Source organism: Methanobacteriaceae archaeon (assembly GCA_013403005.1).
Taxonomy (GTDB): domain Archaea; phylum Methanobacteriota; class Methanobacteria; order Methanobacteriales; family Methanobacteriaceae; genus Methanobacterium.
Genome location: JACBOA010000004.1, coordinates 85172 through 181391, shown reverse-complemented (window position 1 = coordinate 181391; position 96220 = coordinate 85172). Strand labels below are relative to the sequence as shown.

General features: G+C 38.6%; 100 protein-coding genes, 5 tRNA genes and 3 pseudogenes (1 of these 108 only partly in view). 48 read left to right on the top strand and 60 right to left on the bottom strand.

Annotation, left to right across the window (positions count from 1 at the left end):
* Positions 1-362: 362 nt before the first annotated feature.
* Positions 363-1055, bottom strand: a complete 693-nt coding sequence (locus tag HVN35_05020) for a hypothetical protein (GenBank protein NYB51899.1) — start codon at positions 1053-1055, stop codon at positions 363-365.
* A gap of 442 nt (positions 1056-1497) precedes the next feature.
* On the opposite strand from HVN35_05020, the gene HVN35_05015 reads away from it, so the two are divergent.
* From HVN35_05015 to HVN35_05005, 3 genes are all read left to right on the top strand, one after another.
* Entirely contained in the window at positions 1498-2196 is a 699-nt protein-coding gene (locus HVN35_05015; GenBank protein NYB51898.1) for a DUF4013 domain-containing protein, read from the top strand.
* Positions 2197-2322: 126 nt separating this feature from the next.
* On the top strand, positions 2323-3006 hold the full coding sequence (locus tag HVN35_05010; GenBank protein ID NYB51897.1) for a DUF4013 domain-containing protein: 684 nt from the start codon (positions 2323-2325) through the stop codon (positions 3004-3006).
* Positions 3007-3185: 179 nt separating this feature from the next.
* On the top strand, positions 3186-3881 hold the full coding sequence (locus HVN35_05005) for a DUF4013 domain-containing protein (GenBank protein ID NYB51896.1): 696 nt from the start codon (positions 3186-3188) through the stop codon (positions 3879-3881).
* Between the two features lie 169 nt (positions 3882-4050).
* On the opposite strand, the gene HVN35_05000 is transcribed toward HVN35_05005, so the two are convergent.
* Entirely contained in the window at positions 4051-5913 is a 1863-nt protein-coding gene (locus HVN35_05000; protein ID NYB51895.1) for a 4Fe-4S binding protein, read from the bottom strand.
* A complete protein-coding gene (locus HVN35_04995) occupies positions 5910-6578 on the bottom strand; it encodes a tributyrin esterase (GenBank protein NYB51894.1) in 669 nt (222 codons plus the stop codon). Before HVN35_04995 ends, HVN35_05000 begins: the two co-directional genes overlap by 4 nt.
* 150 nt (positions 6579-6728) lie before the next feature.
* Between HVN35_04995 and HVN35_04990 the strand changes: the two genes are divergently transcribed.
* Entirely contained in the window at positions 6729-7277 is a 549-nt protein-coding gene (locus tag HVN35_04990; GenBank protein ID NYB51893.1) for a winged helix-turn-helix transcriptional regulator, read from the top strand.
* A gap of 327 nt (positions 7278-7604) precedes the next feature.
* Here HVN35_04990 and HVN35_04985 read toward each other — a convergent pair whose 3' ends face one another.
* Positions 7605-7826 carry a hypothetical protein gene (locus tag HVN35_04985; protein ID NYB51892.1) on the bottom strand — a complete coding sequence of 74 codons (222 nt, stop codon included), beginning with the start codon at positions 7824-7826 and terminating at the stop codon, positions 7605-7607.
* 128 nt (positions 7827-7954) lie between these two features.
* On the opposite strand from HVN35_04985, the gene HVN35_04980 reads away from it, so the two are divergent.
* The 6 genes from HVN35_04980 to cofG all read left to right on the top strand — a co-directional run bounded on the left by HVN35_04980 (position 7955) and on the right by cofG (position 13374).
* Positions 7955-8437 carry an Lrp/AsnC family transcriptional regulator gene (locus tag HVN35_04980; GenBank protein NYB51891.1) on the top strand — a complete coding sequence of 161 codons (483 nt, stop codon included), beginning with the start codon at positions 7955-7957 and terminating at the stop codon, positions 8435-8437.
* A 144-nt stretch (positions 8438-8581) separates the two neighbouring features.
* The gene (locus HVN35_04975) at positions 8582-9613 is read left to right on the top strand and encodes a histone deacetylase (GenBank protein ID NYB51890.1); all 1032 of its coding nucleotides are present in this window, start codon (positions 8582-8584) and stop codon (positions 9611-9613) included.
* Positions 9614-9858: 245 nt separating this feature from the next.
* The gene (locus HVN35_04970; GenBank protein NYB51889.1) at positions 9859-10548 is read left to right on the top strand and encodes a DUF2100 domain-containing protein; all 690 of its coding nucleotides are present in this window, start codon (positions 9859-9861) and stop codon (positions 10546-10548) included.
* 196 nt (positions 10549-10744) lie between these two features.
* Positions 10745-11701 (top strand): GTP cyclohydrolase I FolE2, encoded by a 957-nt coding sequence (locus tag HVN35_04965; protein NYB51888.1) that lies wholly within the window; start codon positions 10745-10747, stop codon positions 11699-11701.
* Positions 11698-12135: a DUF2120 domain-containing protein gene (locus tag HVN35_04960; GenBank protein NYB51887.1), complete on the top strand. Its 438-nt coding sequence runs from the start codon at positions 11698-11700 to the stop codon at positions 12133-12135. Before HVN35_04965 ends, HVN35_04960 begins: the two co-directional genes overlap by 4 nt.
* Before the next feature lie 171 nt (positions 12136-12306).
* Positions 12307-13374, top strand: a complete 1068-nt coding sequence (cofG, locus tag HVN35_04955; GenBank protein ID NYB51886.1) for a 7,8-didemethyl-8-hydroxy-5-deazariboflavin synthase CofG — start codon at positions 12307-12309, stop codon at positions 13372-13374.
* Between the two features lie 237 nt (positions 13375-13611).
* Here the strand turns inward: cofG and HVN35_04950 are convergent, their stop codons facing one another.
* The 4 genes from HVN35_04950 to HVN35_04935 all read right to left on the bottom strand — a co-directional run bounded on the left by HVN35_04950 (position 13612) and on the right by HVN35_04935 (position 19321).
* The gene (locus HVN35_04950; GenBank protein ID NYB51885.1) at positions 13612-15420 is read right to left on the bottom strand and encodes a PAS domain S-box protein; all 1809 of its coding nucleotides are present in this window, start codon (positions 15418-15420) and stop codon (positions 13612-13614) included.
* Between the two features lie 99 nt (positions 15421-15519).
* Positions 15520-15957 carry a response regulator gene (locus tag HVN35_04945; protein NYB51884.1) on the bottom strand — a complete coding sequence of 146 codons (438 nt, stop codon included), beginning with the start codon at positions 15955-15957 and terminating at the stop codon, positions 15520-15522.
* Positions 15958-16056: 99 nt separating this feature from the next.
* A complete protein-coding gene (locus HVN35_04940) occupies positions 16057-17826 on the bottom strand; it encodes a PAS domain-containing protein (GenBank protein ID NYB51883.1) in 1770 nt (589 codons plus the stop codon).
* A 748-nt stretch (positions 17827-18574) separates the two neighbouring features.
* Complete coding sequence (locus HVN35_04935; GenBank protein ID NYB51882.1) at positions 18575-19321, bottom strand: class I SAM-dependent methyltransferase family protein; 747 nt, start codon at positions 19319-19321, stop codon at positions 18575-18577.
* Positions 19322-19687: 366 nt separating this feature from the next.
* Between HVN35_04935 and nuoE the strand changes: the two genes are divergently transcribed.
* The 8 genes from nuoE (at position 19688) to comE (ending at position 28404) form a co-directional block, all read left to right on the top strand.
* Positions 19688-20155: an NADH-quinone oxidoreductase subunit NuoE gene (nuoE, locus tag HVN35_04930; protein ID NYB51881.1), complete on the top strand. Its 468-nt coding sequence runs from the start codon at positions 19688-19690 to the stop codon at positions 20153-20155.
* A gap of 266 nt (positions 20156-20421) precedes the next feature.
* Positions 20422-21513 carry a formate--phosphoribosylaminoimidazolecarboxamide ligase gene (locus tag HVN35_04925; GenBank protein NYB51880.1) on the top strand — a complete coding sequence of 364 codons (1092 nt, stop codon included), beginning with the start codon at positions 20422-20424 and terminating at the stop codon, positions 21511-21513.
* A gap of 307 nt (positions 21514-21820) precedes the next feature.
* Positions 21821-22453 (top strand): archaeal proteasome endopeptidase complex subunit beta, encoded by a 633-nt coding sequence (psmB, locus tag HVN35_04920; protein ID NYB51879.1) that lies wholly within the window; start codon positions 21821-21823, stop codon positions 22451-22453.
* Between the two features lie 74 nt (positions 22454-22527).
* Positions 22528-24432, top strand: coding sequence for a beta-CASP ribonuclease aCPSF1 (locus HVN35_04915; protein NYB51878.1), 1905 nt, complete (start codon positions 22528-22530; stop codon positions 24430-24432).
* A 561-nt stretch (positions 24433-24993) separates the two neighbouring features.
* Positions 24994-26019, top strand: coding sequence for a phosphoribosylformylglycinamidine cyclo-ligase (locus tag HVN35_04910; GenBank protein NYB51877.1), 1026 nt, complete (start codon positions 24994-24996; stop codon positions 26017-26019).
* 115 nt (positions 26020-26134) lie between these two features.
* Positions 26135-27163: an Ldh family oxidoreductase gene (locus tag HVN35_04905; protein ID NYB51876.1), complete on the top strand. Its 1029-nt coding sequence runs from the start codon at positions 26135-26137 to the stop codon at positions 27161-27163.
* A gap of 93 nt (positions 27164-27256) precedes the next feature.
* Positions 27257-27748, top strand: coding sequence for a sulfopyruvate decarboxylase subunit alpha (comD, locus tag HVN35_04900; GenBank protein ID NYB51875.1), 492 nt, complete (start codon positions 27257-27259; stop codon positions 27746-27748).
* A gap of 101 nt (positions 27749-27849) precedes the next feature.
* Positions 27850-28404, top strand: a complete 555-nt coding sequence (comE, locus tag HVN35_04895) for a sulfopyruvate decarboxylase subunit beta (GenBank protein ID NYB51874.1) — start codon at positions 27850-27852, stop codon at positions 28402-28404.
* A 205-nt stretch (positions 28405-28609) separates the two neighbouring features.
* On the opposite strand, the gene HVN35_04890 is transcribed toward comE, so the two are convergent.
* The 7 genes from HVN35_04890 to HVN35_04860 all read right to left on the bottom strand — a co-directional run bounded on the left by HVN35_04890 (position 28610) and on the right by HVN35_04860 (position 34300).
* Entirely contained in the window at positions 28610-29128 is a 519-nt protein-coding gene (locus tag HVN35_04890) for a nitroreductase family protein (GenBank protein NYB51873.1), read from the bottom strand.
* A gap of 87 nt (positions 29129-29215) precedes the next feature.
* Positions 29216-30370 (bottom strand): aldo/keto reductase, encoded by a 1155-nt coding sequence (locus tag HVN35_04885; GenBank protein NYB51872.1) that lies wholly within the window; start codon positions 30368-30370, stop codon positions 29216-29218.
* Positions 30371-30432: 62 nt separating this feature from the next.
* The gene (locus HVN35_04880; protein NYB51871.1) at positions 30433-30720 is read right to left on the bottom strand and encodes a phosphoribosyl-ATP diphosphatase; all 288 of its coding nucleotides are present in this window, start codon (positions 30718-30720) and stop codon (positions 30433-30435) included.
* On the bottom strand, positions 30717-31523 hold the full coding sequence (locus HVN35_04875) for a CBS domain-containing protein (protein NYB51870.1): 807 nt from the start codon (positions 31521-31523) through the stop codon (positions 30717-30719). The genes HVN35_04880 and HVN35_04875 overlap by 4 nt, the downstream gene beginning before the upstream one ends.
* Positions 31516-31770, bottom strand: coding sequence for a DUF504 domain-containing protein (locus HVN35_04870; GenBank protein ID NYB51869.1), 255 nt, complete (start codon positions 31768-31770; stop codon positions 31516-31518). Before HVN35_04870 ends, HVN35_04875 begins: the two co-directional genes overlap by 8 nt.
* A gap of 110 nt (positions 31771-31880) precedes the next feature.
* Positions 31881-33254 (bottom strand): Asp-tRNA(Asn)/Glu-tRNA(Gln) amidotransferase subunit GatB, encoded by a 1374-nt coding sequence (gatB, locus tag HVN35_04865; protein ID NYB51868.1) that lies wholly within the window; start codon positions 33252-33254, stop codon positions 31881-31883.
* Between the two features lie 38 nt (positions 33255-33292).
* Positions 33293-34300 (bottom strand): radical SAM protein, encoded by a 1008-nt coding sequence (locus tag HVN35_04860; protein NYB51867.1) that lies wholly within the window; start codon positions 34298-34300, stop codon positions 33293-33295.
* Positions 34301-34577: 277 nt separating this feature from the next.
* On the opposite strand from HVN35_04860, the gene HVN35_04855 reads away from it, so the two are divergent.
* The 7 genes from HVN35_04855 (at position 34578) to HVN35_04825 (ending at position 36111) form a co-directional block, all read left to right on the top strand.
* Positions 34578-34650, top strand: a tRNA-Asn gene (locus tag HVN35_04855).
* A 5-nt stretch (positions 34651-34655) separates the two neighbouring features.
* Positions 34656-34729: transfer RNA gene (locus HVN35_04850), tRNA-Ile, on the top strand.
* An 89-nt stretch (positions 34730-34818) separates the two neighbouring features.
* Positions 34819-34893 (top strand) — tRNA-Glu (locus HVN35_04845).
* Between the two features lie 81 nt (positions 34894-34974).
* Positions 34975-35057: transfer RNA gene (locus HVN35_04840), tRNA-Leu, on the top strand.
* A gap of 24 nt (positions 35058-35081) precedes the next feature.
* Positions 35082-35157: transfer RNA gene (locus HVN35_04835), tRNA-His, on the top strand.
* 162 nt (positions 35158-35319) lie between these two features.
* Complete coding sequence (locus tag HVN35_04830; protein ID NYB51866.1) at positions 35320-35631, top strand: hypothetical protein; 312 nt, start codon at positions 35320-35322, stop codon at positions 35629-35631.
* Positions 35632-35703: 72 nt separating this feature from the next.
* Complete coding sequence (locus HVN35_04825) at positions 35704-36111, top strand: Holliday junction resolvase (protein NYB51865.1); 408 nt, start codon at positions 35704-35706, stop codon at positions 36109-36111.
* 129 nt (positions 36112-36240) lie between these two features.
* On the opposite strand, the gene HVN35_04820 is transcribed toward HVN35_04825, so the two are convergent.
* The 3 genes from HVN35_04820 to HVN35_04810 form a co-directional block, all read right to left on the bottom strand.
* The gene (locus HVN35_04820; GenBank protein NYB51864.1) at positions 36241-37326 is read right to left on the bottom strand and encodes an AI-2E family transporter; all 1086 of its coding nucleotides are present in this window, start codon (positions 37324-37326) and stop codon (positions 36241-36243) included.
* A gap of 221 nt (positions 37327-37547) precedes the next feature.
* Positions 37548-38342, bottom strand: coding sequence for a dihydroorotate dehydrogenase electron transfer subunit (locus HVN35_04815; GenBank protein NYB51863.1), 795 nt, complete (start codon positions 38340-38342; stop codon positions 37548-37550).
* 50 nt (positions 38343-38392) lie between these two features.
* On the bottom strand, positions 38393-39295 hold the full coding sequence (locus HVN35_04810; GenBank protein NYB51862.1) for a dihydroorotate dehydrogenase: 903 nt from the start codon (positions 39293-39295) through the stop codon (positions 38393-38395).
* A gap of 167 nt (positions 39296-39462) precedes the next feature.
* Here HVN35_04810 and HVN35_04805 point away from each other — a divergent pair, with 167 nt between their 5' ends.
* Positions 39463-40668: an ATP-binding protein gene (locus tag HVN35_04805; protein NYB51861.1), complete on the top strand. Its 1206-nt coding sequence runs from the start codon at positions 39463-39465 to the stop codon at positions 40666-40668.
* A gap of 181 nt (positions 40669-40849) precedes the next feature.
* Positions 40850-41527, top strand: coding sequence for a fibrillarin-like rRNA/tRNA 2'-O-methyltransferase (locus HVN35_04800; protein ID NYB51860.1), 678 nt, complete (start codon positions 40850-40852; stop codon positions 41525-41527).
* Between the two features lie 141 nt (positions 41528-41668).
* Here the strand turns inward: HVN35_04800 and coaBC are convergent, their stop codons facing one another.
* The 15 genes from coaBC to HVN35_04725 all read right to left on the bottom strand — a co-directional run bounded on the left by coaBC (position 41669) and on the right by HVN35_04725 (position 54640).
* A complete protein-coding gene (gene coaBC / locus HVN35_04795; protein ID NYB51859.1) occupies positions 41669-42814 on the bottom strand; it encodes a bifunctional phosphopantothenoylcysteine decarboxylase/phosphopantothenate--cysteine ligase CoaBC in 1146 nt (381 codons plus the stop codon).
* Between the two features lie 160 nt (positions 42815-42974).
* Complete coding sequence (locus HVN35_04790) at positions 42975-43475, bottom strand: transcription elongation factor NusA (GenBank protein ID NYB51858.1); 501 nt, start codon at positions 43473-43475, stop codon at positions 42975-42977.
* A gap of 596 nt (positions 43476-44071) precedes the next feature.
* Entirely contained in the window at positions 44072-44599 is a 528-nt protein-coding gene (locus HVN35_04785; GenBank protein ID NYB51857.1) for a hypothetical protein, read from the bottom strand.
* 210 nt (positions 44600-44809) lie between these two features.
* Positions 44810-45463 (bottom strand): hypothetical protein, encoded by a 654-nt coding sequence (locus tag HVN35_04780; protein NYB51856.1) that lies wholly within the window; start codon positions 45461-45463, stop codon positions 44810-44812.
* Positions 45456-46265, bottom strand: a complete 810-nt coding sequence (gene pheA / locus HVN35_04775; protein NYB51855.1) for a prephenate dehydratase — start codon at positions 46263-46265, stop codon at positions 45456-45458. Before pheA ends, HVN35_04780 begins: the two co-directional genes overlap by 8 nt.
* 155 nt (positions 46266-46420) lie before the next feature.
* Entirely contained in the window at positions 46421-47569 is a 1149-nt protein-coding gene (locus tag HVN35_04770; GenBank protein ID NYB51854.1) for an RNA ligase, read from the bottom strand.
* Positions 47570-47934: 365 nt separating this feature from the next.
* The gene (locus HVN35_04765) at positions 47935-48753 is read right to left on the bottom strand and encodes a CBS domain-containing protein (protein ID NYB51853.1); all 819 of its coding nucleotides are present in this window, start codon (positions 48751-48753) and stop codon (positions 47935-47937) included.
* A 17-nt stretch (positions 48754-48770) separates the two neighbouring features.
* Positions 48771-49610: a CBS domain-containing protein gene (locus HVN35_04760; protein ID NYB51852.1), complete on the bottom strand. Its 840-nt coding sequence runs from the start codon at positions 49608-49610 to the stop codon at positions 48771-48773.
* 38 nt (positions 49611-49648) lie between these two features.
* A complete protein-coding gene (locus tag HVN35_04755) occupies positions 49649-50590 on the bottom strand; it encodes a CBS domain-containing protein (protein ID NYB51851.1) in 942 nt (313 codons plus the stop codon).
* 179 nt (positions 50591-50769) lie between these two features.
* The gene (locus tag HVN35_04750) at positions 50770-51591 is read right to left on the bottom strand and encodes a CBS domain-containing protein (GenBank protein ID NYB51850.1); all 822 of its coding nucleotides are present in this window, start codon (positions 51589-51591) and stop codon (positions 50770-50772) included.
* A gap of 2 nt (positions 51592-51593) precedes the next feature.
* The gene (locus tag HVN35_04745) at positions 51594-52154 is read right to left on the bottom strand and encodes a CBS domain-containing protein (protein NYB51849.1); all 561 of its coding nucleotides are present in this window, start codon (positions 52152-52154) and stop codon (positions 51594-51596) included.
* An 11-nt stretch (positions 52155-52165) separates the two neighbouring features.
* Positions 52166-52867 carry a 7-carboxy-7-deazaguanine synthase QueE gene (locus HVN35_04740; protein ID NYB51848.1) on the bottom strand — a complete coding sequence of 234 codons (702 nt, stop codon included), beginning with the start codon at positions 52865-52867 and terminating at the stop codon, positions 52166-52168.
* A 12-nt stretch (positions 52868-52879) separates the two neighbouring features.
* Positions 52880-53362: a 6-carboxytetrahydropterin synthase gene (locus HVN35_04735; GenBank protein NYB51847.1), complete on the bottom strand. Its 483-nt coding sequence runs from the start codon at positions 53360-53362 to the stop codon at positions 52880-52882.
* A 182-nt stretch (positions 53363-53544) separates the two neighbouring features.
* Positions 53545-54117: a DUF366 family protein gene (locus HVN35_04730; GenBank protein ID NYB51846.1), complete on the bottom strand. Its 573-nt coding sequence runs from the start codon at positions 54115-54117 to the stop codon at positions 53545-53547.
* A gap of 139 nt (positions 54118-54256) precedes the next feature.
* Complete coding sequence (locus HVN35_04725; GenBank protein ID NYB51845.1) at positions 54257-54640, bottom strand: DUF296 domain-containing protein; 384 nt, start codon at positions 54638-54640, stop codon at positions 54257-54259.
* Positions 54641-54683: 43 nt separating this feature from the next.
* Here HVN35_04725 and HVN35_04720 point away from each other — a divergent pair, with 43 nt between their 5' ends.
* The gene (locus HVN35_04720; GenBank protein NYB51844.1) at positions 54684-55709 is read left to right on the top strand and encodes a DNA polymerase subunit beta; all 1026 of its coding nucleotides are present in this window, start codon (positions 54684-54686) and stop codon (positions 55707-55709) included.
* 164 nt (positions 55710-55873) lie between these two features.
* Positions 55874-57157 carry a homoserine dehydrogenase gene (locus HVN35_04715; GenBank protein ID NYB51843.1) on the top strand — a complete coding sequence of 428 codons (1284 nt, stop codon included), beginning with the start codon at positions 55874-55876 and terminating at the stop codon, positions 57155-57157.
* A 258-nt stretch (positions 57158-57415) separates the two neighbouring features.
* On the opposite strand, the gene HVN35_04710 is transcribed toward HVN35_04715, so the two are convergent.
* Positions 57416-57739 (bottom strand): cupin domain-containing protein, encoded by a 324-nt coding sequence (locus HVN35_04710; GenBank protein NYB51842.1) that lies wholly within the window; start codon positions 57737-57739, stop codon positions 57416-57418.
* 31 nt (positions 57740-57770) lie between these two features.
* Positions 57771-58274 carry a hypothetical protein gene (locus HVN35_04705; GenBank protein ID NYB51841.1) on the bottom strand — a complete coding sequence of 168 codons (504 nt, stop codon included), beginning with the start codon at positions 58272-58274 and terminating at the stop codon, positions 57771-57773.
* A 273-nt stretch (positions 58275-58547) separates the two neighbouring features.
* Here HVN35_04705 and HVN35_04700 point away from each other — a divergent pair, with 273 nt between their 5' ends.
* On the top strand, positions 58548-58829 hold the full coding sequence (locus tag HVN35_04700) for a hypothetical protein (protein NYB51840.1): 282 nt from the start codon (positions 58548-58550) through the stop codon (positions 58827-58829).
* Between the two features lie 204 nt (positions 58830-59033).
* Here HVN35_04700 and HVN35_04695 read toward each other — a convergent pair whose 3' ends face one another.
* Entirely contained in the window at positions 59034-59690 is a 657-nt protein-coding gene (locus HVN35_04695; GenBank protein NYB51839.1) for a DUF5612 domain-containing protein, read from the bottom strand.
* A 146-nt stretch (positions 59691-59836) separates the two neighbouring features.
* Positions 59837-62605 carry a PAS domain S-box protein gene (locus tag HVN35_04690; GenBank protein NYB51838.1) on the bottom strand — a complete coding sequence of 923 codons (2769 nt, stop codon included), beginning with the start codon at positions 62603-62605 and terminating at the stop codon, positions 59837-59839.
* A 270-nt stretch (positions 62606-62875) separates the two neighbouring features.
* Here HVN35_04690 and HVN35_04685 point away from each other — a divergent pair, with 270 nt between their 5' ends.
* The 3 genes from HVN35_04685 (at position 62876) to HVN35_04675 (ending at position 63953) form a co-directional block, all read left to right on the top strand.
* A complete protein-coding gene (locus tag HVN35_04685; protein ID NYB51837.1) occupies positions 62876-63160 on the top strand; it encodes a winged helix-turn-helix transcriptional regulator in 285 nt (94 codons plus the stop codon).
* Positions 63161-63240: 80 nt separating this feature from the next.
* Positions 63241-63549, top strand: a complete 309-nt coding sequence (locus tag HVN35_04680) for a hypothetical protein (GenBank protein NYB51836.1) — start codon at positions 63241-63243, stop codon at positions 63547-63549.
* Between the two features lie 89 nt (positions 63550-63638).
* Positions 63639-63953: a hypothetical protein gene (locus HVN35_04675; GenBank protein NYB51835.1), complete on the top strand. Its 315-nt coding sequence runs from the start codon at positions 63639-63641 to the stop codon at positions 63951-63953.
* A 114-nt stretch (positions 63954-64067) separates the two neighbouring features.
* Here the strand turns inward: HVN35_04675 and HVN35_04670 are convergent, their stop codons facing one another.
* Complete coding sequence (locus HVN35_04670) at positions 64068-64451, bottom strand: hypothetical protein (protein NYB51834.1); 384 nt, start codon at positions 64449-64451, stop codon at positions 64068-64070.
* A 122-nt stretch (positions 64452-64573) separates the two neighbouring features.
* Here HVN35_04670 and HVN35_04665 point away from each other — a divergent pair.
* The 5 genes and pseudogenes from HVN35_04665 (at position 64574) to HVN35_04645 (ending at position 68906) form a co-directional block, all read left to right on the top strand.
* Positions 64574-65217: pseudogene (locus tag HVN35_04665) on the top strand (TetR/AcrR family transcriptional regulator).
* Between the two features lie 83 nt (positions 65218-65300).
* Positions 65301-66098: an NAD(P)H-dependent oxidoreductase gene (locus tag HVN35_04660; GenBank protein NYB51833.1), complete on the top strand. Its 798-nt coding sequence runs from the start codon at positions 65301-65303 to the stop codon at positions 66096-66098.
* Positions 66099-66247: 149 nt separating this feature from the next.
* A pseudogene (locus HVN35_04655) lies at positions 66248-67512 on the top strand (polysaccharide pyruvyl transferase family protein).
* A gap of 126 nt (positions 67513-67638) precedes the next feature.
* Positions 67639-67851, top strand: a complete 213-nt coding sequence (locus HVN35_04650) for an SDR family oxidoreductase (protein ID NYB51832.1) — start codon at positions 67639-67641, stop codon at positions 67849-67851.
* Positions 67821-68906, top strand: a pseudogene (locus HVN35_04645) (GMC family oxidoreductase N-terminal domain-containing protein). Before HVN35_04650 ends, HVN35_04645 begins: the two are co-directional and overlap by 31 nt.
* Before the next feature lie 134 nt (positions 68907-69040).
* Here the strand turns inward: HVN35_04645 and HVN35_04640 are convergent.
* The 21 genes from HVN35_04640 to HVN35_04540 form a co-directional block, all read right to left on the bottom strand.
* Positions 69041-69265, bottom strand: coding sequence for a PepSY domain-containing protein (locus tag HVN35_04640; GenBank protein NYB51831.1), 225 nt, complete (start codon positions 69263-69265; stop codon positions 69041-69043).
* A gap of 199 nt (positions 69266-69464) precedes the next feature.
* Complete coding sequence (locus tag HVN35_04635; GenBank protein ID NYB51830.1) at positions 69465-70736, bottom strand: hypothetical protein; 1272 nt, start codon at positions 70734-70736, stop codon at positions 69465-69467.
* A gap of 1163 nt (positions 70737-71899) precedes the next feature.
* A complete protein-coding gene (ehbP, locus tag HVN35_04630; protein ID NYB51829.1) occupies positions 71900-72172 on the bottom strand; it encodes an energy-converting hydrogenase B subunit EhbP in 273 nt (90 codons plus the stop codon).
* 89 nt (positions 72173-72261) lie between these two features.
* Entirely contained in the window at positions 72262-73251 is a 990-nt protein-coding gene (locus HVN35_04625) for an NADH-quinone oxidoreductase subunit H (protein ID NYB51828.1), read from the bottom strand.
* A 13-nt stretch (positions 73252-73264) separates the two neighbouring features.
* Positions 73265-74392 carry a nickel-dependent hydrogenase large subunit gene (locus HVN35_04620; protein NYB51827.1) on the bottom strand — a complete coding sequence of 376 codons (1128 nt, stop codon included), beginning with the start codon at positions 74390-74392 and terminating at the stop codon, positions 73265-73267.
* 123 nt (positions 74393-74515) lie between these two features.
* On the bottom strand, positions 74516-74962 hold the full coding sequence (locus HVN35_04615; protein ID NYB51826.1) for an NADH-quinone oxidoreductase subunit B family protein: 447 nt from the start codon (positions 74960-74962) through the stop codon (positions 74516-74518).
* A 102-nt stretch (positions 74963-75064) separates the two neighbouring features.
* Positions 75065-75550 (bottom strand): 4Fe-4S binding protein, encoded by a 486-nt coding sequence (locus HVN35_04610; protein ID NYB51825.1) that lies wholly within the window; start codon positions 75548-75550, stop codon positions 75065-75067.
* Positions 75547-76908, bottom strand: a complete 1362-nt coding sequence (locus HVN35_04605; protein NYB51824.1) for a 4Fe-4S binding protein — start codon at positions 76906-76908, stop codon at positions 75547-75549. Before HVN35_04605 ends, HVN35_04610 begins: the two co-directional genes overlap by 4 nt.
* A 118-nt stretch (positions 76909-77026) precedes the next feature.
* On the bottom strand, positions 77027-77302 hold the full coding sequence (locus HVN35_04600; GenBank protein NYB51823.1) for an energy-converting hydrogenase B subunit J: 276 nt from the start codon (positions 77300-77302) through the stop codon (positions 77027-77029).
* A gap of 2 nt (positions 77303-77304) precedes the next feature.
* Positions 77305-77799, bottom strand: a complete 495-nt coding sequence (locus tag HVN35_04595) for a cation:proton antiporter (GenBank protein NYB51822.1) — start codon at positions 77797-77799, stop codon at positions 77305-77307.
* A gap of 1 nt (position 77800) precedes the next feature.
* Entirely contained in the window at positions 77801-78079 is a 279-nt protein-coding gene (locus tag HVN35_04590) for an EhbH (protein ID NYB51821.1), read from the bottom strand.
* Complete coding sequence (locus HVN35_04585) at positions 78072-78407, bottom strand: energy-converting hydrogenase B subunit G, EhbG (GenBank protein ID NYB51820.1); 336 nt, start codon at positions 78405-78407, stop codon at positions 78072-78074. The genes HVN35_04590 and HVN35_04585 overlap by 8 nt, the downstream gene beginning before the upstream one ends.
* Positions 78404-79909, bottom strand: a complete 1506-nt coding sequence (gene ehbF, locus HVN35_04580; GenBank protein NYB51819.1) for an energy conserving hydrogenase EhbF — start codon at positions 79907-79909, stop codon at positions 78404-78406. Before ehbF ends, HVN35_04585 begins: the two co-directional genes overlap by 4 nt.
* A 66-nt stretch (positions 79910-79975) precedes the next feature.
* Positions 79976-80338, bottom strand: a complete 363-nt coding sequence (locus HVN35_04575; GenBank protein ID NYB51818.1) for a cation:proton antiporter subunit C — start codon at positions 80336-80338, stop codon at positions 79976-79978.
* A gap of 1 nt (position 80339) precedes the next feature.
* Positions 80340-80573: a DUF4040 domain-containing protein gene (locus HVN35_04570; GenBank protein NYB51817.1), complete on the bottom strand. Its 234-nt coding sequence runs from the start codon at positions 80571-80573 to the stop codon at positions 80340-80342.
* Positions 80566-80841, bottom strand: coding sequence for a cation:proton antiporter (locus tag HVN35_04565; GenBank protein ID NYB51816.1), 276 nt, complete (start codon positions 80839-80841; stop codon positions 80566-80568). Before HVN35_04565 ends, HVN35_04570 begins: the two co-directional genes overlap by 8 nt.
* Positions 80834-81103, bottom strand: a complete 270-nt coding sequence (locus HVN35_04560) for a hypothetical protein (GenBank protein ID NYB51815.1) — start codon at positions 81101-81103, stop codon at positions 80834-80836. Before HVN35_04560 ends, HVN35_04565 begins: the two co-directional genes overlap by 8 nt.
* Positions 81100-81411 carry a monovalent cation/H+ antiporter subunit E gene (locus HVN35_04555; GenBank protein ID NYB51814.1) on the bottom strand — a complete coding sequence of 104 codons (312 nt, stop codon included), beginning with the start codon at positions 81409-81411 and terminating at the stop codon, positions 81100-81102. The genes HVN35_04560 and HVN35_04555 overlap by 4 nt, the downstream gene beginning before the upstream one ends.
* Positions 81412-81712: 301 nt before the next feature.
* Positions 81713-82438, bottom strand: coding sequence for a metal-dependent hydrolase (locus tag HVN35_04550; protein NYB51813.1), 726 nt, complete (start codon positions 82436-82438; stop codon positions 81713-81715).
* Between the two features lie 249 nt (positions 82439-82687).
* Positions 82688-83404, bottom strand: a complete 717-nt coding sequence (locus tag HVN35_04545; protein ID NYB51812.1) for a succinylglutamate desuccinylase/aspartoacylase family protein — start codon at positions 83402-83404, stop codon at positions 82688-82690.
* A gap of 149 nt (positions 83405-83553) precedes the next feature.
* Positions 83554-84294, bottom strand: coding sequence for a SagB/ThcOx family dehydrogenase (locus tag HVN35_04540; GenBank protein NYB51811.1), 741 nt, complete (start codon positions 84292-84294; stop codon positions 83554-83556).
* A gap of 235 nt (positions 84295-84529) precedes the next feature.
* Here HVN35_04540 and HVN35_04535 point away from each other — a divergent pair, with 235 nt between their 5' ends.
* The 9 genes from HVN35_04535 (at position 84530) to mcrA (ending at position 93022) form a co-directional block, all read left to right on the top strand.
* Positions 84530-84865, top strand: coding sequence for a hypothetical protein (locus tag HVN35_04535; GenBank protein NYB51810.1), 336 nt, complete (start codon positions 84530-84532; stop codon positions 84863-84865).
* Positions 84862-85440, top strand: coding sequence for a DUF4405 domain-containing protein (locus HVN35_04530; GenBank protein ID NYB51809.1), 579 nt, complete (start codon positions 84862-84864; stop codon positions 85438-85440). Before HVN35_04535 ends, HVN35_04530 begins: the two co-directional genes overlap by 4 nt.
* A gap of 214 nt (positions 85441-85654) precedes the next feature.
* Complete coding sequence (locus HVN35_04525) at positions 85655-86833, top strand: argininosuccinate synthase (protein ID NYB51808.1); 1179 nt, start codon at positions 85655-85657, stop codon at positions 86831-86833.
* Between the two features lie 78 nt (positions 86834-86911).
* On the top strand, positions 86912-87172 hold the full coding sequence (locus tag HVN35_04520; GenBank protein ID NYB51807.1) for a pro-sigmaK processing inhibitor BofA family protein: 261 nt from the start codon (positions 86912-86914) through the stop codon (positions 87170-87172).
* 237 nt (positions 87173-87409) lie between these two features.
* Positions 87410-88144 carry a TetR/AcrR family transcriptional regulator gene (locus tag HVN35_04515; protein ID NYB51806.1) on the top strand — a complete coding sequence of 245 codons (735 nt, stop codon included), beginning with the start codon at positions 87410-87412 and terminating at the stop codon, positions 88142-88144.
* 587 nt (positions 88145-88731) lie between these two features.
* Entirely contained in the window at positions 88732-90063 is a 1332-nt protein-coding gene (gene mcrB / locus HVN35_04510; GenBank protein ID NYB51805.1) for a coenzyme-B sulfoethylthiotransferase subunit beta, read from the top strand.
* An 18-nt stretch (positions 90064-90081) separates the two neighbouring features.
* Positions 90082-90570 (top strand): methyl-coenzyme M reductase operon protein D, encoded by a 489-nt coding sequence (mcrD, locus tag HVN35_04505; GenBank protein NYB51804.1) that lies wholly within the window; start codon positions 90082-90084, stop codon positions 90568-90570.
* A gap of 2 nt (positions 90571-90572) precedes the next feature.
* Entirely contained in the window at positions 90573-91373 is an 801-nt protein-coding gene (gene mcrG / locus HVN35_04500; protein ID NYB51803.1) for a coenzyme-B sulfoethylthiotransferase subunit gamma, read from the top strand.
* Entirely contained in the window at positions 91370-93022 is a 1653-nt protein-coding gene (mcrA, locus tag HVN35_04495) for a coenzyme-B sulfoethylthiotransferase subunit alpha (GenBank protein ID NYB51802.1), read from the top strand. Before mcrG ends, mcrA begins: the two co-directional genes overlap by 4 nt.
* A gap of 298 nt (positions 93023-93320) precedes the next feature.
* Here the strand turns inward: mcrA and HVN35_04490 are convergent, their stop codons facing one another.
* Positions 93321-94790, bottom strand: a complete 1470-nt coding sequence (locus HVN35_04490; protein ID NYB51801.1) for an NAD(P)H-hydrate dehydratase — start codon at positions 94788-94790, stop codon at positions 93321-93323.
* Positions 94791-94925: 135 nt separating this feature from the next.
* On the opposite strand from HVN35_04490, the gene HVN35_04485 reads away from it, so the two are divergent.
* Positions 94926-96220, top strand: the 5' portion of a protein-coding gene (locus tag HVN35_04485; protein ID NYB51800.1) for an NAD-binding protein. It continues 634 nt past the right edge of the window; the window shows 1295 of its 1929 coding nt (coding positions 1-1295); its start codon is at positions 94926-94928; the stop codon falls past the right edge of the window.

Below are 96220 nucleotides of genomic sequence, written 5' to 3'. Positions count from 1 at the left end.
TTTCTGCATGACCATTTTCAAAAAAATAGCTCGCTGATACACCTTAACATCAACTCTAAGCTCAGAAATAATCTCATCTAACTCTTGAATAGTTAAATGATTCTCTATTTTAATTTTGCTTTTCCCCACCATAAAAAAATATCTGTAACTAATCAGTTAAATAAGTTTCGTAATTAACTATATATAATAGGTTTAGAGAATAATAGAATAATATAATCTTTATAAAATGATAAACATTCTATAAGAAGCTTTTAAAAGTTTAATCCTAATTACATTAAAACACATGAAAACATCAAAATACTGATTAATCCCCATAAAATTTCTATATGATTAAATATCCATTGTTAAATATTCTATTCTGCCTATCTGTAGTCTAGCATTCCATGAGTGTAATAGTACTGTAATTCAGAAGCATGTTGAAGTTCAAAGTTGCGATAGGGTAAACTTATGTAAGGAGTTAACATTCCAGTTATGACATAGTAATATGCTGCGAACCTACCGTATTCTTTCCAAGTTATGTAAAAGTAAAGTGGTAATCCGCACCCTTGAGAAAATATAGGGTTTCCTGCCCGGGAAGTTCCATGCCATACCATGGGTATTGATCCTTCCTGCCCATTTTGGCGGGCTAATTTTAAAATATATCTACGAGCCTCATTCCAATTATTAAATTCCATTCCATCTGCCTTAAATTTATACCTGCCATCAGGAGGCCCATACAAAGCCAAATTAATCGAATCCGTATAGTTTTTTGGCCCTTCAGCACCAGTGCCCCTAGTGTCAATAAAGGCCATTTCTATTATCAACACATCCCCCTCCATATAGTGACGATAATTGGAATCTCCAGCAAAATGCACCACCAGAGCACATTTAGAATTCCTTTGCTTCGCATACTCTGCTAAAAGCTTAGAATGAGGGTTACCAGGGTACATATCCGGATTAGACAGTTTAACAAAACCCAATCTTCCAACTGGTTCAAAAGGACCCATATAAGCCGAAACAGCAAAGTACCCCCCCAATATTACCAAGACCACTAGGAGTACAACTTGCCATTTCATTTCTTCACCGGAATTTTTAATATAATTTGATTCTTTATTTTATTCTTTTCAGTTTAAGGTTCAGTTTAAGGCAAGACTTCCTTAAAGTTGAATTAAAGGATAGTCACAATATTTTCTAATCCTTATATATCATTATTACTTTTAAAGATTTTGTTTTCTCCACATATGGGGGAATGGTGGAATAAAGGCTACTAATAATAATCCAAAAGATATTTACAAAGAGATTTTATCAAGAAAGACTTCTCTTGAGTAGTATTCCAATTGTATTGCCAAATTAAGTACTGTTAAATTATTTGGTTCACATAGTACAATTAGTAATTGAATACTATGTGCTGATATTAATAATCCCCATTTATTGGGAACTAATAAACTTTCAACCTAGATTCTTATCTTATATATTGTATGAAACATAATTCCTTAAATTGAGTGAGGAGTGGTTCGTGTGGATATAGGATACTTAACATCCGATGCAATGAAATATCCTTTAACTGACTGGAAGAAAGTGATTATTCTGGGTATACTATTTTTTGCCAGTTTTTTAATTGTTCCTGCCTTTTTAGCTATGGGCTATGCTTTCAGATCATTGAAATGGTCCATAGCAGATGTTCATGAACTTCCTGATTTTGATGAATGGAGTGAAATGTTTTTCGATGGTTTGAGAGTTTTCCTGGTGCAACTGGCTTACTTCCTAGTTCCATTTATAATAATATTTGCTGGATTATGGGCTTCCATTAATTCAATTTTAACCCTTCAGAGTTCTGGGAGTGTTTTGGACCCTGGTGCAGCATTAAGTTTGATGGGAGGACTATTTATTCTGGGATCTATATTTGCAGTTGTTTCTGGTGTATTTTTCACTATTGCACTGGCGAATATGGCTTATTATGATGGAGAGATATCTGCTGCCTTTCGCTTCAAGGAACTGCTGAATATGATCACGTCAATTGGCTGGGTGGATTACATCATATGGTACGTAATGATGATCCTCATTGGATTGGGGGTGGGTTTTTTGGCAACCATACTTGTATTTATACCAATTCTGGGCTGGGCTTTGATTATACTGGTAATTTATCCCTACTTGTACCTATTATACGCACGAGCTTTAGGACTTTTATTTATTTCGGGATTGCAGGAACTGGGATGAATAATTTTTTTTAAAAAATTCTTTTCACAATATATGTTATTTATTACATATAAAGTGAAAGAAAGACGGTATCTTTTTATAATAAAAAAATCAAAGAACACAAACACCCTAAAAGGAGGTAATAAAATGGAAATTGGAGAAATTATATCGAATTCCCTGAGTTATCCATCAGAGGATTGGAAGAAAGTACTTATTTTTGGAGTTTTATTCCTGATAAGCATTTTAATTATTCCTGCATTTCTGGTAATGGGCTACTTTTTCCGAATTTTAAAAGGTTCCATTGCTGGTTTCGATGAACTCCCTGACTTCGATGAATGGGGAGAAATGTTCATTGACGGCTTGAAGTTATTTGTTGTACAGTTTGTATATTTCTTGATACCATTCCTAGTAATCGTGATCGGAATATGGGCTTCAATAGCTTCCATATCCACAGGAACAATTACTAACCCCAGTGCAGCTTTTGGACTGATTGGTGGAACCACTATCATCGGAATGATTTTAGCCATCATATTCGGACTCATAGCAACTATTGCCATTGCAAACATGGCCCTGAACAACGGTGAACTCGGAGCAGCCTTCAGATTCAGCGAGATCATGGAACAAATTGCCATGATCGGATGGGGAAAATACATAGTATGGTATATAGTAATGATTGTCATTGGATTTATTGGAGGCATAATTGCCAGTGTACTTAACATAATCCCTATTATTGGAACAATCATTGCACTTTTAGTGGTTTACCCCTACCTGTACATGTTCTCCGCCAGATCTCTTGCCCTGCTATTTGCATCAAGCGTTGAAGTTCAGTGAAAATTTGGAGAATGAAAAACTTTATTATTTTTTTATTTTTTTGGATTTTAAGATATTATATGAATTTTTAACCCAAAAGATGAATTTATTAATTTTAGTAATAGCTGTTAAATTGGAACTTTTTATATAAAATAAACTTCATATATAAATACACATTAATCAACCAAGGAGGTTAAACCATGGAAATTGGAGAAATAGTATCTGACTCTATTAAGTACCCGTCATCTGACTGGACAAAAATAATCATTTTTGCAGTAATTCTTCTGATACCGATCGTGAACTTCATTGGACTGGGTTATGTTCTCCGAATCATTAAAGCAACCGTGGCCGGGATAGATGACCTGCCTGACTTTGATGAAGTGGGAGATATGTTCATTGATGGTTTAAAAGTATTCGTGGTTGGAATTGTATATGCCATACCCATATGGATAATTGCAACCATAATAGGATTAATTCTAGGTGCAATATTCCCTGCAACAACAACTTATTACACCGGGACAGATGCTACCGCCCTAATCGGTGGGATGATAGCTTCTTATGCAGTAGTATTCATTGTAGCGCTCATTATAGGCTTAATAGAAATTATGGCCATAGTCAACATGGCATATTATGATAGTGAACTGGGAGCTGCATTCCGTTTCAGTGACATCTTAAATTATATATCCACAATTGGCTGGGGAAAATACATCATTGTCTATATAATCATTGCATTAATCGGTGCAGTCATAGGCATTGTAGCAATGTTCGTAGGGCTTTTACTACTATTCGTTGGTGTGTTCATTACCATGCCACTGGCAATGTCCTATCTGTACATGTTTGGAACTCGTGCCATAGCATTGTTATTCACCGATGCACTAACCGAAGCCCCTGCATAAAAAAATCCTTATTTTATTTTTTTTTATTTATTTTCTTAAAAATTGATTAATCCACTATAAAACAAATCAGAACAATATTTCTATCTAAATACTACCAAAATCCATTTATTTATCTTAATTTTAAAAAAAAAATAATGGTAGGGTTAAAAATAAACCACTCATTTTAGCTCTAAAGTCCTGTTAGTCTTAACCCGGTTATCTCTGCAGTATCACTGTTTAAGGCTCTTAAGTCGTCTGGAGTGAACTTTCGTATATCATCGTGCCCTGCCAGTTGCGCCAGCATCTTAGTCTCCTCAGTCATGGACTTTATATAATTGGCCACTCGCATGGCAGCCAGATCTACATCCAATCGTTCGCAAAGTAAAGGATCCTGGGTGGCTACCCCTACAGGACACTTTCCAGTGTAACACATACGACAGGCACGGCATCCCATGGCGATCATGGCCCCTGTTCCAATGTAAACTGCATCAGCACCCAGGGCCATGGATTTAGCCACATCTGCTCCGCTTCTTATCCCCCCGGTGATGATTAGATCCACGGTGTCTTTCATTCCAATTTCTTCCAGTCCGTGCACTGCTTCCATCAGTGCTGCCAGGGTGGGTATTCCTGTATGTTCAATTACCACTTCTGGTGCGGCTCCTGTACCTCCTTCCATACCATCAACTGAGATTACATCAGCACCGGCTTCTGCCACCAGTTGCACATCATCTTTAACCCTTCCCGGCCCTAATTTTACCACAATGGGCACCTGCCAGTCGGTTACTTCACGGAGGAGTTCAATGTGTTTTTCCAGATCTCCTGGTCTGGTGGCATCTAAGAAACGTGCAGGACTGAGTGCATCAGTTCCCAAGGGTATTCCCCTGATTTCTGCTACTTTAGGACTGACTTTCTCTGCCAGGAGGTGTCCTCCCATACCTGGTTTGGCTCCCTGACCTATTTTAACCTCAATAGCATCAGCCACGTTAAGATAGTCTGCTGAAACCCCGAATCGGCCTGATGAGTACTGTACCATTAGTTTGTCTGCATATTCTCGTTCTTTGGGAAGCATTCCCCCTTCACCAGTGTTGGCACATGAACCAACCAGAGCTGTTCCTTTGGCCATGGCCAGCTTACATTCTTCTGATAATGCTCCAAAGGACATTCCTGCTATTAAAACTGGTGTTTCCAGTTCCAATGGATTTTCAGCGTACCGGGTTCCCAGAACCACTTTGGTGTTGCAGGCTTCCCTGTATTTGTCCACCGGAGATACTGATGCCTGCCCTGGCAATATTATAATATCATCCAGATTAGGGAGTCTTCTTTCGGTCCCGAATCCCCTTAAAACATATTTACCTGCCTTGGAAGTATAGCGAATATCAGCAATGGTTCTGGGATCCCATATACTCCCGGCCCCTGTTGGTATCAGGACGGGGCAGGCTGCAGTACATGAACCACACATTATACACTTACTTTTATCAATTTCGGCATGATTATCCACTATTTCAATGGCATCGGTGGGACACACAATTTCACATGTTCCACAGAAGACACATAGTCCTTCAGTTGATACTGCCAGTTGCCCTGAGGGAGATAGAGGTCTGGGAGAACTAGATCCTAAGGAGTTATCCATTTCAAAGTTTTGCTGCAATCCAGTGGCGAATTCTTTAACATCCACCACACTCAAACATCCTTCCTTACAGGCCTTTACACAGGCGGGCTCTTCTTCACCATTCTCCATACACTGCTGTTCACACTTAAGCATTTCATCTTCAGTGTGGGTGATGCTACCTATAGGGCACATTAACATGCACAGGCGACAGCCCACACACAGTTCCTGGTTGATTTTAACCACATCACCTTCACGATAAATTGCATCTCTAAAACAGCCTCTGAGGCATGAAGGATTTATACACTGCTGGCAAACTATGGTTTGATAACCTTCAGTCATCTTATGCAGGAATATTCCACTATCACCATTTACTGATACGCAGGCTTCAATACAGTCATTGCATCCATCACATTTTTCAGGGTCGGTTAAAAGTATCTGTTTCATTTGGATGCCTCCTCATCACCATAGAATGGTCTTAACTCCTGTGGCCCGATTTTAATAAAATCTTCTGCATTAGCATCGATGTTGTATTTCTGGAAGATTGAGGATAGTTTTTCCTTATCCTGAGAATCCAGTTCACTTACAGTAGCATTTGTTCCGGTCTGGTAATCTCCAGCTATGTAAATGTTTCCACCAATCATCCAGTCCCCGGTGTCTTCTCCAGCATCTCCAGTAACGATTATATCTCCACTTAACATGTACAGTCCAGCGAGATTTCCCATGTTTCCATCTATTACCAGGGTACCTCCTTTATTTAGCTGACCTACTGCATCTCCAGCATCTCCATAGACAACAATGGTGCCATTATAGGTTCCGAATCCCACTCCTTCCTCTGCTGATCCTCTTACAATGATCTCGCCAGAGGTCATGTTATCACCCACGTAACGACCTGCGTTTCCATCAATTTCTATGGATGCGCCGTTATTCAGGGCAGCAACAAAATCCCCTACATCACCTTTTAAGGTAATTTCTGTTCCAGGACCTAAACCTACTGCTATGGAATCTAGTTTTCCAGGATTTTCCAGAACAATATTCTTCTTATCTTCAGATAGAGCTTTTTTTATTTCCACGTTCGTTTGTCGGGTTGTAAAGTCTTTTGCTTTTATCAGGGCTTCTTTTGTACTCGTTCAGATTCCCCCTTATTATTTTAACTTGAGGATAATGCATCACCGTGACGTATATACTTTACTTTTCATTTAACTTTTGGAGTATACAATTATATAGTAAAATGAGACAATAGTTATGTGGAAGGTAATTTCATGAAAACATTAATCACTAATCTAAGGGGACAGTGCCTATTCAATGTCTCTATGAAAACACAACCAGAAGGATTAATCAGCTTGCATTATGGTAAGCACCGTAAAACAGAATTGGATTCTTTTTTAAAGGGTGGTGAAATTAGGATAGATACAGAAGATCCCCATGATGCATTGAATAGAATTTTAGAGATTATTAGAGGAGCTAAGATCCATGGTGATGTTTATGTTGCTTATGGTTCCGGAGATATTGGCCCTCTTTTAAATTTTGCAGCCAATAAAGAAGGAGTAAAGGGTATTCTCACTTGTTTTGGTGAGAAAGTAGTTCAATTACCCCCTTTACAGTTAAAAATTTCCGAAACACGTCTTAAAATAATGAAAATATTAAATAATAAAGACTTAACTGCTGTTGAGATTGGAAAAAAAGTTGAAATATCCAGAGCTATGGTTTACAAACATCTGAACGGCCTTATAGAGATGGGACTGGTTAAAAGGTCCACTTCAATGGAAAAATACAGCATCACCAGTGCAGGGAAACTAGCACTGTATTAAAATCATTTTATTTATTTAATCGACTTATAACTAAGTATTTAACACCAATTAAGGGCATAACAATTAAGGGCATCGTATTGACTTGGTTTTCTAAGAGTTTAAGATATAAATCTACTGATAAGCCGTTTTTGATTTCACTTTTTATTGAACAATGATTTGAACAACGATGGAAAGAATAATTTAATACATTATAAAAATAATAAAATAATGAAATAAATATAAAATAAGAAAATAATATTATATTTTTAATCTGTTAGAAACGAATTTTGAATTTTCATGTACAACTTTACTGGATTCAGGATCTTATGAACAAACACAAAGCAACATTTATTCCATGGGATATTCTATGCGTAGTTTGTAACTGGCTTTATCGCTTAATAGCACAGTTCCCGGGACGAAGTAGTCCTCAAATTTCTGGACCTTCTTCACCATGCACGGTTCAATATCAATCTTCTTGGTGTAGGATCGACATTCATCATCATCAATCATACCCTTCTTTACCAACTCAATATACCTCATTTTTATTGTTTCCTCGCTTAACAAACCCATTTGATCACCTAATAGTACCTTGTACAAACTTATATTTAAATTATTTGCAACCATAACTGAAAAATGTATATTTATTACCAGTATAATCTTAAAAATTGTAAACAATGTTTATATATATGGTGATTGGGATGAAAGAAGATGAAAAAATGAATGAAATTGTGGAAATTGATGATACAGACCGTAAAATCATTAATTTATTCAATGAAGATGGAAGAATGTCTTATAGGAAAATAGCCAAGCGTTTGAATGTTTCCATTGGTACTATTCACAATCGTATGGAAAAACTCACTCAAAAAGGTGTCATAAAGAAATTTGCCCCAGTTATAGATCACAGTAAACTTGGCTACAACCTCACCACCATCATTGGAGTAAGAGTGAAGGGAGGAGTGCTTGAAAACTGGGAGGACCGAACTGCTTATCATAAAAACGTCCTCTGTATGTATGATGTTACAGGAGAATTTGATGCAATACTTGTTGCCAGATTTAAAGATACCAGCGAACTGGACCAGTTCATTAAAGGCTTACTAAAAGAACCTGACGTTCAAAGAACCTACACTCAAACCGTGCTAAACATTGTGAAAGAAGATTTAAGTTCCAGTAAAATGTTATAAAAAGATTACTTGATAAATATTTTTATAAAAAAACATTATCTAATTAAAATTTGGAATAAATAAATTAGAATAGAAGGTATAAAAAAAGATAATTAATATTTCTATGGTAATATTTCTATTTACAAAAAAATGGAGGGGTTTGGTGTGATTTCATTAGTCTATTCCCCTGAATACGCAAAACACCATACTGGAACCCATCCCGAAAATCAGAGACGCCTGGAATCAATAATGAACTACCTTCAAGAGGAAGGTGAACTGGAAAAACTGGATATCCAAGAGCCGGTTCCTGCAAGTAGTGAAGATATCCTGCGCGTGCACACCCCCCACCATTTAAATTACTTAAAATCATTCAGTGAAAAAGGTGGAGGTTACCTGGACTTTGATACATTTGCCTCGCCTCAAAGTTATGAAATTGCAAGATTAGCAGCAGGTGGAGCGATTAAAGCTTCAGAACTTGTTTTAAACCAAGATTATGATTTTGCTTATTCACTGGCACGACCACCTGGACATCATGCCACTGGTAACAGAGCTATGGGCTTCTGCTTAATCAACAACCTGGCAGTGGCCCTAGAATATGTTAGAAAAAGATATGGGCTTAAAAAATTTATCATATTCGATTTTGATGCCCATTACGGGAATGGTACTGCAGAAATATTCTATCATGACCCTCAAATCCTCTACATCTCTATACATCAAGACCCGCACACTATTTTCCCAGGGGAAGGATTCATAGAAGAAATGGGCTCTGGAGAAGGGAAAGGTTTTAATCTAAACATACCAATGCCCCCTGGCTCAAAAACCAGCGATTACATTTACATACTTGAAAAAATTCTAGAAACCGCTTACACTGAATTTAAGGCAGATTTCTCATTTTTAGATGTTGGTTTCGACGGACACATGGAAGATCCCCTATCCAGCCTACATTTGGATGATAATTTTTATCCCTGGATAGGCTGTCATCTTCAGAAACTAACCCCTAAAATGGTGCTGGTCCTGGAAGGTGGTTACTGTTATGATGCCATGGCCAGGTCTAACCTGAAAATGATAAAAGTATTAAGGGATAAAATTACCAATGAAGATAGGTGGCAAGCTCAAGGGGAACTTAAAGTGAAAGATGAGATTAAAAGGATATTTAAAAAAATTCAGGACACATTTTCACCATATTTCACATTTTAGCCAAATAAAAGGAAAATTGGTTCAATCTACCTATAATCTCACTCAAAAATAAAATATGGGAAGATTGAGCTTTAAATCAATAAATTAGAAAGAATTAAATTAATTTAAGTTATCAATAAAAAAAAGTGATGGAAAATTATTATTGGAAGCATCATAATGATTCAAAATTTACAAATACATCAATATATCCATTTCAGAGATTATAAGATTTTTATGAGTATTTTAATGGCACTTGAGGAGATTTTATGAATAAAATCAGGTTCAAACAGGCTCAATCGCTCCTAAGAGAAGCAGGTAAATCACAGAAAACTTCAACGGAAAAACTAAAACCCCCACAGGAAGGTGCCATTAACTCTGCTGCCTATGCAGAGATAATACATAAGATTATTGAAGCTGAAGAATTCATTTACTCCAGCAGACCTCAGCATAAACTTCTCCAGGAAGATGCGGAAGAATTCTGCAATCACTTGATTGACATTAGAAATAAAATTGACCAAATTCTCGCGGACTTTAAAGTTCTGGAGAAAGAAAATGTGGAAGAGGAGGTTAAAAAACTTTCATCACAATTTATAGTGCTCACCAGCAAGGGAAACTTTAAAAAAATACTAACACGATGGGGTGTAGATCCCCAGAGAATAGTGGTGGCAGGAGTACCTTTAAAAGCAGAGGATATGCAACTTCTCAACCCCAACCTTCCTGAAACCGCACTTGAACCCATTAAAACAAAAATAAAGCATGTTAAAAATGATATAAATCGTAAAATGATTGATTTTGATGCTAAATGTCTTTTAGTAGTGGTTGAAAATGATAAATCGGGAGAAATTCTGGCTAAACGAGCTGAAGACTTATATAATGCCCAAGTAATAAAGAAACCTAATTTGAAAGACGTTGATGTTATAGAATTCACAAAATCCCTGAAAAAGTTGTTCAAGTAACCTATAATCACCAATAGCATCTATTTTTTGATAAATTTAACAAATAAATTCTTTAGATAAAAATGTAAAAAATACGAGAATTATAGAAGAATTATACAACTCTTTTTATATTCCCTAATGTATATGACAAATAGAATTAAGTAAAAAAAAAATTTTACATATTAGATTTACATGTTAGAACTCAGGGGTGAAAAAGTTGGAGCCACCGTGTTTACCCGATACTCAGGAAAATCTGCCTACCATCCCCGTGCACCTCACCAGAGTAGGGGTCAAAGGGGTTAAAAAACTCTTAAAAATTGAAAGGGACAAAAAAAGGCCTATTGTTCTCATACCCACCTTCGATGCCTATGTGGATCTGCCCAGTACTCAGAGGGGAATTCACATGTCCCGCAATCCCGAAGCCATAAGTGATGTCTTAGAAGAAGCTGTTGAAGGTACAGCAGTTGAAATTGAGTCTTTATGTGCCGAAATCGTCAGCATACTCCTTGAAAAACATAAATATGCCAAAAGAGCTGAGGTAAGTATGAAGAGTGACTTCATGATCATGAAGAATTCACCAGTTACCAAGCACAAAACCCAGGAAATGGTCAATATCATGGCTGATGCCATTGGCTACCGAAATGATGACGAAATAGTCATCCGGAAAATGATCGGAGCAGAAGTGGTAGGGATGACTGTATGCCCCTGTGCACAGGAAACTGTTAAAGAAGGCTCTAAACAGAAACTCCTGGAATTTTTAGACGAAGAAACCACCGAAAAAGTCTTGGAAACTGTTACATTCGCATCTCACAACCAGAGGGGTCGGGGAAGTATTATGATTGAAGTGCCTTCCCAGCAGATTATCCGGGGGGAAGACATTATTCGCATAATTGAAGATTCAATGAGCTCCTATGTCTGTGAACTTTTGAAAAGACCCGATGAGCATGCTGTGGTGGTTAATGCACATGAACATCCCATGTTCGTTGAAGATTGTGTGCGGAATATGATTAAAAGGATTGTGCAGGAGTTCTCCCATCTGCCTGATGATACCCTCATCACAGTTCAACAGGTGAATGAAGAGAGCATACACCGACACAATGCCTTTGCTGAAAAAGTGGCCACCATGGGTGAACTGAAAGCAGAAATTATTAACGGAATGGAGGATGTTAATTGAAGACCCGTAAGATTGCTGGAGAAATTATGGGAAAATTAGAGGCGTTTGAAGGCTCTAAAGCTGCCATGGACACCACACAACTTCTGATTGTTAGGGGCAGATCACGTAAAAGGATCCAACCGGAAGAATTAGGAAAAACCATATCTGAAATATTTAAAGATTTAGGTGCCAGGGAACTGGATATGTACTCTGATGAAACTGCAGACATCATTACCATCATGGATGAGCAGATTCGTTCCCAAGTAGCTATACAGGGCGAAACCGATATATACGGAATATACCGGCTTAAAGAATCTTTCCAAAGCATGAACTGCCATGCAGATTATGGTATGGGTCTGACAGATGATATTGCTATTTTTTTAGTTCTGTGGAAAGACAAGAGTGGCATTGGCCCGTTGTTTGTAGAATTAGTTGTTTCCGCCCTGGAAGGATAGAACATCAGAAGAAAAAATGCAGATTTTTAAAGAAAAAAAATTAAGGAAAAAAAACTTTCAGATAAACTTTTAAAATATATTTAATTTTTGAAAATCTGTGAAGTATTTGAAAATAAATTAATAATAGCTAATAATTATACTAATATTCATTTTATTAATTTTATGGATAACATGTTATCAAGAGATGAAATAATATCCCTGTTAAGAGCGCAGGGAAATGATGTTCTGGAAATGATGAAAAGGGCCAATTTACTCCGGGAAACCAATGAAATAACCTATTCTAAAAATGTTTTTTTGCCCTTAACCAATATTTGTAGGAATGAATGTGGCTACTGCACCTTTCGCCAGGACCCCAAAGATTATGATGCTAATATTCTTTTAAAACCCCATATAGTGATGGACACCATCCACCAGGCAGATTCTTACCATTGCAAGGAAGCCCTATTCACCTTTGGAGAACATGCCGATGAAACTTCTGAAGTTAAAGAAGCACTTGATGATCTGGGATTTGAAGGAATGCTGGAATATCTTTACTATCTCTGTGAAAGGACGCTGAATGAGACTGGTTTGCTTCCGCACAGTAACCCTGGTATACTGCAAAAATATGAGCTTAAAATGTTGCGTGAAGTGAACGCTTCCCTGGGTTTGATGCTGGAAAACTCCAGCAATCGAATGATGGAAAGCATAGCTCATAAAAAAAGTCCAGGTAAGGATCCTCAATTAAGGATTAAAACCATTAAAAACGCCGGAAAGCTTAAAATACCCTTTACAACTGGACTTTTAATTGGTATTGGGGAAACTCTGGAGGAAAGAGCTGATTCACTCCTGGAAATCCGGAGAATTCAGGATAAATATGGTCATATCCAAGAGATTATCATCCAGAACTTCAAACCCAAACCAGGTATTGAAATGGAAAATCACCCCGAACCTCCTCTTATAGATATGATTAGAACTGTAGCTGTTACTAAAATTCTTTTTCCAGAGTGTGGTGTTCAGGTTCCACCAAATCTTAACCATGACACGGCTCAAATGTTTTTACTGGCAGGAGCAGATGATTGGGGTGGTGTATCTCCCCTTACTAAGGATTATGTAAATCCTGAAGCACCCTGGCCAGAGTTAAACAAACTTAAAAGTCTTACAGAAGAACTAGGATTCCAATTAAGAGAAAGACTTCCAGTTTATCCGAAATATCTGAAAGAAGAATTTTTAAGCGATTTAATACTGGATAAAATATCTTAAATACCTTGGTTAATCTTTTTCTTGTAGAATTTTTCCAATAATTGATATTCTAATAATAATCAATAATAAATTAATAAATGCGAAATAATTAAGCAAAAAAATCATGAAATATTAATTGGTAATGAATTAAATCGGCGTAAATCCTGTAAAAATTTATAAAGCCCATTGAAATCCATCATGATCCTTAAAAAAAATCACTCCACCCTTTAAGACCCTTTAGTAAACCATTGAGAGTTTCTATGATCCAAGTGGAAAAGAAATTGTGAATTCTGTTCCACCTTTGTTTTTGTGTTCCAATGTGCCGCTGAGTTGCAGGGTTAATGTTTGCACAATTTGAAGTCCCAGTGATTCTGTGTTTTTAATATCAACACTTTCTGGTATTCCCACACCATTATCAGCAACAGTTAGTAAACAGTTCCCATTGTCTTTAGAAAGACTAATTATTACTTCTCCTTCTCTAGCGCCCGGGAAGGCATGTTTTAAACAATTTGAGAGTAATTCATTAACAATAAGTCCCAGTGAGATGGCAATGTCAATTTCTAGATTAACATCTGCACAGTTTAAACTGACCTTTACATCACTGCTCTTTTCACTGTAAAATTTTAAAAACATCTCCACCAGACTTTTTAGGTATTCCCCGAAGTGAATATAAGCCAGGTCCTTCGACTGGTATAGTTTCTCATGTATAAGGGCCATGGACCTGATTCTATGCTTGCTTTCCTGGAACATTCTTATTGTTTCTTGTTCCTTGATATATCCTGCCTGTAGACTGATAAGACTGGAGATGATCTGCAGATTATTTTTCACTCTATGGTGGATTTCTCTTAAAAGAACCTCTTTTTCTTCTAGAGATGCTCTGATTTGGTTTTCAGCAGCAACCATATCACTAATATCTGCAAAAGTAGCCATTATTCCCTGTATATTCCCATTAAGATCAGGGAGTGGTGCTGTTGCCATCATGGTATAAATTGGTTTGTCATCTTTCCGAGCGCATTCCAGCTCAATGTCAGATTTTGATTCCCCTGAAAGTACTCTTTCCATGATTTGATGGTATTTTTCCGTATTTTTTTCATTTATGAATGGTGGTTGTTTTCCCAATATTTCATCCTTGCTCCATCCAAAAATATTTTCTGCAGCAGGATTCCAGAGAGATTTCACGCGCCCATCAGGGTATAAATCCACAATTGCAAATGGTGATGCATTTATAATTGTCTCTAAATAAATATTAGCATTATACAATCGCTCTTTTCCTTCTATCAATGCTTTTTCTGCATTTTTACGTTGGGTGATATCTCTTGCTATTACCTGAATGGCAAATACTTCCCCATCCATAAAGATTGGCGCATGATGAACCTCCATAAAGTAAATCTTACCTTCACGCTCGATTTCTATTTCTATGGGCTCAAATTCATCACCATCTAAAAATCTGTTGATTAAATCTTCATTTACTGTGGAATTATTTATAAAATCCTTGATGATTAATTTAATATCCTTTCCAATAAATTCATCCCGGGATAATCCACTATCTTCCTCCAGATGCTTGTTAATATCCAGGATAATACCATTTGGATCTAAAACCAGAACATAATAGGGTGAAAGATCAAAAAGAGCTTTGTATTTTTTCTCACTTTGGGCCAATCTTTCCTGGGCCGTTTTCTTTCCAATGTATTCATCTGCTTCCTTAATAGCCCTTTTAACCGCGTGCCCTAACTTAGAAAGGTTATGTTTGAGAACGTAATCAGTTGCTCCTTTTTTAAGCATCTCAACTGCAAATTCTTCTCCCATCTGTCCACTGACAAATATAAATGGAGTGTCAGGTGCCATGCTTTGTGCTATATTCATTGCTGATATGCCATCAAAGTAAGGTAGGGAATGGTCAGCTAAAATAACATCTGGTTGGAACTCTTTTAATTTATTAATGTATTCTTCTTCGGTTTCCACGCGACGGGAAATAAAACTTATATTTTCCCTTTTAAGCTCTCTTTCCATTAATTCTACATCTAATGGAACATCCTCCAGGATCAGAATTTTAATGGTTTTTGACATGTTTCTACCATATAACCGATTAATGCACCGAATATAGTTATCAGAGATCTCTCGCAGATTTAATACTAAAATACCAATTTTATCTTGTCAGTATAAAGATTATGGTGGCTTGTTTATGAGCATCCAGTATAATCCTAAAGTTGAAACTGCTTCTATGAAATCATCAAATTCAACTGGTTTGCTCACATAACTGTTAACACCCAACTTGTAACTTTCCACAATATCCCGGTCTTCCTGGGAAGATGTGAGGACCACCACAGGTATTTTACTGGTTCGTTCATCCGCCTTTATAGTCTTTAAAACTTCCAGACCATCTACCTTAGGCATGCGCAGATCAAGCAAGATAAGTTTAGGCAGATCTTGTGGATCTCTATCAGCATACTGGCCCTGGGCATAAATAAAATTAAGAGCTTGTTCACCGTCTTTAACCCAGACCAGTTTATTAGCCAAATTTTTTCTCTTTAAAGCCCTCATTGTTAATTCGGCATCAGTAGGGTTGTCTTCCACCAGAAGAATTTCTAAATCCTCTAAATCCATAAAAAACCTCCCAATCCTGAGTATTATCTTAAATTAATCAGTTGATGAGTTTTAGAATCTGAAAACAACGTATACTAAAATATTATTTTTTTAATTCATTCAATTATCAATAATCTTTGGAATCCTGATTATGAACTGAACACCATTTTCATTTTTAAAATCTAATTCACCATTTACCTCATCAAGTATAATTTTTACTATTTTAAAACCCAAATTTTCTGATTTCAAAAAATTGAAGTTATCCGGTAAACCAACACCATTATCTTTTACACCCATAATCCAATATGAACTGTCTTTTTCTAGAGTAACAATTAGCTCACCCTTCTTATCCTGGTTAAATGCATGTTTTAGACTATTAGAAACCAGTTCATGGGCAATAAACGCTAGTGGTATGGCACAATCCATACTCATATTTATTTTCTCTGCATTCACCTGATGATCTATATAGTATCCTTTAGGCTTATAAAAATTTATAAACAGACTTACCAAGCTTTTTAAATAATTACCAAATTCTATATGTGTCGGATCATCATAAAAGGAAAGTTTTTCATACATTAAAGCCATAACCTGCACTCTTTTCTGGTTTTCCCTAAACATCATAGAAATATTATTGTCATTTATCGAATCAGCCTGAAGACCCATTAAATTCGAAACTAGTTTCAAGTTTTTTTGAATACAAGTATGCATCTCCCTAATTACTGCATCCTGTTGGTTTTTTGATTTCTGTAATCCATTAGGAATTCTTTTTTGAGAAGTGATATCTACCATTAATCCTAAAATTCCTTTTAAATTCCCTTCTGAATCATTTAAAGTGATTTTATTAAAAATAATGTCCCTAACACTGCCATCAACATGTTGAACCTCTGACTCATAATACTGGGCTCCAGGGGTTTCAAATAGTTTCTGATCCATTTCCAGATATTTATCAGCCATCCTTCGAGGGGCAATATCATAAACTGTTTTACCAATAATATCTTCTTTAGATAAGCCCAATAACTCCTCAAAAGCACGATTACAAGCCCTGTATAAACCTAATTTATCTTTATAAAATACAGGTTGGCTGATACTTTCAATAATATCAAAATTAAAGTCATCCTTACCCTGGAGCTCTTCCTGTATTTTTTTAAACTTAGAAACATTTCTGGAGATTCCCATTATGGCATAAACTGAACCATTATCATCTTTTAATGGTTTAAAGCAGGTGTTAAGCCATAATTCATCGTCTGGAAATATTATTAAATCTTCTGAACAGAGGGACTTACCATTGCGGAATATATCATTTAGGGTCTTTTTTTGAGATTTAAATACACTTGCTGGGAAAATTTCTTTAAGAGACCTGCCAATTATCTCATCTTTGGGTTTTTTAAGATATTTTAAAGAGGATTCATTAACATAATTCACGGATAAATCAGGGTTAATGATGAAAATCATGTCCGGAGTACTTTCTGCAAGAAATCTGTAATGCGATTCACTTTTTTTTAGTTCTAGCTGCCTCTCATGGCCGTAAAAAGCCATTTCAATGGCAAATCTAAGTTCATTATCCTGAAATGGTTTTATTAAATAAGCATATGGCTGGGTGATTTTAGCACCTTCAAATGTTTCATCATCGCTGTATGCAGTAAGATAAATAATTGGAATTTCCATCTTGCTTTTGATTTCTCTAGCAGCATCTATTCCAGTCATGTCTCCTTTAAGTAAAATATCCATTAAAACAAGATCTGGCTGTAATTCCAATGATTTTTCTATTGCTTTTTCCCCAGAGGAAACAACATCTATAACCTCATAACCCCATGAAACCAGTTTCTTCTGGAGCTCCAGTGCTGTTAGAGCTTCATCCTCCACCACCAAGATCTTCAAATTCTTTGACATAACCCACCCAATAATCTAGTTAACAGCCTATATCAATTATTAATTTTTAACCAAATTTATCGTTACTAGAATATCATTAATCCAATTTTAATCATTAAATCCTAACTATCACCAATTTAAACCATTTATTGGCATCATAAAATCTTTTAACCTGTGCAGAAACTGTCAACGTAAAATGAATGCCATCTGCCCCTGTTTTATGATAGATCCCCTTTATAATTTCAGACGTTGAAACTGGAACTTAATTACTTATCCTTCAATCATACCCTTCAATAAATCCCCATATAACCCTGATGTAACTGTTTAAAAATTAAATGAGAGTTTTAATCATTTAACTCGTTAAAATATATGATTTTAAGTTCCAAACAGGAAAGATCTAATCCCATACGAGTTACCACCACCCCTTCATCAATCATTATAGCAATATTGTTAGTGTTTATAAAAATTGATGCGATAAACTTATTTTTACTTTATCATATTTAATTCTTACATTTTTTAATCACTCTGTGAACTCCCCTCTGTGAACTCTATTTATATACTGGTTTGACTTTCCATATATAAATTAAAATAAAATAATGAATTGAATATTCGCTGAAAATGCTGTTACTTCTGACGTAAATGAAATAATTAGACAATTAGATAATTACTAATCATAATTATTTATTACATTAGTTATTACACAGAATAGGAGGAGTCTGGAAAAAACATGAATAATTGAATTTGATAGAATTTGGAAGAATGGTTTGAATTAACTTTTACGCACCTTGGCATCCACCACCACATGATAAACCCCCGGAGAATATTTTTTTATAACCCTCTGGTTTAAAATATCCACTTCATACCCCTTGGCTGCATTTTTAACCCTGGAAGCTGGTCTTTTAAATTTCAGTTTATCTGGTACAGATTCATGATAATGGATGATGCCCTCATCCTTAAGCACTTCCATAGCCACATCTAGATATTCGTCTGTGTTTCCAATATATCCCATTAAAACTCTATCTGCAACATTTCGAGGTGCTGAATCCCGGCAATTTCCAAGGATGGGTACCACCACATCAGAGACCTTGTTAAGTTGTATGTTTTCTGAAAGGTATGCGTGTGCCACTGGATTTATTTCCACTGCATAAATTTTTCGAGGTTTGGCATGCACTGCCATAGGTATGGTGAAGTATCCTATCCCTGCAAAAAGATCCACCACTGTCTCTTCGTCTTCAACCAACTGGGCCATTCTCTTTCTTTCCGTGGTGTTTCCCTTGGACCACATTATCCGGGAAACATCCAGTTTAAACAGGCAGTGGTTTTCCCGATGTATAGTTTCTGTTCCCTCACCTACCAGAACTTCCACATCAGGTTCCCTTTGCAACCCCCTAATTCTACCTAAACGCACCACACGATTGACTCCAGGGATTTTCAGAAGTTCCTGAGGGTCACCCTCATAAGGTTTTTCCACATTTTTTTTCAAAACCAGAATGTCACCTATTACCTTACCTTTCATAGTTTCTATTAGAGCTATTCAAGAGTATATTAATATAGGAGATAATATATGGGATAAGAAATATTCAATGATAGCATATTCATGGACGAATTTAGGCTGTTCATTATTGAAAATAGACTGAAGTAAAAAAAATAAATGATTATTAGGGTAAATGAGGCTTTAAATCATGAAATACAAAAAATTTGAGTTATAATAATTAATTATTGGAATCATGGGATCAAATAGGAATGTATAAATATGCTTGCGAAAATGGACCTACCATGATTCACCCCCCTACTGGTCTTCAAAAACTTTGTATGGAGATATCTATAAAAAGATGAAACATCAATTACAATCAAATATATAGAGTAAATAAGGAGAATTATAATGGAAACTAGTCTTCAGGAAATATTAAATTCATATCAGGGCGTTAGATCAGATTTAATTCCCATACTTCAGGATATTCAATCATACTTTGGTTATCTCCCTGAAGAATCAATGAAAGAAGTCTCTCAGTTTACTAAAGTTCCTGAAAGTGAAATATATGGTGTGGCCTCTTTCTATTCCCAGTTCAGATTCACTCCCCGTGGCAAAAAACATATTATGGTATGTACTGGGACTGCATGCCACGTGCAGGGAGCTGATAAGATTTTAGAAGGTATAGAAAGACATTTGGAAGTAGAAGAAGGTGGTGTTACCTTAGATCTTGAATACTCCCTCGAATCAGTTGGTTGTCTTGGTTGCTGTGCCCTGGCACCTTGTGCCACCGTAAATCAAGAAATAAAATCAAATATATCTTTAAAGGATATAAAAAGAATTTTTCGCAAAAAAAGGAACAAAAAAAAATCTTCCTGAACTGGAATTACACCTTCATATTGTTTTTTAATTGATTCATTGCTTTCAATTCATTAATATCAAGCATATATCACCTAGTTTTTAAACGTTTTAGAATATTATATCTGTTAAAATCAGCATGCAAATTATCCGATTTTAATGAAATTAGCATTTATTTCAACTTTACATTGTAAAAAAAAGATCATGTTATCAAAAATTCAAGACACAAAACATAACTATCACCAAGTCTTAAATGAATTTAAACAGTTTTACTGGAGGGATGAATTTTGGGTAAAGTAAATAGAGACGAGATTTTAAGCATCCTCGATGAATATAATAAGGATGAAATTACTATAGCCACCCTGGGAAGTCACACCTCCCTACATATGTTGAAAGGAGCCAAAGATGAGGGTTTTCGTACAGCAGTGGTGTGTGAAAAAGGTAGAGAAGTTCCCTATCAGCGCTTTAGAGTGGCTGACGAATTCATTATGGTTGATCATTTTAAGGACATTGTTAACCAAGAAGTTCAAGAAGAGCTAAGGGATATGAATAGTATCATAATCCCTCATGGATCTTTTGTTGCTTATGCTGGTTTAGATCGTGTTGAAAATGATTTTGTGGTCCCCATGTTCGGAAACCGGGACATATTACGCTGGGAATCTGAAAGAGATTTGGAAAGGAAATTGATGGTTGAATCAGGTATCCGAATCCCCCAAAAATATCACGACCCTGCTGATATTGACCGCACAGTAATGGTGAAATTTCCTGGAGCAAGGGGAGGTCGAGGTTACTTTGTGGCATCATCAACTGAGGAATATCATGAAAAAATTGATACCATGCTCCAAAGAAACTGGATAGGAGAAGAAGATGTTGCTAAAGCCCACATTGAAGAATATGTTTCCGGATGCAATTATTGCATACATTTCTTCTATTCTGCTCTAAATGATGAAGTTGAAGTTTTAGGAATGGACAGCCGTTATGAATCCAATATTGACGGTTTATGCAGGATCCCTGCCAAAGATCAGCTGGATATTGGATTGGATCCCTCTTACGTTATTACAGGGAACCATCCCGTGGTTATGAGAGAATCCCTGCTGCCTCAAGTTTTTGATATTGGAGACAAATTGGTGGAAGGAGCTAAAAAGCTTGTTCCACCAGGAATGAACGGACCATTCTGCCTGCAGAGTCTGTGCAATGATGATTTAGAGATTATTGTCTTTGAAATGAGTGCACGTACTGATGGCGGATCCAACACCTTCATGCACACCTCATCCTACAGTTACCTCCTTTTCGGAGAATTGATGAGTGTTGGCCGAAGAATATCCCGTGAAATTAAAAACGGAATATCTGAAGACAACTTAGATGTTTTAGTAACCTAGAGATTTGCTCTTTGGTTGCCCCATTTTTTTATCTTTCTTTTTCTTTTTATTTGACACGTTTTTTACCTCTTAAAATGTTCCAATCTGCATATCCAGACAACAGGATGATGGGAACATTAATAAATAAAAAAAGGATCAGAAACATGAAAAGATAACCAAAGGCTTATATAAGCCTGTATTAAAAAGAAGGACACATAAAGCTGGTAATTTAAAGAAATATAACCAGCAATATTTATATACCATGAATTTTAAAGTAGCACATAGAAAGTTTAGCTATTTTTTATTTATGTTTTTTTGAGGTGTATCTATGAATGATGAAAATCGACTTAAAGGCACTACAACTGTTGGTTTAACCTGTAAGGACGGAGTTGTTTTTGCTACCGAAACCAGAGCCACCATGGGGAATCTCATAGCCCACAAAGTGGCTGACAAGATCTTCAAAATAGATGATCACATTGGAGCCACCATTGCTGGTGCTGTTTCAGATGCTCAAAGCCTGATGAAATACATCAGCGCTGAAGTTGCACTTTTCAGACTCCGAAACGGTAAAAGAATCAACGTAGAAGCCGCAGCAACCCTCACCTCCAATATATTACACTCATCCAGATTTTACCCATTCTATGTTCAAACACTTCTAGGAGGGGTGGATGATAAAGGTCCTGCTCTTTTCTCCCTGGATCCAACTGGAGGAGTTATCCGGGATCCAATGATTGCCACTGGCTCAGGATCACCGGTAGCCTATGGTGTACTGGAAGACCGCTACAGTGCAGATCTTTATGTTGAAGAAGGAGTAGATGTGGCTATTCGCGCCATAAAATCTGCCATGGAGAGGGATGCCTTTTCAGGCAATGGAATACTGGTGGCTACCATCACCGAGGAAGAGGGGTTCAAAAAATTTTCTGATGAAGAAGTAAACAAAAAAATAAAAGAAATAAACTAGTTTTAATTATTTAAATATTCTAAGAGTCCTTCATAAGGACTCAAACTATTTTCTATTTTTCTAGACGTGATGTTATGGGTTCAGAGATTCAAGAAATCAAAAACACAATCATACAAAGATTACCCAGCCGAGTTCAAGTAGCAAAAGTTGAATTTGAAGGTCCTGAAGTGGTGATTTACACCAAAAACCCTGAAATTATCACCGAGAACGGTGACCTCATCCGGGATCTGGCCAAGGACATTAGGAAAAGGATTATAATCCGTTCTCATAAAACAGTGCTCACTGAGCCAGAGGAGTCCATTAACCGTATCCACAGCATAGTTCCCGACGAAGCCAAAATCACTAACATATCCTTTGATGATGTGACTTGCGAGGTTATTATTGAAGCCAGGAAACCGGGACTGGTTATAGGCAAATACGGAGCCACCTCCCGAGAGATCGTGAAACAGATTGGTTGGGCTCCTAAAATCTTACGTACACCACCTATTTCTTCTGAAATAATTCAAAGGATCAGAAGGACGCTCCGTAAAAACAGCAAAGAACGTAAAAAGATCCTGCAGCAGTTAGGAAGCCGCATACACCGGCCAGTCCCCATGGAGAATGAATGGGTTCGGCTAACTGCATTGGGAGGTTTCCGTGAAGTGGGAAGGTCCTCTCTATTTATCCAAACCTCAAACAGCAAAATATTACTGGACTGTGGAGTAAATGTGGCAGGTGCTGATGATAAAAGTTCATACCCTTATCTAAATGTTCCTGAATTTGTCCTGGATGATCTCGACGCAGTCATAATCTCACATGCCCACCTTGATCACTCTGGATTCCTGCCCTATCTCTACCATTATGGATATGAAGGCCCAGTGTACTGTACCACCCCCACAAGAGACCTTATGACCCTACTCCAGCTGGATCACATTGACATAGCACACAGAGAAGACAACCCACTCCCTTTTAATGTTAAACATGTTAAAAAGAGCATTAAACATACCATAACCCTTGACTATGGAGAGGTTACTGATATAGCTCCAGATATTCGTCTCACCTTACATAATGCCGGGCATATCCTTGGTTCTGCAATTACTCATATGCACATCGGTGATGGTCAGCACAACTTCGTTTACACAGGAGACTTCAAATACGAAAGAAGCAGACTCCTTGAACCCGCAGTATCCAAGTTTCCACGTATAGAATCCCTGGTTATGGAAAGTACCTATGGTGGACATGAGGATGTGCAGCCCACCCGAAATGATGCGGAAAAAGAACTTATAAAAACCATATACCAAACTCTTCAACAAAAAGGGAAGATTTTAATACCTGTTTTCGCAGTGGGAAGGGCTCAAGAGTTAATGATAGTTCTTGATGAATACATACGTCACGGAATCATCGAAGAAGTCCCCATCTACATTGATGGCATGATCTGGGAAGCCACTGCCATCCACACCGCCCGACCAGAATACCTCAGTAAAGACCTTCGGGATCAGATATTCCATATGGGACGCAACCCCTTCATTTCCGAAGTCTTCCATAAAGTTAATGGAATCGAAGAACGCAAAGACATTGTAGAAGGCGAACCATCAATTATACTCTCCACATCAGGAATGTTGACCGGTGGAAACTCCCTGGAATACTTCAAATGGTTATGTGAAGATGAAAAAAGTTCACTGGTCTTCGTAGGATACCAGGCAGAAGGTTCACTGGGACGCAGACTACAAAAGGGTTGGAAAGAGATTCCCCTTAAAGAAGAAGGAAAAACCAATGTTTACAATGTGAAAATGAATATTAAAACCATTGAAGGATTCAGTGGACATTCTGATCGCCGGCAACTTATGGATTACGTGCGGCGCATTAGTCCCAAACCCGAGAAAATACTGATTTGTCATGGAGATAACTACAAAACCCTGGACCTGGCCAGTAGTATCTACAGAAGCTATAAAATCGAGACAAAAACTCCAATGAACTTGGAAACTGTGAGGATTCAATAATCGTCCTCACTTAACCTTCTATTTTGTATTTATTTGATTTTTCATTATTATTTTTTTAAAGAAAAAATTTTCTATAAACAAGACTAATAAAACAGTTCTTGCACTTCTTTTTCATTTATACATAAAAATCGAAGCCCCCGCGAAGAGAACCTCAGATTAATTAAAAAAAGTTGCAAACATCTAGCACATGCATACCTGGAAGAAGGACATCTAAACCACTGAAAACATATCTTGACCATGATGATTATCGAGTCCTCAGTTAGGGACAAATGCTATTAACTGTGGCAGAATTCCTTTTGAACCGTTCCCATGAACAATCAACAATGAAATATGCAGCATCTAAATAAGCTAAATTTGAAAACAATCCCATCAACTGATTAAATTTATAAAAAAAATTGAATTTATAAAAAAACCTTTTTTTGGTAGTGGTGATAATTAAGAATCCTCATAAATGTCCAAATTTGTTTTTTTATAGTTTCGGTAGAATCTAAAAAGTTTATTAACGTTTAATCAAATAACACTATACACTATACTATTCATTTTATTCATTTGGTGATCTAATTGGTAACTTATTCAGAATCCGGAGTAGATATCGACTTGGAAGAAGTCACAGTAACTGCGCTAACTAATAAACTTAAAGAAACCCTCCAGTTTCAGGATTTGATTACAGAAAGCGGCCACTTCGCAGCACTGGTACGCCTGGGAAATCAGGGATTGGCAATGAGCACTGATGGGGTGGGGAGTAAAATCCTGGTAGCGGAGATGATGGGAAAGTATGATACCGTGGGCATTGACTGTGTGGCAATGGTGGTTAACGACCTTATCTGTGTAGGAGCACGCCCCCTGGCCATGGTGGACTACCTGGCCGTTGAAAAGCCAGATCCAGAAGCTGCAAGCCAAATAGCAGAAGGATTAACAGAAGGATGCCGTCAGGCTAACGTAGCCATGATCGGAGGGGAAACAGCATCACTACCAGAGATTGTACGAAACTTTGACCTAGCAGCCACAGGTATTGGTATTGTGGACTTGGATAAAACTGTTTCTGGTGAAGAAATCCAAAATGGTGATGTTATAATCGGTATTAGAAGCAGCGGTATTCACAGTAACGGTTTAAGTCTAGCCCGTAGGGTTTTCTTCGAAGAAACCGGGCTTACAGTTGATGACCCCTTACCCACTGATGCAAATGTTACGGTGGGGGAGGCACTGCTTGAACCCACCTGCATCTATGTTAAGGCCATTATGGAATTATTAGATGAAGTGAATGTTCATGGCCTGGCACATATAACCGGAGGAGGATTCACCAACCTTAAAAGACTGAAAAAAGGAACCAGTTACCGTATTGACAACTTACCAGAACCACACCCATTATTTATGTTTATTTCAAGAGAGAACGTGAAGATTGAAGAAATGTACCGTGTTTTCAATATGGGTGTGGGATTTACAGTTATTCTACCCGAGGATAAAGCAACTGATGCACTTAATATATTAGAAAAATATCACCCTGCCCAGGTAATTGGTAGGGTTGTGGATGACTCCCAGAGTAAAGTTGAAGTTAAAACATTCTCTGGAGAATGGATTCAACTATAGGATTTGATTTGAACTTCAAAGCAAGAATTAAACACTGATAATATAAAAAAAGGTTTCAAATCATTTTAGGAATATCAATTATAGATTTGAATTGACTTGTAGGAAGGTGAAAATTGTGAAAATTACTCCAGAACAGGAATTATCTCTGATCATTGAAATGCTAACCCAGCTAGATGTGCCTAATGAAGAAGCATCCATAGTGGCTGAAGTCACATTAGATGCAGATTTGAAGGGTTTTTCATCACATGGCCTTGGAAGATTCCCCCAGTATGTCAAAGGACTTGAAGTAGGCACCATTAAACCTAAAAGTGAGATTACTGTGGAAAAAGAGAGTCTGGCCACAGCCCTCATAAATGGTAACCATGGTTTTGGGCATGTGGTAACCTATCGTGCCATGGAAATGGCCATTTCAAAAGCAAGAGAAGCAGGTGTTGGAATTATAGGTATTCATAACTCCAATCATTTTGGAGTGGCTGGTTACTATTCAGACATGGCTATAATGGAGGATATGATAGGCATAGTCATCGCCAACACTGAACCTGCAGTGGCCCCCATAGGTGGGAAAGAACCCATCCTGGGAACCAACCCACTGGCTATAGGAATACCTTCAGGCAGTCACTATGTTTCCGTGGATATGGCCACATCAGCATCAGCCCGAGGGAAACTCATAGAAGCTAAAAGAAGAGGTGAAATGATACCTGAAAATGTGGCCCTGGACGCAGATGGGAGGCCAACCATTGACCCATGTGAAGCACTTAAAGGTTCAATCTTACCATTTGGAGCGCATAAAGGATATGCACTGGCATTTATGATTGAGATAATGGCCGGACCCCTGGTAAACGCATCTTACGGTAAAGCTGTTGCTGGAACCGCGAACTCTGAGGTTGAATGCACCAAAGGAGATCTGGTCATGGCTTTAGACCCCTCTAAATTTGTGGATTTGGAAGAATTTAAAAAAGATGTGGATGATTTCATTGCAGAGGTTAAATCCACTCCTAACGTGTTCATTCCTGGAGATATGGAAGTTAGAAATGTTAAACGTCACCAGGAAAAAGGTATGCCTCTGGATGATAATCTGGTGAAACAACTGCGGGAAATCACCAGAGAATTGGGAGTAGATGCCCGTGACATACTCGGTGAATAGTTTCTAAATTCACATGAAAAATTTTTCTTCCTTAAAAAATTGAAAAATTGAAATTATAATCAACTAATAAAAAAATTGATGGAGCACATTTTAATGGACAGCAGTCAGGCCATTTTTGAAGGGCTTAAAAAGGCGGGAATAGATTTTGTGGTTAGTGTTCCCTGTGTGAACCTGGGAAAGGTCATGGATATGGTTGACTGTGACCCGGACATCATCCATGTGCCAGTGACCAGGGAGGAAGAGGGTTTTGGCATTGCAGCTGGCGCATTTATGGGAGGTAAAAGACCAGCCATTTTAATGCAAAACTCCGGACTGGGAAACTCTATAAACGTCTTGGCATCCCTTTTTAAACTTTACCATTTCCCCATACTCATGATCATCAGCCACAGAGGTACTGAAGGTGAATTCATGAGTGCTCAGATTCCCATGGGAGAAGCAACTCCTGGACTGCTGGACACCCTGGAGATTGCCTATATAATTCCTGAAACACCGAAGGAAGCCCTTAAACTCTTACCCGAAGCATGGACCCTGGCAGAATTGGCTGGATCTCCACTGGGAATACTTTTGGATATTAATTTCTGGTGAATTAAATCCAGATTAACTTAAAACTTAATTAAGGCTTTAAAACAAAAATAAATTAAAATATGGAATTAAATTTAATATGAGAACATTCAAGGAGACTGCAAATGGAAAGAATCGAAGCCTTAAAACAGATTACAAGTCAACTGGATGATGAACTGGTAATCTGTAATATTGGATTCCCTTCCCGGGAGCTTTATCATGTTAAAGATTCTCCGAAACATTTTTACATGTTAGGATCAATGGGTATGGCATCATCCATTGGGTTGGGGCTGGCCATGGCCCAGAAAAGAAAAGTTGTGGTCTTTGATGGTGATGGCTCGGTTCTGATGAACCTGGGTAGCTTGGTGACCATCTACAATCAAAATCCCCAGAATCTGATCTTGGTGGTTTTGGACAATGAATGCTATGGCAGTACTGGAAACCAGTGCACCTACGCCGCTACCACCGACCTTAAAAAAATTGCAGAGGGTGTGGGATTTGAGAACACCTTCCTAATCAAAGAATCAAAAGAGAAAATTGATTTTTCACCATTTCTAAAATCTGAAGGGCCTGTTTTTGTCCATTTAAAGGTTAAAGCAGGTAATGCTGATGTTCCAGTGATTCCTATGGAACCTGAGGAGATTAAAGAACGTTTCATGAAGGAAATAATAGAAGAATAAAAAAAGGATTTTTCTAAAAGATCATCAGATTTTTAATACTCCCCCATTTTCATCATAATTATTCATTCCTTCCACTTATTCTTCCATTTATTTATTTTATCCTCCAAATCAAGATTAATCTTATTATAATCACATCTTCCGAGAATCCTCAGGACTAATCCTCAGGACTAACAGATTACGGTCTGTACTTTTTATTTTCGAATCCTCATTTTGAATCCCATTTATGATAAATAACCAGTTCATCAAGTTCTTTTCTACCCATCCCCCGTGGTTCCGCATCAGGATAACCCAGGGGAGTGAATAGAAGTGGTTCCATGTTATCGGGTACTTTAAGAACTTTTCTGGCTGCTTCAGCATCGAAGGCTGCTATCCAGCAGGTTCCAAGGCCCAGTTCAGTGGCGGCCAGTATTAGGTGGTCCATGGCAATGGTTGTATCTACATCTACATAGTTACGGCCGTCCCGACGAGTCCATGACTCTGATTTAACTGCACATGCACAGATAACCACAGGTGCCTGTGCAAACCATTCTGCAGGGTAAATCTTTTTTAATTCATCCTCTTTGCCTTTGGTTTTTACCACTATCAAACGGAAAGGTTGTTTATTCACTGCGGTGGGAGCTAGGCGAGCTGCATTTAACACTTTTTCCAGTTTTTCTTTTTCCACTTCTTTCGACTGGTAGCCACGTACACTGTATCTTTTTTTAATTAAATCCTGAAATTCCATGGGTTCAAACCCCCAATTTATCTGCATATTAATTTAATTCACATAATTACTCTTTTATCTGAGAGTTGTTAATAAATGCATCCTGAATCAGCTTCCCAATACTCTTTTAACTTCTTTTAAAAGTTCCGTGACTGGAAGTTTCTGTGAGCATAACTCCTCACACAACCCACACTCCACACAGTTGCCTGCCCTTTCTGTGTCTTTTAGCATGAAATAGTACTGTCCTTTAACTTCTGAATCATCTTCCAGCATGGCTGCCTGGTTCAGATAACTTAAACACTGGGGGATGTTAATCCCACTGGGGCAGGGCATACAGTAACCACACTTACTACAGTCCACCACTATCTTGGCCTGGTAAACTTCCTTCACCTCTTCCATTAATTCCCTTTCTTCAGTAGTTAGAGAGTGGGGCAATCCCTCTTCCGCATATAATAAATTTTCATTAAGCTGTTCTATGGTGGTCATTCCACTTAACACCGTGCTGATCTCAGGGATATCCCAGAGATATCTTAAAGCCCATTCAGCTGGTTTTCTCAAAACTGGAGAACTGTCCCATATATCTCGCACTTCTGGGGGGATGTGTTCTGCCAGAACACCTCCTTTAAGAGGTTCCATTACCGCCACTCCTAAGTTCTTTTCAGCAGCGTAGTTCAGACCTTCCTTACCAGCTTGGATGTTCTCATCCAGATAGTTGTATTGAATCAGGCACATGTCCCAGGAGTAGGAATCAACCACTTCCTTGAAAAAATCTGTTTCATCATGTGATGAAAATCCCACATATTTAATCCTACCATCTGAACGGGCAGAATCCAGAAATTCAAAGATTCCCAGAATTTCCAGATGAAACCAGCTCTTTTCCTTCAAAGAGTGCAAAAGGTAAAAATCAATCTGATCCGTCCTCAGGCGCTTTAATTGCTCATCCAAGTACATATCCATGTCTTCTTCATCTTTCAGTAGCCAGGTGGGTAATTTAGTGGATATGTGGATTTCATCCCGCCTATCATTTTCTGTGAAATATTCTCCTAAGAACACTTCACTGGCCCCTCCTTCAGAGTTGCTGAGGCCATGGTAAGGGTATGCTGTGTCCAAATAATTTATTCCATGTTCCAGAGCATGATCAAGTAAATTTGATGCCTTCTGGGCATCAATTTGGTCATATCTGCCCCGGGTTGGTAGCCTCATACATCCCATACCCAGTATGGATACTTTCTCACCAGTTTTACCCATATTACGGTAAAGCATTTAATAAAACCCCATAAACCTGGCAATAGGAAAAATAAAAGAAAATGTTAAAATTTGACAGGTTAACGTCTTCTCATTTCTAATTCATGATATAATTCATCTAAATCCACTCCTTTATAAACCAGGAGCAGTAAAGTGTGGAATATAAGATCTGCAGCTTCGGGTACCAGTTGTTGATTATTTTTGGATGCTATGATAACCTCCGCAGCCTCTTCCCCAATTTTTTCAAGAATCTTATCCTCAGCCAGTTTTTCATCGTCCTGCATTAGTTTTGAAGTGTATGAATCAATAGGAGAATCCCTTCTCTCCTCTAAAACATTATAAACTTCCCTGATAATTCTATCATTCATTTTTTAGCCCCTTTATCGATTTCCTTACGCAGGGGACCAGTTATGGCTATTAAAGGGTGCTGAGCATCATCAATGATCTCTATATCTTCCAATGTGAAAATACCTTCTTTATCAGCAGTTTTCTCCATTCCCAGCTTGATATCCTGATCCAGTGTTATTACATAGGAATCTATTTCTTCATATCCCAATTTAAGAGCAGCTACAGTTCGGTGATGCCCATCAACTAGTATATAACGATTTCCAGTCTTTACCACGATAGTTGGTTCGGCTAGTCCCCTTTTAAGTTCGTAGGTGCGGCCCTGAAGTTCATCAGCATAGACCCGGTTTTGGGTGGGTCTGAGCTTATCAATGGGTACTTTCTTATGAACCAGCCTGGTTTTTATATCATAGAGTTGTTCTAATGTTTTCTTGAAGTAACGAACTTTCATAGGAGTGGAACGTTCTATGTGGGAGCGTACGATGTCTGTGTTGGTGATTATACCCACCAAGTGACCTTCTTCATTTATAACTGGTAATCTTGAGATTCCCATACGAAACATCACCCTAGCAGCGTCATTTAAAGACATGGATTGGTCTGCTACCACGATATCTGTGGACATAATATCTTTAACCTCGTGTACCCATGGTTTGAGTAATAGATCAAAGGCAGTTACCATGCCAATGACTTCTCCATTGGTTTTAACCGGGAAACCATCGTGACCAGTCTGCTTCATGAGCTGGATCACTTCAGCATTAGGCGTGTCAGGGTTGACAGTTATAACATTCCGGGTCATGTAATCTTTAACCAGAGTGGAACTAGTCATTATAATCTCCTTTTTTTAGACTTTTTTTCCATATTATCTTATTATCACATTCTATTTTCACTATGCGGTGGTAAGGAACCATAGCTCCGTCAGCCATAATCATGAATCCTCCTTTTTGACCTTGAATATCAGTGAGGGGGATGGTTTTAAGGTTACCCTTAAGTCCTCTATGGGAATAAGTAATCCTGCACTTTTCTGAATCTTTTTCAGGATGCCATTTTAACATGTCCAGGATTCTTTTGGCCATAGGGATCAAACCTCCCCCTTAAAGCCGTATCTTGTTAATAATCATTATGGATCGAATTATAATCCCTTGTAAGTTATTTTTTCCTATTTTTTAAAACCTATTTTTTAAAATCAGTTATTTGCTTGGTCTTGGTGCCTGAGTTCTTCCTGCACTATCTGGTTGGTTTTTCCCGGGTCTGCCTTTCCCCGAGTTATACGCATAACCTGTCCCACCAGAAAGTTTAAAGCCTTGGATTTTCCTTCAAAATAATCGAAAACTGCTTCCGGGTTCTCTTGGATGGCTTGTTTCACTGCCTCCAGTACGATGTCATCTTCAACTACACCCACCAGTCCCATCTCTTCAGCAATTTGGCTTGGCATTTGGGGGTTTTTAGGGAGTTTTTCAATGATCCTCTGCCCGGCCTTGGTGGTTATTTTTTTATCCTGCAACATAGAGAGCAATTCCACTAGTTGTGCAGTTTTTATTTCACTTTCTTTGTAGGTGAGTTTGTTATAGGAAAGAACTCTTTTGAGTTCATCCCTCATCCACAATGCTGCAAATGAAGGGTCCACTTTTTTGGCCACTTCTTCAAAGGCATCAGCCAATTCCAACTCGGAGGTTATAACCTGAGCATGATCTTTTTTAATCCCATATTCCTCCACAAAACGTTCTGTCTTTATGTGGGCTGGTTCCGGCATTTTTTCCCTGATGGCTTCCACCCTTTCTTCTTCAGCCATCATTGGTGGAAGATCCGGATCTGGTATGTAACGGTAATCCTCTGCTTCCTCTTTAAGTCGCATGGGTACAGTTATCATCTGGGATTCCAGAAATGCACGTGTTTCCTGTTTTATTTCAATACCCCTTTTTAGGAGGTTCTTCTGACGGACCATTTCAAACTGCAAGGCTTTGTATGCTCCTTTTATAGAGTTGATATTTTTGATCTCAGCCCTTTTACCCCCTTCTAGGGAGATGTTTACATCAGCTCTCATGGTACCCTCTCCACGAGCACTTCCACTGTATTCAAGGACTCGGATGAGTTCTCTTAAAAATTTACGTGCTTCTTCAGGAGATTTCATGTCGGGTTCAGTTACGATCTCAATTAAAGGTATTCCTGATCGGTTGAAGTCAACTATGCCCATATCTGGTTTGTATTGACCTGGGTCCTCTTCCAGGTGCACCTCTCTGATGCGAACACCATTTAAATCTCCCTCGAATCCTATGGGAATAGAAGTTCTCTGGTATCCTGAGGGGAGATCAGGGTAGTCGTAGTGTTTCCTCAAGAAGTAGGTAACTTCAGGACTTATTTTACAGCCTAACATGAGGGCGATCATTACTGCCCCATCAAGGGCTGACTGGTTGGGAGGGTATGGTTTGGCTCCGGGCTGGTTTAAACACACGTAGCATATGTTGGTGTTGGGAGCTGCCTCCTGGTAGTTAGTGTGACATGTGCAGAACAGTTTTGATTCTGTTTCGAGTTGAACGTGGATTTCTAATCCGCATTTCATCTTAATAGCTATTCCTCCTATAAAATAACGAGTAAAATTTAAACCTTATACTTTGTTTTATTATTAAGACAACTAGTGATATATCTTTTTAGGAAGGGTTCCAGACCACTTCTGGGACTTTCACCCTCCAAACAATCAAGATCTGTGAAAGTTCCCACCAGTTCCCTGCCAGCCCAGCGAACCTCTTCCTCTACTCGCAGTCCATGCCGAGTCCCGAACATTTTGAATAAGGGAAATTTAGTGAGTCCATTAGCACCAGCCAGTATAAGTGGTCCTATATTGGCCAGATTATCCACCCAGGTTCCAGTGATGATCTCTAATTCAGGGAACTGTATTCGAGTGGCAGCCACTGTCCCGGCATAGTAGAGGGATGCAGGTTGAGGAGTATCAGCATAGGGTGTGTCTGGATGGGGGTTTAATGAGTAAAAAATGATACGATCAATTCCCAGTTCTTCAATCAGGTGAAATAAATAGCGAAGATCTTCAGGTGTTTCCCCCAACCCCAATATAATGGTTATGGCTTTTTTAAACCCTAAATCACCTGCATCTTGAAGCATGCTAGTTATCTCCTCCAGAGGTTTGCTGGGACATATTTTCCGATGGAGTTCCGGATTAGCCACTTCCACTGCACCAGTTACCCCAGTTACTTCTTCACCATAGGCATCAAGTTCGCTGGTTATGCCCACATTGAGCCATACCGGGTCTAGGGTTATCTGGTTGATTTCCTGGGCAATTTTCTTTATCTCAGTGGTGGTGAAAGCCCCATATCCTCCAGATAGGAATTCTATATTCCATCCCATACGGCGGACCATTTCTGCCTCGGCAAGTATAGCCTCCACTCGCCTCCGGGCCTTTTGAGGATCCCTTATAAGGGGTTTCTGGGAGGACATGTAACAGAAACTGCAGTCCCCCTTATCACACCACCATGAAAGGAATATGGCTCTTTCCAGAGTTATGTGATTTCCGTGTTTTTTGAGAGTGATCTTATTGGCTTCCTGGATTAGATCCAGAATTTCTTTGTTGTTTATTCTTTGGGTGAGATTCATTTTCCAACCATGAAATATTCAATTTCAATTAATTTTCAGTATTGATCTGATTTGCGGGTTATTTTTAGGCATTAAATTTTTATGGAATTTAAATAAGTTTAAATAAGTTAAAAACCCCAAAATCTTTATATTTATTCCTATGAATAATATTTTGGGATTAGATAGGACAACCTTTATATATGATTAACGTAAATGTTAAACTACGCTTAGTATGCTATATTCTATTAACTTGCCAACCCTGATAGGGTTTTGAAGGTTTAGTTAGCTTACATATATAGCCGCCGTAGCTCAGTAGGTAGAGCGTTCGGCTGTTAACCGATTGGTCACAGGTTCGAGCCCTGTCGGCGGCGCTCAAGGGCCCATAGCTTAGCCAGGTAGAGCGCCCGGCTCATAACCGGGCGGCCATGGGTTCGAACCCCATTGGGCCCATTTACCTGAATTCAGATAATTTACCTACAATATATTAATGATCTATTAATTTAGATATATTAATAGAATTAAAATTCATATAAAAACTAGCTCCGGTAGTGTAGTCCGGCCAATCATTTCGGCCTTTCGAGCCGAAGACTCGGGTTCGAATCCCGGCCGGAGCATTTTTCAATTTTATCATATTCAACTGCCCTTAGACTAATTTAGGTCTTGGATGACTGATTCAAGCCGAAATTAACCTAATTGCAGGGGTGCCCGAGCGGCCAAAGGGGACAGGCTTAGGACCTGTTGGCGTAGGCCTTCGAGGGTTCGAATCCCTTCCCCTGCACTCAAGTACACCCAAATTCATAAGGCCGGGGTGGGGTAGGTGGTTATCCTACGGGACTGTGGATCCCGCGACTCGGGTTCGAATCTCGGCCCCGGCCCCATACTTATCTGAATAATATGATTATTTTTACTAAATCTGGTACATTAATACAAAAACATACCCCAAGGACATATTCCACACTAAAAACACTATTTTTAATAGAAAAGTACTTATCCATCCTTAAGTATAAAATTTAACTAGTATAACCTATGGGGGGAGCCCTATGATCAAGATGGAAAGAACCTGCAGTTCCCTTAAGTGCGATGTGCTACATAAAGGAGAGTTAATTGGGAAAATGGAAGGAGTGAGTGTGACTCAGTGGTTTTTAAAAAATCATTACAATTACACTGGTGCTTTCTCCAGATTCATAACCGACAGACCAGAACTAAGCCGTTCAGGGATAAAAGTAGACATAATATTCAAAGACAGGAAAATCATAGCTAAAGATGCCTGTATAGGGTGGATACGAGGGCCAACTAAGAATGGAACCTTTTCTGCTAAAAGTATTGAATATGCAGATATTGACACCCATTAATTTCAGTAATACTCCATGATGCGGATATCCATTTTGAGTTGTGGTTGTGAATTACTGGGAGTTTAGAGTTTAATGAGCAAAACAGGATCCCGTGAAGAACGAGAACTGGTTAAAATGCTATGGGATGCTGATTGTGCAGCAATGCGCGCCCCAGCATCTGGCGGAGCAACAAAAAAACCACTCCCTGACATCATAGCAGGTAATGGTAAAATATACTTGGCTATAGAGGTTAAATCCTCTTCAAAGGATCGTATTTATATTAATTCTGATAAGATAGATGCATTAGTTGAATTTGCAGAGATTTTCGGAGCCCAACCATATATTGGAGCCAAATTCTCCCGCAAAAAATGGCGTTTTTTAACTCCTGACCTACTTCACCAAACCCGACAGAACAACTACCGGGTGGATGTAGATCTGGCTTTCCATAAAGGATTGGAATTTGATGAAATTTTAGGAAAAGATAAACAAGTGAAATTTTGAAATATTCCAATTGAACCTCATAAAACCCTTTAGTTTTTTAAAAAATACTATTTTTTAATTATATCACAAATTCAATTATAAAATAAATGGAATGAATATGAAATGTAATCCTTTTTTGAAATTAAAATGTTAAGATTTGTTATTACCGTCTTTATCCAGATCTGCATTTTCCATTTCTGTTTCCTTGGATTCTTTATAAGCTAAAACTGCTGCATAAGCCACGCCAAGAACTAATGGTCCAATTATGAATCCTACAAGTCCCATGAGAAGTGGTCCGCATATGAATCCTAACAGGAATATCATGGGATGTACATCTGCGTATCTACCTGAGATCTGGGGTCGCATGTACATGTCCAGCACGCTCAGAAAGATGCTTAAAAAAACCACCAGTATCATGCGTATGTAATTTCCGTTGAAAAGGTCATAGAGGGCTAAAACAGTATAGGTGGGCCAATGTCCAATGAATGGAATCACCTGGAAGAATCCAGTTATAATTCCCAAGAATAAGGAGTAAGGATAACCTAAAAGGTAGAAACCTATTCCAGAAATAACACCCACTATCATGGCAGTTAGGAAGTGTCCTAAGAAAATACTCTTTAAAACATTGTCTGTTTCCCGGAAGAGGTTGTCAAAAAATCCTTTTCTATCATGAGGTATCACAAAATCAACATATTTCCACAATAGGTGGCCATCTCGAGCTAAGTAGAATGTTGCTGCAAAGAACACGAATAGCTCCAATGCCAGATTAGGGATGGATTGAACCAGACTAACCAGATATGATACTACTCCTTTGAGGATGTCCGACAAGGCAGCCTCCAGAATTCCGGAAGCAGAACCCAAATAGGGGTAAACACTGGATGGTACGTACTGCTGGAACTGGGGGGAGTTCTGTATAGATGCGGTGGTTATATTACCCAGATTCATGGCTTTTGCAGCATCTAAAATTGATGGGGCAGACTGTATCAGTGCATTAATGCAGTAGATGACAATGATAACTAAAGGGAGAATCACTATCACCATGGTCACAGCTATTGCCAGTGACTGGAATTTAAGATATGGTTGAATCTTCTTAGAAATAGGGCGCACTGCATAGGCAAAAACAGCTGCTAGAACAATCATGCTCAGCATAGGAGTAAGAACAACTAAGGATAACAATATAAGAACTGCCATTACAAATAAAGCTGATGTCAGAGTTCCTTTAAGTTTGTAAATCATATCAGTTATCCTTCCATCTATTCATATTATTGCCTAACATTATTGCATAAGCTATTTAATTATGCACACGTTTTATCCTAGGGTAAGCATTATTTTTAAAGATCCTTGAATAATGATGAAATATACAATGAAGTACTGCATTAAAACTTCAACTTGAAGTAGCTTGAAATAAACTGTCACCTTCACCTTTTTAATGAAGAATATGAAATTCCATCACTCAATTAAAATGTTTTTTTAATTCCTGAAGAATCTCTCCGGTAGTTTCCAAACTCAGTTACCATTTTTAGCTGGTCAGTCCATAACACCGGACCCTCAACACATATTCTCCAGCCCACATCATCCACACAGCACTGCCCACAGATTCCCAGAGCACATTTCATATATCGTTCCAGGGAAAACTGGCCAGGTAACTGGTAACGGTTGGATATAGCAAAGAGCTTCTTCATCATTATCTCCGGCCCACAAACCACCATCATATCATAATCTTCATTTTTTATTAGTTTCTCTGCCAGTTCCGTGGCAAAACCACAGAACCCGTGACTACCATCATCAGTTGTGGGAAGCACATTAGCCCCTGTGATTTCCAGACGTTCCTGGAAGAGTATTTCTCCCTTGGTGGTGGCTGCAGTTACAACATCCACCTCTACACCCCTTCGTGAGGCTTCCTCGGTGAAGGCAGAAATGGGTGCCATTCCAATTCCACCACCAACTGCCAGAACCCGTGAACCTGCTATTTCGAATCCATTTCCATAGGGACCTCTTAAACCTAATTTATCATTTTCCTGAAGTTTATGCAGTGATTTGGTAAATGTACCTACCATTTTAACTGAAACACCTATCTCATCATTAACTGGATCGATAATGGAGATTGACATGGGTTTTTCATCTGCGAAATTCCATAACATTAAAAACTGGCCCGGAGTCTCATCAGTAACTTCCCATGGGAAAATAAAAGTTTTCACCGTGGGTGTTTCTTCAATTATCCTATTAATTTTTATTACCTGTGGAAAATTCATGATGCTATCTCCTTAAAAGTAATCCTATCTAGATTAAAGTGGTTGTTTTCCTATTCATGGGCCAAACCCACCATTTCCTCCACAGTCTGGTAACCTTTATCAGTCATGAACTTCTGAAGGCTGCTGTTTATGCGGCTGAAAACTTCCATTCCCCTGTACATTACTGCTGTTCCAATCTGAACGCAGCTGGCTCCGGCGTATAAAAATTCCACCACGTCATTACCATTCATGATACCACCCACCCCCATTATGGGTAGATTAACTCTTTGGTGAACCTGATACACACAGTGAAGAGCAACTGGTTTAATGGCAGGTCCGGACATTCCTCCGAAACGGTTGGAGAGTACTGGTCTTGCTGTTTCCAGGTCGATCCTCATGCCCGGACCCAGGGAGTTGATGAGGGTCAGTGCATCCGCCCCTCCATCTTCTGCTGCTTGGGCAATTTCCACAATATCTGTGACATTAGGAGTTAATTTGACTATAACCGGTGATTTAACTGATTTTTTAACTGCTTTTACAACTTGAGTGGTTAGATCTGGATTCTGACCTATGGATGCTCCGCAACCCTCCATGGCATGGGGGCAGGATATGTTCAGTTCCAAGGCATCCACCATGTTTTCCACCCTACTTGCAATGTGGGCAAATTCTTCTGGTGTTGAACCATATATTGAGGCTATTTGGGGGACTTTCCCCTCCAGTTTTTCGAGTTCCTTTCTGAAGTTTTCCACTCCCGGGTTGGATAATCCTATGGCATTGATTATACCTCCCTCCACCTCTACAGTGGTGGGATTGGGGTAGCCCTTGTTGGGTTCCATTCCAAAAGATTTGGTTACCACCGCCCCAGCTCCGCTTCTAGCAGCCCAGTTAAGGGATGCGGCTGTGCTTCCCAGCACCCCCGCAGCTAAAACTGTGGGATTTTTCATTTTAATATCACATATTTCCACTTCCAGCATGATCACACCTTTGTATGGAAGTTATTAATCTTCATAATTCATTTCCAGTAGCTCAAAGCTTTATAATTATATTACAATTCTAAATGTGTAATGATTACTCCCAAATGAAATTATGAATAAATTCATTTTTTGGAAGGTTTAAATCCTCTTAGGTACACATTAAATCTATGAAGTGTTATGTAGTTAGTTGTTTCGCTGGCTTCTTGGCCTTAGATGATGATTTTAACCTACTGGATTATGAACTTTTCCCACATGCAGAACTCCTGGAACAATGGAGAAAAATAGAGAATGTTGATAAGAACCCCTATGAGACCACTTTTCTGGATAGAATTGGTAAAATATGTGATGAGATCATAATTGAAACCAATAAAAGCAGCTATCACTACCAAAACCTTAAATATCATCATAAATTCACATTGCAAATCCCCAGTAAAGGTGGAGATTACCTGCGCTCCAACTTGAGGGAGCTTCTCATTGAAGCTGGTTTTATTAACTCCCCCAGTGAGTTCAATGATATTATTCGTAAGTTATCTATAGATTTAACCGAACTAAAGCTTAAGGAGTCTTCAGAATCAGATGATCTATTACTCATCCAGGGTATCCAGGCCATTGAGGAATTGGAGGAGTCTGAAGTTAAACTGGTTGAGAGGATTAGGGAATGGTATCCCATTCACTTCCCGGAAATGGATGAAATAAGGGATCATTCCCGATACGTGGAGCTGGTGGCTGAATACGGAAATCGTGAATCAATTCTAAATGCAGGTTTATTTGGTTTGAATATTGTTGATTCAGATAAAAGTTTGGGTGCAGAGTTATCTGAAGCGGATCTGGAGGTGATTCAAGGATTTGCCAGGACTATCAAATCCATCCAGGACTCGAAAAAGTCAACCACCGAATATGTTGATGTGAAAATGAAGGAAATTGCACCTAATCTAAGGGATCTTCTGGGAGCATCATTGGGCGCAAAGTTAATTGCCCATACTGGAGGTATTAAAAGATTAGCCCTACTGCCTTCCAGTGCAGTGCAGATTTTAGGGGCAGAAAAAGCCCTTTTCCGTCATCTTAAAACTGGTGAAAAACCACCTAAACACGGTTTGATATACCAGCACCCGGATGTGCGTGGCTCCAGATGGTGGGTTAGGGGGAAAATTGCCAGGTTGCTAGCAGGCAGGATCAGTTTGGCTGTGCGGAAGGACTATTTTTCAGGTGAATTGGATCCTTCCATTAAAGAAGGGTTTGAAGAGAAATTGGAAAAGATAAAAAAGGACCACCCCTTCCCTAAAAGGACTGAAAAGTCTAAAAAGAAGAGAATTAAAAAGAGAAAGAAAAAAAAGGACAAATTTCGTTACCGGAAAGATGATTATTCTTATTGAATTTCTTATAAAATGATATCTGAAGGATGTTTATAAAAATGATTCAATTAGAATATATTGGAACCATTATTGAATTAGAACCATTATAAAAACACCAGATTACGTAAAATTTTCGAGTTGACCCATTTCGGTAAGATTTCAATTACTATAAAAATAATCGATTGTATGAGGAAAGCAAAAAATGGATTATAATCTAAAAATCAGGGATAAATTAAGGGGAATATATGAAATAGACGGTCATCTGGCCACTCGAAACTTTACACCCGGATTGAGGGTTTACGGGGAGAAACTGATAGAATATGAGGATGTGGAGTATAGGCTGTGGGATCCTCGACGTTCAAAACTTGCAGCAGCCCTACTGAACGGTTTGGAAAACCTCAAAATACAGATGGATTCAAAAATTCTTTACTTAGGGGCTTCGGCAGGTACCACACCATCCCATATCTCGGATATCGTAACTGAAGGTTTGATTTACTGTGTGGAGTTCTCACCACGCATGATGAGGGAGTTTTTAACCGTTTGCAGGGAAAGAGAAAACATGATACCTTTACTGGAAGACGCCAGCAAACCCCAGAACTACCTACCATTAATGGAAAAGGTGGATTTAATCTATTCTGATGTAGCCCAACCCAATCAAACTGAGATATTCATGGATAATATGCGTATGTTTCTTTCTAACGATGGACAGGGTGTTTTCATGGTTAAGGCCCGTAGTATTGATGTAACCCGCAAACCAAGACAAATATTCCGTGAAGAGGCCTCCAAATTAAAAGAGCATGGATTCAGAGTGGTGGAGAAGGTTGATCTGAACCCTTTTGAGAAGGACCACCGGTGTCTGGTTTGCGAGTTTGCTTTTTAGTTTAAAATTTAGTTTCTTAAATGTTTTCAAGAAGAATATAAATTTTAAAGATACAGATAAAGAATATAGATCATAATTTATCTGGAAAGAACAACTAATAAAGATTTAGTCTGAATGAATAGTCTAGAATGAATCATAATGCTAAATAATCCTTTCTATGATTCTACCAACAACCAGGCGTGCTATTTCTTCTTTGGTGCTTAAGGGTACATCCCAAACCTCATCATCAATCAGAACCACTTTATTCTGGTCTGAGCCGAATCCTGCTCCCTCTTCAGCCACATCGTTGGCCACCATCAGGTCCGCACCAGACTCTATCATCCTTTTCCTTGCAGATTCCACTAGTTCATCTCTAGAGACATCGTACTCCGCTTTGAACCCAACCAAGTACAGGGCAGGGTTTTGTTCTTTGGCCTGATTAATTATTTTAGGGGTAGGCTGTAGTTTAAGGGTGAGATGGTCAGTGGATGATATTTTGGAGTCATTGGTTTCCACTGTAAAATCAGATACTGCAGCTGCAGATATGAACACATCATGATCTATTAGTATTTTTTCGAGTTCTTCCTGCATCTGGTAGGTGGATTCTATTTTGATTTGATTAAATATACTGGGAACAGCCACTTCCATCCTCCCGGTAATCATGGTAACTTCAGCACCACGACGGAAGGCTTCTTTTGCCAGTTCAAGGCCCATCTTACCGGAGCTGCGATTAGTTATACCTCGGATGGGATCAATTTCCTCATAAGTACCTCCGGCACTCACCAGAACTTTACGTCCCTCCAGACCACCTGCAGATGTTGATTTTTCAACTTGAAGCACTATATCGTCTATTGGAGGGAACTTAGCTTTGTTTTCTTCTTTTTTAGGTTCTATGAAGATTGTGCCCTGATTTTTAAGTTTCTGGATGTTCTCATCCACTGCTAAGTACATGGACTGGTGCATGGATGGTACAAAAATAATGGGAGTATCGTAACCACTGGCAGTTAAAAGTAAAGTGCTGATGGGGTTATCTGCAATTTTATATGCGAATTTGCTGATTATATTAGCTGTGGCTGGTGCTACCAGAATAAGATCATCAGCAGCGTATTTAACATGCTCTATTTTTCCTGTAAGGTGGGTAATCACCTTCTCTCCGGTGGCGAATTCCAGAGCATAGGGATTGATAATATCACAGGCACCGTCACTCATGAAGCATTTGACTTGGAATCCTTTCCTTTTTAATTCTCTGGCCAGTTTTACTGTTTCAACCGCAGCAACACTACCCGTGACACAGAGTATAATTCTCATATAATCCAAACCCGCATTGAACTCCTAAATATCCCCGATTCTTATAACTTCTAAGTCATGGTTAATACAAAGGTTAATAACAAATATTAGTATTTCCTCATTTTTTAACCACTTAGATCATGATAAATTTAGTTTAAATTTAGTCAGGATTCATAGTAAATCAGTTATTACGGTCAATAACCACCAGTGTTTTCTCTCCAGTTAACTCCTGAATAATACTATTTAAAATATCCAGTTTAGCAGGTAATCGTCGGGAATCCTCTCTTCTGACGCGTATTTTGAATTTTTCTTCCCCATCTTTCCCATATACAATGTTAATCCCTGAAATACGGGCGGGTGCTATTATATCAGTGGCTACAGCTTTAAGATCGGAGTTTTCTCCAACCACCCTCACTTTCCTGCCCACGGTTTTGGATATTTCCCTTACAATTTTACCTCCCTTACCTATGAGTTTACCCACTTGGTCTTTTTCAGTGATGATGATAAGCACATCTCCTATCTCAATGGTTTTTTTAAAACCAATTTTACCATCACCCACTCGGTAGAGGATTTTTGCAATGTCCAAGTCAAGCTGACTGATTTCTCCGTTTTTCAGCTTATTCTCACAACCCTGACATAACATTCCGCTCTTCAAACAGACATCGCATACTGGCAATACCATTTTCCATTCCTCCTTAATTTATTAGTGGATAATCCTAAAGGTCTCTTAATGAAACCAAGAATTATTATATTAAAACCTTCACAACCTTCACAATCCCCATGTGTTTTTTATAGTGTGTCCACCTAATTGTAAGGTTTAAAGACTTTTTTAATTCCTAGATTAGCTTAAATGATAGAATCAAGCCTAAAATTTCAAAATTACCATGATTAGGATGATCACAGGATTGTATAAAATAAAAGCAGATTTATTGACCAACTGTCCACACTCTGCCCTGTGAAGATAGTATTATAACAGATCATATTCTATCAGGTTTAGCATATAAAATTTTTGTATGCAACACCCCCTGTGTTTTTTACTGTAAGTATCCAATTCAAGTGAATAACTAAAACTCAACTGGATGTGAGTAAAACTCTAATAACAATAAAATACTCAATTGATACACCCGAGAAGGATGAGTTGATTAGGTGATTCTAGACTAAATAAAGTTTGTTTAAATGATTATGAGAAAATATGATTATAATAAAATGATTTAAATCAATAAATGTTGAAAATATTTGCAGTATCAGCGAAAAACTGAATAAAAAAATTATTAGCTTTTATGCTTGGAATGAATTAATTACCATATCAAAATTGGGTTGCTGGGCATCGTAGTCCTCAACCTTGGCACTGGCCAATATTACATAAATAGTGTTACCCTTCTGTAACCATACTGCCCGATACTTTTTTAAAACCCCTGATTCTGAAGAGGTGTATACTGTTTCAAAAACCTGAACACCATTTAGAATGAAATTCCCATCAGATACCTTGGTTTTACCCGTGTTGTTGAAGAATTTCGCGTAGTTTTGCTCGTAGGCAGTTTGAAGATTGTAGTAATTGGGATTATCGTATCTCTGTATTACCACTGAAGTGGTGGGGTTTCCATTGATTACAGTGAGGGGATCTCCCACTGCTGCCACACCATTGGGTGAAGTAACTGTTGCCACACCCCATGAACTGGGATATTGGAAAAAAACACCGTTTTGGGTGAAATTATTGGAAACGTTGTTTTTTGCCTCGTTGGTGACACATCCAGATACCAGGACCACCAAGACGAGGGTTACCATTAGGGGGAGAATTTTATTCATAAAAAAACACCTATTTAAAATAAATTCTATTTTCATTACATATAAAAATATATTATTCCCATATTAAGTAGTTCCCATTGAGAATAGTTCATTTGTTGTCTTATTCCATTTTTTTAATCATCATATTCGCTCGGAATGAATTTTCAAATAATATCATTATAAGCATGATAAAAAAAAAGGGATAATTCACCATATGATGGTATCCCTTATTTAGCCACTTCCAGAGTTACTTTGAGTTGTACTGGAGGTTGTACTCTGAGTATTAGTTGGATTTTGAGTGACCTCCGGAGTGCTTTCCGTGGTCTCAACAGGTGCTTCCGTGGTTTCAGTAACAGTCTGGGTTTTTTGAGTGGTTTTAGTGGTGCTTACATTGGTGGTAGAGGTAGTGTTGTTGGCTGGGGGAAAAGCACTTGAATTTACCACCATGGAAACTTGAGGTGCTTCTGATGGCTGGGGGAAAAACAAAGACCCCATAGAAGTTCCCACAATGAATGCTAAAATAATAAAAGCAACCAATCCTATTTTTGCCCTCTTACCAAACCATTCACGGCTTGGTATGTCTTTATCCTTTATAGAATCTGGATTGGTGATGTATTTCCTGAACATTTCCTCTTTTTCAGCCTCATCAGCAAGTTTTTTCTCCTCTTCTTGTTGATCAGACCAGTAGTCCAGGGATTTTTCCGATCCCATTCTACCCTGCATTCTGCGCACATGTTCTGCTGCTTGCAGGGTTTCCATTTTCTGCCCTAAATCTCTTTTACGGGCAAAATATTCTTTTTTGGATATGTTTCCTTTGCTGTATTCACGTTCAAGCTCTTCAAATTCTTTTTTGAGCTTTCTCTTATCTAAAACTATTTTAATCATCTCCTTCTTGAGGATATGATCCTAGAATTTTTATGTATCCTACCTTTGATTTTATATTATTTATAACATTCATAATTTTTAAATCCTTACGGTGACCCTCTAAATCCACAAAGAAGATATAGCTTCCCAGTTTTTCCTTGGATGGTCTGGACTCTATTTTGGTTAAATTTATATTTTCTCTGGCAAATTCACCCAGTATCTCGTACAGTCCTCCGGGACGATCCTTAGAAAGGCACAAAACCAGTGAGGTTTTATCTTTACCTGTAGGAGTATGATCATGCCTGTCAATAACTACAAAACGGGTCATGTTGTTGGCATGGTCCTGAATATCTCGAGCCGCAATTTTCAGACCGTATATCTCTGCAGCCCGACTGGTGCCAATGGCTGCCAGGTTTTTATGGCCGATTATCATCTCAGCAGCAGCTGCAGTGCTGCTCACAGCCTGGGTCTTAACTCCCATTTTTTCTAAAAACAATCGACATTGAGATAATGGTTGGTGATGGGAATAAACCAATTCAACATCCTTCAAATCCGTACCAGGATTTATGAGTAGGTTATGGCTTATGGGGATTACTATTTCACCAGTTATTTTCAAAAGGTACTGATGGGTTAACAGATCCAGGGTTACACCTACTGATCCTTCGATGGAGTTCTCAATGGGAACCACTCCCAAGTCCACTTCTCCAACATGGACTGCTTCAAAGACTTCAGGTATAGTTTCATAGGGCACTAATTCCCCATTTAGGGTGGATGCTGCTTCTTCAGTGAAGGTCCCTGCCGGTCCGAAAAATCCTATTTTCATAAATAAACCTTTTTAAAATCCAGCTATTAATATATATTCAATGTTATGTGTGATCTGAATTTGATTCTAATTAAATTTTGATATATAAACTAGTTTTAAATTAGAAGAGGTTAAAAACTTGTTAGTAGAATTCTCCTTTTAAGATTAGTATTCCATTAATATAATCCGCCTTTAAGATAATTATTCATCTTATCTGTAGTGGACTGATGTATTCTTCTTATAACTGCTTTACCATCTTTTACCTCAGCCAGTGTGGCCATTACCTTCAAATCCCTCAAATGGCGGATGAATTCCTCTGCTTCTTCTTCACTATCCACCTCAATTACCAGATCCTCGGCTGCCACTTCACCACTTTTAACATGTTCTATGGTTTCAAGCATGGGGTACAATATGGACTCTCCCAGCCGCATAGCCCTATCCCTGAGCTGTTGGGAGGATTCTTCCATTTCATAGGCTTGGAATCCTTCTCTTATTATCCTGCTGAACAAAAATGCCTGAGCTAGGTCGAAGGGGAAACTCAGAGCATATTCCAGTTCTGATGCTTGGGCTTGGGATGAGGTGTACTTTAAAGGTTCCAGTTGCATCTGGGGGTCTTTTATCACCACTCCCTCCCGGTTGTTCTCACCTAACTCCCTTACCAGGGTCATTATCTCCCCTGCTGCCTCTTCAACTGGAAAAACACCCAGTAGATTCACGGGTTGTAGATCATAATCTTTTAGTAACTCCCGTTTAACCATTACTGGTAAGGGATGGTTGGTGAGTTTCTCTCTCACATCAAATATGCGGAATCCCAGTTTTCCTATTTCTGGATAGTAATGTGATACATATGGGTTTAAGGTTCCCACCATTTCACCACATATAACCTTTTCCGGGTGCTCCTGGAAGAAGTGGCTTAAATCTAGTATTTCATTGGCTTTTTTAGTAGTGTAAGGACAGATATAACCTCCTCTGGTGAAGGCAATGATTTGATGGTTCACCAAAGCTATGCGAACGTTATAACCATTCATCTTCTCTTCTACTGCTACCTGATCTGGGAAATGTTTTTCCAGTGCCGGGTGCAACAGTAGAGTTCTTCTTATCTTGGGAAATCCTCTTATAACTTCTATTTCGTCCCCATCGATGACCATAGTGCCAGGTTCTATTGATCCTAATCCTTTCCGGAATTGAACAGCTTCTAAACCATGACTCTGGTATTTTTTAATAATTCCCTTCCAGTATGCTTCTTCTAACTTCAGAGGAGGAATATCCAAGATCTTGGATACTTCTCCCTCACTGAGAAGGTTTGGGATGTTTTTCTCTCTCATAATTTTTCATATTAATTTTAAGTAATTTCCTGTAGTAGAACTATGTTCGAGGAAAAATTCCTTTTTTTATAATATCTTTTTTTAAAAAAAAATTAAAATATAAGTGGGAAATTTGAAATGTGGAGATTTTAAATCTCTCATTGTTTATAGGCTTATTTAGATTCCCACTTTAAACTTTCTAGCAAAATATTCAGAGGCGAATCACACCTCCAAAAAATTCCACCAAGCCTTCCGATACAGATTCCATTGGAAATATTCTACCACAACTTTTCCACTGGAATTTTCTACTTCAGACTCTTCGTATATTAAAAGGATCTCTTTTTTAGACTTTTCTAGTAGAATCACTCCCTTTAAAAAATTCTACCTTAGACTTTTTCCAGTTCAACTATTAGTTTCAGGAAATCAGTTTTGGTGATTATTCCTGTCATTCCCTCATCACCAGTAACTGGCAGGCCACTGAAGTTCTCATCCAGCATTATACGTGCAGCCTGGGAGACTGGTTCTTCTTCAGTTATGGTCTTAACGTTTTGAACCATTACATCCTCTACCAGGAGATTCCTGATTCTGGCGGGTTTGTATTTGTCTGGAACTACTTTGCGGAAGGACATCATGGCCAATGCTATGTCTTTGGCAGTGATCATTCCCTGGAGTTCTCCATTCTCCATCACAGGTAATCGTCCCACATCCTGGTCGATGATGAGTCTGCGAGCATGTACCAGCCTGTCCTGCGGTCCAACAGTTGTTATGTCTGTTTTCATCCGCTCTTTAACTGTGATTTCAGTGAAGGGTCTTCCCTGACAGGTGTCCAGAAAGTCGCTTTTGGTGAGCATTCCGATGATGTTTCCAGATTCCATGACGGTTAGACCACCAATTCCATTTTCTAGCATGGTTTCTGCAGCTGTTGCCAGTGTTTGGTTAGCTTCAGCAGTTAATGGGTGGGGTGTCATCACTGTGGATACATGGAAGTGTGAGGGTGCTAAATTACCATATTTTGATGAACCAAGACGCATGGCTATGTCTTTTTCTGTTATAATGCCCACTAGTTCTTTTTGATGGTTCTGGTTGGTGTTTATGACTGGTAGTCGGGATATTTTGTGTTTTTTCATTAATTTAAGTGCGTCGTGGATGTTCTGGTCTTTATCTACCACTATAACTTCTTTAGCCATTATATCTTTGACATGCATTTTATATACCCTCCAGTTTACTGGATTCCCCGGATTATATCCGTTTTAGTTATTATTCCCACCAGTTCATTGTCATTAACCACTGGAATTCCACTCACATCCTCTTTAACCATTATATCAGCTGCAATAGCGGAATCTTCATCTGAACTTATTTTTATGAGGTGGTTGGTCATGATATCTCCTGCTGTAACCATAGACACCTCACGGACATTTCTTTTCTCCTGACCGTCGATTTTGCGCAGGAATGCTATTTTCTCCACACTCACCCCGGTTTCAGGATCTTCCACATTGGCAAAGGATATGTTAGCAGAGGTTATGATGCCCACTGGCTCGTTATCCCTCATTACAATGACTTTACCTATTTTATTATCTTCCATTATACTTATTACATGACCTATGCTGTGATTTTCATTTACGGTTATCACTTCACGAGTCATGAGCTGTGAAACTTTCCATTTACCTGCGTATTTCTGTCGGTAGAAGTTCATGAGGTCACTTTTAGTTACGATCCCCACTACCTCGTTTTCATCAATTACTGGTATGGAACTGATGTCATTTTTGATCATAAGTTCCACTGCCTCCCTTATTTCCCGATAGGGATTGATGGTTATGGGATTGGGAGTCATAACCCTGCGAATAGATATTTTATCTATGGGTCTTCTTTTCCATTGGGGTCCGTTAGCCCTCATTTTTCTTATCAAGTCTTTTTCTGTTAATATGCCCACTGGTTTACCTTCCTGGTCAACCACTAAAATACGGCTGTAGCCGTGTTTGAGCATGAGGTTTCGGGCGTGACTTACTTGTTCGTTTTCTTCGGCTAATATTACTTCTTCGTTCATTACATCCTCGATTTTCATCATGCTACTCGCCCCTAAAAAATTTTAAATGAACCGTGTTATGAACTCACGGCTCTTAATATGTCACTTTCAGTTATTATTCCCTGTAATTCTCCATTTTGAACTACTGGCAGGCCTCCAATACCTTTCTCTTCCATTAAATCACACACATCTCCCAGGCGGGTGATGGGATTGGCAGTGACTACTTCTACTTCCATAATCTCGGTTATGGTGGTGTTTAGGATTTCTTCACCACTGTTGGTTACCATGTGATGGAAGGCACTGTTTTTACCTAAAAATTCCAGGATATCAGTGGCGGTGACTATGCCTACTATCTTATCTTCTTCAGGGTGTGGTGTTTTACGTTCTTCACCTACTACAGGGATTCTTCGGAGTTTGTTTCGGACCATTATCTTTGATGCACCCTCTATTCGGGTTCCAGGAGTGGTGGTGATGACATTATTGTTCATGTAGTCTTCAACTTTCTCATCAGTGAGTACTCCTGCCATTAATAACACAATATCTCTTTCAGACACTATGCCTGCTATTTTATGGTCTGAATCCACTATTGGCAGGGCACCTACCCCTTTAGTGGTCATCTTAGTTACAGCATTGGTTATGGAGTCTTTGGTGTTGATGGTTTCAACATCACGAGTCATGATCAGCTTCACTGGCTCATTTATAGCTGCCGGAAAGTTATCATGGTGTTTTTCCTCCAGAATCTTGTACTTGTCTCCACCTCCTAAAAAGTCCAGAATATCCATGGAGGTAACTATTCCCAGAAGCTTCTCACTACCAGGATCAGTTATGGGAAGCCTTCTGAACTTGTTTTTCACCATTATTTCAGCTGCTTCCTTTATAGTGGCGGTTTGAGGTGCTTTTACCACCTTTTTCGTTGCTATGCTCATCACGTCTCCCTCATGCTGGGATTCGTGGGTTTCAAATTCCAATGGACCGCGATCCATTGACTTCACCAGGTTTATGGTTTGTTTTTTTCTCATCTATACACCTCTATTATTAGAGATAAACTTTATTTAGTGATTCAGTCAAAAAATGACAATAACATTTAAAATTGGAGATTGTCTTGAAAAAGTGAGTTGTTCATCTGAAAAAATATGGAGACCACTTAAAAATAGTTTAACACCCCTTTGGGATAATTTTCCAGATAAAGGGCAGGATATCAGTTGAGATATGACCATAAAATATCTTCCCTTGAAACTATACCAATCAGATCGGCTTCTTTAGCTCTTCGGGGTTCTCTTTTTATGTATATTGGATTTTTTACAATTGGAAGACGTCCAATATCATATTCCAATATTATTTCTGCGGCTTCTCGGGTAAGGGTGTGGGATGTTGCCACTACTGGTGGGGTTTTCATGATCTTCTCCACCCTAACTGAACCCCTGGTTTCATGGGACTCAGACTCCAGGGCCATTCTAACATTTCCAGAATTGATAATGTCCATCCTGGTGATGATTCCTATGATTTTATTATTTTTCATCACTGGAAGGCCTGAAAAGCCGGTTTCATCCATTTTTTTCCAGACTTGGGAGATCAGATCATCATAATTGCAGGTTACCACATCAGACACGGTGATTTCTTTCAGTTGTTCATTGCTTGGTATGGCACCGTTGTAGAGAAAGTTCCTTAAAATATCAGATACAGTTATTATTCCCACCAGATGCATGTCATCCTGAGATTCAACGACTGGAGCACATATGGTGTCTGCTTTCATGATTTCACGGGCGATATGAGTTAAATCCATATCAGGGGTGGCTATTACTCGGGGGTGTTCCATTATTCCCCGGGCATCAATGTTGGATTTGGTTGAGGATATGTTCAAAATATCTCCACGAGTAATAATGCCTTCTAACCGGTTTTTTGATACTACTGGTATGGTGCGTAATCCTTCTTCACGAAAAATGGATCTAACTTTGGTGGCATGAGTATCCACCGACACGGTGACAGGATCTGGGGTCATTATCCGCTCCACCGGGTTCAAAATTATTCACCTTCTAATTCGTCTTTGCACTCATCACACACGTATTTTCCATCAACTTCATCCAGGTAGTCCAGATAATTTCCACATAATTCACAGGTCCCGGGTACTGATTTTTCACCAGAAGCATAATCTATCTGGTTAGACATCCTGGCGTTTTCCACCAGTATCTCGGTGAGTTCTGGTGAAACTGCCATTACATCTGTGGAAGTTAATATGCCAACGAGAAGTCCGTTATTTACCACTGGCAGCCTTCTAATACTGTTTTTTGCCATTATTCTCGCTGCTTCATTGAGGTCGCATCCGGGATCGATTTTTATGAGGTTTTTGGTCATGACCTCGCCAACGGTTATCTGGCTGGCCTGAATGTCCCTGGAGACAACCTTAGTAATAATATCACTTTCAGTTACCAGTCCTTCTGGTTCTGAATCACTCTTAATAATGAGACTTCCAATGCCCTTCTGGCTCATTATGGCCGCAGCTTGGGCTATGCTGGTCTTTGGGTCTACAGTTATCACCTTTGATGTCATGGCGTCGTGTACAGTCACTTGGGTATCCATTTCCATCTCAATACCTCCTATCTTAGGTTAAGAAGCTTATGAACCTGGGGTATGGTTAAAACGCTTAGATGTTCTCCTGCCTTCTCAGAAATTTCCAGTAATTTATGAGTTTTTCCAGCCCATAATTCCAGCGGACTTACCGGCTGAATAAACATTGGTATTTTTGATTTATCCGGAATTTCCGCCTTTATTCTGGCGGCTATAGAACTCACGGTGTCCGTTGGTGTGGAGGGCTGTACTACCAACTTACAGTAACTATCTATGCCCTTTTCTATTAATATCTTTACCGATTCAATTTCCCTATTCAGGAGATCATCCCAGTTAGAAACCGCCTCATGTTCCGGTAATTTTATATCCAGCGACACGTAATGGATTAAATCCTTTAATTTTTCTATTTCATAAGGTAAAGACCCGTTTGTTTCTAAAAGAGCTGGTAAACTATGTTTTTCCAGGAAATTCCTAATAAAATCCGTGTGTAATAAGGGTTCTCCTCCAGTAAGTGAAATAGAATGGAAATCAGGAGTTATTAGTTCATCTATTTTTTCATATAAGGTATCAACTGTAAATTCATCACCATAATCAGGATTGCGGCTTAAAGGGGTGTCACAGTAGTTGCAGTTCAGGTTGCATCCACTGAATCTGACAAATACTTGTCTCCTGCCTATGAGCTTCCCTTCACCTTGAATACTGGAGAATACTTCAGAAATACGGGCTTTGATATGAATCCCCCATTATTCAGCTTTTTTGGTATAATAAGCACCCTGACCTATTCCTTCGTTTACGCAGATTTCCAGGCTTTTGATGTGCAAGTGGTGCTTTGATAATTCATGGAAAAGTTTCTCAGCAAAGTATTCCGCTAGATCCTCTGCTGAAGTGGATGGTAAAGGCAGGAGACAACAATCTTCCCTGGGAATTTTATACTCCTTATCACCAATGGAAAATTCTACCGAATCTTCAATGCTTTTGAAATCTATTGCTTTACTATTTTCTGGTAAGAGTAGTTTGTGATCCATTTTCTTGCATATATCCCTCACCAGTCCTTTGACTGTTTTAAAATCCACCACAAATCCAAACTCTCCTCCCCGTTCACCATCAACTTTAACATCCACAATGTAAGAGTGGCCATGAATACCCCCACAGAATTCATGGCAGGGAATCATATGGGCGGATGCAAATCTTAAATTAGCGTGTATTCCGTTTATGACAATTTTCATTTTTTAAACCTTCTTGAAAAATTTTCAACCTTAAATCCTGCTAAATTCAATAATATTAGCTGATTTTTTTCTTTGGACCTTTATTTTTAATCAAATTTCCCCTTAACCAATTAAATCATATTGACCAGGATTATGGATAAATTTGAAATCTATTAATTTTTTAGAAATTTAGGAATCATGGATTAAAACACTCTGGTCTTAGCAATATCATCCTCAATATCCATTATTTCATTTACATATGCCTTTGAGATATCATCTGCCAGTTTAGAAATACTATTAGAATCTAAATCAGGGGAATGTTCCATTAAACCTGCAGTTTCCACATCTTCTGGTGTTCCCTTGGTGGTGATGTTCATGGCAAAGTGGATTTTCATACTGCTGATTGAACATGATGCTATGGATACACTGAGTTTCCCCCTGCCACAGTAAAGATCATCCCCTTTTCTCTGGGTTTTGATTCCCAAATCAGTGAGTAAATCCTGGACAATCATCACTAAAATTCGTTGCCGGTGGTAGCAGAGTCTGATATCAGCTGGTTGAACATCGAAGTGTTCTATTATAAAGTGGAGCATTTCATCAGATTTTATCTCCACCCCCACATCTTCGTAATCTATTAATTCATCTGGCTGAATATTCATAGGCCCAATCCAGCTTACAATACTGGAACCCTTCACCCCCAAGTTCTGAAAGGCCCAGATCGGCTTTATCTGACTTCCATCATAGGTGAGTCCTGGTTCAATTTTTATGATTTTCAAATAAATCACCAAATTCTAAATTTACCCACAGAAATCTTAATCCACAAATATGAATCATGATAATATAATCTGAAGAACATAAACTTATTTTAACCTTAGTTTTAGCATCTGCATTAACCTAATTTACTGAATTTAATGGTTACTCATCTAGAATTACTAGTTCTTTATAACCCGTCTTAGGGTCAAAAACTCTCTTGAAAGTTTTTTCTATTGGCATTATGCATAATTCAACTGTGGTGTGCACTATACTACCATCCAGAAGATGTCCACCAGTTATGGTTCCCTGACTATCTGAAACTGCCAAATGCACATGGACACCGTTGGTGGCCAGAGTCCCTGTGGCAGATACTATTTCCAAAGGACCTTTAATCAGTTTTTTAGTTTCATCTGCCATTCTCAGAAATGTATTGTCCAAACTTCCCACCATGCATATGATAACACCTGATTTAAAATCATTTTGAGCCCTAATTTCTTCCAGGGACTTTTTGAGGTCCTTACCAGGTATTAGTCTTTTGACTATCATATTTAATAATATTTAATAATGTTGTCCTTCATTAAATTAATGCATGCGAGCCAGAGTCCGAGACTTTATCTACACCCAGGATGATCTTTTCTTGGCAACCACCACCTACCTCCATCCTAAGGACAGAATAATATCATTTTTACGTTACATTCCAGATCCCAGGGGTGAAAGAACCCTTAATGGTTCCCGTTATGCCAAAGTAGATTCTAATCAGGCTTATAATTTTTTGAATGATTTTTACCCAGATTATCTTTTTGACTGTGGAGTAACTGGGGTAGAGATGATGGGTGTGCCTATCAATAGAATAGAAAAGATTTTAAGCCCCGTTGATCGTCTTTATGAGATACTTAACCACCCTTCACCGGATGAACTTCTTTTAAAAGTGATTAAAGTGGCTGAAACCTTCCAAGAACAGGCCGGGATAAAGCTGAAACATTTAGGGATTTCTGGATCCGTTTTACCAGGCTTATATGATCCCCAGATATCAGATATAGATTTTGTGGTTTACGGCCTTGAAAACCATCGAAAAGCTATTGAAACCTTTGAATCGATTAAAAATGATTCAAAAAGTCCTTTGAAAGCAATTGAAGATGAATATTGGGCTAAACTTTATGAAAAACGGATAAAAGACTCAACATTGAGCTACGATGAATTCCAATGGTACGAGAAAAGAAAGAATAACCGAGGAGTGGTAGAAGGTACTCTCTTCGATATCCTGGCCACCAGGGAATGGGACGAAATCACCGGAACCTATGGTGAAGAAACCTACCAACCCTGTGGAAACATTGAAATTGAAGCTGTTGTCTCTGATGCCCTGGCTGCCTTTGATAACCCTGCAGTTTACCAGGTGGAAGATGTTAAAATCTTAAATGGCCCCCAAGTTTCGTTAGATGAAGTTGCATCCTTCACTCACACCTATTCAGGCCAGGCTAGGGAAGGAGAAACCATTATTGCCCGTGGTAAACTGGAAAAGGTTGTGGGTAAAAAAACCCATTATCGCCTTATAGTGGGGACCACCAGGGAATCTTTAGGAGAATACATTAAACTAAAGGATTTGAAATTAAACTAAAGGATTGCTAATTAACTATAAGATAACTATTGAGATGATTGATTAATAACGGATTAAGGACTAAAAAAAATCAATTTAAGATATATAAGGTAATTGTGGATAAAATACAGAGAAATCACTAACTGCATGCATATCTTAGACTAAAGTGGATTGGAATGATTCAGATGGAAGAAACTGTTAACATCGGACTTATTGGTTTTGGAACTATTGGAAGCGGAGTGGTGGCCACTTTTAACCAGAACATTGGCTTGATTGAGGGTAAAGTGAATAAAAAGGTTAATCTTAAACGGGTTGTAGATCTGGACATAACCACTGATCGTGGCGTGGATATAGACCCAGAGATACTCTCCACCAATGTGGATGATATCCTGGAGGATGAGGATATTGATATTGTTATTGAACTGGTTGGTGGTTATCAGCCTGCACTAAGTTTCATTTTAAAAGCCATGAAAAAGGGTAAACACGTGGTTACGGCAAATAAAGCCCTTTTAGCCAAACACTGGCAGGAAGTAACTGATTGCGCCCGTCAAAACCAGGTGAGAATATGTTTTGAAGCCAGTGTGGGGGGAGGGATTCCCCTTTTGCAGCCCTTAAATGATGGTCTGGCTGCCAATAACATTGAAACTGTTTATGGGATTATTAACGGAACAGCTAACTACATTCTAACCAAGATGGCCGATGAGGGCTTAGACTTCGAAGTAGTTTTGAAACAGGCACAGGAAATGGGTTATGCTGAAGCAGATCCCACCTTTGATGTTGAAGGACATGACACTGCTCAGAAGCTCATAATTCTAACCATACTCGGCTTTGGTGCTTACATTACTCAGGATAAGTTTCATGTGGAGGGCATAACTCACATCACACCCGATGATATTCAGTTCGCCAGGGATGAACTGGACAGTGTGATAAAATTACTGGCCATAGCCCAAATAAAAAATGGACAACTTGAAATGAGAGTTCATCCCACCCTGGTACCTAAAAGCCACCTATTGGCTGCAGTGAACGATGTTTTAAATGCAGTTTATCTGGAAGGGGATATTGTGGGACCTGTGCTGATGTACGGGCCGGGTGCAGGGATGATGCCCACTGCTAGTGCTGTGGTGGCTGACTGTATAGATATTATTCAGGATATGGAAAGACCAGTATCTTATGGACCCCATAAAAGCCGGGTGAAAATTTTGAAGGATATTAGTGATGTGGAATGCAAATATTACCTTCGAATAACAGCCCTGGATAAGCCGGGAGTTTTGCACTCCATATCCGGTATTTTAAGTGATCTGGACATAAGCATTGAATCCGTAAGTCAGAGAAAAGCTATAAAGAGTGAAGCCGTGCCTATATTCATGGTAACCCATCATGCGAAGGAAAAAAACATGCGTAAAGCCATTAAACTCATTGAAAAACAGGATTTTGTCAAAGAAGAGATTAATCTAATCAGACTTCTTTAGGGTTCAATTTAACATTTTTAATTTTTTTACTTTTGTTGCAAATTTAGTTAAAATTCTATTTTATGTTAAATTTGAATGATTTAAAATTTGAATGAATTTAAAGATGATTCACCTTTCATTTTAAAAATTATTGACCATAAAATAAGTTTCAAATGAATTAGAATGAAAAGAATTATAATTACAAAAATAGAGATTAAAAATAAGATTTAAAAAAAAAGGATTTAGGAAAAGATAGGTCTTGGTTAACCGAAAGCGACATCAAGACCGGATCATAGTTAAAATCATTTTATACCTTTCCAGAGCATGGAGAGCGTGAGGTTCATTGGCAGGCATTATAATCATATCCCCCTTCTCCAGAATGTTCTTTTTACCGGAAATGGTTATCTCTGCCTTTCCATCAATGACTTGGACCATAGCATCAAAGGGGGCTGTATGTTCGCTTAATCCTTCTCCTTTGTCAAAAGCGAATATAGTTACAGTTCCAGTTTCCTTGCGGATTATCTCCCGGCTCACAACTGCCCCTTCCTGATAATCAAGCAATTCCTCTAAAAATATTACAACAGATTTGAGATCTTCAGACATTTAGTTCACCTCTCATTTTAATTAAAGATTTTTAACCTTCTTCCATGAACTCAATTAATTTTTTCAGGTAAATGTAGAAGTTGATCAGGGCATTAACATAATCCCGGGCATCATCCACATCATTGACATCATAATCTTTTTTGGAGAGCACATCATCAAATCTGGACCATACATCTTCTTTGACGGATTCCAGGATGAAATTCATAAGATCATTTAAGTTTTCAGTTTTAACAGCCATCTCAGCCATTTTTACAACTGGTTCCCCATTAAGATGAGCTGGTTTTATTCCAGTGTAAGGCATTCCCCTACCAGATAAATGTAATCTTACCACAGTTTCAAAGAACCAGTAGTCTGCCAGTTCAGCTGCATCACCACTTAGCTCCCTCACCACCATGGTCCGCTCGAAGGCATCTTTCAACTCAGCCTCATATTCTTCCTTAACAAAAGGAAGTACATAATTAACATTTTCCATTTCAAGAGCTTCTTCAGCAGATTTAACTACCACACTATCCATGCGATCACCGTGGAATACCATTGTTTCACCCTTCGACAAATTTAATCCAAATATTAGATTGATAAAAATTTATTTCCAATAAATCTTTACATGGACCCTGGATTATTCATTTAAACCCTTAATATATATTCTTATCATATTAAAATCTCATAGAAATCTATTCAACCACCTGATACTGCTTATTATTTTGTTGGCAATAGTATTAATATGGTTAGAGTTAGGTACCATACGATGATTCAAAGATTAAGTTACAGTTAAATCTAGGTTAGAAACATATTAAATAGTGGTGATACCATGGATAAAAAAACTGAGGAACTCCTTAAAAAATGTGAAAATGTGGAAGATACCAGTATTATGGGCACCTGCAAAGGCCTGTTGAAGATGATGGCTGAAAAAGACGTGGTGATTGAAGATAAAAAGGGAGAAACCTATCTTGAGATGGCTGAAAATCTCAAACCCAGTGATGTTTCCCAAGTACTGCAGTTAGCCCTGAAAGTTAGGGAAAGCGGAGATATTACTGACGTTGAACTTAAAAATGAAGCAAGTAGACTCATTAGAGCCATTGAAATGAGTTAAAATTCAGCTAAATTATGACTTGATAAAGATTTAACATCTTTTTTTATTTTCAAATTTTTGATTAAAAAACTTTTTAGATTAAATAGTTTAAAAAACGATTTAGTTACATTTAATGATTTATAATCTTAATAATTAGATTTTAATTTAAAATAAACATCAGAAGGTTAAAATACGATTGATAAACTTTGATAGGATTCAATATATTTAAAATATCTTCTTATTCAGCTTTTTAATGTCGAATATGGCTGTGTCTGCCACTGCCATGACTGCCATCACCCCTGCCTGTATGGGGTCGGTTACCACCAAGTCTGCTTTTTCTGTGACACTGCCTGGCATGTTGAGGCTGATTACTATGACCTGGTGATGTTTTTTTATCTCATCAATGGCCTCGCTTATCTTTCCTCCCATAAGTGATCCTGCCAGTACCAGTGCACTTACCCTGGGAAGTCTTCCCACTGCTAAAACCGCCTCTGAAAGGTTCTCCTCCCCCACCAGAGGTATGGTGTCTACACTTATGTGCTCTCCCCGGATATTATGACGATCTGCTTCTGTAATGGCGCCCTGAGCCACCATGGCTACCTGCGCCCCTCCACCAATTATGATAATCCTTTTTCCGTAGATCTCATGCAGAGTACGGCATTCTTCAACACCAGTTACGGCTTCAAAGTTTCTGATGTTTTCTATGAATTTCTTCACATTTTTAACCGCCTCTAACTCCATGTAAATAGAGGCATGATCCTTGTCCTCTATGAATAGATGAGTGTAGGTTATGTTAATCCCACATAGGGCTGTTAATTCAGTTATATCCCTCAGTACTCCTGGTCTGTTAACTGCTCTGATGTTTAAGGCTATTTCGCCCATCAAGAATATCTCCTGATAATTAATATTTAATTTATTATCTAAGGAATTTCTAATTAAACTATCGTTTTTTAGAAAAAACGTTGCCTGAAATTTTAATAAATTGATTATAAGGATTAAATCATATCCTGGCTTTTTGGATATATAATCTATAACCTTTTTTTATAACTAACTTCTTTAAAAGTAATCTTAAATTCCGTCCCATTTTCCAGGTTAAGTTCTATTTCCCCATCAAGTTGTTTGATTAAACTATTAATCAGCTGTAGACCTATTGTTTTGGTATTTTTGATATCAAAATCCTTTGGTAGTCCGATTCCATTATCGGCTATGCTTAGTACCGAATATTCAGGTAATTTTTTGAGTTGGATTTTAATGGTACCTTCATCTTTAGGAAAGGCATATTTAACACTATTAGTGACTAATTCATTTATTATCAGTCCCAAGGGGATGGCAGTTTCAATGTTCAGATTGATATCTTCAATATCTAATACTGGTTTAATGGATGTTTTTTTGATTCCATAAGAATAAAATATTTCATGAACAAGTTTCTCCACATATTCTTTGAAATTGATGCTGGTTAAACTGGGGGACTGGTAAAGTTTCTCATGAATCATGGCCATGCTTTTCACCCGTCCCTGGCTTTCCTTCAAAACCCTTACTGTTTTTTCCGAATCTTCAAAATGAATCTGCAGATTCAACAAACTGGAGATAATCTGCATATTATTCTTTACCCGATGATGAATCTCCCTAAGAAGAACCTCTTTTTCCTCTAGAGATTTTATTATTTTATTATCTGCTTTTTTGCGTTCAGTGATGTCGTTGAAGATCACTAAGATGTAATTGGAATCTTTATCCTCCTTTATAATAGTTAATGAAGTTTCCCCCCACCTGATATTTCCATTCTTATCAAATATCCTAGATTCATAAGGATCTACAGTTTTATACTTAACTAAATGCAAAAATTTTTCTTTGTGTAATGCTAAATCCTCTTCGGGGAAAATATCTAATTTTGAGAAGTGTTTTCCCACCAGTTCAACCTTAGGTTTGCCAATAATTTGCTCGGCAGTCTTATTATAATCCAGTACTTCACCATCTTCACTGGTAATTATGGTATAAACTGGATTGGATTCAAACAGAGTTTTATATTTCCTTTCACTCTGTAACATGGCTTTTTCAGCCTTTTTGCGTGCAGTTATGTCCATAAACATGCCGGATAGCACATTGCCTTCAAGTTTGACACTTCCCATTAAATGAACAGTTCTACCCGTCTTGGAAAGGGCTTCCAACTCGTAATTAGTGATGTTTCCCTTTTTTTCAAGTAAATGAATAAGTTCAAGTCTGTCATCCGGGTTCTTATAAAAATTTATGATGTTTTGTTGCTTGAGCTCCTCTACATTTGGGTAATGGAAAATCCTGGCAATGGCCTCATTGGCAAATAAGATTTCCCCCTGCAAGTTAGTCTTAAATATTCCCACCAAGGAGTTATCAACCAAATTTCGGTAGTTTTGTTCACTCTTTTTGCGTGCCTTCTCTGTAACTTTTAAATCATGGAGTGATTTTGCCAGTTTCAGGTTGCTGTAGCTCATTTTTGAGATCATCTGGGCAAATTCACTGTAAAACTGCATTACAGTTTCCACTTTCTTGCGACTCCACCTCGGAACCTGCTCTAGGGCTGCCAGATATTTTTCTTTGTCAAATCCGAATTTATCTGCCTGGGCTTCAAACAGTTCATAATCTATTTTTTCATCTTCAAAGAAGAATTGTCCCAGGAAAAGGTTTCCTGCATGATTTTCTCCGAGCATTATAGGAGTTACCATATCCCACATGTTATTTTTGCACTTGTAAATTCGGTATTCGCCTGGTTTTAAATCCTGTGTTAAATAAAGATCGCTTTCTAAGCAGTTCTTGCAGCTATGTTGGTTAACTCGATGGAATTTTGTACATATGTCCTGCCAGCCAGTGGCAACAAGAACATTACCCTCCAAATCTAAAATCGCAATACCTATTTTGGTTAGGGCAAAAAAGTGGTTCATTAATGACTGTATTTCTTGTGTATTGATGATGTTTTTTAAGTCCTCTTCTTCAACCTTGTAATCCGGAGATAGAATATTGTCCAATTTAAGTTTTAATTCTCTTTCACGCTCTTTTAATGCCTCTTCCAAATTTTTATTATATGTTACATCAGTTATGATTCCTTGAATCGCTATGGGATTCCCTTTTTCGTTGGTGATTAGTGTGTTGCGTTGGTTAAGCCATTTCTCTTTACCGGATTTAGTTATGATTTTATATTCGTAGAATGGAGACACATCCCCTTTTAACAATTTTTCCAAGTTTTTTCTAAAATATTCATGAAAATCAGGGTGGATTAAATCCCAGATAAAACCAGGTTTCTTATAAAAAATATCAAGTGGTGTTTCGAATAATTTTTCTGCGGCAGGATTTACGTATTGGTATTGACCATCTGGCAGGGACATCTGATAAATAACATCCTGTGAATTCTCAGTGAGTCTCCTGTATTTCTCTTCACTGTCTTTTAATTCTTTTTCCATTTTATTTTTATAAATTGCAAGTTCAATAGCATATTTAAGTTCAGTAGCATCGTATGGTTTTATCAAGTACCCATATGGCTCTGTAAGTTTGGCTTTTTCAATTGTTGACTCTTCAGAATGAGCTGTTAAGAAAATAAGAGGAATATTAATTTCTTTTATTTTTTTTGCTGCCTCAATACCATTAGTCTGTCCTTTTAGAACTATATCCATTAAAATGAGATCAGGCCTGATTTCGGAAGCTTTTTCTACGGCTTCTTCCCCTCGAGAAGCAACATATGGCACCGTATATCCTAAAGATTCCAGGGTACGCCTTATATCCATGGCTTCAATACTTTCATCTTCCACCAGAAGTATTTTGGCTCCAGTCAATTTAAAAACCTGTATATATTTATATTTTTTTAGTATTTGTTTTTATTGGGACTGTACCGTTTAGGGGTGTTGGAGTGTTCATCAAAATTTGAAATTCGTTTATTATGGCTCTTTCACCAAACAAAGACAATTTAAGGCAAAAATTGTTTGCAAATATCCATCAACCCCAATAGCTTTACAGCCCCCTAAATTAAAAAAATCTTTATAATAAATGGGTTTTTATTTATAAATAAAATTGGTATTTTTCAATTTTATAATCAGTGATTTTTTATGAAGAGGATTATATGGTATTTGATTGCAGGGAGTAGAGGGGGAGCTAATAGGGCTAGAATAATTAAAAAACTTAATGAGAGACCTTATAATGTAAATCAACTTTCCGAAGAACTCGATCTGGATTATAAAACCGTTGAATACCATATTAAAGTATTAGAAGACCATAAATTTATTGTTAAATCTTCAGGGAAGAAATATGGGGCTTTATTCTTTTTATCAGATGATCTGGAAGAAGAATACTCTTTATTCCTGGAAATTGCAAAAAAATTGGAGATAGAGTAAATAAAGATATAATAAATATATTCTGAAGATTCTGAAGAGGTGATTAAATGGCAGATCTAAATGGAACAATAAATGGAGGGATATGGTCAATACTGCAGCCTACAAACAGTCAAATTATAAGTATAGATATTATTATAGGTATTGCTATTATATTACTTTTAATTATTTTACTATACGTATATGTGGATAGTTATCGGAAGTTTAGAACCAAATTTACTCTGGGCCTAGTTTTATTCGCATTATTATTACTATTCCAGAACATAATATTCACATCTTTACTGTTAACATTCAGTAGCTTCAGGAACATGGAAATTGGAATTCCCTTCTTCTTTATAAATTTTATAGAATTTTTCGCACTATTAGTACTGATCTGGATAACCTTAGGATAAAAAAAAAGTTGAGTTATGGGTAAAATCTGGGTATAATTATTTATATGATCTTCAGATATATTATATTTAACCAACATAAAGGTGAGATAATGGATAATCTCAAGAAGATTGTTCTTATAATTACTGCCGTTGTTATTATATGCTCCATTCCAGTATTCGCAGGTCAAATATCAAACCAAATACAAAAACAAGAACAAATTCAGAAACAAAACCAATATAATAATCAGAACTGTGACCAAAATCAGTCCCAGAAACAAAATCAACAACACAATCAAAACGGTAATCAACAAGGAAACCAACAAAATCATAACAATAATCGAGAAATTGTTCAACAAAATCAAAATCAAAACAGTAATCAACAAGGAAACCAACAAAATCAACAACAATATCAAAATAGACAATAATTATTGAATATGCTATGTAACACTAATTAAATAAAAAATTAAAATAAAAAAAAGAGTATAGAATATCTATTAATACTTCATACTCTAAATTCAAAACAAAACCTTTTTCCAAGTTTATGTTTTGTTTGAGTTTGCATATTTATTTTGGTACTGGTTCTGATTTTGAATTTGATCTCCAGTACCATCACGGGCTTGATTCTGACTTCTAGTCTGAGTTTGATCCTGGTTTTGTGTTTGTATTTGGATTTGATCCTTATTTTGTGTTTTTACTTGTATTTGATCCCTATTTTGTGTTTGAACTTGTTTTTGATCCCTGTTTTGTGTTTGTGTCTGGATTTGATTTCCAATAGAACTGCATTCCCCTGTGCAATTTCGGTCTTGTGTTTTTAATTGAGTTTTAGTTTGTGTGTTTAGTGGTGTGTCACTGCTAGCTGCAAATACAGACACTATACTAACCAACACAACTAGAGAACATAGCAAAGCTGATTTTTTCAACATATTAGTTCACCTCCTCTAGTCTTGTTGATTAAACATATCACAGATAATTTATAAATTATTTTTCCGAGATTTCTCCCAGATTCATACCAGATTTCCACCAAATTAAATTTAAATACAAATATCTGTTAAAGAATGATCATCATAAAAAATCAGAATACTGGAAAGCCTTAAAACCAACCAAGGAAAGAATATTCGATGTTTCACTTGAATTATTCTCAGAAAAATGATTTGGTATAGTCTCAGTGCTTGAAATAGCCCTTGAAGTTGGTGTAATTGAAAGTTCTATTTACAACCATTACCCCCAGCAAAGAAGCAATACTGGATGATATAATCGACTATCTCTAACGTGAACTAAACCAGAGTGGGCTTCTGAAAATGAAGGTGCAGATTTAATGGACCGGACTTAAAGTGTATTTCCATTTGGATGCTAGAAGGCTCATGAAATGTATCAAAACCCTTTAAATAAAAAAAATATGATTTCTGGTTTCTTTTGAAACCTGTCACCAAAAAATTAAGGGATTTTTTCAAAAATGAACTTTTAGAAGAACCTATTAACGTCTGGGAATCTAAATTCCAGATGATGATTGATAAAAAAATGATTAAACCTGTAAACCCTCGAACACTGGCCTATGAATACTTCTCATTTACCATATTCCTCTTCTTTGAATACTTCGTCTTGAAATACAATGAGGACTTTGACTCATTCATGGAACTGCCTCTGGACCGGATGAAAAACCATACAGAATTACATTTTAAATGCGATTAGAATTTGATGATTAAACTTTGATAAATAAAAATACTACACCTTAACAGATATTTAATCAGATTAATGATATGGATGTGATGCTGTTGAAAATATTAACAATCATTGGAAGTCCCCGCAAAAAGGGTAACAGTTATCAGGCTGCTAAAAAATTGGAAGATGAAATGAAAAAGAAAGGTCATTATCAATTCGAATACCTGTTCCTTCAAGATGCCCATCTAGAGGCATGTAAAGGCTGTTTCAACTGCGTGTCCAGGGGAATTGAGTTCTGCCCCCTTAAGGATGACCTCCAATTGATTCAAGATAAGATGGAGGAGGCTGATGGACTGGTAATGGTCTCCCCGGTGTATGTGATGAATATATCCGCCCTTCTGAAGAACTTCATTGACCGGATGGCCTACCTCTGCCACCGCCCAGCCTACCATGGTAAGAAGGCTCTCGTTGTCTGCACCACAGGAGGTATGGGGGCAAAAGAAACCCTAAAATATATGGATATGATTACGGAAGCATGGGGATACCAGGTTGCTGGTAAATGTAGTATGGTAACTGCACCCTGGCCACCCACCACCAGCTTGAAGGAAAAAAACACCATTGCACTGGAAAAATCAGCTAAAAAATTTGATAAATCCCTTAAAAACATTGAAAAAGAAAAATTTGATGGTTTGAAGGTTGGAGTAAAAAATTACCTGAGTTTCCGCATTTTTCAAACCATGTCTGAGAATGTTAAAGAGTATATGCCTGCTGATTACCATTTCTACCAGGAAAAAGAGTACTATATCCTAGCTAAGATAGGTATCCCTACCAAAATCTTAACCAGCATTTTATTGAAGCTGGTTTTTTTCATTATGCGAGATATGGGTCCTGGTGATGAAAAAAACCAATAAAAAAAACCCTCGAAATGTGTTTTTGAGAATGAAAATTGTTTAAAAAAATTTTTAAGGTTTTTTCTTTAGAAATGCTGATCTTTTAAAATTTCCAGAGATTTTTTATAAAATCTGGAATATATCAGTGCACCTTACTTGACCATTATACTATGACTGTAAATAAAAACTCCCACCACAAGGTGCTGCTGGTGGGATACAACGGTGCCAACAACACCGGATCCGAAGCCAGATTACTCTCCATAATAGAAGATGTTCGGGGAGTGCTGGGTCCTGAAACTGAGATCACAGTTCCCACTTTGAATGAGGAGAACCTGCGCCGTTACCTTTCTGAAGATGAAAAAATACATATTGCTCCCATTCCCTCCATATTCTTCTTTTCAATTTATAAACTGGTTGCTGAACATGACTTGTTTCTGCTGGTGGAGGGAAGCTGTTACATGGACACCTGGACTTCAGCACTTCTCTGGGCATTTCTCTGGGCAACCAAAAGCGCCCATAGACAAAAAAAGCCATGTGTTGCTTATGCAGTAGATGCTGGGGAGTTATCCAGTTTTAACAGTTGGCTGGTGAAAAGAGAAGCCATCAAAACTGATCTCATAATAACCCGCACCAGTTATGCAGCAAAAAAACTCAGAGAAATTGGAGTAACCGCCCCTATCAGGACCTGCTGACTGTGCCTTCACCTTTCAGGAAGAACCTGAAGACAATGATTTCCTGGGAAAAATCTGGCCAGAATCAAGAGATGGTGTTCTAGGTCTGGCAGTGGTAGATTTCTCCCTGTGGCCCGTGGTGATAAGACCCTGGGGTCGTGAAAGACATTTATAAGTGGCCATATTATTTTTCCCGTTCTAAAAATCGGCTAGAAGCACGCGAAAAGCTGATTGAAGGATGGGTGAAAACTGCAGACCACATAATAGAAAAACACCAGAAGAACGTCGCCCTCATCTGCATGGAAGAGTTGGACCAGCCTCTGGCTGAAGATATACTTTTAAAAAATAAAAAATAAAGATAAATGCCATTTAATCTCCTCTAGAGATTATAATGCATCCCAGATGACCTGCATACTTTGTGAACTGGATTTGCTGGTTACTTCCCGTTATCATTCCGCAGTGTTATCCCTTAGATCTTGTGTTCCGCAGATAGCAGTGGGTCATGATCCGCGACTTTCATCATTCTATCATGATCTCAACTTGTATGCTGACTACTTTTTAAGCCACAATACCCCTAATTTATGGGAAGTTGTTGGGGAGAAGATAGATTTGCTATTAGCTAATCCTGATTTAGAGAAAGATCATCTAAAAAACGGCTTACATACACAGCTCAACCTATATCTCATGAAAACCCCATCCTGCTTCAGAAGTTCCTCACGGAAGGGACGCTGAAAATGAAAACTGATGTGGATGATGAAAGATGAATCAAGGACTAATAATATGAATGGATCGGTTAGATTAATCCATTACCTAATGAATGATGGCAAAATAAATGCATCCATATAATAACTATACAGAATCTAATGAGATTTAGGTAACTGGAGAGATATATGGCCAATAGAGTGCTGATAACTGGTGCAAATGGATTTTTAGGAACCCAGATAGCTCGCCAGTTAATTCACCAACCCGGAATTAAAATCATAGCCATGGTAAGGGCTCAAAACCAAATCAGTACAGTGAGGCGGTTGAAAAGAGCATGGTATGATTGGGATGAACTTTCAATCCTTAAAAGATTCAAAAATGGAGAATTCAAACTCATATAAAAAATCAGCAAATCAAATATTTTAATATCATCTTATCCTGCGAAAACCTGATTAGAACCGACCATGGATTAAAGGAGATATGATTGGACTTAAACCCTGAATTTCAGGAACTGGAGGATGAAATTCGTCCACAACCATTTCCACAGGATAGGTAGAGGCTCCTGACCAGTGCCATGTTCCAATTGCCCAAGATTTGGATTTAAACCCCCAACCAACCCCCAAAGCTGAAACCGAAAACATGTGTATCCTGTGGACTTTGTGAACCTGGTTGTAAAACTGGGGCTCGTTGGGACTCCCGAAGATTCTTAAGACAGGCTGTGCATAATGGGGCGAAATTGGAAACCAGTTCTTATGTGGAAAAGGTGTTAGTTGAAAAGGGAAAGGTAACTGGTGTTCAGATTCAATCAAGAGGATTGAAAACTCTAAAAGCCGATATGGTTGTTTTAGCTGCTGGAGGAATAGGAACTGCTCAAATTCTGAAAAATTCAGGATTACAAGCTGAAGATCGTTTATGGGCTGATATTCTACTCAACCTGGGTGCTGTTTCCCCAGGTGCCCGGCAACTGGAAGAACCACCCATGTTATGGTACACCACCCATGAAGGTCATATACTCTCCCCGTATCTGGACATATTTTCCCACCTCTTCCACCAGCCCTGGAGAAAGGTATCTCTAGAGAACCGAGTGGGCATCATGGTGAAACTGGCAGATACTGAAAGTGGTACAGTTTTAGCCAATGGAAAAGTGGAAAAAGCTCTGACCCTGCATGATCGAGAACATATGGATGAGGCCCTGATTCAGGGTCAAGAGATAATGGAAGGAGCAGGTGTTTCAGGACCATTCATACAGGGTATGTATAACGCCGGTCACTTGGGCGGTACTGTGCCCCTTAAAAAAGAAGATGTAATAAATATGAGGCCTTCATGGCTTCCTGAAGGTTTTTAGGTGGCTGATCTTTCTCTGGTACCCCGTTCCCAGGGGATGCCCACCATGTTGTTAACTATGGCTCTGGCTTTGAGGGTTGCTCGCATGAAAACCCGGTTTAAACCTGATTAAAGAGTTTAATCAGATCATAGTTAACATGAAAGCAATGGATAGTCCTAATTAAAAAAAAGAAATAATTTAAGAGGATGATTGATAGATTAAAAAAATGAATTTATTTAAAAAAAATGATAGGAAATCTACCAGTTTCAAGGTGCTCCTCCCGCACCACCCATGTTTTCACCAGTAACTGCATTGATGGTTATTTCCCCTACAGGACTTCCATTGATTTCAATGGGAACAATATACATCATCTGACCATTTACTTCATCCAGTTGAGGTATTCCTACCTTAGCTCCTGGTTCTTTTACATAAGTTTCTGCAATTTTTTGGGCTTCTGAGGGAGATATTTTAATTTTAACACTTCCTTTAATCCTTTATTTATTATTTGCGTTACTATAACTTTATTGGAACTGCTTAAATTGGAAATTTAGTTTAGCTTGTGATAATACTTCCTTTGAAACTCCAATGCTGCTAGAGCAAATGTTCCAACAATTATAACGGCCTTAAATGTCGATAGCACCATGAAACTAGTCGATTCTTATACTATTTTTTTCTCTCATTGTATGACTCTCAGAATGGTAGGCTGGTGTAGTAACCCTTTAATGTGAATGTTCCTGTGTTCCAATTATTTATGGATCCAAAGCTATTCCGGGAGCTAGTTGCATCTGCAGCTACCCACATACCATTTACATAAATATCTGCCCATACATGCCCGTACCAACTACCACTACTGAATTGACAGTACCCATGGACGTATCTGGCAGGTATTCCTACAGCTCTTTCCAAGGCAATCAACAAATGAGTGGTGTCGACACAGTTTCCTCCACCTGTGCTCAAAGTGCCTAGTGCACCTTTCTGGGTGTTATAATAAAACTCGTAGTTAATATTATCCCTAACCCAGTTAAAGATGCGTAAAGCCATTTCATATGGTGAAGATGCTCCTGCAGTAATGCTGCTGGCCAGTGCTATAATACTTGGATCATTGGACTGGCAGTTAGTAGTAGCTACAGTGTATTGTTCAAACCCGGCAGGTGATTTATAAATTATTAATACCCATGGTTTCATAACTGCAAAATCAGCTTTTTTACCACTAGTATTGTAATAGTCCATGATCATACTATACATATAAACCAAATTCTCATACCTAAGATAGGTTCCCAAACTGGTTCCATAAGCAAAATCCGGAGTCTTCCCACTACTATCCATGTAACTCTTAATATCATTAGCCAATTTAAGATACTCCGCTTTAGGAATCACTCCAGAAGTGATGGATTCGATAGGACAAGTTGGTGTTGCATAGCTTCTTAGAGGTATGAGGCTGGTGTTCCCATTGTTTACTTTAATGGTTGCTGTTACTAGAAGTTCTAAGAACTGAGGCATGGAAACATTAATACCACCGATCATCACACTATCCGGCAATTTCGAATAATTTTCAATATAATTCCTAACATTAGTCGCAGCTGCCTTAATATCATCAATAGAAAATGTAGCAAGAACATCTCCCTTAACTACAAGCCATGGTTTCATAACTGCAAAATCAGCTTTTTTACCACTAGTATTGTAATAGTCCATGATCATACTATACATATAAACCAAATTCTCATACCTAAGATAGGTTCCCAAACTGGTTCCATAAGCAAAATCCGGAGTCTTCCCACTACTATCCATGTAACTCTTAATATCATTAGCCAATTTAAGATACTCCGCTTTATAGATATTTCCAGCTACAATGTTTTCAAGAGGACTAGTTGGTGCAGTGAAATTTAATAGCAATATGGGAGCATTGTTCCCGTTGTTCATTTGAAGAGTGGCTGTGACCAGAAGCTCTAAAAATTGAGGCATGGAAACATTTGTAGTGCCTACTAATACCCTATCTGGAAGTTGATTGTAAGTTTCTATGTAATTCCTTACGATAGATGCACTGATCTTTATTTGGTCAATTGTAAAACTGGGGATTGGTTCACTTGCTCCGCTGGCAGGAATATCAGCACTAATACCATATTCACCCTTTAATTGAGATGTGTTGTTTGAATTAGAGCTTCCTGAGTAGGTGTTGTTGTTAAAAGAAGTTGATGAGTTAGCAGTTAAGTTTTGTTCATCAATTTGACTCGTTGCATAAATTCCATTTATACATAATAGTGTTATGGCTATCGCTAACACAGGGAAAAGTATTTTTCTATTAATTTTACCGCCTCCATGTCCCTTAACATCCTTTTTCTAGGATCATCAGACGTTTTTGGACAGCTATTGATCATTTCATTATACTATATAAATATTTTGATGGAATTCTTCAAAAAAAGACAATTCTAAGGCTTTTTTTTCAATTTAGAGGACATGCTACGGATTTTGAAAAGTTGATTTTTTATAAGCATTATTTGTTTGTTTTTTAAATTAATAAGCCCTTATTATGGCCTATGTATGAAAAATATAACTCTTATGAACTATTATACCATAGGCCCCTTTCTTTAAATCATTAAGCCTAGAGGCTGTGTAATCTAATAACCAAAAAAACCCCATTTATCTAAAAATGAAATATAATGAACATTTAAACATCCATATAATCCATACCGAACCCATTGCCTCCTGAAATTAAAATTTCTAAGTTTTAATAATAAAGTATCATATTTTCTGTCTCAATATTACTTTGAAAGATTTCATATTAATTGTATGATAATTAGTACTTTTGATGATGTTAAAGTGCTTTAAGCATCCTGTGATCATCTCAAATAGCTTATATTATCTAGAATAGAGATGAAAGAGATAAATATTATGCAAATTATCAATGAAAGATTTGATGAAATTATCCAGCTAGTTTTGATTCAAAAATATAGCTAAGATGCTGAATATCCAATTCTTTTCAGGGTTTCTGCAAACTTATCCAAATCTAACCCTGCTAAAAAATATTTAAAAAAGGAAAAAAAGGATTTACTAAATATTAAATATTGGAGTTAAAATTTCAAAAAAAATTCCTTTAAAAAAAGCTTATTGAGAAAAGAATATTGATTTTATTCTCCCTTAGCAAGTTCTGTTTTCAATTTATCCAATTTGGCTTTAGCCTTGCGAAATCTGCTGAGATAGTTATCTTCCTCGGTTAGGGGAATGAGTTCAAGACCTAACTGGCTCTGTTCTTCTAGCCATTCTTCATTAAATACGGGCACCTCTAACTTTATGGGTTCCTCTGTGGGGTTGACCACAATCACATTCCGGTAGGGGAACTCGGTTTCCACAATATAACCCCCCAGGCTCATGATGTGCAGGGGCCTGATTACAATTTTCATTTGATCACCATAACGTGTTTAAATTATTTCTATCTACTTGAATGATTCCTTTAAGTTACTATATCTTTTTAGTATCATTTTTCTGTGGTTTAAAGGAGTGCCGCAACTATGGCCAATACTCCTATTATAGAAACTCCTGCAACAGTTGGATAGAACTGTTTATAGGTGAATACTGGTGAGAATGCACTCATCACTGCCATAATCATTGGGAACAGCAGAGCTACTATCAAGGTGATGATGAAGTTTATGTTTAGGATGTTGGGAGCTATTCCCAAAAATAGAGTGCTGAATAAACAGGCTAAGGTAAACATCAGAAATCCACGAGTAATGTATACATAAGCCCTGTATTTTGCAGCGTATTCCAGGTAGGGTCCTTCAACCACGTCTGGTTTGGCTTTTAAGATGGCAAATGGGTATTCATTCAGGAGGATCATGTATCCCATGAAGAATACTATGGCTCCCAGTACTCCTGCCACTGAGAACAGGATGGGTCCGTGTGTTTGCTGGTAGGCAACTATGTCCTGTAAGTATATGCTTCCGGTCATGGCCACTGCCACAAAAAGGGCAATGTATAAGGGGAAGGATCCGAATGCTATTAATCTGAAAGCGCGAAGGCTGCTTAACTCCTCAAAAAATGATCTGGGGATTTCTGGATGTTTAGCACCTTTCACCTTATCCGGGAAGGGCATGCGTACAGATAACACTGATTTTGAAAGGCTGCCCATGAACATGTACATTATTTCTTCAACTTTGAGGAACCCCACAATGGCAATTACACTGGCTAGGGTTCCTAAAAAGTACATTTCAGGGATGAGGAATAATAGGAGGATAACTATTATTATCAAACTTATTAAGGGTAAGGAATTGTATAATCTGGGCATTGAAGATTCGGGATTGATGGTTTGTTTGAAGAAAAATTTAAGGGGAGCCATTATCCCGGGACTGGTAATGGGTGGGCCTACCCTTTGCTGAATCCTGGCATGGATGAACTTACGTTCGATACCTGGTAAGAATAGACTTACTATGAAGGCCACCACCAGGGTGCCTATTACTGCCAATGCTGAATATATAAGGTCCATGGTTTATTTCTCCTCATAACTTGATGATCTCAATTGCCCGGTCAGTGCAGGTGAAACAGGGGTCACATTGCACCACAGAAAGCTGGGCATCGGTTATATGATGACCTATACAGGCATGCTGCATGGCTCCAATATTAGCCATGGATGGTGTTCGGATAACACAGTTCCTAACCCTGCCATCTTCCAGGGCATAGGAATGGTAAAGGGTTCCCCTCGGAACTTCAATGTAACTTTTGGTCAGAGGCGTGTCCTGCATCTCCCAGCTACGATTGGTAATAGGGCCGTCTGGAAGGTCCCTTACAGCTTGTCGTATGATTTTTATGGCCTCAAAGTTCTCGAAAACCCTCATAAGAAGTTGTGACTTAACATCTCCGTCGTCCTGAGTGATTATATCAAAATCAAAAGGATCATATTCAAACATTTCTGTTCTAAGGTCAGATTTAACTCCAGTAGCTCGCAGGGTGGGTCCTGAACAGGCCCATTTAAGGGCATCTTTCTGGCTGATTACTCCCACTCCTGTTATTCTACTCATTACCATGGGGTCGGATACAAAACGATCGGCAAACGCCGTTATTTTCTCCTCAAGGAGATCCATTCCCTGTGTTATTTTTTGGATGCGCTTATCATCAAGTTCACACCGGGGTCTAACTCCCCCTAATACTGCTGAACCATACTGAACCCGGTTCCCTCCGATCATTCCCAGTAAGTCCATCACAGTCTCCCTGATATAGAAAAGACGCATTGAAAATGTTTCATGACCCAGTACTTCGCTTCCATGGGCCAAGTAGAGTAAGTGGCTGTGAAGTCGTTCTAATTCTTCCATTATAACCCTGATGTATATTGCCCTTTCTGGCACCTCTATTTCCAGGGCTTTTTCTGCTACCCGGCAGGAGTTCCAGATGTGACTGTTTGAACAGATTCCACAGATCTTTTCAGTCAGACTGTTAGCTTTCTCCACAGGCAAACCTTCCATGATTCGCTCCACTCCCCTGTGGTTTACGCCTACAGTCATCTCCGCATCGCGGACGATTTCATCCTCTACAAATAGTCTTAGCCGGTATGGTTCAAGGGCAGCTGGATGTACAGTTCCCATTGGAACTTCTGCCTCTATAACCGTCCGGTTTTTTTGGTTATCGTCCATTATATTACACCTTCATAATCTTATTGAGCTTTATGTGACTTGCTCGTTAATTTGCCTCTTTTTTATCAATTAATTGAATTTAAGGTTTTAGGTTTGGTTTTAGGTTTTATAATCCATAATGTTCTATTCAGCATTTAACAGTAGGGGTAATGCAGATACCAGCCCAGCTACTATGTCCTGTGGTCGTACAGCACACCCTGGGACCTTGGCATCCACTGGTATGATCTGATCCACTGGTCCGGCTATTTCTTCGGAGGGTATGTCACCATGACAGTTTTTATAAACTCCACCCATTAATGCACAGGCACCAGCTGCAACCACGGCTTTAGGTTCAGGTATAGCTTTATATATTTCCCTTAGGGGCTGTTCATTGTGTTTAGTGACTGGTCCAGTTACTACCAGAACATCAGCTTCCCGGGGGTTCCAGGTTAGAAATACCTTGTATTGCTCTGCATCAAATTTGGGGGATAATATGCAGTTTACTATCTCTATGTCACAGCCATTGCATCCGCCAGTGTACACTAACATCACATGTACTGCTCGGCCCCGTGAATATGATTTCAGGCTCATATGATTCCTCTTAAAGATTTTTTTGTTATTATATACTTTTGATTAAGTTCAAAGGATTTGGTTGTAAATTTTATTATATTAACATATTTTTGATGTGGCATTTTATTCTCTTCGCTTTCTTATGATAGTATTATCAGCTAAAAACTGGGATATAAATGCTATTTTATCTTCTGATATTTTTACAGGTTTTTCCAGAAGTTCAGATATATCTGATTCCACTTCACCCACATCATTGGGATGTATGGTTCCTGCTTCTCCGAATAATGCGTATAATGGGCAGAAGTCGTGGCAGTAGTAACAATTGACGCATTTTTCACTGTTGAGAACTGGTAGTTGGGTTTTGGTTAGTCCTTCCAGAAGTTCCTCTGGTTCATCCAGATCCACCATTTCTATGGCTCCCGTGGGGCAGGCATTACTGCAACCTCCGCATCCAATGCAAGAAACTTCAGCAACCTTGGGTGTGGGTGTAACCCGGCCCTCCAGGATCATGCTTCGTACTTCCATGTCTGTAACCCGGTCGCTGGCAAATAAGATTCTTTTGAGGTTGGTGAATGCACCTTCCAAGAATATGAGGAGTATGTTGGTCATGGTTCCACCTCGAATTCCCTTTCAAACAGTATGGCCCTGGCTGGGCATGCATTCTTGCAGCCTCCACAGTATATGCATTTGGAATCATCCACCACTATTTTACCATTTTCATCCTCTTTAATGGCTTCCTCAGGACAAATCTTTGTGCATAATTTACAGTTCATGCACATTTTTTCCATCACAAAGGCGAATCCTTCCTTGATGGTTTTTTTACGCATGGTGGTGGTAGGTATTGCATCTACAGGGCAGTGGATGGCACATTTTTCGCATAAAACACATTTATTGGTGTCCACTTCTATGGTTCCCCTGCGTAAGGTGATTGCCTCTTTGGGACATATTTCTGAGCATATTCCACATGAGATACAGTCTTCTGTGACTGATCCATCCCAGGTCACATTTCGGAAGCTGCGAGCTTCATTAACATCACAGGCTTTAACGCATCTACCACATGAAACACAGAATCCTTTAATTTTCCTTTCAGTGTCTTCTGAAAGTCGGAGGGTTCCCACTGGACAGGCATCTATACATGCTGTAGTTTTACATCCTTCACATAGGGTGGGATCATAGCGCAGGTGGCCGTTGATCATTTTAAGTGCTCCGCCTTCACATGCATCGGCACACAAGCCACAGTTCAGACAGGATATGATTTTTCCTTGGATTTTTTCATCTTCTTCCAGTTTACGGATCTTAACCTGGAAGTCATCCACGTAAATGGCCTGGTTGGGACATTCTTCCAGGCATTTGAGGCAAAGGGTACATTTTTCTGGATCTATGGTGCAGTTTTCTATGGCCCCCACTGGGCACGCATCCTCACATACCCTGCATTCTGTGCATTTACCCTGGGGTTTAACATCCACCATTATGGCTTCTGTGGGACAGTAATATTCACATCGTCGGCAAAGGGTACATTTTTGGTTATCAGTGACCAGGCTGGTTCTTTCTACAATTTCTTCCTCCTTTTTTGACCTCATGGGAGGTTGAACTGTGAGATTGAGGGATTCCAGGAATTTAAGCTGTCTGTCTTCAATAACATCATAAGCGTCGATTCTGGCCTTTTCCGGGCATGCTGGAACGCAAATACCACATCTGGAGCATATGCCTTTAACAACACCCTCCTCTATGGTGATGTTATTAACGGGACATGTGAGCTCGCAAACTCCACATGCATTACATTTAGCCCGGTCTACCACGAACCCCCCGTATTTGTTGCGGAATATGGCCCGGTTGGGGCATGCTTCCATGCAAGCACCACATGTTATGCAACTGAAGGCTTTGCCATCTATAAGGCGAATAGCCCCTGTAGGGCATTCTTGGATGCATTCTCCAATGCCTTTGCATTTGTTTGTTGTTAGAAACATGAGTTATACCTTCCAAGTTGATTTTGAGTTTTTAAGTCATCTCTGGATTAAATTTTGGATTAAATTGTTAAGTCAAACGTATTGTGATCCATTTAGGTAGTGATTATTAATTTTAGTTTCATTCCTCCATTTTTTGAGGTTTGTTTCCCCTTCCAAATATTAGTTTACCGAGAATAATACCCACTGCTGCGGCAATAAAACCACTGGCAAAGGGGGTGTCATTGTAGTAGGGAAAAGGACCCAGTTGGTAAGCCATTATAAAGGCAACTATGATGAACAAAAGGTATACAGATGCACCGAATTTTAATCCACTTTCAGGAACATCTCTGATTCGGCTTCCCAGTACCAATCCCAGTATTAATCCCAAGACAAGGGGGCCTAAATATAAGGTTATCATTATTCAACCTCCTCTTCAGGAAGTTTTCCATCGGATTCATCTTTATACTCTTTAAATCCCATGAATGCTATTACTACTGCACTTAAACCTACCATAACCTTTAATCCCACTGCAAAATTTAGATAGGGTAAAATTCCCGCATGAGTGGGGTCGGGATAGTCGAATATGTTTTTTATTGCCACCGGGACTAGGTGGTATATATCCACACCCAGGTTGTACAAGTAGTATCCAGAGAATACCAATCCAGCTATTCCCAGGAAAACAAATAGTAAAGCACCGACACTTTCTACTCCAGCCAGGAAATCGTGGGATAGATGTAATGGACTGTCTTTAAGTCCGTAAACTATAAGGCAGAATATTAATGCGGCTGCAATCATTGCCCCACCCTGGAATCCTCCTCCAGGGGTGATGTGTCCACCCAGTATAGTAAGGATACCCAGGCACATGATGATCATGGCTGCGGGGAATACGAATATTTTGAGTATGGTGCTCATGTTATTTACCTCCCAGTTGGACTCTTCCCCGTCCAAATACCAGTAGAACTGCAACAACTGCAGTGACCAGGATCAGGGCCTCACCCAGAGTATCATAGCCCCTCCAATCGAATACCACTATGGTTACCATATTAGGGGCTATTTTAGGACCTACGTAGTTGTAGATATAACTTATACCTGGATATATCATCTGTTTGAATTGGTATGTGGATTGGAAGATTGTCACTGCAAATACGAAGAGAGAAAATCCCATTATAAGATTTCTTGTTCCATTAGACATTTAAATTCCCCCAGTAAAATAGGGTAATTACTATTGCCAATGCCAGTATGACATAAAACATCATAGCTACCAGTGAATCGTTTTGTTCTTTTTTAAAGCGCGGCATGAGGGGCATGGCTGTTAAAGCTGCGAATAGAACCACCAGGACTGCGACTATCATGAGGATCCTACTAACATGACGGAGCATGACCAGTGCCACCAGGACACATGAAATCAGGGTTATCTCTGCTGTGAGCATGGACGATGTGGATATGTTAGTTACCGGGGATTCATCGTCTTTTCCCTGGATAGATTTGATTTTATTCACTATCAAGTCATAGAGGTTCATACTACACCCCCTGCTAATCCGGTTGCCAGTGGTTGTAGGTAGCTGGTTACCACTTGTGGGAACAGACCAAACAGGATACAGACCACCAGGAACACCAGCATGGCTATTATGGTAGCTTTAGGTATGTTTTCACTTTTTATTTCCAGATCTGCAGGTTCCGGACGTAGGAAAACTGCGTGGAATGCTTTCATAAAGGTCATGAAGGTAACGATGCTTAAGAGAATCATTATCACTGCTAACTCAGGAAGACCTGTATTGATGGATGCATGGATTAGCATTAGTTTACTCTGGAATGCGTTAAGGGGAGGCACTCCTGCCATGGCAAATCCTGCCAGTAATACCAGAAGAGCCACCAGTGGATTTCTAACCATCATTCCACCCAGTTTACGGGTGTCACTCACTCTGGTCTGATACAATACTGTGCCGAAACCTATGAATAGGAAAGCCGTGATTATTGCTTCGTTAACTGCCTGGAAGAGTCCGGCGGTTATTCCCATTGCAGTGCCCAGGCCCAGGCCCAAGCCTATGTATCCTAGTTCTCCTACTGCCAGGAAGCCTATCATCCTTTTGATGTCTGTCTGGACCAGGGCCATGGTGATTCCCAGTATCATGGCCAGAAGGGATGCTCCCAGTATAACCCATTGGGAGAATGGTAGGTAGGAGAATATCCTCAGGATTATGATTCCCAGGGCAATGAAGGTGAATACAGAGAAGGCTTGGATGAGTGCTGCTCCACTGGGGAGTGCTTTGCTGTAAATAGCTGATTTGATGGTGTGGAATGGGGGAAGACCCGAACCGTATAACCATCCGAATACTATTAAACCACAGGCCATTAATAAAACCGGGTTCTGCGGATTTACCAGCCCGTTTTTCATTGAATATATGATATCTGTTATGTTTACATTCCCAGTTACTCCCAGAAGCAGTGCTATTCCCAGTAGTAGTAATGGTGCGGCTATGCCTCCCAGTATCATGTATTTAAGGGCAGTTTCATAGTTGCCCTTTATATTGGATACCAATACTATTCCCACCGTGGCCAAGGCTGCGATTTCAAAGAAGACATAGAGATTGAATATGTCATCGGTTAAAAGTACAGCAGTTACTGCGGCGATTCCCATGAACATCATGTATCCATAAACTCCAGATGGTCGGCGGGTTTCAAATAGAGATGTGAATACAGCCAGAAGTCCCACCAATCCCAGTATGAATACGAATATTTTCTGTGCACTCTGGAAGGAATAGGTGATGGCAGGGTGGAAAGTGTTTAAAACAGTTCCGGTGATGATTGAGGGTAGGTTACTGGATAAGGATGGATTTTCAATGAGAGGTGCGTATCCACCAAAGTAATGAAAACCATAATTGGCTATAATTGGTAATGAAGGTAATATTAAGGCTAAAATGATGGCTATAGTCTTTACTGTGCGATCCTTTTTATGTAAAAGGTTTAAAAACAGGGCACATAGTATGGGAACAATAACCATCAGGGGTATAAGGATGTTCATAATATCCCCCCGGTTGCATTGCAAGGCATATTATTGATTTCATTGAAATTGTAAAGTGACATTTGATTACTCTCCCAGAATCTCCTTCGCGCTTAAGGATCCGCGCTTTTTGTAGAGTACAATGATGATTCCCAGCATCACCGCCATGGTACTGGCTCCGATGACAATGCTGGTTAAAACCATGGCAAAGGGAAGGGGATAAGCTGCGTTTTGTGAGAACCATTCTGCTGCCATGCCTGGTAGGTATATGTATACGATTCCACCGGGTTTGTAACCTATGGCAATCAAGAATAGGTTAACCCCATCTCCAATGAAAGCTAGACCAATTATTTTTTTGATGATATTGTCCAGGAATGCTGCGGCAAAAATACCGATGATAATCAGGGACACTGCGGTAAATAATGATGCAATTTGTACGTCAATGACCATCTTATTCCTCCATCCTGCGTGTTTTGTAAACTGCCAGTGCAAAGAAAACTGGTAAAATAGCTGCTCCCACAATGGCTTGGGTAAGTGCCACATCAGGTGCCAGCAGATACTGGTATAAAATGGCAATGGAAGCTCCACTGATACCCACCAAGATAGCAGATTTGAGTAGATCCCTTTGCATCAAAGCAAGGATAGCTCCTAGAACTGCAGTTAGCATGAATAAATATTCAATCATCTTTATCCTCCCCATAATAGTACCCATTTGCTATGGCGTGGGATGCAAAGGGGGTTAATATAAAGTAAACACCAGCCAATAGGGGTTCTCCCAGTACAAGTAAGGAAACAATGCAAGCAATATCTATAACACCCAAAATGTGTATTCTGGCGTATAACACTCTTTCCATATCATCCTTGTACCTTATTATTCCAATAGCGGTTAAAATTACTAAAACAGCTGCGACCAGCAGTATGATTGATTTGATAATGGTAATTATATCATCCACGTGCATACCCCCTTAGAACTCGGGCGAAAGCTATGGTTCCCACCATATCCATAATTAGTAGTGCAATTGCTATATCTCGACAAAAGGCAATGCCATAAAGGTTATTTAACAGTATCAGGAAGGTGGCCACAGCAATGGTAAACCCAGAAAGTCCAACCAATCCCATGGCGATTGTCTTACGGGTGGCAATTCTGATGGTGGCCACGGCGAATATGGCTAAAGCCGCCATTAATACATATTGAGATAATACAAACAGATTCATTCTAACATCCCTTTAATGTATGGTTCAAATGGTATGACTTCCTCTTTAGAACGTGGAGTTATGATTGCAACCCTTAAAACCTGATTTTCAGAGTCCAGATCTATGGAAAGTGTGCCAGGGGTGAGGGTTATACTGTTAGCCAGAATAGTCTGGGAAATTGGCCTTTTCAGGACCGTGGGGATTTCCACAACCACTGGATCTACCTTGCCATTAAGAGTTCTGATAGCAACATCTATGGTGGCCTTAAATATCTCCCATATTAATACAATAAAATAGGCGATTCCGTAGAATATTCTTGTTATAAACATGTAAATTAGCCCCTTAATCTTTAATACAGATACATCATCAACAGTTAACATGGTTAAATGACAAACCCTTTAATTAGTCTACTTTATTCCATTCATGGGTTTCATCTTGACCATATTATGACCATGATAAATTACAATTCATCATTATAAAACATGATATATAAAGATAACTAAAAAATTCTCCCAGATGTAAAAAGATTTAAAACTAGCTAATTTCAACTATAGCTACTATGAAGTATTTCTAATAATTAAAAAAAAGACTTATACTGCAAAATATAGAATTAGAATATTATTTGTTGATTTATTTGAAATTGAATGGATTATAATTAAATAGATCGTCTAGTGGTAAGTTAAAATTTGTTTCTGGAAAAAAATTAAAAATCAACACAAAAATCGCCCATAAGACTAAAAGAAATAATCCTGCAATTTTACCATAGTTATGACTTGATATCGGTCCAAAAAGTTTAACCCCATTACCAGTGAATAGATCAAGTATTAAATGACTTAAAGACCCTACAAACAGTGCCGTATAGATGTATAAAAAGTTGAAACTTCTTTCTGGAGTTAAAAAGATTCCTAATGAAACGAGTAATGCATATAAAATCAAAAAGCCCCTATTAAGCACTAGGACTCCTATGATTATGGAAGTTAAATAGATTGAAATCCGGTAATCCATATTGAAGGCAGATAAAAGTCCTTGGAAGCTTAAAACAAAAAGAGATAGAGAAAAGGCTACCAAACAAACTCCGGGGATGGAATGAACTAATCCTCTGTGCTGGGCTACAAAGAAGAATAACGCAATGCTAATTAATAAAATTCCCGGAAATGGAGTAATATTAAATAATTCTAATAAAAATGCCAGGACCCCTCCAGATAAAGCCATGATTAAGAGATTGCGGTAACGGAAGCTGGTATCCAGATCCACTACTGAAGCACCAATAACAGCCAGTGCAAGGTAATAAACCTCAGGAAAAAATGGTAAAACCATTATAATTGAAAATAGAATATGTTTTTTATAAGAAGGCATTTTATCTCCTACTAAATATGCTCAATTACATATACTGTTAATATTTCATTAAATCACTGAAGATATACTCATTGACAATGCCATGATTGATATGTCTTTGTAATTCTTTGTAATGATTACTCTCGGTAATAATCATTATTTACTGGTAAATGGGAATTCTAGGATTATATAAATTATCTAATGGAAAATTTATCTCTATTAACGAGATTGGCAAGGAAAATTAAAAAGTCTTCAACTGTATTTAATGATTTAAATGATGTTGAAATAATTCAAAAAAGATTCCATCTGGAGTAATGATCTCTCTACACTACCTGAATCAATCATACCATTTCTGGATACAACTTCGCAGGTGACTGCAGGAATTCCATTGATATTAAGCTCATCTTCCAGGGCTCCACCATATAAAGTGCCTGCTTTTTCCTGTGAAATGACCTTAGAAGATGTTTCACTGGTTATGTGGGAGGCTATTTCAAAACTCTCATAGCATGGCTTTTTCGAGCAAAAAACACTTTCTACACCAGGATTACTTTGAGGTTGAGTGGAGTGGAAGTCAGCTGCAGCCTCAATCTTCTCAGCTTTAGCTGTTTCGAGGATGGTATTGGAGATATATCCTTCCTTAAATGTTTTACGATTCATATCCCATCCCTTGAATCTGCGTGAATTTTTCATAGTGGCATGAGGAATAGCAATGGGTATAATGTAAATTGTCCCCTTGATTTTCTTATTCTCAAGCCTGATTAAAAGTCTGAAAATTGCCACTTGCGGAGGAAGTTCGTTTCCATGGATCCCTGCACATAAGAGAATGCGGGGACTTCCTTTTCCCAGCTTCAAGAGGGGTGTTCCCTTTAAAGCAACATCAACTAAATGATTCCCCAGATCATTTAGAGATATTTCACTCATTAAATCTTCATTCAGGGTAATGTCACCCCCTGTATCCCAGGCAAGAGTCTCAATTTTGAATTCCATGATCCACCCTTGTTTTAGATAAGCTTATCCTGCCTTAAAATTCTTCATTTGATTGAATTAACATATTTTCAATAAGTATTTGATGCTGACTCCTTTATCTATTTGATTATAATATTTTGATTATTATATTAAACCTTAAAAAATTCATCCTATGCTGCCGGGAACCCCACTGGATATATATAAAGAGGTGTTTCATGGGAGGGTAATTTTAGAAGGTTTATCATTTGATCATCATAGAATGAACCAATGGCTACTGTTCCCAGACCCAGGGATTCCACTTCCAGATATATATTTTCTCCTATATGCCCCGCTTCCATATCCACGAACCTGGTGCTGATTCTTTCATCAGGATATTTATCCCTCATTTTCTGATAATTCCCAATAATTACCAGACTTATAGGTGCATCATTAACCCATTTCTGTTGATGAGCTGCCTGTGACAGATTATACCGCTGGTCTCCTTCCACAATCTTTTCCAGAGTGTTGTTGAAAGGATTATAATGATATATCCCTGCTCCCAGCCCCTGAACACTGTTATTACCGACAACCAAGTACATCTCCATGGGAAAAACACGACCTGCGGACGGAGCAGCCCTGAATTTTCTCTCTGAATCCGTTATACCCTGAGAAGCCCATAAAAGTTGTGAAACATCTTTTAAAGTGAGGGGAGTTGAACTGAAGCTTCGAACAGATCTTCGACTCTTAATGGCCTGATCCACAGAAACCCTGGTGGAAATTTCTGCTGTAGGAAGATTGTAAGTGCCCAATACTTCTCTAGAGGAATACTCTGAATTACCGTTTTTGGTGAAAAAACTAAAGGATAAATAAGAAACCAAAAAAATTGAAAGCAGAATTATGGCAATGAGGACCGCCTTACTCTTCTTTTCCATGAACCCCACCTCTTTTGTTTGAGTGTGGATATGAAAACCACACATCTATAAACACATATACATTATAACATTTTCTTAAGAAAATTAAAGTCTAACTATTAAGTCGAACTAGTATATTATATTCATAATACTGAATAAAAAAATGCTGAAGAAAATTTAATATCTAGATATATTTAATTACTCCAAAGTCGTTCCTGATGTTAAATAAAATAAACTTGGAATAATATCGATGAACATGACCTATGATTTAATACCCATATCCATAACTCTCATAGCAGCTTATTTAGTTAGTTTCATCCTTTACCAAAAAAATTACATGAAAAAATCCACCCACATACGCCTGTGGAATATCCTCATCCTCATAACCTTTTTAATCTCTGTAGGAGTAGGTTTAGTGCTTTTAGGCCTTGTTGAATATGGTTTTGCTCTTCCCCTTAACCAAGCATTACTATACTGGCATGTTCAGTTTTCAATCGCCATGTTCTGGGTTGCCCTGTTCCATATCCACTCCTACTGGAAGTCTGATAATCTACTTAATTCCGGTAAGAAAAAAAGGAGGCTGTTAAAGTGAAAAAATTGTATGTTTTGCTATTAATAGCCATCCTCACTCCAATCGCAGTTTATGCCTGGAATGACTGCCCCTATGGACTTTTAAATGATCCTTTTCCAGGTCAATGCCCCCGTTATGTGGATACCAACCATGACAATATTTGTGATCATTCCCAATCACCCGGCTCTAAATCAACCAATACCAGTTCAAGTATTGTCAGCAAAGGAAATGTTGAAAATGGAAGCAATAGGAGTTTTTCTAAGATTAATAAAGCCCATTCTATCTCCAATGAAAACTATTACCTCTTACCTTTGACCACCACCCTTACCATCATATACTTAATTAGCTACCTTCTTTACCTGGAAAAACGCCTTAAACGAAGGATTTATTATAAAATCTGGAATATTATCCTTATCCTGAGTTTCCTGGTTACTGGAGTAACTGGTCTGTTAATGGTGATCTTCATCAACTATGGGATTCAATCTTCCTGGAACTTAACCATAGATTTCTGGCATGCTGAATTTGCCATTATAATGGCCTTCAGCACACTATTCCACTTCCACCTATACTGGAAACAGCTGAAAAAGATTTTTTAAAACAAAAAACATTACTTTTTATGTTAAAGCATTTAATGAACATCTAATGAGAGTTTTCACTAGTTTAACTCTTTATGGCAAGATAAAAGTAAGTTAAAAATATGTTTCCAAAGAGAAATTGAATATCATAAAGTTTTTTTATAGCCTAGCATCATAGTTTTAGTAATATTTATTCTTACATAATAACCTAAAAAAGGATCAAGGAGATTTAAATATGGAAAAAGTGGTTCTAGCGTTCAGCGGTGGGCTGGACACCTCAGTATGCATAAAATTACTCGAAGAAAAATATAATAAGCAAGTTATAACTGCCTGTGTTGATGTTGGGCAGCCAGACGATGAAATTACAAGACCTGCAAATTTATCAAGGCAAATGGGTCTTGAACATTACACCATTGATGCCAAAGATGAGTTCGCAAGTGAATTTATCTTCCGGGCCATTAAAGCAAATGCTGTTTATGAAGGTTATCCCCTCTCAACTGCGCTTGCCAGACCTCTTATAGCCATTAAAATCGTTGAACTGGCTGATAAAGTTGGTGCTGAAGCAATTGCTCATGGTTGTACTGGAAAGGGCAATGATCAGTTCCGTTTCGAGTCCATTATCAGATCATTCTCAGATTGTGAGGTTATAGCCCCCATAAGGGATTTGAACCTAACCAGAACAGAAGAAGTTAGCTATGCAGAGTCTCATGGAATCCCCTTACCTTCAGATAAGCTTTACAGTATAGACGAGAACTTGTGGGGACGTTCCATAGAAGGAGATATACTGGAGGATCCCATGGTGGAAACTCCTGAAGAAGCCTTTAGCTGGACACGTTCTACTGAGGATGCGCCTGATGAAGCTGAAATTATTGAAATATCCTTTGAAGAAGGTGTTCCCACTGAAATTAACGGAGAACTCCTTGGTCCCCTGGACATCATCAAAAAATCTAATGAAATTGCAGGATTGCATGGAATTGGCCGGGTGGACATAATGGAAGACCGAATAATCGGCCTAAAATCTAGGGAGAACTATGAAACTCCAGGAGCTGTACTTTTAATTAATGCCCACCAGGCACTGGAACAGCTGGTTTTAACCCGGGATGAGTTGAAGTTCTCAGAGATTGTATCCCAAACTTACTCTGAACTGGTTTACAATGGATTGTGGCATGAGCCACTCCGTGAAGACCTGGATCAGCTCATAGACAACATGCAGGGACGTGTTTCTGGAACAGTGCGTTTGAAACTGCATAAAGGTAGCATGCGCATTCTGGGAAGACAATCACCATTCAGCCTGTATCAGGAAGAAGCTGTTTCGTTTGAAGATAAAGAGATGGATCAGCGGGAAATGGCAGGTATGGTCAAGAATTATGGGATCCAGGCGGCCTGTTATCAGGATATTTGCCGTAGGAAATAGTCAAAGAGTAGTTTATCCCTATTGGATTATTAAAAACAGACATTACAATTAAATAGTTCAGATGAGAGGAACCGGATTATGGAAATCCTGACCATGGTGATCCTGGGCATTATCCTACTGGTATTGGGAGTTTTAGGAGTTGGACTGCTCTTGAAACTGGGGAAAATTGCCCTAAGCATCCTGGTGCACATGATACTGGGATGGGTGCTTCTTTTCATCTGGAACATACTCCCATTTTTCAAGATCCCCATCAACATTTTAACCTTACTGGTTGCAGGTTTTGGAGGAATAGTTGGAGTGGGCGTGCTTATTTTGGCCAAAGCAATGGGCTTTTATTAATTAGAAATATGCTAATTTAGATATATACTGGTTGAGCTTCTTTTTTTATTCTATTCGATTTTTTTAATTAGATTTTTTGAAGTGTTTTTTTTTTGAAGTGTTATTTTATTTTAATTCCAATCATTTTCTTATTTGAAATTTCTTCTTATTTTTTTGCAAGCCTAAATTCAATAAAATAATAAAACCTTAGAACTATAATAACTGATGTTACATGTTAAGCAATTAGGAGTTGAGGCAATGTCCATTAAAGATCGAAGGGAAAGAGAAAAAGAACAAAGGCGGAATGACATTATTAATGCCGCTGAAAAATTATTCTTTGCCAGGGGCTATGATGAAGTTTCCATGAATGACATCGCCCAGGAAGTTGAACTGAGCAAAGCAACTCTTTATCTTTACTTTGCCAACAAAGAAGAACTTTTTTTTGCCATTGTTCTGCGTGGAACATTGATTTTGAATTCAAAAATTAAAGAAGAAGTTGAAAATGCAGAAAAGGGAATTGAAAAAGTCTCTGCTTTTCGTAAGGCTTATTATGAATTCACCAAAAATTACAGAGATTACATACGACTATATACCTATTTCCAATCAGGTAGATTTGATATTAAAAGAATAATGAATAATGAGTATCTTAACTGTGTAGTCAGCCAGATCAATAAATGCCCTCCTAGCCCCTCAACCTCACAGGAAGAACAGGTCGCTAACCAATATCTAAATAAGATCATGGAATTGCGATCAGAAAGGTTCTCTATCATGTGTAACTCCATTCAAACCGGTATCGATGATGGAACCATACGCTCCGATGTAGATCCAATTGAAGCAGCCGTTTTGCTATCATCTATTTCCAAACGAATGTCAGATATTCCTCCGGATCATGAAAAAATCCTGGAAAGCCGAGGGATCGACCATGACAAGTTTGTAAACGATGTTGAAGATTTAATACGCCACATGATAATGAATTATAATAATAAACAATAGCCATGAAGTTAAGTGGCATGCATATGGAAAATCCATATGGAAAAGAATCAGATATTGACGCTTTAATTATCACTTACTTTCAAGGTTAAAATTCAGCCGTGATTTCTCAAGACCTTTTAAATATATTTAAACTACTATTTCTCATTTTTTTATTAATGATATGCTAATAATAGCCTCGTGGTTGATTTTAATCGATTTAATCTGAAAATTAATGCCATTAAACAATTAAATAAATTTTCTTGTTTTTTTAATTCTTTTTTTGATTTTTTGGTGTTTTTTAAAATGTACCCTTATAATGTTTTGCAAAAAAATCAGATCGAAACAATTATAAGTGTTCTACTACTGGTTACTAACTAACCAATAGTCATTAAATTATTATAGGTTATTTTATCACTTAAAGTAATATTATCACTTATGGTTACATATTCACCATCGGTCTAGACTGGAAGAATGAAAAATTAATGAAAAATGAAAATGAATGAAAAAAGTCTGGATCATCAATCACGTTCCCCCTACAGATTCGAAGAGAGACCTTTGCCAGTCTCTTCTTCAACCCCCCCTTAAAAAATTAAAGAGGTGTAAATGTTATGCCAACCTATGAAGACAAAATAGACCTATATGGCGCAGATGGGAAGCTTTTAGAGGGCGATGTCCCACTAGAAGCGGTAAGTCCAATGTTGAATCCCACAATAGAGAATATTGTGCAAGAAGTCAAACGGTCCGTTGCAGTTAACTTATCCGGAATTGAAAAATCACTGGAAAAAGCAGCTTACGGCGGTAAATCTAATTTTATTCCAGGTAGGGAACTAAAGCTACCCATTGTAGAAAACGTTGATGTTATTGCAGCAAAAATTGAGAAGATGATCCGGGTTAATGATGAAGACGATTTCAACCTCAAGCTCATTAACAAAGGAGAACAGTTACTGGTTCAATTACCATCCCAGAGACTGAAAATGGCTGGAGATTACACAGTTTCCACCATGGTTACTGGATCAGCAGTTGTGCAAGCTATTATTGATACCTTTAATGTGGACAAATTTGAAGCTTCAGCTGTTAAAACTGCTGTTTTGGGTAAATACCCCCAGTCTGTTGATTTTTCAGGTGCTAATGTCAGTGCTTTACTGGGCCCACCACAGTTACTGGAAGGTATGGGCTACGGTTTGAGAAACATAATGGCCAACCATGTGGTAGCCATGACCAAGAAAAACACTTTAAACGCTGTAGCATTATCCTCACTTTTAGAACAAACAGCTAACTTCGAAATGGGTGATGCTGTAGGTGCATTTGAAAGATTCCACCTTTTAGGATTAGCTTACCAGGGTCTAAACGCCAACAACCTAGTATTTGACCTGGTAAAAGAAAATGGTAAAGGAACCGTAGGTACAGTTGTTACTTCTTTAGTTGAAAGAGCAGTTGATGATGGAGTTATAAAAGTGGCTAAGACCATGCCATCAGGATACAAAATCTACGAACCAGTTGACTGGGCATTATGGAATGCATACGCAGCAGCTGGACTTGTAAGTTCCGTTATCGTGAATATCGGGGCTTCCCGAGCAGCCCAGGGAGTTGCATCCACCCTACTCTACTACAACGACATACTTGAATTTGAAACCAGTCTCCCTGGTGTAGACTACGGCCGTGTAGAAGGAACCGGTGTGGGAATGAGCTTCTTCTCTCACTCCATCTACGGAGGAGGAGGTCCAGGTATCTTCCACGGAAACCACGTTGTAACCCGGCACAGTAAAGGATTCGCAGTGCCATGTACAGCGGCAGCAATGTGTATGGACGCTGGAACACAGATGTTTTCACCAGAAGCAACATCTGGATTGGTGGGAACCATATACAGCGACATTGAATATTTCAAAGAGCCTCTTAAGTACATAGCTGATGGAGCTCGTGAAATAAAAGACAAGATTTAGTCTGTTCAGGTGATCAAGATGGAACAAATCAAGGCCATTGATGTGAAGATATTTCCTCACAGGCGCCTGAAACCAGAAACCACTGAGAAAATCCTCAATGAGTTACTGGAGCTGGAGGGAGTGTTAAGATTCCTGGTGAACGGAGAATCCCTACCCAAAGTTGTGGCATACGGCCCTGCAAGGGGAACCAGTGTAAACCATCCTGATAGAAAGACCATAACTGTCAAAGGAAAAGAAGTTGAACTTTTAGTTTCTGTTGGAGAAATAGTAGTCACCATAAAACATGAAAAACTGGAAGAATTTATGGAAAAAACTAAATCCATTCTTGAAAAAACCTTAAATTTCGGTTTTGATTTAAGAGCAGGTATTTTCACCAGAACAAAGACTACTGTATCAGATTATTTGAAAGTAGGCTATGGTATTGAAGAAAATGTAGATCCCAGCCTTAGAGGAATAGTAGATCCCAAGGCAAATTCCAAAGAAACTGTGAAGTTAATAGGTGATTGAAAATGTCATACAAACCCCAGTACACCCCTGGAGAAACAAAAATAGCTCAAAACCGTAGGAACCATTTGGATCCTGATTTTGAGATGAAAAAAATTAGAGATATTAATGATGAAGATATTGTAAGTGTTTTAGGTCACAGAAATCCTGGAGAAGGCTACAAAACTGTGCATCCTCCACTGGAAGAGATGGATTTCGAAGAAGACATGATGAAAGATCTGGTAGAACCCATACCAGGAGCAAAAGAAGGTGGCAGAACCAGATACATCCAATTTGCAGATTCAATGTACAACGCTCCTGCACACCCTTATGACCGTGCACGAACCTACATGTCAAGGTACAGAGGAGTGGACACCGGAACCCTATCTGGAAGGCAGGTTATTGAAATCCGAGAACTGGATCTGGAAAAAATTTCAAAGGAATTATTGGAAACCGAATTCTTTGACCCGGCAAAAAGTGGTCTAAGAGGCGCAACTGTACACGGTCACTCCCTAAGACTGGATGAAAACGGACTTATGTTCGATGCACTGCAGAGATACGTTTACAACGAAGAAACCGGTAGAATATCCTATGTGAAAGATCAGGTAGGAAGACCACTGGACACACCTGTGGATGTGGGAGAACCACTGGATGATGAATACTTGAAAGAAATCACCACCATCTACCGCAGTGACAACATAGGTATGAGAGAAGATAAAGAAGCTATCGAAGCAGTTTTAACCATTCATCAAACCCGAACTGATGGTGGATTTGGTTTAGAAGTTTTCAAAGATGATTTAAAAGCAAAACTGGGTGATGGTAAATGAACAACGAAAAAAAGCTCTTCTTAAAAGCTTTGAAACACAAGTTTGATGAAGATCCCAAACAAACTCACACTGATTTTTACTGTTTCGGAGGCTGGAAACAGTCCCCCCGAAAAAGGGAATTCGATGAATTCTCCAAAAAAATTGAAAAAGAAAGGGGCATTCCATTCTACAACCCCGATGTGGGAGTACCACTGGGCCAGCGGAAATTGATGGCCTATAAAGTTTCTGGTACCGACACTTACGTGGAAGGAGATGACCTGCACTTCTGTAACAACGCAGCTATCCAGCAACTCAACGACGATATTAAACGAACCATCATTGTGGGTATGGACACTGCTCATTCTGTTCTACAAAAACGTTTAGGTGTGGAAGTTACACCAGAAACCATCAACGAGTACATGGAAACCATCAACCATGCACTACCTGGTGGTGCAGTGGTTCAGGAACACATGGTAGAGGTACACCCTGGTCTGGTAGGAGACTGTTACGCCAAACTATTCACCGGTGATGACAACCTGGCTGATGAACTGGATCCCCGGTTCCTAATCGATATCAACAAACAATTCCCAGAAGAACAGGCTGAAATGCTCAAAGAATACATTGGCAGTAAAACCTACCAGATCAGCCGAGTTCCTTCTCTGGTGGTACGAGTCTGTGATGGGGGAACTGTGTCCCGATGGTCTGCCATGCAGATCGGTATGAGTTTCATCGCAGCCTACAAACTCTGTGCAGGGGAAGCAGCCATAGCTGATTTCTCATACGCTGCTAAACACGCAGACGTTATAGAAATGGGAAGTATCCTCCCAGCTAGAAGAGCAAGAGGACCAAATGAGCCTGGAGGTATTTCCTTTGGTATAATGGCTGACATGATTCAGACTTCCCGAATATCTGATGATCCTGCCAAAATATCCCTGGAGGTTATTGGAGCAGCAGCCACCATATACGACCAGATCTGGCTCGGTTCTTACATGTCTGGTGGAGTAGGTTTCACCCAGTACGCAACTGCAGCTTACACTGACGACATCCTGGACGACTTTGTTTACTACGGAATGGAATACGTAGATGACAAATATGGTATCTGCGGAACCAAAGCCACCAATGAAGTGGTCCACGACATAGCAGCAGAAGTTACCATGTATGGACTGGAACAGTACGAGTATCCTGCACTCCTGGAAGACCACTTCGGAGGATCCCAGAGGGCCGCTGTTGTTTCTGCTGCTGCTGGATGTTCCGTGGCCTTTGCCACTGGAAATTCCAATGCCGGGATCAACGGATGGTACTTAAGCCAGATCCTCCACAAAGAAGCCCACAGCCGGCTCGGTTTCTATGGTTACGACCTGCAGGACCAGTGCGGAGCATCCAACTCTCTCTCCATCAGAAGTGATGAAGGTTTGATCCACGAACTACGCGGTCCTAACTACCCCAACTACGCCATGAACGTGGGACACCAGCCAGAATACGCTGGTATTGCCCAGGCTCCACACGCAGCAAGGGGGGACGCATTCTGCGCGAACCCGCTGATAAAAGTTGCCTTTGCTGATGATAACTTGGCCTTCGACTTCAAAAATCCAAGGAAGTCCATAGCAAAAGGTGCACTACGGGAATTCGTGCCTGGCGGAGAAAGGGACTTAATCATCCCAGCTAAATAAAATTCAACCCAAAAATTGAGACAAATGTGGATTTATTATCCACATAACTTCTTTTTTTAAACCAGTTTAAACCAGTTTTTTATACTCATTTATTGTTACAAAAAAATAATCACCGAGATTTAATAATTTAATATCTGATTTTTTAGTAATTTCTCAAATCCAACATTATGTACTAACCCGCGTTGATAACAGCAAATGGGGGTTATAATAATCAGGATAATTCAGTTAACCATGTTTCTATTGCAAAACCATAGAACCAAATAAAAAATTGATTCGAAATGAAATTTACCATTGGTCATTAAAATGCCTTGGGAATGAACTTCAAAAGATCTGTAGCCGTGAAATTGTAACCGTATTCTTCAAGAGCAAGGTCGCCAGCTTTTCCATTGATATAAGCTCCAAGATAAGTGGCTTCAAAACAATCATGCCCTCTTGCAATTAAAGCCCCAATTAAACCAGCCAGACAATCACCAGTGCCACCAACAGTCATTCCAGGGTTGCCAGTCTTATTTAATTTTAAATTATCATCACAGGCTATTATATCCACATTTCCCTTCAAAATAATGGTTGTTTCGGACTCTCTTGAAACCTCTTTAACTACATTTATCCTGTTTTTTAGATCTGCTGGAATGTTTAATCCTGAAAATTCCTTAAACTCACCCTTATGAGGTGTGATTACAGTTTCATGAATTCTTCGCGGTAGAACACCAGGTCCGACCAGTTTAAGTGCATCAGCATCCATCAACAGTGGTTTTTCAATTTCAACTGCCAGATCATTAACTGCTAAGGAGGTTTCATCTTCTCTCCCTATTCCACAACCCAATACTACTGAATCAAAGTTTTCTGATAGTTTCAGCAATTCATCAGTATCTTTTGGATTAATAAAATCATTCGATAACCCGTGAACTATCAAATCAGGCGAGTAGGATCTGATAACTGGTGATAAATGTTGTGGGCAAGCTACAACAGCCAGATCTGCGCCGGCGGCAAGTGCCGACATTGCAGCCAGGGCTGGTGCACCGGAATATTCCTTGCTACCCCCAATTATTAAAACTTTACCATTCTGTCCCTTATGGGATGTTTCATCTCTTTTGCTTATTCTTAACAAGTCTCCTGGCCCGGTGAATAGTTCTGCTTCCCGGGGTATTCCTATATCACAAACCTCTATGCTCCCTACATATTCCACACTGGCAATGTTGAGTCCAACTTTGACCTTATGGAAGGTTACGGTTACATCAGCACGCACTGCCTTGTGGTTGACCATTCCTGATCCAGGATCAACACCTGTGGGAACATCTACCGCAACTATAAACCCTTCAGATTGATTTATAATGTCAACTGCCGTGGATATTGGTTCTCGAAGATCTCCAGAAACCCCAGTACCTAATAGTGCATCTATAACAACTTCCGAATGAGTTTCATGGAGGTTGGATGAGTCTCTAATAATTTCAAGCGTTAGTGGGCTGGTTCCTTTACTGATTTCTTCCAGTACTTTCCAGTTCAATAGTGCTTCCCTGGATTTGATAAGGGAAGGTTCAGATAAAAGGAACACCTCAACTTCAAACCCTTTATTCAAGAGATATCTGGCTGCTACAAATCCATCCCCACCGTTTCCACCATTACCCGCATATATGGAAACTTTGCAGGGGTCCCTAGTCTGAGTGATTCTTCGGGCCAGACATCTTCCTGCGTTTTCCATTAGAGAAGTTCGTGGAATGCCCATGGCATCAGCATTGGCATCAGCAACCACCATATCCTTAGGAGTCATGATATCACTACTTATAATTATAAGAAAGATGATATTTAACCATGCCCCCCCAATGTTTACCGAACATTTTCCTTATTTGATAGAATATATGAAAAACGATAGTATGGAAATAAATGCTAGCCTCATGGTGATGATTTGCAGAGTCCCAGAACTTCCTTACCTACTGTTCCTGTAATTCCGTTTTCGGTGATTAAATATCCTATTATTGCAGTGGTAGGATTGTTAACTTATGGAATAATCGGATCGCTCCTGATCATGCGCCTTGACATTATTAACTCAATTTATTTCACTGTTATCACCACAGCAACTGTGGGTTATGGTGATATAAGCCCTCAGAGTCCGTTACAAAAATTTTTTGTGATTACCCTGGTTTTGGGAGGGGCTAGTTTGATTGCTTACGCTTTTACTTTAATTATTATGGTGGTTTCCATGACTGTAGAAGATATTACCTCTGGAGCGAGGCATAGGAGACATATTAGAGCCGCTAAGAACCATTTCGTCCTCTGTGGCTATGGAAGAGTAGGTAGCGCTGTTCATAAAGAGCTTTTGAAAAGAAATTACCCGGTCATAGTAATTGAAAAAGATACCAAAATCGTGGAAAAAGAACTCTGGGAAGATCCAAATGTTCTGGCCATTCCTGGTGATGCCACTGATGAAAAGGTAATGATTGAAGCTGGTATTGAAAGAGCTAGGGGAGTTATCATCACCACTGGTGAAGATGTGGACAATCTCTTCATCACCCTCACTGCTCGGGAAATACATCCCGAAATCTGGATAGTCACCAGGGCCAGTAAAAAGGTGAATATCAAACGATTATTCCGTTCAGGAGCTAATAAAGTAATTTCACCTGAAAGCAGTGGGGCAGAAGATATCTACTTTGCAGCCATACAACCCACCATTATGAAGATCACCATGATGCACGAGGTGGGAGATATTCGTAAAGAATCAGAAATCATTCTCAAACACGGCTGCACCCTGGAAAACATTGAGTATCATCTTCCTGAATTCAGAGAGCCGCTGGCCAGAAAAATTGGTATCACAGAGATTGATCAACTGGATCGGTTTTTAAATAGTCTGGAAACAGACCCCAAACGGAAAAAATCCTTAGAACGCATATATGAATCAGTAAGTGGTATTCACTCCCACTGGATATCAGGACCAGATAAGGAGACCCTGGAAAAAGTGGCAGATGAGCTTAAAAAAGAAGGATTGCTTTTGGGTGTGGACCTTAATGAGGAAGAAATCAAAGAAGTGGCACGCAAGTACGGTAGATTAGTGGAAGTGGTCATCAAACCAGAGATTAAAATCACAGAAAGCCACGACGTCCAGGATATCCGTGAAGAAGCAGAAATCATCTTAAAACATGGCTGTACCCTGGAAGACATAGAATACTATTTACCCGGCTTCCACGAACCTCTGAAAAGAAAAGT

What these genes read in the sequence shown, in the direction of transcription:
- HVN35_04540 (NYB51811.1), bottom strand. Translation starts at nt 84,294, where the DNA reads ATGGAAAAGAAGAGTAAGGCGGTCCTCATTGCCATAATTCTGCTTTCA.
- HVN35_04870 (NYB51869.1), bottom strand. Translation starts at nt 31,770, where the DNA reads ATGGCCAAAAGAATCCTGGACATGTTAAAATGGCATCCTGAAAAAGAT.
- mcrA (NYB51802.1), top strand. Translation starts at nt 91,370, where the DNA reads ATGAACAACGAAAAAAAGCTCTTCTTAAAAGCTTTGAAACACAAGTTT.
- psmB (NYB51879.1), top strand. Translation starts at nt 21,821, where the DNA reads ATGAATGATGAAAATCGACTTAAAGGCACTACAACTGTTGGTTTAACC.
- HVN35_04755 (NYB51851.1), bottom strand. Translation starts at nt 50,590, where the DNA reads ATGAGAAAAAAACAAACCATAAACCTGGTGAAGTCAATGGATCGCGGT.
- HVN35_04990 (NYB51893.1), top strand. Translation starts at nt 6,729, where the DNA reads ATGAAAACATTAATCACTAATCTAAGGGGACAGTGCCTATTCAATGTC.
- nuoE (NYB51881.1), top strand. Translation starts at nt 19,688, where the DNA reads ATGGAAACTAGTCTTCAGGAAATATTAAATTCATATCAGGGCGTTAGA.
- HVN35_05000 (NYB51895.1), bottom strand. Translation starts at nt 5,913, where the DNA reads ATGAAACAGATACTTTTAACCGACCCTGAAAAATGTGATGGATGCAAT.
- HVN35_04710 (NYB51842.1), bottom strand. Translation starts at nt 57,739, where the DNA reads ATGTCTGAAGATCTCAAATCTGTTGTAATATTTTTAGAGGAATTGCTT.
- comE (NYB51874.1), top strand. Translation starts at nt 27,850, where the DNA reads ATGGAAAGAATCGAAGCCTTAAAACAGATTACAAGTCAACTGGATGAT.
- HVN35_04515 (NYB51806.1), top strand. Translation starts at nt 87,410, where the DNA reads ATGTCCATTAAAGATCGAAGGGAAAGAGAAAAAGAACAAAGGCGGAAT.
- HVN35_04555 (NYB51814.1), bottom strand. Translation starts at nt 81,411, where the DNA reads ATGTTTATAACAAGAATATTCTACGGAATCGCCTATTTTATTGTATTA.
- HVN35_04980 (NYB51891.1), top strand. Translation starts at nt 7,955, where the DNA reads ATGAAAGAAGATGAAAAAATGAATGAAATTGTGGAAATTGATGATACA.
- HVN35_04815 (NYB51863.1), bottom strand. Translation starts at nt 38,342, where the DNA reads ATGAATTTTCCACAGGTAATAAAAATTAATAGGATAATTGAAGAAACA.
- HVN35_04950 (NYB51885.1), bottom strand. Translation starts at nt 15,420, where the DNA reads ATGTCAAAAACCATTAAAATTCTGATCCTGGAGGATGTTCCATTAGAT.
- HVN35_04695 (NYB51839.1), bottom strand. Translation starts at nt 59,690, where the DNA reads ATGGGCGAAATAGCCTTAAACATCAGAGCAGTTAACAGACCAGGAGTA.
- ehbP (NYB51829.1), bottom strand. Translation starts at nt 72,172, where the DNA reads ATGAAAATTGTAATCAGGCCCCTGCACATCATGAGCCTGGGGGGTTAT.
- HVN35_04985 (NYB51892.1), bottom strand. Translation starts at nt 7,826, where the DNA reads ATGGGTTTGTTAAGCGAGGAAACAATAAAAATGAGGTATATTGAGTTG.
- HVN35_04670 (NYB51834.1), bottom strand. Translation starts at nt 64,451, where the DNA reads ATGTTGAAAAAATCAGCTTTGCTATGTTCTCTAGTTGTGTTGGTTAGT.
- HVN35_04820 (NYB51864.1), bottom strand. Translation starts at nt 37,326, where the DNA reads ATGATTTACAAACTTAAAGGAACTCTGACATCAGCTTTATTTGTAATG.
- HVN35_04810 (NYB51862.1), bottom strand. Translation starts at nt 39,295, where the DNA reads ATGCTGGAAGTGGAAATATGTGATATTAAAATGAAAAATCCCACAGTT.
- HVN35_04700 (NYB51840.1), top strand. Translation starts at nt 58,548, where the DNA reads ATGGATAAAAAAACTGAGGAACTCCTTAAAAAATGTGAAAATGTGGAA.
- HVN35_04735 (NYB51847.1), bottom strand. Translation starts at nt 53,362, where the DNA reads ATGAAAATTGTCATAAACGGAATACACGCTAATTTAAGATTTGCATCC.
- ehbF (NYB51819.1), bottom strand. Translation starts at nt 79,909, where the DNA reads ATGAACATCCTTATACCCCTGATGGTTATTGTTCCCATACTATGTGCC.
- HVN35_04620 (NYB51827.1), bottom strand. Translation starts at nt 74,392, where the DNA reads ATGGACGATAACCAAAAAAACCGGACGGTTATAGAGGCAGAAGTTCCA.
- HVN35_04490 (NYB51801.1), bottom strand. Translation starts at nt 94,790, where the DNA reads ATGACTCCTAAGGATATGGTGGTTGCTGATGCCAATGCTGATGCCATG.
- HVN35_04570 (NYB51817.1), bottom strand. Translation starts at nt 80,573, where the DNA reads ATGATTGAATATTTATTCATGCTAACTGCAGTTCTAGGAGCTATCCTT.
- HVN35_04720 (NYB51844.1), top strand. Translation starts at nt 54,684, where the DNA reads ATGCGAGCCAGAGTCCGAGACTTTATCTACACCCAGGATGATCTTTTC.
- HVN35_04890 (NYB51873.1), bottom strand. Translation starts at nt 29,128, where the DNA reads ATGGAATTTCAGGATTTAATTAAAAAAAGATACAGTGTACGTGGCTAC.
- HVN35_04935 (NYB51882.1), bottom strand. Translation starts at nt 19,321, where the DNA reads ATGAAAGGTAAGGTAATAGGTGACATTCTGGTTTTGAAAAAAAATGTG.
- HVN35_04885 (NYB51872.1), bottom strand. Translation starts at nt 30,370, where the DNA reads ATGCTTTACCGTAATATGGGTAAAACTGGTGAGAAAGTATCCATACTG.
- HVN35_04550 (NYB51813.1), bottom strand. Translation starts at nt 82,438, where the DNA reads ATGCCTTCTTATAAAAAACATATTCTATTTTCAATTATAATGGTTTTA.
- HVN35_04800 (NYB51860.1), top strand. Translation starts at nt 40,850, where the DNA reads ATGGATTATAATCTAAAAATCAGGGATAAATTAAGGGGAATATATGAA.
- HVN35_04970 (NYB51889.1), top strand. Translation starts at nt 9,859, where the DNA reads ATGAATAAAATCAGGTTCAAACAGGCTCAATCGCTCCTAAGAGAAGCA.
- HVN35_04780 (NYB51856.1), bottom strand. Translation starts at nt 45,463, where the DNA reads ATGATTAAAATAGTTTTAGATAAGAGAAAGCTCAAAAAAGAATTTGAA.
- HVN35_04825 (NYB51865.1), top strand. Translation starts at nt 35,704, where the DNA reads ATGAGCAAAACAGGATCCCGTGAAGAACGAGAACTGGTTAAAATGCTA.
- comD (NYB51875.1), top strand. Translation starts at nt 27,257, where the DNA reads ATGGACAGCAGTCAGGCCATTTTTGAAGGGCTTAAAAAGGCGGGAATA.
- mcrB (NYB51805.1), top strand. Translation starts at nt 88,732, where the DNA reads ATGCCAACCTATGAAGACAAAATAGACCTATATGGCGCAGATGGGAAG.
- HVN35_04585 (NYB51820.1), bottom strand. Translation starts at nt 78,407, where the DNA reads ATGAACCTCTATGACTTGATAGTGAATAAAATCAAATCTATCCAGGGA.
- HVN35_04785 (NYB51857.1), bottom strand. Translation starts at nt 44,599, where the DNA reads ATGAATAAAATTCTCCCCCTAATGGTAACCCTCGTCTTGGTGGTCCTG.
- HVN35_04590 (NYB51821.1), bottom strand. Translation starts at nt 78,079, where the DNA reads ATGTCTAATGGAACAAGAAATCTTATAATGGGATTTTCTCTCTTCGTA.
- HVN35_04525 (NYB51808.1), top strand. Translation starts at nt 85,655, where the DNA reads ATGGAAAAAGTGGTTCTAGCGTTCAGCGGTGGGCTGGACACCTCAGTA.
- HVN35_04545 (NYB51812.1), bottom strand. Translation starts at nt 83,404, where the DNA reads ATGGAATTCAAAATTGAGACTCTTGCCTGGGATACAGGGGGTGACATT.
- HVN35_04725 (NYB51845.1), bottom strand. Translation starts at nt 54,640, where the DNA reads ATGATAGTCAAAAGACTAATACCTGGTAAGGACCTCAAAAAGTCCCTG.
- HVN35_04760 (NYB51852.1), bottom strand. Translation starts at nt 49,610, where the DNA reads ATGAAAATCGAGGATGTAATGAACGAAGAAGTAATATTAGCCGAAGAA.
- HVN35_04745 (NYB51849.1), bottom strand. Translation starts at nt 52,154, where the DNA reads ATGGAAATGGATACCCAAGTGACTGTACACGACGCCATGACATCAAAG.
- HVN35_05020 (NYB51899.1), bottom strand. Translation starts at nt 1,055, where the DNA reads ATGAAATGGCAAGTTGTACTCCTAGTGGTCTTGGTAATATTGGGGGGG.
- HVN35_04715 (NYB51843.1), top strand. Translation starts at nt 55,874, where the DNA reads ATGGAAGAAACTGTTAACATCGGACTTATTGGTTTTGGAACTATTGGA.
- HVN35_04765 (NYB51853.1), bottom strand. Translation starts at nt 48,753, where the DNA reads ATGCATGTCAAAGATATAATGGCTAAAGAAGTTATAGTGGTAGATAAA.
- HVN35_04860 (NYB51867.1), bottom strand. Translation starts at nt 34,300, where the DNA reads ATGAATCTCACCCAAAGAATAAACAACAAAGAAATTCTGGATCTAATC.
- HVN35_04790 (NYB51858.1), bottom strand. Translation starts at nt 43,475, where the DNA reads ATGGTATTGCCAGTATGCGATGTCTGTTTGAAGAGCGGAATGTTATGT.
- HVN35_05005 (NYB51896.1), top strand. Translation starts at nt 3,186, where the DNA reads ATGGAAATTGGAGAAATAGTATCTGACTCTATTAAGTACCCGTCATCT.
- HVN35_04705 (NYB51841.1), bottom strand. Translation starts at nt 58,274, where the DNA reads ATGGTATTCCACGGTGATCGCATGGATAGTGTGGTAGTTAAATCTGCT.
- coaBC (NYB51859.1), bottom strand. Translation starts at nt 42,814, where the DNA reads ATGAGAATTATACTCTGTGTCACGGGTAGTGTTGCTGCGGTTGAAACA.
- HVN35_04915 (NYB51878.1), top strand. Translation starts at nt 22,528, where the DNA reads ATGGGTTCAGAGATTCAAGAAATCAAAAACACAATCATACAAAGATTA.
- HVN35_04675 (NYB51835.1), top strand. Translation starts at nt 63,639, where the DNA reads ATGGATAATCTCAAGAAGATTGTTCTTATAATTACTGCCGTTGTTATT.
- HVN35_05010 (NYB51897.1), top strand. Translation starts at nt 2,323, where the DNA reads ATGGAAATTGGAGAAATTATATCGAATTCCCTGAGTTATCCATCAGAG.
- HVN35_04605 (NYB51824.1), bottom strand. Translation starts at nt 76,908, where the DNA reads ATGTTTCTAACAACAAACAAATGCAAAGGCATTGGAGAATGCATCCAA.
- HVN35_04560 (NYB51815.1), bottom strand. Translation starts at nt 81,103, where the DNA reads ATGAATCTGTTTGTATTATCTCAATATGTATTAATGGCGGCTTTAGCC.
- HVN35_04830 (NYB51866.1), top strand. Translation starts at nt 35,320, where the DNA reads ATGATCAAGATGGAAAGAACCTGCAGTTCCCTTAAGTGCGATGTGCTA.
- HVN35_04635 (NYB51830.1), bottom strand. Translation starts at nt 70,736, where the DNA reads ATGCCTCAATTTTTAGAGCTTCTGGTCACAGCCACTCTTCAAATGAAC.
- HVN35_04940 (NYB51883.1), bottom strand. Translation starts at nt 17,826, where the DNA reads ATGTCAAAGAATTTGAAGATCTTGGTGGTGGAGGATGAAGCTCTAACA.
- HVN35_04575 (NYB51818.1), bottom strand. Translation starts at nt 80,338, where the DNA reads ATGGTCATTGACGTACAAATTGCATCATTATTTACCGCAGTGTCCCTG.
- HVN35_04805 (NYB51861.1), top strand. Translation starts at nt 39,463, where the DNA reads ATGAAGTGTTATGTAGTTAGTTGTTTCGCTGGCTTCTTGGCCTTAGAT.
- HVN35_04875 (NYB51870.1), bottom strand. Translation starts at nt 31,523, where the DNA reads ATGACTAGTTCCACTCTGGTTAAAGATTACATGACCCGGAATGTTATA.
- pheA (NYB51855.1), bottom strand. Translation starts at nt 46,265, where the DNA reads ATGAAAATAGGATTTTTCGGACCGGCAGGGACCTTCACTGAAGAAGCA.
- HVN35_04595 (NYB51822.1), bottom strand. Translation starts at nt 77,799, where the DNA reads ATGAGCACCATACTCAAAATATTCGTATTCCCCGCAGCCATGATCATC.
- HVN35_04535 (NYB51810.1), top strand. Translation starts at nt 84,530, where the DNA reads ATGACCTATGATTTAATACCCATATCCATAACTCTCATAGCAGCTTAT.
- HVN35_04610 (NYB51825.1), bottom strand. Translation starts at nt 75,550, where the DNA reads ATGACCAACATACTCCTCATATTCTTGGAAGGTGCATTCACCAACCTC.
- HVN35_04650 (NYB51832.1), top strand. Translation starts at nt 67,639, where the DNA reads ATGGCCAATAGAGTGCTGATAACTGGTGCAAATGGATTTTTAGGAACC.
- cofG (NYB51886.1), top strand. Translation starts at nt 12,307, where the DNA reads ATGTTATCAAGAGATGAAATAATATCCCTGTTAAGAGCGCAGGGAAAT.
- mcrG (NYB51803.1), top strand. Translation starts at nt 90,573, where the DNA reads ATGTCATACAAACCCCAGTACACCCCTGGAGAAACAAAAATAGCTCAA.
- HVN35_04520 (NYB51807.1), top strand. Translation starts at nt 86,912, where the DNA reads ATGGAAATCCTGACCATGGTGATCCTGGGCATTATCCTACTGGTATTG.
- HVN35_04880 (NYB51871.1), bottom strand. Translation starts at nt 30,720, where the DNA reads ATGAATGATAGAATTATCAGGGAAGTTTATAATGTTTTAGAGGAGAGA.
- HVN35_04615 (NYB51826.1), bottom strand. Translation starts at nt 74,962, where the DNA reads ATGAGCCTGAAATCATATTCACGGGGCCGAGCAGTACATGTGATGTTA.
- gatB (NYB51868.1), bottom strand. Translation starts at nt 33,254, where the DNA reads ATGAAATGCGGATTAGAAATCCACGTTCAACTCGAAACAGAATCAAAA.
- mcrD (NYB51804.1), top strand. Translation starts at nt 90,082, where the DNA reads ATGGAACAAATCAAGGCCATTGATGTGAAGATATTTCCTCACAGGCGC.
- HVN35_04625 (NYB51828.1), bottom strand. Translation starts at nt 73,251, where the DNA reads ATGGACCTTATATATTCAGCATTGGCAGTAATAGGCACCCTGGTGGTG.
- HVN35_04770 (NYB51854.1), bottom strand. Translation starts at nt 47,569, where the DNA reads ATGAGAGAGAAAAACATCCCAAACCTTCTCAGTGAGGGAGAAGTATCC.
- HVN35_04685 (NYB51837.1), top strand. Translation starts at nt 62,876, where the DNA reads ATGAAGAGGATTATATGGTATTTGATTGCAGGGAGTAGAGGGGGAGCT.
- HVN35_04945 (NYB51884.1), bottom strand. Translation starts at nt 15,957, where the DNA reads ATGGATTTAGAGGATTTAGAAATTCTTCTGGTGGAAGACAACCCTACT.